Annotated in this window: 61 protein-coding genes and 1 tRNA gene; 27 read left to right on the forward strand and 35 right to left on the reverse strand. The window is 41.0% G+C overall.

Annotation, left to right across the window (positions count from 1 at the left end; all coding sequences use genetic code 11):
• Positions 1–337 precede the first annotated feature (337 nt).
• Genes BSCG_RS20860 through aroQ form a run of 5 tightly spaced genes read right to left on the reverse strand, consistent with a single transcriptional unit; the run spans position 338 to position 4,520 of the window.
• Positions 338–1,564 (reverse strand): FtsX-like permease family protein, encoded by a 1,227-nt coding sequence (locus tag BSCG_RS20860; RefSeq protein WP_004311174.1) that lies wholly within the window; start codon positions 1,562–1,564, stop codon positions 338–340.
• A gap of 17 nt (positions 1,565–1,581) precedes the next feature.
• Positions 1,582–1,914 carry a 30S ribosome-binding factor RbfA gene (rbfA, locus tag BSCG_RS20855; protein WP_004296522.1) on the reverse strand — a complete coding sequence of 111 codons (333 nt, stop codon included), beginning with the start codon at positions 1,912–1,914 and terminating at the stop codon, positions 1,582–1,584.
• 15 nt (positions 1,915–1,929) lie between these two features.
• On the reverse strand, positions 1,930–2,586 hold the full coding sequence (locus BSCG_RS20850) for an O-methyltransferase (protein WP_004311173.1): 657 nt from the start codon (positions 2,584–2,586) through the stop codon (positions 1,930–1,932).
• 20 nt (positions 2,587–2,606) lie between these two features.
• Positions 2,607–4,064 (reverse strand): pyruvate kinase, encoded by a 1,458-nt coding sequence (gene pyk / locus BSCG_RS20845; RefSeq protein ID WP_004311172.1) that lies wholly within the window; start codon positions 4,062–4,064, stop codon positions 2,607–2,609.
• A gap of 36 nt (positions 4,065–4,100) precedes the next feature.
• Positions 4,101–4,520 carry a type II 3-dehydroquinate dehydratase gene (gene aroQ / locus BSCG_RS20840; protein WP_004311171.1) on the reverse strand — a complete coding sequence of 140 codons (420 nt, stop codon included), beginning with the start codon at positions 4,518–4,520 and terminating at the stop codon, positions 4,101–4,103.
• 62 nt (positions 4,521–4,582) lie between these two features.
• Between aroQ and xerD the strand changes: the two genes are divergently transcribed.
• The 5 genes from xerD (at position 4,583) to BSCG_RS20815 (ending at position 11,758) form a co-directional block, all read left to right on the forward strand.
• Complete coding sequence (xerD, locus tag BSCG_RS20835) at positions 4,583–5,542, forward strand: site-specific tyrosine recombinase XerD (RefSeq protein WP_008646540.1); 960 nt, start codon at positions 4,583–4,585, stop codon at positions 5,540–5,542.
• Positions 5,543–5,677: 135 nt separating this feature from the next.
• Positions 5,678–7,372, forward strand: coding sequence for a tetratricopeptide repeat protein (locus tag BSCG_RS20830; RefSeq protein WP_008642433.1), 1,695 nt, complete (start codon positions 5,678–5,680; stop codon positions 7,370–7,372).
• Positions 7,373–7,484: 112 nt separating this feature from the next.
• A complete protein-coding gene (locus tag BSCG_RS20825) occupies positions 7,485–8,555 on the forward strand; it encodes a TlpA disulfide reductase family protein (RefSeq protein WP_004311167.1) in 1,071 nt (356 codons plus the stop codon).
• Between the two features lie 13 nt (positions 8,556–8,568).
• Entirely contained in the window at positions 8,569–10,107 is a 1,539-nt protein-coding gene (locus tag BSCG_RS20820; protein WP_008642429.1) for a YifB family Mg chelatase-like AAA ATPase, read from the forward strand.
• A gap of 124 nt (positions 10,108–10,231) precedes the next feature.
• Positions 10,232–11,758 (forward strand): sensor histidine kinase, encoded by a 1,527-nt coding sequence (locus tag BSCG_RS20815; RefSeq protein WP_008775217.1) that lies wholly within the window; start codon positions 10,232–10,234, stop codon positions 11,756–11,758.
• Positions 11,759–12,237: 479 nt separating this feature from the next.
• On the opposite strand, the gene BSCG_RS20810 is transcribed toward BSCG_RS20815, so the two are convergent.
• The 27 genes from BSCG_RS20810 to BSCG_RS20680 form a co-directional block, all read right to left on the reverse strand.
• Entirely contained in the window at positions 12,238–13,629 is a 1,392-nt protein-coding gene (locus BSCG_RS20810; protein ID WP_008775218.1) for an FAD-dependent oxidoreductase, read from the reverse strand.
• A 20-nt stretch (positions 13,630–13,649) separates the two neighbouring features.
• Complete coding sequence (locus BSCG_RS20805) at positions 13,650–15,683, reverse strand: hypothetical protein (protein ID WP_008775219.1); 2,034 nt, start codon at positions 15,681–15,683, stop codon at positions 13,650–13,652.
• A gap of 175 nt (positions 15,684–15,858) precedes the next feature.
• The gene (locus tag BSCG_RS20800) at positions 15,859–16,962 is read right to left on the reverse strand and encodes a glycoside hydrolase family 105 protein (RefSeq protein WP_008775220.1); all 1,104 of its coding nucleotides are present in this window, start codon (positions 16,960–16,962) and stop codon (positions 15,859–15,861) included.
• Positions 16,963–16,975: 13 nt separating this feature from the next.
• Positions 16,976–19,906, reverse strand: a complete 2,931-nt coding sequence (locus BSCG_RS20795; protein ID WP_032849371.1) for a glycoside hydrolase family 2 protein — start codon at positions 19,904–19,906, stop codon at positions 16,976–16,978.
• Between the two features lie 14 nt (positions 19,907–19,920).
• Complete coding sequence (locus tag BSCG_RS20790) at positions 19,921–21,066, reverse strand: glycoside hydrolase family 130 protein (protein ID WP_004323025.1); 1,146 nt, start codon at positions 21,064–21,066, stop codon at positions 19,921–19,923.
• A gap of 104 nt (positions 21,067–21,170) precedes the next feature.
• On the reverse strand, positions 21,171–23,882 hold the full coding sequence (locus BSCG_RS20785) for a glycoside hydrolase family 2 protein (RefSeq protein ID WP_004296566.1): 2,712 nt from the start codon (positions 23,880–23,882) through the stop codon (positions 21,171–21,173).
• Between the two features lie 331 nt (positions 23,883–24,213).
• A complete protein-coding gene (locus BSCG_RS20780; RefSeq protein WP_004296567.1) occupies positions 24,214–25,941 on the reverse strand; it encodes an endonuclease/exonuclease/phosphatase family protein in 1,728 nt (575 codons plus the stop codon).
• A gap of 50 nt (positions 25,942–25,991) precedes the next feature.
• Positions 25,992–27,860 carry a hypothetical protein gene (locus BSCG_RS20775; protein WP_004296568.1) on the reverse strand — a complete coding sequence of 623 codons (1,869 nt, stop codon included), beginning with the start codon at positions 27,858–27,860 and terminating at the stop codon, positions 25,992–25,994.
• Between the two features lie 150 nt (positions 27,861–28,010).
• Positions 28,011–29,075 (reverse strand): DUF4973 domain-containing protein, encoded by a 1,065-nt coding sequence (locus BSCG_RS20770; protein ID WP_004296569.1) that lies wholly within the window; start codon positions 29,073–29,075, stop codon positions 28,011–28,013.
• Between the two features lie 24 nt (positions 29,076–29,099).
• Positions 29,100–31,178 (reverse strand): RagB/SusD family nutrient uptake outer membrane protein, encoded by a 2,079-nt coding sequence (locus tag BSCG_RS20765; RefSeq protein ID WP_004296570.1) that lies wholly within the window; start codon positions 31,176–31,178, stop codon positions 29,100–29,102.
• 13 nt (positions 31,179–31,191) lie between these two features.
• On the reverse strand, positions 31,192–34,272 hold the full coding sequence (locus BSCG_RS20760) for a SusC/RagA family TonB-linked outer membrane protein (RefSeq protein ID WP_008775223.1): 3,081 nt from the start codon (positions 34,270–34,272) through the stop codon (positions 31,192–31,194).
• Between the two features lie 23 nt (positions 34,273–34,295).
• Entirely contained in the window at positions 34,296–35,729 is a 1,434-nt protein-coding gene (locus BSCG_RS20755) for an IPT/TIG domain-containing protein (RefSeq protein ID WP_004296572.1), read from the reverse strand.
• A 55-nt stretch (positions 35,730–35,784) separates the two neighbouring features.
• Positions 35,785–37,686: a family 43 glycosylhydrolase gene (locus BSCG_RS20750; protein WP_004296573.1), complete on the reverse strand. Its 1,902-nt coding sequence runs from the start codon at positions 37,684–37,686 to the stop codon at positions 35,785–35,787.
• A gap of 365 nt (positions 37,687–38,051) precedes the next feature.
• Positions 38,052–39,122: an SGNH/GDSL hydrolase family protein gene (locus BSCG_RS20745; protein WP_008775225.1), complete on the reverse strand. Its 1,071-nt coding sequence runs from the start codon at positions 39,120–39,122 to the stop codon at positions 38,052–38,054.
• A 111-nt stretch (positions 39,123–39,233) separates the two neighbouring features.
• The gene (locus BSCG_RS20740) at positions 39,234–40,346 is read right to left on the reverse strand and encodes a glycoside hydrolase family 105 protein (protein WP_004296575.1); all 1,113 of its coding nucleotides are present in this window, start codon (positions 40,344–40,346) and stop codon (positions 39,234–39,236) included.
• 48 nt (positions 40,347–40,394) lie between these two features.
• Positions 40,395–42,191 carry an exo-alpha-sialidase gene (locus BSCG_RS20735; RefSeq protein WP_004296576.1) on the reverse strand — a complete coding sequence of 599 codons (1,797 nt, stop codon included), beginning with the start codon at positions 42,189–42,191 and terminating at the stop codon, positions 40,395–40,397.
• Positions 42,192–42,217: 26 nt separating this feature from the next.
• Positions 42,218–45,172 carry a glycosyl hydrolase 115 family protein gene (locus BSCG_RS20730; RefSeq protein WP_004296577.1) on the reverse strand — a complete coding sequence of 985 codons (2,955 nt, stop codon included), beginning with the start codon at positions 45,170–45,172 and terminating at the stop codon, positions 42,218–42,220.
• Between the two features lie 172 nt (positions 45,173–45,344).
• Complete coding sequence (locus BSCG_RS20725; RefSeq protein WP_004296578.1) at positions 45,345–47,387, reverse strand: RagB/SusD family nutrient uptake outer membrane protein; 2,043 nt, start codon at positions 47,385–47,387, stop codon at positions 45,345–45,347.
• Between the two features lie 20 nt (positions 47,388–47,407).
• Positions 47,408–50,689, reverse strand: coding sequence for a SusC/RagA family TonB-linked outer membrane protein (locus BSCG_RS20720; protein ID WP_004296579.1), 3,282 nt, complete (start codon positions 50,687–50,689; stop codon positions 47,408–47,410).
• Positions 50,690–50,994: 305 nt separating this feature from the next.
• Positions 50,995–51,789 carry an FAD:protein FMN transferase gene (locus tag BSCG_RS20715; protein ID WP_074704420.1) on the reverse strand — a complete coding sequence of 265 codons (795 nt, stop codon included), beginning with the start codon at positions 51,787–51,789 and terminating at the stop codon, positions 50,995–50,997.
• A gap of 166 nt (positions 51,790–51,955) precedes the next feature.
• Positions 51,956–53,305, reverse strand: coding sequence for a DUF1080 domain-containing protein (locus BSCG_RS20710; RefSeq protein ID WP_004302557.1), 1,350 nt, complete (start codon positions 53,303–53,305; stop codon positions 51,956–51,958).
• Between the two features lie 65 nt (positions 53,306–53,370).
• The gene (locus BSCG_RS20705) at positions 53,371–54,789 is read right to left on the reverse strand and encodes a Gfo/Idh/MocA family oxidoreductase (protein ID WP_004296582.1); all 1,419 of its coding nucleotides are present in this window, start codon (positions 54,787–54,789) and stop codon (positions 53,371–53,373) included.
• Positions 54,790–54,850: 61 nt separating this feature from the next.
• Positions 54,851–55,096, reverse strand: coding sequence for a hypothetical protein (locus BSCG_RS30415; RefSeq protein ID WP_004296583.1), 246 nt, complete (start codon positions 55,094–55,096; stop codon positions 54,851–54,853).
• A complete protein-coding gene (locus BSCG_RS20695) occupies positions 55,093–56,388 on the reverse strand; it encodes a Gfo/Idh/MocA family oxidoreductase (protein ID WP_008775226.1) in 1,296 nt (431 codons plus the stop codon). Before BSCG_RS20695 ends, BSCG_RS30415 begins: the two co-directional genes overlap by 4 nt.
• Before the next feature lie 39 nt (positions 56,389–56,427).
• Complete coding sequence (locus tag BSCG_RS20690) at positions 56,428–57,435, reverse strand: family 43 glycosylhydrolase (protein WP_008775227.1); 1,008 nt, start codon at positions 57,433–57,435, stop codon at positions 56,428–56,430.
• 56 nt (positions 57,436–57,491) lie between these two features.
• On the reverse strand, positions 57,492–61,508 hold the full coding sequence (locus BSCG_RS20685; protein ID WP_008775228.1) for a hybrid sensor histidine kinase/response regulator transcription factor: 4,017 nt from the start codon (positions 61,506–61,508) through the stop codon (positions 57,492–57,494).
• 99 nt (positions 61,509–61,607) lie between these two features.
• Positions 61,608–63,668, reverse strand: a complete 2,061-nt coding sequence (locus BSCG_RS20680) for an acetate--CoA ligase family protein (protein WP_008775229.1) — start codon at positions 63,666–63,668, stop codon at positions 61,608–61,610.
• A 935-nt stretch (positions 63,669–64,603) separates the two neighbouring features.
• Between BSCG_RS20680 and metG the strand changes: the two genes are divergently transcribed.
• The 8 genes from metG (at position 64,604) to BSCG_RS20640 (ending at position 74,259) form a co-directional block, all read left to right on the forward strand.
• Positions 64,604–66,643 carry a methionine--tRNA ligase gene (metG, locus tag BSCG_RS20675; RefSeq protein ID WP_004317103.1) on the forward strand — a complete coding sequence of 680 codons (2,040 nt, stop codon included), beginning with the start codon at positions 64,604–64,606 and terminating at the stop codon, positions 66,641–66,643.
• Positions 66,644–66,715: 72 nt separating this feature from the next.
• Positions 66,716–68,173 carry a lipopolysaccharide biosynthesis protein gene (locus tag BSCG_RS20670; RefSeq protein WP_008775231.1) on the forward strand — a complete coding sequence of 486 codons (1,458 nt, stop codon included), beginning with the start codon at positions 66,716–66,718 and terminating at the stop codon, positions 68,171–68,173.
• The gene (locus BSCG_RS20665) at positions 68,160–69,212 is read left to right on the forward strand and encodes a hypothetical protein (protein ID WP_008775232.1); all 1,053 of its coding nucleotides are present in this window, start codon (positions 68,160–68,162) and stop codon (positions 69,210–69,212) included. The genes BSCG_RS20670 and BSCG_RS20665 overlap by 14 nt, the downstream gene beginning before the upstream one ends.
• Positions 69,213–69,267: 55 nt before the next feature.
• Positions 69,268–70,131 (forward strand): phosphorylcholine transferase LicD, encoded by an 864-nt coding sequence (locus tag BSCG_RS20660; protein ID WP_008775233.1) that lies wholly within the window; start codon positions 69,268–69,270, stop codon positions 70,129–70,131.
• Positions 70,128–71,150, forward strand: a complete 1,023-nt coding sequence (locus BSCG_RS20655; protein WP_008775234.1) for a hypothetical protein — start codon at positions 70,128–70,130, stop codon at positions 71,148–71,150. Before BSCG_RS20660 ends, BSCG_RS20655 begins: the two co-directional genes overlap by 4 nt.
• Positions 71,123–72,241, forward strand: coding sequence for a glycosyltransferase family 4 protein (locus tag BSCG_RS20650; protein ID WP_008775235.1), 1,119 nt, complete (start codon positions 71,123–71,125; stop codon positions 72,239–72,241). Before BSCG_RS20655 ends, BSCG_RS20650 begins: the two co-directional genes overlap by 28 nt.
• A 10-nt stretch (positions 72,242–72,251) precedes the next feature.
• On the forward strand, positions 72,252–73,517 hold the full coding sequence (locus BSCG_RS20645; protein ID WP_008775236.1) for a glycosyltransferase family 4 protein: 1,266 nt from the start codon (positions 72,252–72,254) through the stop codon (positions 73,515–73,517).
• Positions 73,510–74,259, forward strand: a complete 750-nt coding sequence (locus tag BSCG_RS20640) for a glycosyltransferase family 2 protein (protein WP_004311135.1) — start codon at positions 73,510–73,512, stop codon at positions 74,257–74,259. Before BSCG_RS20645 ends, BSCG_RS20640 begins: the two co-directional genes overlap by 8 nt.
• Here the strand turns inward: BSCG_RS20640 and BSCG_RS20635 are convergent.
• Positions 74,246–76,639 carry a glycosyl hydrolase 115 family protein gene (locus BSCG_RS20635; RefSeq protein ID WP_032849372.1) on the reverse strand — a complete coding sequence of 798 codons (2,394 nt, stop codon included), beginning with the start codon at positions 76,637–76,639 and terminating at the stop codon, positions 74,246–74,248. The two genes, BSCG_RS20640 and BSCG_RS20635, sit on opposite strands and share 14 nt — an antisense overlap.
• Positions 76,640–76,731: 92 nt before the next feature.
• Complete coding sequence (locus BSCG_RS20630) at positions 76,732–77,589, reverse strand: SGNH/GDSL hydrolase family protein (protein ID WP_008775238.1); 858 nt, start codon at positions 77,587–77,589, stop codon at positions 76,732–76,734.
• Positions 77,590–78,031: 442 nt separating this feature from the next.
• Between BSCG_RS20630 and BSCG_RS20625 the strand changes: the two genes are divergently transcribed.
• The 3 genes from BSCG_RS20625 (at position 78,032) to BSCG_RS20615 (ending at position 79,467) form a co-directional block, all read left to right on the forward strand.
• Positions 78,032–78,808: a class I SAM-dependent methyltransferase gene (locus BSCG_RS20625; RefSeq protein ID WP_008775239.1), complete on the forward strand. Its 777-nt coding sequence runs from the start codon at positions 78,032–78,034 to the stop codon at positions 78,806–78,808.
• 70 nt (positions 78,809–78,878) lie between these two features.
• Positions 78,879–79,229, forward strand: a complete 351-nt coding sequence (locus tag BSCG_RS20620) for a helix-turn-helix domain-containing protein (RefSeq protein WP_004302575.1) — start codon at positions 78,879–78,881, stop codon at positions 79,227–79,229.
• A gap of 13 nt (positions 79,230–79,242) precedes the next feature.
• Complete coding sequence (locus tag BSCG_RS20615) at positions 79,243–79,467, forward strand: hypothetical protein (RefSeq protein ID WP_004311131.1); 225 nt, start codon at positions 79,243–79,245, stop codon at positions 79,465–79,467.
• 20 nt (positions 79,468–79,487) lie between these two features.
• Here the strand turns inward: BSCG_RS20615 and BSCG_RS20610 are convergent, their stop codons facing one another.
• Positions 79,488–80,186 (reverse strand): SIR2 family NAD-dependent protein deacylase, encoded by a 699-nt coding sequence (locus BSCG_RS20610; protein ID WP_008775240.1) that lies wholly within the window; start codon positions 80,184–80,186, stop codon positions 79,488–79,490.
• Positions 80,187–80,659: 473 nt separating this feature from the next.
• Between BSCG_RS20610 and BSCG_RS20605 the strand changes: the two genes are divergently transcribed.
• From BSCG_RS20605 to BSCG_RS20555, 11 genes are all read left to right on the forward strand, one after another.
• Entirely contained in the window at positions 80,660–81,244 is a 585-nt protein-coding gene (locus tag BSCG_RS20605; RefSeq protein ID WP_008775241.1) for an FKBP-type peptidyl-prolyl cis-trans isomerase, read from the forward strand.
• Between the two features lie 20 nt (positions 81,245–81,264).
• Entirely contained in the window at positions 81,265–82,143 is an 879-nt protein-coding gene (locus BSCG_RS20600; protein ID WP_008775242.1) for an FKBP-type peptidyl-prolyl cis-trans isomerase, read from the forward strand.
• Positions 82,144–82,303: 160 nt separating this feature from the next.
• The gene (locus BSCG_RS20595) at positions 82,304–82,768 is read left to right on the forward strand and encodes an Lrp/AsnC family transcriptional regulator (RefSeq protein WP_004302580.1); all 465 of its coding nucleotides are present in this window, start codon (positions 82,304–82,306) and stop codon (positions 82,766–82,768) included.
• Positions 82,769–82,773: 5 nt separating this feature from the next.
• Entirely contained in the window at positions 82,774–83,085 is a 312-nt protein-coding gene (locus tag BSCG_RS20590) for a DUF4491 family protein (protein WP_004302581.1), read from the forward strand.
• A 90-nt stretch (positions 83,086–83,175) separates the two neighbouring features.
• Positions 83,176–83,249, forward strand: a tRNA-Ile gene (locus BSCG_RS20585).
• A 141-nt stretch (positions 83,250–83,390) separates the two neighbouring features.
• A complete protein-coding gene (locus tag BSCG_RS20580) occupies positions 83,391–84,662 on the forward strand; it encodes a phage integrase SAM-like domain-containing protein (RefSeq protein WP_008646574.1) in 1,272 nt (423 codons plus the stop codon).
• 84 nt (positions 84,663–84,746) lie between these two features.
• On the forward strand, positions 84,747–85,760 hold the full coding sequence (locus tag BSCG_RS20575; protein WP_008646575.1) for a hypothetical protein: 1,014 nt from the start codon (positions 84,747–84,749) through the stop codon (positions 85,758–85,760).
• Between the two features lie 243 nt (positions 85,761–86,003).
• Positions 86,004–87,005 carry a hypothetical protein gene (locus BSCG_RS20570; RefSeq protein WP_004323956.1) on the forward strand — a complete coding sequence of 334 codons (1,002 nt, stop codon included), beginning with the start codon at positions 86,004–86,006 and terminating at the stop codon, positions 87,003–87,005.
• Positions 87,006–87,318: 313 nt separating this feature from the next.
• Positions 87,319–88,932, forward strand: a complete 1,614-nt coding sequence (locus BSCG_RS20565; RefSeq protein WP_008775243.1) for a hypothetical protein — start codon at positions 87,319–87,321, stop codon at positions 88,930–88,932.
• A gap of 430 nt (positions 88,933–89,362) precedes the next feature.
• The gene (locus BSCG_RS20560; RefSeq protein WP_008646582.1) at positions 89,363–90,379 is read left to right on the forward strand and encodes a DUF3871 family protein; all 1,017 of its coding nucleotides are present in this window, start codon (positions 89,363–89,365) and stop codon (positions 90,377–90,379) included.
• A 300-nt stretch (positions 90,380–90,679) separates the two neighbouring features.
• Positions 90,680–90,952 carry a hypothetical protein gene (locus tag BSCG_RS20555; protein WP_008646583.1) on the forward strand — a complete coding sequence of 91 codons (273 nt, stop codon included), beginning with the start codon at positions 90,680–90,682 and terminating at the stop codon, positions 90,950–90,952.
• Positions 90,953–90,977: the final 25 nt, after the last annotated feature.

Below are 90,977 nucleotides of genomic sequence, written 5' to 3' on the forward strand. Positions count from 1 at the left end.
GCATCCATTGAAAAACAACTTTACTCCTAGACCAAAAGAAGTTTGCATAGGAGCAAAAGCAACTTATCCAGTAATAGACTACATGTAAGCTATTACTAAATTACATAAAAGAATGACTCAATCATCATTCATGCATTTGCATCCGGTACAATTCATTTTTCTAATTAAATACGAGGTGAAGGAGTGCCCCTTCACCCGCTATCGCTGATGAATAAAGGATTTCGAAGAAAAGGTGAAGAGTGAAGGGTATGTTCTCAACATTTCCTGTATGGTCACTTAAAGTGATGCTTTTAGCAATCAGAAAGCATCGGGACTTTTGAAAGACCCAAATATTGATTTATAAAAGCCTCTTACTTAAATAACGTACAGGATACCACACAGAAAGGAATCCGACTGCCAAAACGGTGATAAAAATAAGTACCACATCCCAAGCATGAACGCTGACAGGATAGGCGTCTACAACAAAAGTACCACCACCGCCTCCCAATGAAATTATACCAAATTTCTGTTGGATAAAACATAGGATTAAGCCCAGGGCAATACCGGAGATAGCGCCAAAAAGAGAAATGAGACGTCCTTCAAAGAGGAATATTCGGGAGATGAGTTTATCACTAGCTCCAAGACTCCGCAAAGTTACTACATCATCCTTCTTATCCAAGATCAACATAGAAAGAGAGCCTATCACATTAAAACAGGCTATCATTAAAATAAAAGTGAGGAACAAATAAGAGATTAGTTTCTCTATCTCCATAATACGGAAAACATCTGCCTGTTGCTGATAACGATTCTGAACAACAAAATCATCACCTAGTATGTTTTCTATTTTAGATTGTACCGATGAAGTATTTACATTAGGTTTCAATTTCAATTCCATCGCAGAGACTTCTGTTGTATAATCCAGAAGCTGACGAAGAAAATCGAGAGAAGTCAGAATATATTTTCCATCATATTCTTGCTGATTCACCACAAATACGACACCTGGAGAATACAGATAATCACGGTTAAAAGAAGCGCCGGGATTTGCCATGTTCACTTTGACATTTCGCTTGGGAAGATATACCTGAAGAGGATCGACAAACTCCAAACCAGTTCCCAAGGTCGCAACCAATTCCACTCCCATGACGCCATAATTCACGATCGAATCATGAAGAACGAATTCTCCCGCGCCATAAAGTATGCTGTCTATGGCCGTCAACTCTTCAAAATTATCTTCCACCCCTTTTAGTACAACCATAGCCTGACGGTCCTTGTATTGCACCATTGCATTCTCTTCGAGCGTCTCTGTAAACACCTCCACTTCAGGAAGCGCACAAACGGCACGAATCCGTTCATCTTGTGCATCAAAAACCTTTCCTTCACGGACCGTAATTTTCAACTGCGGATCAAAAGCCGTAAAAAAGCTGGCCACCATATCCTGAAAACCATTAAAAACAGAAAGAGTGCAAACCAAAGCAAGCGTAGCAAGAGCCACCCCACATACGGAAATGCCGGATATGATATTAATAGCATTATGCTTTTTCTTTGAAAAAAGATAACGCCTGGCTATATAAAAAGGGAAGTTCACCTCTGCAATGAGTTATTTCACTTCAGCAATGAATCTATTTTCTCAATATAATCCAATGAATCATCCACGAAGAATTTCAGTTCAGGAATGATACGTAGCTGGTGACGTACACGAGTCCCAAGCTCATAACGAATGGATTTCATATTGTTATTGATATTCTTCACCATCTCTTCTGCTTTCTCTGAAGGGAAAACACTGAGGTAGACACGGGCAATACTCATATCAGGACTAATGCGAACTGCGCTAACAGAGACCAATGTACCCGGCATGGACTTTGTTTGAAGCAGGAATATCTCACTTAGCTCTTTCTGCAACAGGCGAGATATCTTATTCTGTCTGGTTGTTTCCATAAGTTATTTACTGTTTTACGATTTACTACTTACTATTTTCTTCCTTATGATCGTTAATCCGTCACGCAAAGGAAGTATTACTTTTTCCACTCGCACATCTTGTGCTACCAAATCATTAAAGGCTTTAATACCAATTGTTTGAGCGTCCGTATTACGAGGCTGTTCAAGCACATGTCCGTCCCACAAAGTATTATCAGCAATGATATATCCGCCTTCGGAAAGATACGCCAATGTCATCTCGTAGTATTCAATATACTTACGTTTATCGCCATCAATAAAAGCCATATCAAAAGTAACACCTAAACGCGGAACAAGTTCTAAAGCATCACCTATATAAAAACGAATTTTATCGGCAAACGGTGATTTCTCCAACCATGGACGGGTAAAGTCCTCTTGTTCATCATTGATCTCAAACGTATGCAACAGTCCACCTTCCGGCAGACCTTCCGCCAAACAAAGGGCAGAATAGCCGCTATACGTTCCGATTTCCAATATCTGACGAGGCTGAATCATTTCTACAAACATCTTCAGCATCCGTCCCTGCAAATGCCCGGAAGCCATACGAGGACGAAGGAGCTTTACATGCGTATCCCGATAGAGCGATTTCAAGTAATCGCTCTCGGGATCAATATGCTGCAAAATATATTCGTCTATCGATTCGGTTTCCTGCATAAAACTTACCTCTTTAAAAATTAAAGATAACGGTTGTTGTTAGGTAATACAGTCTCCTCTGCATGCTTCAAAGCATCTTCCACTACATTAATTTCGAGGAATGAGGTCTTTGTTCCTGCCTTACCACTACTCAAATATCCTACCATATCGGAAGGCTGCAAACGGCCTTCTTTCAACAGACGGCGCAATGCCGCAAAGTAATATTGCTGTCCGTTAGCCAATTCCGGCATATAGATAGCTTCCACACCATAAGACAAAGCCAAATGACGCATTGTCTTTTCTTTATAGCAGATAGCCAGCACTGGATACTTTCCACGGAAAGCAGCCAGGTTACGAGCAGTGCGTCCGCTATAACTATCAGTGATAATAGCACGTATTTTTAGCTTAGAAGTAGCTTTTACTGCTTGTTTAGCAAGGAACGCCGTAACATCATTACTATTCTCATCTAACGGAATACGGATATCATTTTCTTCCAGTTTATCTTTTTCTGCCTGAGCCGCAACTTTAGTCATTGTTTTCACCGCTTCTACCGGATACTTACCATAAGCGGTTTCTCCGCTCAACATCAAAGCATCTGTACGATAGTAGATTGCATTGGCAATATCAGTCACTTCCGCACGAGTCGGACGAGGATTATTTATCATTGTATGGAGCATTTGAGTAGCAACGATTACCGGCTTCTTTGCCAGAATACACTTGCGAATCAATACACGCTGGATTCCCGGAATACGTTCTTGAGGCACTTCGATACCCAAGTCACCACGGGCAACCATTACGCCATCTGCCACTTCCAGAATTTCATCGATATTATCCACCCCTTCCTGATTCTCAATCTTAGCAATAATCTTAATATCACTATTATGTGCATCCAGAATTTCACGTATGTCAAGTACATCCTGACGGTTGCGCACGAAAGAGTGAGCGATAAAATCAATATCCTTTTCGATAGCATAAAGAATATTGTTACGGTCTTTTTCCGTTAATGAAGGAAGATTGATGCGAACACCCGGGACATTTACGCTTTTACGGCTTCCCAAAGTAGCATCGTTCTTAACTTCACACAGCAAATAACCATCCGTCTTATCAATAACTTCCAGTTCCAGATCGCCATCATCAATCAGAATCGTACCACCGATATTCAGGTCAGACACAAAGTTCGGATATGAAACAGCAATACATTCACGAGTTGTTTCCAAATCCGGATTACCTACAATCTTTACTTTCTCTCCTATTTTATATGGAATCGGCTCTGCATTAGCCGTCGTACGAACTTCCGGACCTTTTGTATCCATCAAAATCGCAATACGGTTGGACACAGCACGTACATTTGCAATCAAAGCTTCAAAACCTTCACGGCTAGCATGCGCTGTATTCATACGCACTACATTCATCCCAGCTTCAAACAACTGTTTTATAAAATCCACATCACAACGTCTATCCGAGATGGAAGCCACAATCTTAGTCTGTTTCAATAACATAGTCTTTCTACCTATTATATATTATTACCTTATTTATTATCTATCCAATAAAGCCTCCAAAGCCAAACGGTACGAATTTAGCCCAAAGCCACAAATCACTCCTTTACAAGCACAAGCAATCATCGATACGTGCCGGAAAGACTCGCGACTATGCACATTGGAAATATGCACCTCAATCACCGGAGATGTCACAGAACGAATAGCATCCTGCAAAGCTATGGAAGTATGTGTATACGCACCTGCATTCAAGATTATACCATCCACATCAAATCCCACCTGCTGTATGCAGTCTATCATTTCTCCCTCGATGTTCGATTGAAAATAGTCGATCTCCACGTCAACGTATCTTTTGCGAAGATCAGCCAAGTAATCTTCAAATGTAACGCTTCCGTAAATGGAAGGTTCACGCTTACCCAACAGATTAATATTCGGGCCATTAATAATTTGTATCTTCATCGCGCAATCCTGTTTTTTTATACCTTTGTATCTGAAAGAATGTGCAAAGGTAGAAAAAAGAAATGGAAATCAACGAAAAAAAGCATAAGAAGGAACAACAAGAGCTGATAATCAGGAAGTATCAGCAGTATCTCAAACTGGAAAAGTCCTTATCTCTTAATACGCTGGATGCCTATCTGACGGATCTGGACAAACTGATGAGCTTTCTGACATTGGAAGGGATTAACGTATTGGACGTATGCCTGTCCGATCTTCAACGTTTTGCGGCCGGATTACATGACATCGGTATTCATCCCCGTTCACAAGCCCGCATCTTATCAGGAATCAAATCATTTTTCCGTTTTCTCATCCTCGAAAACTATCTGGAAGCAGACCCCAGTGAACTATTAGAAGGCCCTAAAATAGGTTTCAAACTTCCTGAAGTACTGACTGTGGAGGAAATTGACCGGATTATCTCCGCCGTCGACCGCAGCAAAGCTGAAGGACAGCGAAACAGAGCTATTTTAGAAACACTATACAGCTGCGGACTTCGGGTATCAGAACTTATCACCCTTAAACTATCCGACCTCTATTTTGATGAAGGCTTTATCAAAGTAGAAGGAAAAGGAAGCAAACAACGACTCGTACCAATCTCCCCCCGGGCTATTAATGAAATAAAACTTTACATACCAGACCGTAACCAAATTGAAGTAAAAAAAGGGCATGAGGATTTCGTTTTCGTCAGCCAACGGAGAGGCAAAGGCCTTTCCCGGATTATGATCTTTCACATGATAAAAGAATTAGCGGAAAAAGCAGGCATTACCAAAAACATCAGTCCGCACACTTTCCGGCATTCCTTCGCCACTCATTTACTGGAAGGTGGAGCCAATTTGCGAGCCATTCAATGCATGCTCGGACATGAATCTATTGCGACAACGGAAATCTATACACACATTGACCGCAACATGCTTCGTAGTGAGATTATTGAGCATCACCCGCGAAATATCAAGTACCGGAAAGAAAAAGAGGAGTTGTTTCATTAAATTATGATAAAATCGCCCCCTTATCTATATAATTATATTAAGAATTAATATCTTTGCGTTACTTTTTCTGTGTGAGCAGAAGGAGGTTGGCAAATAGACGATATTTCAATTACAAACATTTAATTTATACCTAAAATGACTAAGAAGTTGTACTTGCCTTTACTCATGGCAATGGTTGTTGCATTATTCTCTTCTTGCAGCAAAAAAATGGGTGAATTATCAGCTGATTACTTCACTGTTACTCCGCAAGTGCTGGAGGCAGTAGGTGGTAAAGTTCCTGCGACCATCAATGGTAAATTTCCTGAAAAGTATTTCAACAAGAAAGCGGTTGTAGAAGTTACTCCGGTTTTGAAATGGAATGGCGGCGAAGCTAAAGGCCAACCAGCTACTTTCCAAGGTGAAAAAGTGGAAGGTAACGACCAGACTATCTCTTACAAGATGGGCGGTAGCTACACTATGAAAACTTCTTTTGACTATGTTCCGGAAATGGCTAAGTCTGAATTGTACCTGGAATTCAAAGCTACTATCGGTAAGAAAGTAGTTACTATTCCTGCTGTGAAAATTGCTGATGGTGTAATCTCTACTTCTGAATTAGTAAACAATACATTAGGTAACGCCAACCCTGCATTGGGCGAAGACGCTTTCCAACGTATTATCAAAGAAAAACACGATGCTAACATCATGTTCTTGATCCAACAAGCTAACATTCGTTCCAGCGAGTTGAAGACTGCTAAAGAATTCAACAAAGAAGTAGCTAACGTAAACGAAGCTGCTAACAAGAAGATCAGCAACATCGAAGTTTCTGCATACGCTTCTCCTGATGGTGGTGTAAGCTTGAATACTACTCTTGCTGAAAACCGCGAAAACAACACAACCAAGCTGTTGAGCAAAGACCTGAAGAAAGCAAAAATCGACGCTCCGATCGATGCTAAATATACTGCACAGGACTGGGAAGGTTTCCAAGAACTGGTTTCTAAATCTAACATCCAAGACAAAGAGTTGATCCTCCGCGTTATTGCAATGTATCAAGACCCTGCTCAAAGAGAAAGCGAAATCAAAAACATCTCTGCTGTATACAAAGAATTGGCTAACACTATTCTTCCTCAGTTGCGTCGTTCTCGTTTGACTTTGAACTATGAAATCATCGGTAAGTCTGACGAAGAAATCACTAAACTGGCTTCTTCTAATCCTTCTGAACTGAATGTAGAAGAATTGCTGTATGCTGCTACACTGACTAGCGATCCTGCTAAACAAGAAGCTATCTATACTCAAGCTACCAAACAATTCCCGAACGATTACCGTGGTTACAACAACTTGGGTAAATTAGCTTACCAGGCTGGTAACATTGACAAAGCTGAATCTTACTTCAAGAAAGCTGCCAGTGTTAATGCTACTCCTGAAGTTAACATGAACTTAGGTTTGGTTTCTTTGATGAAGGGTGACAAAACTGCTGCAGAAGCATACTTCGGTAAAGCTGCCGGAACAAAAGAACTTGGCGAATCTATGGGTAACCTGTACATCGCTCAAGGTCAATATGAAAGAGCAGTTAACTCATTCGGTGACTCTAAGACTAACAGTGCTGCTTTGGCTCAAATCCTTGCTAAGGACTACAACAAAGCTAAAAACACATTGGCTAACGTAACAAGACCGGATGCTTACACTGACTACCTGATGGCAGTTTTAGGTGCTAGAACTAACAATTCTTCTATGGTAACAAGCAGCTTAAAGAGCGCAGTTGCTAAAGATTCGTCATTAGCTAAGAAAGCAGCTACTGACTTGGAATTTGCAAAATACTTCACAAATGCAGATTTCATGAACATCATTAAATAAGAGAATTACCACTCTATTTTAAATATTAAGAATTGCCTGTCATTATAAATGACGGGCAATTCTTTTTTTTTATCTGTAAAAACCGTACTTTCGCAGAAAAGAAATCAAAGCAATGAAAAAGAGTAGCATTTTAATCCTCATAATCATTTGTCTATGCAGTTGTGGTAAATCTTCAAAGAAGGTTAGCATAACCGGGGAAATCAAAGGCCTGGGCACAGATACGCTTTATCTGTATGGAATGGACGAATCATTCGACCGGATAGATACCATTTTCGCGAAGAACGATAAATTCTCTTATACAGCTTCAATAGACACCATTACTTCTGCCTTTTTACTTATTGACAATCAGACAGAATATCCAATCTTCCTTGACAAAGGAAATCAGATCAAAATAAAAGGAGATATCAATCACCCGGAATATCTGGATATCAATGGTAATATATATAATGAAGAGTTTACAAACTTTCAGAAAGAACTAAATAGCCTGCCTACCCCATCCGAGAAAGATTTAGAGCAAAAAGCAGAAGAATTCATCACGGCACATCATTCTTCTTTTGTCAGTCTTTACCTGTTGGATAAATACTTTGTGCAGAAAGACTCTCCTGATTTCAACAAGATAAAGAAATTAATTGAAGTCATGACAGGAATACTGCAAGACAAGCTATACATCGAGCAACTGAATGAAGCCATTTCCTTGTCCGAAAAGACAGAGATAGGCAAATATGCTCCGTTTTTCAGCCTTCCTAACATAAAAGGAGAGAAAATTACCCGGTCATCAGAAGATTTCAAGAAAAAGAACTTGTTAATCAACTTTTGGGCTTCATGGGGAGATAGCATTTCCAATCACCAAAGCAATACCGAGTTAAAAGAGATCTATCAGAAATATAAGAAGAACAAACATATAGCCATGCTCGGTATCTCCCTTGATATGGATAAACAAGAATGGCAGGATGCTATAAAACGTGATACGCTCAATTGGGAGCAAGTCTGTGATTTTGGCGGACTAAATTCCGAAGTAGCCAAACAATACGCCATCAAGCAAGTTCCCAGCAACATTCTTCTGTCGGCAGACGGTAAGATTCTCGCGAAAAACCTCAAAGGAGAACAATTGAAGAAGAAAATTGAGGAAGTAGTCACTGCTGCTGAAGAAAAGGAAAAACAAGACAATAAGAAGAAAAAATAATCAATAATCAAACGTGTTAATTAAAGTATTCGGAGCGGCTGTTCAAGGGATTGATGCAACACTCATAACAATCGAAGTCAACAGCTCGCGCGGCTGTATGTTCTATCTCGTCGGCCTTCCGGATTCTGCGGTCAAAGAAAGCCATCAACGTATTATCTCCGCACTGCTGGTGAATGGTTATAAAATGCCCACTAGCAATATAGTAGTCAATATGGCACCAGCCGACATCCGTAAAGAGGGTTCAGCTTATGACTTGCCTCTTGCCATCGGATTGTTAGGAGCTAATGAAACAATCTCTTCCGAGAAGTTTTCCCGCTATTTGTTAATGGGCGAACTAAGCCTGGACGGAAGTATACAACCTATCAAAGGTGCACTTCCCATTGCTATTAAAGCGCGCGAAGATGGTTTCGAAGGACTAATCATCCCCCAACAAAACGCACGGGAAGCTGCCGTTGTCAATCAATTAAAAGTATACGGAGTCAGTAATATCAAGGAGGTCGTCGAATTCTTCAATAATGAACGCGAATTAGAGCCGACTGTTGTTAATACACGGGAAGAATTCTATCAACAACAGACGAACTGCGACTTGGATTTTGCAGACGTTAAAGGGCAAGAGAATGTAAAAAGGGCACTAGAAGTTGCAGCAGCCGGAGGGCATAATTTAATAATGGTAGGTGCTCCGGGTAGCGGTAAATCGATGATGGCCAAACGCCTTCCTTCCATTCTTCCTCCTCTTTCACTGGGTGAAAGTCTGGAAACCACCAAGATACATTCAGTTGCCGGACAACTAAAACGCGGGTCCTCATTGATTTCCCAACGCCCATTCCGCGACCCTCACCACACAATTTCCCAAGTGGCGATGGTTGGTGGAGGTAGTTTTCCACAACCCGGAGAAATCAGTCTGGCGCATAATGGAGTACTTTTTTTAGATGAGTTACCGGAATTCAACCGAGGAGTGCTAGAAGTATTGCGCCAACCATTGGAGGACCGTCAAATCACCATTTCCCGCATCAAAAGCACTATCAGTTATCCGGCCAATCTGATGCTGATCGCATCCATGAATCCATGTCCCTGCGGATATTATAACCATCCGACAAAAGCATGTGTATGCAGTCCTGGGCAAGTCCAAAAGTACTTGAATAAGATATCCGGTCCATTATTAGATCGCATCGACATTCAGATAGAGATTGTTCCTGTACCCTTTGATAAAATTTCCGATCAAAGACAGGGAGAACCGAGCAATATCATCAGGCAACGAGTAATAAAAGCCCGTCAAATGCAGGAAAAACGATACACCGAATATACCGGAATCTATTGCAATGCACAAATGAACAGCAAACTGCTTGCAATGTATGCTCAACCGGATGCCAAAGGACTCGCATTACTGAAAAATGCAATGGAACGGCTCAATTTATCTGCCCGAGCCTACGACCGGATTTTAAAAGTTGCCCGTACAATCGCCGATTTGGAAGGAGCAGAACAAATACTCCCCAATCATTTGGCAGAGGCTATCAGTTATCGAAATCTCGACAGAGAGAACTGGGCTGGATAATAACAATGAATACAAACAGAAGAGAATTATTTCATCATCAGCACTATCTTTTTTCATATATTTGTTTTACATTTGTAACAAATAAATAAATTCTAATATGAGAAAATCGATAATAGCTATTTTAATGACATTTTGTTTGAGTATAATGACTTATGCTCAAACTCCCCGAGACAGAGCCACAGAATTAAAAGAACAAGCACAAAGTAGCCTCAATCAAAAAGATTACATCAAAGCACGTTACTTATTCAAAAAGGCATACGAAGCATTTGCAACCCGAGAAAACTATCCACAGGCAATAGAATGTGGTGTTCAGGCTAATGCTTTATACGTCAGAGAGAACTTTTACAAAGAAGGATTCGAACTTTGTCGTGACATGGACCAACTTATATGGGCCGGAGAGCAAAATCAGAAGAAAGTCTTTTATGACCTCCGCTTCCTCGTGAACAAGGAGCGATTGCAGATGTACACGGCACTTAAAAATCCAGCTCAGGCAAAAACACAGCTGAATAAATTGGAAGAAACCGCTAACCTTGCCAAGAATGACTCACTGACAGAAGTTTTACTGTATACAAAAGCCAACTATTACTATACATTTAACCAAAACACACAAGGTGATGCCTGTTTCCGCAAACTAATTAATCAATACAAGGAAAAGAAAGACTACGCCAAAGTGAGTGATTGCTACAAAAACCTTATCGGAATTGCCCGTAAAGCCAATAACGCCCCTTTAATGGAACGCACCTATGAAAGTTACATCGTTTGGACAGACTCCGTGAAAGCGCTGACAGCTCAAGACGAACTGAATGTACTGAAAAGGAAATATGACGAAAGCCAACTGACTATACAAGAAAAAGACGACACGCTATCAGCCAAACAATACATCATTATAGGCCTGTGTGTTCTTGTAGTCATCCTCGTAGCCGGACTGGCAATACTGGCCGCCATATTACTGAGATTTATCGCCGGCAACCGCAAATTAAAGAAAAGTGTGAAGATTGCCAATGAACATAATGAATTAAAAACCAAATTCATACAGAACATATCTTCACAGATGGAGCCGACTTTGAATACGTTAGCTACTTCTGCGAATGAACTTTTACAGAAAGCCCCTCAAGAAGCGAGCCAAATGCAGAGCCAGGTCGCTGCTCTAAAGAAATTCAGCGATGATATCCAGGAGCTGTCTTCATTAGAGAATTCATTAACCGAACTCTATGAATTGGGTGAAATCAACGTAGGTACTTTCTGCGAAAATGTAATGGACAAGGTTAAGGAGCATATAAAAATAGATGTTACTCCTTCAGTTAATGCTCCCAAACTTCAGGTAAAGACAAACAAGGAACAACTGGAACGTATCCTTCTCTATTTATTGAGAAATGCAGCCTTCTACACCGAACAAGGACGTATCAGCCTTGAGTTCAAGAAACGTGGTGCGCACACTCATCAGTTTATCGTGACGGATACGGGAATCGGTATTCCGGCAGAGCAACAGGAAAATATCTTCAAACCTTTCACGGAAGTGAAAGACCTCACTACAGGAGATGGGCTAGGATTACCAATCTGCTCACTTATCGCCGCAAAAATGAATGGTAGCCTAACGCTAGATATCGGCTATACCAAAGGAACCCGTTTCATACTGGAACTTCACGTCTAAATTTTGCATAAAACGAATAACTTGTATCATTAGATTACTTCCTAATTTGTTTATTATAGTTACCTCCGACAGGCACTATTCCAAGCTTTTGTTTTGGAGTATACAAAAATATGGACAGGTTCATACATAAACGCATCTCATATTTATAATAAACTTTGGAGTAGTTTATTATAAACGGTATCCAAGTTTATTAAAAACTCCAAAAGCTGATTTCCGGCTTTTTATTTCTATTTTTTACAACAAGAAGGCTGCAAATTTTGTGAAATCTGCAGCCTTCTTGCTTATATCCAGCCTACCATTCTCAGTGTATACTAGAAATATTCTCTATATTTGTTGTAATATTATATCATTTAAGTCACTAGTTTCATACTCTTTTATCTGCTATTTACAAGGTTTAGATTCTTTTTTCGACTATAAAGATACAACATTTAAAGGCATTTGTCAAGAGATACATCTTATAAAATACCTCCTCCAAGCATTTATAAAAAGTATTGTCCTTCTTCTTTTAACCTTTTACGCAACAAAACAGTATCAATTTTATGAACGTCATTCCTTGCCTGTTTGATGGCATGCACAGCAGCCATTCCAGCAGCTTCCCCCGTCACCAGACAAGGAGGCATTACCCGCAAACTTCCAAAAGCCTCTTCATCGGTAGAAATACAACGACCAGCCACCAACAGATTCTTTAATCCTTTGGGTGTCAGACAACGATAAGGGATTCCATGCGACTCTCCTTTTTTGTAACGTGTCTCCTTATGTCCTGGTTTATGAACATCAATATAGTAACAGTTGCGTCCGATCTCATCTTCAAACGTTTTGCGTTCCAGCCAGTCCTGGAAAGTAAACGTATAATCCCCTTCAATCCGACGGCTATCTCTGACTCCCAGCAAGGAGGCAGTCTTCACTACAAAAGCACTGCCAAAAGCCTTGGGCCGCACTTCTTTCAGTGCTTCCAAATATTGCTCTGCTATCTGCCTACCGGTAGCCATTGCCCGCGTAGTATCCCATGGATCGGTCGAATCAACATTATCAATATGCCCTGCATTGAACTGAACCACATCCGGACCAATCAGATTACTATTGAAATGTTTGCCTATCAATGGATATTTTCCGGACTTAATCACATCATAAATAGGACTATTCTTGTTACTCGTATGTAATGAAGGGCCTATGAGATTATAGTGATAGCTATCGACATTGGCAAACGAGAAACATAAAGTAGAACTTTGCACTACTCCATCCTCTCCTCCTTTTTTAAAGGAAGCACCTGCCCATGCAGCCACATCACCATCTCCTGTTGCATCAATAAAGACTTTCGCCTTGAATGCGACAAGTCCGGATTTATTTGCCACAATGATAGCGTCTATTGTATCATTTGCTGACATCTCAACGGCTGCAACCCTCGAAAAGAAAAGAACCTGAGCTCCCGAATCAGCGACCATTTGATCATAAACCTGCATCAGATATTCGGGATTTATGTTCACCCAGTTCAACTTCTGTTTTCTCTCATGAGGCACTCCTTTTTTTGATGCCTCGAATATCTTTTCCGCCAATCCCCTATAAATGATTTTCTCACCATCCGAAAACGGACACCATGCCGGAACCATCCCTGCAGTTCCCATACCACCAAGTTGCCCCATTGCCTCAATCAATAAAGTCTTAGCACCTTCCCTAGCTGCAGAAATTGCAGCGGTACATCCACCAGGTCCACCACCGATTACAATAACATCCCATCGATCGTCCACCGCAATCTTAGTGTTCTTCAGACGTATTTTAGACTGTAGGGTATCGCCATTCACATTAAGGGCAGGAACTGCAAAAGCAGCACTAAGCAGCCCAGCTTTTTTAAGAAAATCTCTTCTAGACGTCATTACAAATTAATTTATTATAATTACTTTTTCATAAAAGTCTCTGCACGCCCTGGTGTAAACAGCTCCCACAAAGAAGCAACAGTCCATCCGGGCGCAAAAATATCATTATAGTATCCTTTACCATTCTTTCCATAATCCCAACTTGTATGTTGGACAACCTCCGGATAATAACCTACCTTTGCAATACCGCACATATGCCCTTCATAAGGTAATAATTGGCGCATAGAAGTTGAAATTACTTCTGCAAAATCTGAAAAGCGAGACTCGTTATACTCGTTCGACAGCCAACGAAGCACATCGGCAAATTCAAACACAAAGACATCGATATGATTATTTTCTACTGATACATTTCCCCAGCCACGTGTTTTCAAACCAATATCACCCAGCATCTGACCGGGAGCAAAAGGAACATCCCACAAATAATACCATGATAAGGCGAAATAAGCGGCTTGCTTTGTCAGGTCAGCATAATGTTTATGTTCCTCTCCCTTAGTAACCAATGAAAGATAATAAGTAGCAGTTGCAGCATAAAGTGATGCTTCTTTATCTTCACAATTCGCATCAAGGGTAGATGAGAAATAATCTGCTTTAGAAATCAATTCTTTCTCCAGATAACCTGCAGTCCGCTTAGCACTATCCAAATAACGTTTATCCTTGAAATACTTATATCCCATCACCAAAGGCAATGTAGCAGAAGGAGTGCTTCCCCCACTTTTATCTACAATAGTGAAATCGTCACGAAACTTACGTGGAAAACTGCCGTCAGCATTTTGCAATTGCAGAAACATATCCAGCATTTTCTTCAATCGTTGTTCCCATTCCGGATGTTTACGTCCTTTTTCTTTTTCATAGGCCAGGAAATGGAAGATTGCATAAAGCCCTTCTGACTGACGACGGATGCTATGAACAGGATCCTCAAAGTTCTTGTCATAATTTACCGATTCCTTGAGAAAACCTGCTTCCGTGAAACCATTCTTCAAATAACTGTCGAATATTTTGGCACTGTTAGCCTTCAAATCTTCCCGGTTACATTCCCAACCATATTCCCAGGCATTGAATGCATTCAAAAGAACACGACCGATAAAACCGACCTCTGCCTGCCCATTACTTGCACATGCATCTGTCCTAAGATGTATGCCCGAATTATATACCAACGGATATTTATCAACAAAACTACTTACAAAGAATTGGCTAAGAGTCTGCTTCATATACTCAATTGAGTAGGGAGTATCAACAGGCTTGGGAGAATATGTATCATAACAATATTCCCAAGTATGGCTCACAAAATCAGAATAGTCTTTGGCTTCACCCTCAGCTATTTGCCACATCAACAAAATTGTTTCTCCCTTTTTCAAATGTTGATAAGCTGTCACAGCCGGGGCTAATGTTAATTTACGAATATAACTTTTGGGAGCCTCCCGATAAGGAAAACCGAAGGAAAGAGTGGCAACACCACCTTTATTTTCAAATCCGGTATGTCCTAAAGATGTCTTATCCGAAAGAATAATCTCACCTTCACGATGGGTAGCCAACGTGCTATTTACAAATTTATCCAGTCTGTTGACAGTCATAAAACGTTGTTTCTTCTCACAGAAAATCCCGGTGAGAGGTGCACTTAACCTGTCTTCGCTTACAATCCAACTATCTGATGTATGGAATGAAGGAGCCTCTTTGGGTGAACGCAGATTACGTCGATACCAAAACCCCGGCATATAGAACAGGCAGTCATCATGACGGAAGCCGGTTGCCATCTGTTGATTGTAATTAAAATATACATCTTCCAATGCAGTGATAGACACACTAATACGTAATCCATCATTACCAGTTACTATATTTTGAGACACAGTCAACGGCATCTTTTCCGAATTCTCCAAATAATAAGTGCCATTATTATTCTGCGATTTCTGAAAAGTCAATGGATAGTGTTTCGCTCCATTTCCTGGTACCTTCAAAGAAATAGATGCAGAAATCGATTCCGGCACATTATCAAAAGCCTCAACAACAGTGGCACATGCCACAAAAGCCATCCCACAAAGTAAATATTTCAAACTCATATAAAACATGATTGCGAATCAGCCTGTCTGATTCCATTTGTACTAAATTATTGAGCCAAAATTAGGAAACATCCCTCACATTGGATAAAACAAATTGGGCTATAAATAAAAAAAATTATCCAAATCAATAGAAATATCCTCCAAAAGCCTCAACTACTACTCAATACCAGAACGATTACTTTTCCATTAGAGCGGCAGCACACCACAGATAAGGTCCCTGCCCATGATAATCACCCGTGCGGCGTGGACGGTCATAATAATACTGTTTACTGTTCTTCTTATTCGTACCCACGCAAATTTCTCTTACTTGATTTTTATCATTAAGATATGAGACTAAAGCTATCCACGCCTTACGAGCAGCAGGAGCATATTCTTCAGCATTCAACCATCCATTCTTAACTCCCTTGATAAAAGCAAAAGTGAACATAGCCGATCCGGATGTTTCAGTCCAACAGTCAGACTGGTCGATCAACTGATTCCACAAGCCCTCCGGGTTCTGATACTTCTTCAGACTTTCCATCATTGTCCGATAACCTTCCAAGATACGGGGACGGTCTTTGTGATTTTTAGGCAAACACTGAAGTAACTCCGTCATTCCGGCAGCCATCCAGCCATTTCCACGTCCCCAATAATAAGGTACATCCGGTGCATGATAGAAAAGGCCGTTCGGACGTTGCAACTCATCCAGATACATCACCATCTCTTTAGCTGCACGATCAATATATTTTTTATCCTTCGTTACTTTATAAGCACGAGTCTGCACGATTGTAATCATATACATATCATCAATCCACAAACGTGTTTGCCAGGAATATCCTTTTTCAGCCCATTCCTTTTCCTCCGGTTTCGCATTTGCAGGCACTTTCCATTGAGAATCGGCATAAGGCAATCCTAAATACCAATATTTCTTATCTTTCGTCACAAGATATAACTCAAGTGGCAAACTCCCGAACATATTCACATCAACATGATTCATAATAGGTTGCAACGCTTTCTCCTCGGTAAACAGAGGTTCAAACTTATCTTGCAAACGATTGAGAAGTTCTTTATCTTTTGCAAGATAAGCATACCGTAAAGCCCCGTTCCAATAGAAAGTCTCCGGATAACCAATCCATTTTCCGACATGAAGCGCATGTTTCTCTGTCAGAAAACGATAGGCCAATCGCTTACCTATTTCCTCCGGAGTAGAGCCCTCCGGGAAATCTTTCAACATACTCGTTTGAGCAAACAACAACTGAAAAGGAATAAAAAATAATAATATTAATACCTTCTTATACATAAATACCTAATCTTTATTTATTCAACAATATATCTTTCGATTCAACATTATATCCATCTACCCGCAAAAGCATCTTATCCACCCCTTCTTTACAATCCACCTGAAAACGGATTTCTTTAGATTCGCCGGGCATCAGATAAAAATATCCGTCATCAAAATAAGCTGGACGAATGGGCGCATCTGTTTTTGCATTCCTCAAAGTCAATGCTATTGCGGCTGCCAGATATTGTCCTGGATTTTTCACAATAAGTTTACCCTCATAATGATTTGCTTTTTTCGCAAAATTCTTCACAGATACATTCACCGAAGCAACTGGTAAATCAGTCAAAACCTTTCCATCCCATTCCTTTTGATTGAGCCAATAGACATTATCATCCAACAACTTTCCATTATTTGTTGTCAATACCAGCTTTACCCAACTGAAATCAGGAAGACCTTTTATATCCTCTAATTGTGCTACAGGAGTCAGTGCATTAGCTGTCACATGACTTACCTTTTGTTGTGAGGAACGTATCTTTTTTCCTTCTTTATCGTAAACCGCGACTTCCACTTTCAAATTCCGATATTCTTTCAGCGTAGTATTAATAATATCAACTTTATGTTGACTATTAAGACTCATCTGAATATGAAGAGGACGGCACGCCTTTTGAGTGCCATAATAGGCACCGGCAGTTTCGCCATTTGAACTGTAATTCTGCCAAACCATACTAGGCCATGCAGGATGACTCATCCACAGTAGTACTCCGGAAGCATCATTCCACATCTTACTGTTCCATGCTTCAAAAATAGCCCGATGGCTTTCGTAATTAATCAATTGTGCTTTTTTACAGAAATCATCTAAATTATCAGAAGGTCCTAATTTACGATCCATGCCTTCCTTATAAAGCTCGCTAAAAGTCTTACTACCATATCTATGATTATGCCAATCATGGTAATACCAAACATCACTAATGGGCCATGTATCCTCTTCCGCCATAAACTCACGAACAGTTTCAGCCGTAGGCAGAGAAGGAGTACCCACTTCGGATCGGAATCCTCCGGCCAAAGAACGGTAGTACCAGCCTGCATCAAACTGATAACGCCAAGGCCCGCTTCCTGAACTATTCAATGAACGGGAATTTCCTGTATAATGCCTGCTGCCGTCCTCTTTAGCCAAAGTGGCGGCCAACATGTACTCAAGTTCATTGGTTGCAAATCCTTCATTACGTGCACACCATAAAGCAATAGAGGGATGATTGCGGAAACGACGTACTGTTTCGGTCACATTTCTAACGAACAGGCAGTTATCCAGCGGATTGAGGTTAAACCCATCTGTCGAAAGCCAAAAATCATTCATAACCAACATTCCGTACTCATCACAAAGCTCATAAAATACTTCTTCCGTACTCTCACCCGTCCAGTTACGAATCATATTATAATTCATATTCTTATGCAACTTCAAGGCAGGTTCCAGTCGTTCCCGGGAAACTCGCTTCATACCATCATCCATTCCCCAGTTACCTCCTTTACAAAAAATCCGTTGTCCGTTCACCTTTATAACCATATATTCTTTCATCAGTGAATCTTTTATCAACTCTATTCCTTGTGAAGATACTGGTTTTAATAAATAGGGGACAAACTCTCCATCGTAATTCGTATAGCGAACTTTATTATCTGTTTTCTTACGTTTCACAGTATCAAAAGCGGGTTTTCCATCCTGCAAAGCAGCAGTCGGATTATAGTTCAAACGCACTATAGGAGAGTTATACTCGTATGCAGACAATTCATACTCCAACTCACGGATACCGATACGCATCTTCTTTACGTCAAGCGTGTCCTTACCTGATGAAATCAGACTTAAAGATGCATCATATAAATACTGTTCTCCATACCCATTCGGCCACCAGAGACGTGGATTCTTCATTTGCAGTTCTTTACACTCATTAGAAGTCAGCTTAATCATCCTCTTTTCATTTGCATTCAAAGAGACCGGATAAACAGCTGACAATCCGCCAATATTAAAATGCAAATTAGCAGTACGAGTCGTTTTAGAAGAATTATAAATCTCCGCCTGAACGATAAAATTGACAGAAGTAGTGTCAGGCAAAGGCAAATCCGTAATCACATGTGTATCAACAATTTCCAATTCATTTCCAAATTTGACTCTGACATCCTGCCAAATACCCATGTTTCGGTCGCGTATGCCGGGAATCCAATCCCAGCCTTCTGAAGAGATAAAAGTAGGACCATCCAGGCACAATGCTCCACCATTGGGACCAATTCCTTCTTTCCTATTTGCCTCGTGAGGAATACCGGGATTGTTAGGCGGAAGAATACGAATGGCCAACAGATTCTTTTTATCATAATCCACCCAAGGAGTTATATCAAAAATACCTCTCTCAAAAGCACCGGTCATCGTTCCTAATAACTGCCTATTGAACCAGATCTCCGCTTTATAATTGATTCCATTCAGAATCAACTTCACTTTCTCTCCCTTCTTATTACGAGGAATACTAAAAGAATTGCGATACCACCAGTCCATCCGGCAAAGCGTATCGGGAATCAATAAATTATTAAGTCCCCAGTAAGGATCAGGGTACACACCCTGATCCACCAATGTAGTTAAGACTGTACCTGGAACTGTTGCCGAATACCATTCACTTGTATCTAAATCTTGCGCAACTACTGATTTTTCGGCAGCTCTAGCTTTATACCCTTCTATCATTTCCCATCCTTTGGATAGTTGATACTCCCAATCGGAAAGCGGACTCAATTCTCCGGGTTCTATAACCTTCTTTTTAAGTTTAGCTGTCTGAAACGAATATTTTGAATGAGGTATCACTTCGGAACTTTGCCTACGTGATAAACCAAAATTCCATTTCAATTTTTGCGAATAGATGCATTCTATAGAAGAACACAGAAAAATAGCAATACAAGCAATATATGTATCCAGCTTTATTCTCATTGTTTTATAATCTACTATTTTATCTTCAGCTTCTTTACATCATCACATACAGCGACTGCTACCCGAGAATCAGCACAACCATAATAGAGGTATAATTTCCTTTTGTGATATGCAAGTCCCTCAATAAATACTGTTCCATCTTTGTACTGTCCGCTCTTCTCAAAAGGAGCCTCGGGAGCAAAGAAAGGCTTATCCAAACGATCCAATACTTTATAAGGATCGTCACCATCCAATAACAGCTGTCCGGCACAATAAGCATTGGCTGGATAGTCAGCATCTCCAGTTTTACCACTATTCTTACCATTATACATAAGAACAATACCATGTTTGGTACGAACAGCCGGAGGACCACATTCTGTCAGCAAACTATCAAAATGCCCTTTACGAGGTTGTATAATTTTCATTAGCTCATTCTTCTCATCCAAAACCGGATACCAGTCAATCAGGTTATCAGAAGTAGCAGCATATACCGCATACTCTCCCCAATACATCAAATACTTACCGTCAACTTTATCAATGACCAGTTGATTTCCTTTCAATTTTGTTAGAATAGAACCTGACTTGCAGAAAAGATTATTAAATCGACCGTTATATGCCTTATCAAAGGCAAGTCCATGTTTTGTCCAATTCTTCAAATCTCGGGAAGTAGCTACAGCAAGACGCGCTTTTTTTCGATTCCATGCCGTATAAAGCATCACATACAATCCGTCTTCGGTCATAGCCACACGGGGATCTTCGCAGCCCCCCGGCCAATCTTGATCTTTAAAATTATCTTCGGCAGGAAAAAGAACAGGGCTAGCCATCCTCTTCATCTCAATCCCATCCTTACTTTCAGCATAACCAACACGTGAAGTTCTTTTACCTATGCCTTGAGCCGAATTATCTTCTGCGCGGTAAAGTACAATAATTTTTCCGTCTTTTGTAGTAGCAGCCGGATTAAATGTATCACTTTCTTCCCACTTCACTTGCTGTTTCCGCATCGGACAATAAAATTCTGTCGGTTGCGGTGATATGACAGGATTAACTCCTTCCGGACGATGGAACGGACCAATCACCCAATTATTATCCTGTTCTTCCTGAGTAGTATCTAAAGAAGGTGCATTAGTAAATCCACATGCTGATAATATACCGACTACACCTATGATAAACTTAAGTTTCATCTCACTTCTTTTTAATGATTAAAATGATTTCTCTACAATATCAATGATTGATTCCACAATCTACCGAAACAAAGAAAGCAGAATCAATTCATATTCTTACTTTTTTACTTCAATTTATATTCTTGCTTATTTATATTCCAGCCTTTCAGTGCCAACACAGCTCCATCTTTCAACTTTCCTTTTGCGGTTTCAATGGTTACCGTTTTCTTTTCACCCGGCATCAAGGAGAAGAAATTGTCTGTATAGAATGAAGGACGTATCGGACTCATTTTTGAATTCAGGAATTGCAACTGATTAAAGAAAGCAATCTGCCCGGAGGTATTTCTCAAAGTAATATCTACAAAGTAATTGTTATCATCTTCTCTTACTTTATAGGTAAGTTTCACTTTTGCCTGCTTCAGTTTACTCAAATCTTCAAAACCTGAAGCAGCCGGACCGGTCAAAGTTTTGCTTCCTTCATATTTGTCATTAGAACGCCAATAGAAGTTAGAAGAAACATCTTTTCCCTTTTCATCTTTCAGAATCAGTTTAATAAAGTGAACTTGAGATATGTTTTCCGGGAAACGAATAGTCAACGCATCGTTTACCACTCCATCCGAGGGTAGATTAACCACTGCTGATTCTTCAAATACTTTCTTGCTGTTAATATCGTAAACCTGTGCTATCACTTTATAATTCTTAAATTCACGATAATAATCATTCACTACAGACACTGTATTCTTAAGATAGTCAAACTGTGCATGTAATGGTTCTAAAGAGTTGGCAGTATGATAAAGCGACGCTGTCGGTTCCAGAGACCAGTCCCACATACGGGAAGCCACTTGAGGCATAGAGCAGTTATGATACCAAAACAAAAGTCCGGAACAGAAACGATCACCATAATCCAGCTTATTGTAGTTCCATACTTCCCAAATGCTCTTCGAATTAATAGCTCCCAACAATTGCCCTTTCTGTGCAAACTCATCAATGGATGATGATTTTCCGTAGTTATTCACCAAGTCTGTATACATAGTACTCATCAGATGGAAACCATTTCCATCCAGATAATCCCATACTTCCTTATTGATAGGCCAAAGGTCTTTTTCATCCATCATTTCTCGGAGGATTTCCACAGTTGGAAGAGTAGGTGCACCGTATTCCGGATTAAATCCGTCTACACGGCTTCCTCTGGGAGAGGCCGTATTTTCATAATGCTGCATCGGATTTACCTGTTTGTAAGGACTGCCATCATGCACTCCTTCACATTCGGACTGCATCTGGAAGCCACGTGTACCATCCAGTTTATTCAGTAATTCAGGAGTACCGGTAACTTCTGTACTCTCATTAGAAGCAACATAATAAGCCAAAGAAGGATGATTACGAATACGTTTTACGGTAGATTCCACGTTACTCATATAGAGAGCCTTATCATGCGGATGACGAGTATCACCAGTCATCCAGAACTCTTGCCATACCAACAATCCCAATTCGTCACACAATTGGAAGAAATAATCAGACTCTGCAATTCCGCCTCCCCACATTCTTAAAAGGTTGACACCGGACTGGCGGGAGTACCGCAATTCTGCATAGGTACGTTCATCCGAAGTTCTCAACATTGCTTCCGGTATCCAGTTGGTACCACGAATAAACAATCGTTTACCGTTCACATAAAAGACACGTGATTTATCTGGCGTCTTTCTATCCGAGACAATTTCACGAATACCGAATCTTGTTTTCACAGAATCACATTCTTTGCCATCAACTGATACTGTCAGCTTCAGGTCATATAAGTTTTGTGGTCCTTTATTGACAGGCCACCACAGTTTTGGAGAGTTAATAATCAGTTGCGGGAACTCTTCGGGGGAGAAGGTTGCTGTTTTTTCTTCTCCACGCATCAGTCGGAAGGTCTTTTCAAAAGTGATATTTTCACCCACAATTTCACCCTTCACCTTGCAACTGATTACCCGATTACTGGTCGATGGATTGATAATCTCAACCGATACAGTCTCACGAGCCTGGTCATAATCAGGTTTTCGCAATTCAGATTTAACGAAAGGATGGCGTAATGCTACTCTGCCTGTAGCATAGAGGGAAATATTTTTCCATATACCTGTATTACGGTCACGGATACCGTCCATAAAGGTAAAGTCCCAACCTACCGTCATCAACATGGTAGTATTCAAACCAATGTTACCGTTTCCACCGTTATGAAATTCGCCGGCTGCTCCCCAGGATTTCGGCTTCGCACTTCCGGGAACATCTACCGGATAGACCTTTATAGCCAGTCCGTTTTTTCCTCCGATTTTCACAAAATCCGTAACATCAATATAGTCCTGAATAAACATACCGTTCATTGTGCTCAACAAGTTACCATTCACCCATACTTCTGCCCGGTAGTTGATACCATCCAACTGTAACCAGACAGTCTTTCCCTTGAATGACTGCGGTACTGTAAAATCTGTCCGAAACCAATAGGTGTAAAAGTCACGTCCGGTTTCAGAAATATCCGGTATCAATTTAGATTCAATCTTATTATTGATTCCATAATAAGGCTCCGGGTATTTTTGGTTATACACCAAAGAATTCAAAACTGTTCCGGGAACGATGGCCGGCATCCAATTTGCAGTTGCATAATTGGATAACGAAATCTTTTCTCCGGGATCTGTTGCATCTCCAGCTTTTATCATTTTCCACTGGTAGTCGCCCTGATGACCAATTTCAGAATCAAGCCAGATGCGTTGCGCATTTCCGACATTGTTCTTCCCATTCTGTGCTGTCACTACTGCAGCAAAAAGTAATAATAAAATCGGGAAAAAGGTTTTAGCAATGTTGTGCATATTCGTACGTTACAATTTATTGGTTTATATAATCTTAAAAGTCTAAAACGGATGAGGACAAAAATAGTGTTTTCTACCTGTCCGGCATGCTAAAAACAAGTCAATAAATGAAATTTGAGTCCCAAACTGCCATATATTGCCTATTTGAAGGTTATCTAGCAACAGACAAAAAGACATTAGTTAATCATTGGTTTATCCATTACAAATAGTTGGCATGTTAGCTATTAATAGCTGAATTCTCGGATATTAATACCTTACACGACAGGTATTAATACCCGAGACCTCAATAATTAACAGTCTGGAGACTCACTAATTCCGGTGCACCGTTCCGTCATTTCGTAAAGACAAATTCTGTCCGTAATCCCCGGTGATCGAATACATTTTCAAACGGCCCCCAATTAGGAAGAACGATATCCGACGTTTCTGTCTTCTCTCCTATCACCTGACAACTTTTCACTTCCGTGTTGGGAGACAAGGTATAAAGAGTCAAATCTAATCGGTCTCTGGTGTCCTTCTCGCTCGGGCGCGGCGTCCATGTGAATCCCGGATGCGTCACAGGATCCGGATGTATCGTTCGGTAAGCATCACCTTTTATGCCGCCTTCCCACAAAGAACGGGTGGTAGGCCACTGAACAACGTAAGGAGCAAGTTCTGCTTTCAAGGCACCTTCCGTCCAGTCAAGCCATGACGGTTCATTGAAGTCACCCGAGAGACAAACAAAAGGAGTGGTAGACGAATTAAAATCCTCCAGCAGTTTGTCCACCATGCCTTGACGGGCTTCTTTATTGACTTTTACTACATAGTCAACATCGTCCGTACCTTCATATCCTTCATATGCGATACCATTCAACTGATAAGGACCGTAAGGATAGAAAGCACCGTGACAGTTCATCACCAGCACAACAATGCCATCACCCAAGTCGATATAAACACCATACTTGTTTGGTGTAATCCCCGAGAAAGGATAACGTGATATAATGCTGCATTTTCCCTGCCTATTGTTGGAGTGAGTATGAACGTAAAGCCCCTGTGCTTGTATATCAGATTCGGAGAGATTACTGCATTCCTGCGCACAAAGCACGTCCACATCAATTCTATTGAAGTAATCCAACACAACGGAAGTCGATTTACCCCATAAGTTTTGTGTAGCAAGTTTCAACGTTTTGGGTGCTACACGTGTTGCCCAAGTAGCAGCAACTTTTCCATTTGCATCAGCAGACATTTCAATATAGTAAGTCTTTCCACTGCCTACATTCAACGCAAGCCCCACTGGTACCGTTACCCGTACGTCCTGTTCTCCAGAAATCGGATGAGTGATATGCAGCGTAGCATTCACTCCAAAGGTTTCGGCGCACATATCCGGAAGCATATAACATACATCCTCTTGGGGTACACACTGATAGGTCTTTCGGGTTGCTACCGGAAGATTCTCATATTCACTGTAATGTTGAGGTTCGATATGAACATAAGGAACAGAAGAAGCGGCATCCGCAAAAGTCACGGAATTCACTGTAATATCCGAAGCTGTATCCGGATCCTTTTGCAAAACGATCTTAGATGCACGCGGAGCAAGAGTAACCTGCACCGATGCAGACGCAGCAGCTACACGAAGTGTACCATCTTTTTCATTGCCTCTACTGACAAGCATCGCCATCGGATCAGCTAACGGCAATTGAGGAGCATACGCTTCTAAATCCCAATAAGTCTTACCGGAAGCCAACTCTGGGAATTTATCAGCTGTGGTACACAAAAACAGGAATCGATAAACGACGCCTTTAATTACAGAAACCTTTATTTCATTTGCTGCATCCCCTATACTTCCTGTTTTGTCAAACAGATAATTATATTGATCGTCAAAACAGAATATTTTCCATTTCATTCCGTCCAAAGACACAGAAGCCCTGGTGGAGGACATCGTTAGCCCTCCCTCCATATTCAGACTGAAACGTATTTCTTTTGTGTCATCCTCCTTCTGCACATCACTTACATATCCTTCAGCACAAGCCGTGAATAAGCTGGAAATCATTAGAAGAATCACAAATAAAGTATTCTTTAGCATTTCTTACAAATTTAATCATTGAATATATATCCTTTCAAGAATCCATATAATTATTCCCAACCGGCTTTATCACGGATACATCTGTAGGGGATTCCGTAATCCTTCTTCACTGTCCATTCATCGTTAAATGTCTGTCCCGCTATAGTAAGACCTGGCAGTTTGATGTTCACCCAAGCTACGTTCGGCCACGTACCATAACAAGCTAAGTCTTTCACATTGGGAGTAGCTCTATCGTATGGGTATCCCCCCAATATACGCAAATTAGTAGCCTCATCGTCTTTATCGAACCAACAGTAAGTATATAAAGCCTCTGCCACTTGTGATTTAAGATGCTGTCCTACCCACAAAATATAATCTTTTGCCTCTGCATCATTCAATGCTGTCCAACCCTCGGGACAAAGATTCTTCGCCCCCTCATTACCCGTTTTACCTTTCATAGGAGTATTAAACGTATATCCTTCAGTTCCACAGAAATAAGCCTTATCTACTGTATTATGGACAAGATAGGTGGACTGACGACAGTGCACTGGCGAATAGAGCTTCTCTTCCCACGATAGACAAGGAAGCGGAGTGCCTGGATACGGATCGGCAAACCCGATTACCAACAAGTTCTCATCTGAAACGGCTCCGTTAAGATGTGTGATAGCAAACTGACTTGTCTTCTCAGGATGTGCAGTCACCGTGTAAATAATCTCATGACGATAAAGACCGCTACCTGCATCTTTAGTAGATGAAGAAATGGTAAGCCATTTAGGTAGGCTTCCGTCATACGCAGCGTCCAATGCTGCTGAGCTATAATCTGTAACGACACGTTTTATAGTATATGGCATTGTAGCGTCAGCTGCAATCTTTACATAAGTCCCTTTAATATCTGTACCAGCAATGACAGTAGCCTTGTCATCCATTACAGAGATTCCGTCTTCAATCGTCACCCAATCAATTGAAGTACCGTCTTTCCATTCTTCTACTGAGATGTCAAAGCCTGTAGAACCGGCTATCTTTTTCGTATTAAGCTGATAGAGATAGTTGGCCTCCACATTGATATCAGCAGTAAGATTCAGATAAAGAGTCGGCCCTTCCGTATTGGTATTGGCAAGTTTAGTGGTAGCCCATACAACTGTTTTTTCATTCTGCTCAAGAGTTGAAGTCAACTGAGTCGGATAAAGATAGAAACTCTTTCCGTCATTAGCTAAATCAGCTGCCGGTATTTCCAAAACATCAGAAGATATATTGCCTGCATTACCACTTACGTCACCGATGAATCCTTGAGTGTATCTATTCTTAATATATACCTTATCGATCACTAATCCCGATTCTGTTGGATCATTCAACAAATCAAATCTAGCTACACGTCTTTTAAGTTTTACATCAACCTGATTATTGGAAGATTCTACATCGGCAACTGTTACATACTCCTTACCATCTGTTTTGACATTAGACATAACAAATGGAGGATTCAACTTACCACTTTCGGCAACAGTTTTGCTATTTAGTAGTTCATCGATTGTATTTGTTGCACTCATATTAGGGAAATTGCTCTCATTCTCACTCTCCACAATGATGAATCTCTTTTCTCCTCCAGTCGAAGAAGTTAATTCAACAGTATATGACCTTGTATCACCGTTTGCACCTACAGAAGCAGCTGCATAATTTAAGACATACCTTTGTTCATACTTACCTTCTCTGCTAAATTGATAAAAGGCTATTTTGTCATTAGTGCCTCCATTTTCGTCACCTACACCTACTGCCCTTGTAAGGAATGCCCCGGGAGTATGCACATTAAACGTTATTTTTCCTTTGCCTAAAGGCTGTTCCTCGGGGGCTGGGGTTTCATCACTTTTCGAACAACCAACTAATAAAACAGTTGACAACAAAGCCAGACATATATAAATATTCTTTAGAATTTTGTAGTTTTTCATATGTAAACAAATTAATTACGCTCCTTATCCCAAAAGAGCTGACTAAACCATTAATAAATTGTTTTATAGTTCTAAAAAACTTGAGAGGCTGTACCCAATCCCAAATTTGAACACTGCCTCTCAATATTATATTCATCAATCAACAACCCATCAATTCCATTCGATTTGTTGGTCTTCGTCCGGAATCAACGTATTCAAGTCACGTTGCATACTTAATGTACCTTCTACTCTATACTTCATACGGTTACCCGGGCTAAGTGTATAGTCCTCAAATGAGTATCCCATAGACAAAGTGATATAAATATGCTTCAAGTAAGGCTTCACAGGATCATTCTCTTCGACAATCGTATAATAAGGAGCTTCCTTAAATTTGTCGTCTCCTTCGCCCAGCAAGAGAATTTTAAAGTTATTGCCATCCTCTCCCCCGTTATCGGTCCATAATCTCAGTTTCTTCTTCAACTCACTTCCTTCATTCAGCGGTTCATCTGTAAACTCTACATATAATTTATAGTATTTACGGTCCATGTAATTCACATCACGAACTCCCATATAAAACATAATGGTCTTCTCGTCATACACATAAGCTTTATGGGTAGCTAACATGAAATTATCCTTTTGATTCTCCAAAAAAATCTTTAATAGGCTACCATCATACGAACCGGAGTAATCATTGAACGGAATGATATTCAACAATGCTTTCCGATAATGCAGACGGTTGTTCACCTGATAGTTATAAGATGGATCGTCTTGAATAGTCAATGGTAGAATATATTTATCCGACATATCCAACGGTTTCGCATTGTTCTGCCCTCCTAGCGTAAAATCAATAGGTAACAGTGCTTCAGATTCACCTGCAGGCATTTCTACAGTTTCCGGTATGGAATAGTATTGTTGATCCAACAAATGGTAAAAAAGTTCCCGACGGCGTTCACCAAAACGTTCCTGATTCAACACATCCAAAGTATCCTTATCAAGTGCTACATGAATAGTTCTTGCCTGTGTATTCATGGTTGAACCACTCAACAAAACCGGAAGCTGATAAGTCACCACTCCTCCTGGTTTGTAGCGTACATAAGTAGAAGTTACTCCTTCATTATTAATCTCTGCTTTGAAAGATGCCAGCTGTTTGAATTGTTCATCTTCCCACTCATTGTTACATGAAGTGCAACATACTGCCGCCATCATGCCAATCAATAATTTACATATATTATTCATATTTTCTATCCAAATTTAGTAGGTTTATTCCGGATCTTTCCAGCCCGGATTCTGAATCATCCACATATTTCGTTTCATTATATTGTGATGGATTGGCCAAAACCACATCTTCGTAGTAAACATAGTAGGCAACGAAGCGACTTCTATCGGTGTATGAAAACTATCTGGATTTTCCGAAGTCAAATAGATATTACAACCATAAATGGGAAGAGCCTCTTCAACTGGAGCATCACACCAACGACGAATATCAAAGAAACGATGACCTTCCGCAAATAGCTCAATCTGACGTTCTCGTTTTACTTTAAAACGAAACTTCTTTACATCATCGTACACCTCATAATCTGGCAATCCAGCACGAATACGAATAGGCTGAATACCTTCCTTTAAAGCTGTTGCCGAACGTGTGATAGTATACATAGTCTCGCCATTCCAAGAAGGAATCTCATAAGAACCCTCGACCTCATTCAGTGCTTCTGCATAATTCAACAGAATCTCTGCATATCGAATGTCCGGAGCGTACTTTTGAACTACACGACTTACGTCATACGATTTCTCAGAATCTGCTAAATCCTTCGGATGTACAAACTTCTTAATACCAATACCTGTACTCAAATAATTGGTACCTGCTTTGTAACCATCTTGAGCATCTCTGTAGTAGAAAATAGGAACGTTCGTTTCTTCTTTATCCTCTGCACTTGCATTCAACATATGCCATACACTACCATTGTAGGCTACTGATGCATAGAAACGAGGTTCACGGTTCGCATATTGTTTAGAAACACCTTTTCCCAATGGACCTAATTCAGGATAATTAGACAATTCAGACGTTTCAACCACCCCTGAAACACGTGGCTGTTCATTGTAACGGCTTGGGTCGGTATATCCTTCCATACCCTTATACATAGAATTCATACCCGGACAATCGCTACCATCTTTCATATAATAAGCATCACATTGTTTCTGTGTCATGCCATGGCAGTTATATCCGCCTCCTTGTGAACGGGGCAACTGATGGATAACCATTACCCTGATATTCTCAGCACCCTGATTGACACCTCTGGTAAATATAATTTCGTCATTATTGTATGCACCCACTTCTCCATCAAACAAAGAACGGTATGATTCGAACGGATCAATATTTTTCCAACCGTAAGGCCAATCCTGAGAATGGAAAGTTCCATTATCGTCCGGCGGAGTAATAGTTGTCGGGTAAGCCATATCATCACTTTCTCTTTTATAAGCAACATACAATTGATACCGTTTCAATTCCATTACATCCTTAGCAGCAGCAGCAGCTCTTGCCCACTTCCGATTGTCGTATGTATCAGACAGCAACTTACGCCCGCTCTTATCAACCAATGCATCGATCACCTCTGATGGTGCTTGTCCGTTATATAAAGGACTTGCTGCATATAAAAGCACACGTGAACGAAGTGCCAATGCTGCACCACGTGTAGGACGCACAATATTTTGTACGTCTCGCTCGTCGTCCAACATCGTAGCCGCCTTCACCAATTCCTCGGCAATGTAATCTGCACATTCATCATACGTATTTCGAGGATAAGCGATATCATCATACTCTTTCGTATAATCGACCCCTTCATCTGGGACAATGGGCACCGGACCGAATGAACGAATCAGCATCCAATAGAAATATGCACGCAGGAAATGAGCCTGTCCTTTCATATCAGTAATCTCAGCTTCAGTAAGCTCTTTATTTCCATCCACATTATGAATGAAAATGGAAATGTGACGAATCGCTTGATAAGCGGCCTGCCATATATACAAACTGTTTCCACTACCTAATCCTTTTTCCGTATAGTTTCCACCCTTCCAATCTACATAATTCAAATCTATGTAGTACATATCATCTGCAAAATTGAAACTAGTGTTCTTCTTGCTGTTCACTTGTTGCAGATAATCGTGATTCATATAAGCGTATCCCTTTGCCAACCATTCATTGGTATAGTCCTTACTCTGAAACACATTTTCAATGTTAACACGTTCCTCGAAAAGGTAGTCTGAGTCCAAATAATCGGTACATCCGACAACCATGGTACTCACTCCTAATATAAAACCTAAATTTATTATAAGTTTCTTCATATTCTGTTCTTGTTTATAGATTAACTGATACGCCTAACGAAAGCGTCTTGCTCAACGGATATTTCTTTCCGTCCGAACTGCCCAATTCCGGATCCCAATATTTAAACGAAGAGAATGTCAGCAAGTTGGTTCCGATAAAGAAAACACGTACTTGATTCAAATGAATCTTATTAACCCAAGCTTTCGGAAAGGTATAGCCGATATCCAATGTCTTCAGACGAAGATAAGAGCCATCTCTCAACCAATAATTAGACTCTTGATAATTATTTTTATTATCACCATAAGTCAGACGGGGGAATTCTGCATTCGGATCTTCATTCTCACCCAGAATCCAACGGTTGCTTTCTGCCATTTCTTTCAAAACATTTCCCCAGCCATCACCACCTTGGAACATAAAGACAGTTGTACCTTTGACAAAGAAAGACGACTTACCTGCTCCTTGGAAATGAGCATTGAAATCCAACCCTTTCCATTTGGCCGAAAAGCCAAAGCCATATATCAAGTTAGGACGAGTAGTAGCACCAATAGCTACCCGGTCTTGTGAGTCAATTATACCATCACCATTGACATCTTTATATTTAATATCACCGGGCATCACTTCACCAAAAGTTTGCTTCGGGCTATTTCTGATTTCTTCATAATCTTTAAACAATCCCAGAGCAATAAGTCCTCTTGCCTGATTGACACGATGCCCTTGGGCTAGCTTATATTCGTAAATGGTGTTCTCTTCATCTTTTTCTATCACCTTGTTCTTACTGTAAGTAATATTACCACGTAACGTAAAATTCACCTTACCGAGTTTCTGTTTGAATGCAAAATGACCATCAAATCCTTTTGCTTCTACAATACCGACATTTGCTTTCGAAGCATTATCAATTCCCACTTCGTAAGGGATATAAGAACGAGTCATATAGATACCGTCACGACGTTCTTTAAAGTAGTCAATCTCTCCGGTCAGTTTGTCATTAAAGAGAGAAAAGTCAATACCCAAATCTTGTTTAGTAGCAACTTCCCACGAAATAGCAGGAGAAGCCACTGTTGAGTAATATTTTCCATTCCACAATTTTTCACCAGTCCCAATATCTTCAAAATGATAAACATTATTATCGGTTGCTATCGAATACAAATAGGGGAAACGGACTCTTTTATTACCTTCATACAAAGCATCATTTCCTGTCTTTCCATAAGAATAACGGATTTTCAACATATTCAACCATTTTCCGGCAATCTTTTTCATGAATGGTTCCTCAGCCAAGTTCCATGCACCGGAGATAGCCGGGAAGAATCCGAAACGATGGTCTTTGTGGAAATTCTCCGAACCGTTGTATCCGAAATTAAAATCAATAAAATAACGATAATTCCAGTTATAGCTGAAACGTCCGGCTATTCCCTGATTACGATAAGGAATACCATTCTTCAAGTCTGTACCTATATTTTGAGTAAAAATCTTAGAAGCCTGCGTATACTTCAGTACACCTCCAACATGATGAGTTTTGAAAGCACGACTATAGTGCAATTCCCATTCAAAGAACTCTCTCTTTTCTCCTTCCGAATTGGAAGATTGCGACATCACTTTCTCGTCTCTGATTTTCGTGAAATTCAATGTTCCGTCCGGTTGACGATAACGGTCGGCCTTGTAAGCAGCCGGAGATTTATAACGTTTAATCCAATTGGAGTTATACGTATCATATCCGAATCTACCTACAAAACGCAATCCTTTGGTTATAAAATCCAGTTTCTGTTCCAGCGTAAGGCTGGTTTGAATATTATTCTTCCAACTTTCATTATATCCGGATTGTGTAGTCATTACCCAAGGATTCATATTATCATCCTTATCTGACCATCCCGGAATTTTTCCATCCGAATATTCTGCCGGCATCATGATGGAATTATATCCCATCAATACAGTCCACAAATTATCTGTACCACTACCTGTATCATTCTGCTTACGCAAAGAACCGGATACCCCGACCTTTAACAGAGTCGTTTTCGTAATATCAATATCCACATTCATACGGTACGTCCATTTTCTGAAATGTGCGTTTGTATTATAATCCTTAAGGCTTTTGTCAGTCTTATACATACCTTGTTGGTCCTGATAACTTCCGGAAACAAAGTAACGTGCAGTTTTACCACCACCACGCATATTCAACGTTGCACGTGAACTCCAAGCACCGTCACGCAATACCATATCCATCCAATCTACATCCGGAAAACGGTCTGGGTCAAGTTGCGTACGAAACAGTTCCAATTCTGATGGCGAATATAAAGCCTCTTGATTTCTTGTCAAACGAGCTTCATTAGCCATAGAAGCATATGTATAACCGTCTACAAATTCCGGTGCCTTTGTAAAAGTGCTATAGAACCCCTCAACCTTTGCATCAATATTGATTTTACCTTCCTTACCACGTTTTGTATTAATCAAGACTACACCATTGGCTCCCTTACTACCATAAATAGCCGTTGCGGAAGCATCTTTCAATACTGTAAATGATTCAATATCTTCCACGCTCACTTCATCAATATCACGTTCAAATCCATCAACAAGTACCAATGCAGCCGTATTAGCACCAAAAGTAGATATACTACGAATCCAAAACTCAGATACACTACCCGGTCGTCCAGAAGTTTGCATAGCCATTACACCCGGAACAACACCTGCCAATCCATCCACCACAGAAGTGGAAGGAACCGATTTCAACGCATCTACATCCACATTAGTAATGGCACCAGTCACTGCTATTTTCTTTTGTGCTCCCGTACCTGTAATTACAACTTCATCAATAATCGTATTAGCTGCTTCTTTCATTTTTACGTGATTGGTTTTTTGTTCTTTTACCAATACCACCACAGTCTCATAACCTATATATGAGAATACAAGTCTGTCATAAGCAGATGCCTTTATTTTGTATCGACCATTTATATCAGTAATAACACCCAACCCAGGCATATTCTGTATCGCAATATTCACACCAATTAAGGGTTCCTTATTCTCATCGGTCACCACTCCAGTTATCATTGCACTTTCCTGCGCCCAAACGGTTATGGAAAAGAGCAACAATAATATACATGCAATCAAATTTTTACTCCTCATAAAATATATGTGTTTATCATTTATTATTCTTCCATAGCAATTTTACGTATCACCGCTTGCTCTTTCCCGTCGCGACTCATACCCCTCTCGCCTACATAGAAGCATTTTCTTTTTTCATCGTATGCAATCGCCCACGGATAAGCAAAACGAGCTTCTGAACGTAATGCACCATTTGCAAAACCAGGATCACTTGAGTCATTTCCACGTCCTGCAAATGTTACTACTCTTCCTGTAGGTGTCAGAATACGAATGCAATGATTGCGTTCATCACAAAAATAAAAATCATATTCATCTTCTTCACCTGCATATTCCGGATTCTTTACAAACACTCCCTGTGTCGGACCATTCAATTGCGCCCTGCTACCTACTCCGTCACGATAACCGCTTCCACTCGCACTTCCCGCCACGATATAAGGGGTTGAGAACTGATCTGTAGTAGAATTATAGTCCATACGGGAGATATATCCATTTCCTCTTTCATTGTATTGACGAAGCAAATAGGCATATTTTCCTGTAGGATGAACTACCATGCGCAATGTTTCTTTTACACGCGGATGCGTAGCTATTTTCGTTGTTGTCTTGTTCTCAAAATCATATTCATAAACCACTTGATCAGGATAAAGAGCATAATAAATCCTTCCCGTCTTAGGATGAACAAAGGCACCAACCGCCTGCCTTTGCTTTGATTCGCCTAATTTTACTTCCGTTTTAAAGTCTGAAACACGTTTCTTCAATACGTTTACATTTCCATCTTTAGCCAAATCACGAGAAATAATCATATCTTGATTCTCATCTGCCGTCCAATTAATGATAGAAGGTTTATCGCCAATAGCAGCTAAGGAAGCCTGCATAGTCACCGTTTTTTCTTCCAAATCAATCAGACGAATAGAACTTATATTATAACAAGTTAAATACAAATGGTCAAAATTTGATTTCGGATCAAACGAAAACCATGTAGCTCCTTTTATACATCCACATGCATCGAATGCCCCTTCGCCCTGAAAAGCATCTTTCTCGTTCTCAAAACGTTGACCAGCTAATGTAGAAACTAACCATTGCTTTACATAAGTAAACTTCTCTTCTGCTTCAGCAAAAGCCACTTCTTCGCCATTGTCATCATACACACTAATTTCCACATCACCTTCAGTAGCCATACGTGGTACTACACAATACAATATATTGTTCTTAACTGAAATGATATTAGCTTCTTTACCACCAACTATCACTTTCAATTTTTTGGGGTCGTTCCCAAAGTTTTCTCCATATAATATAATATTGTTACCAATGCCACCCGATTTTGGGGAAAAATCTGTAATTACCACAGGCTTAGTAGGATCGAAAGGAAGGTTTTCTTCCTTGTCTTCATCCTTACAAGCAGTAAAGCAAAGTACGACCAATGGCAATACCACTGCACATAATCGGATAAACCGAGTTCTCCAATCACTTTTCTTTTTCATACATCAAATTTTAGTTTTACTTAGAAGTCTATATATTTACAATATTTTCAACATATCAGTTATTAAATACTGGCAGTAAATCTCCCTTTGAAGGCACACATTTTTTAATGGTCGGCCAGCCGTCTGCCGACCACACAATGCGGTCGAGCATACCTAAACGTCCTCCAACCGTACCATTCTCTTTTACATAACTATGATATATCATCCAATCTGTACCTGCATCATCTGGAATTATTATGGAGTTATGACCAGGACCAAAGAATGTTTCACCGTCACCTTCCAACACTAACTCCCAAGAGTTGTCCAGCATATCTTTTCCTTTTCTATCGACATACGGACCAAGGAGATTTTCCGAACGGCCTACCACGACTTTATACTTACTATCCATTCCATTATTCGGACAGCAATTATTTATAGATGCAAACAAATAGTAGTACTTACCCTTCTTATAAATATTGGTGCCTTCAAATGCCCTGCCGCAGACCTGTTTCTTCAGCACAGGCTTACCATCTGCTCCCCGTTTCACAGAAAGACCATCATCCGTAAGTTCCGTCACATAAATACCGTTGAAACTCCCGACAAACATATATTTTTTACCATCTTCTTCATAATAGAACTGGTCGATACAATTAGAACCGAAATCATCTGTTATCAGCAACGGTTTAGCATTTAAGAAATCACCAACCGGACTATCTGAGGTAGCAACCGCCGTATAACTGATGCTTCCATCCCCCCATTTTGCCCATGAGAAATAAAGCACATATTTTCCATTGATGTAGCGAATTTCCGGTGCCCAAAATGCACCTCCACCAGGAAGTACATCTTCAGTAGGTCTAGTTGCTTTTCTGAAAGCACTTCTTTTAAATTCCCAATTAACCAAGTCTTTAGAAAAATAAATAGGAATCCAATAGGAATTAGTTTGAGTAGCATACAAATAAAAGCCTTCATCAGTACGAATAACCGTAGGATCGGCTACACTAGAAAAAGTTATTACCGGATTTGTATAAGTCATACCTATTTTGAAATAACAAATTTCATTATGAAGAGCAACGCTTTCATGAGAAGCCTCCCTTAACTGTACAGGCAACAAATATTTTACAGCTTCCATTCCTTCACGCTTCACTGTAATTCCTCCAGTAGCTTCATTCTCTCCAGCTTTAAAAGATATCCCTTCTCCTAAATCATAGTTAGCCGAAGGAAGAAGACGATAAGAAGTCTTATAATCCTCATTATACTTAGCAACCAGTTCCTCCGCATTAGAAGGCACTGCTAATGTACATGTAAAGTTCCAAGGATTAGTCTTTATTTCTCCGTCTGCCCTACAATTAAAAGTAGCATCCACCGAAACCGGCATTGACATTTTACTAACACTAATTTCCTGTGATGGCATAACCAAACTAACCGTTGGATAATCAAACGATATATGCAAAAGAAAATCACTTTGACTTTTACGGACCTTGGCAACAGATGAAGTAAGTCTCAATGCAATAACATATTCTGTTCCATTTTTTTTGAATTCAGTGAACACTTTATCTGGAGCAAATTTCACCTCTACTTTTTTTGAAGCAATGCCCTGTTCGAGAGTAATCTGTGGCGTACTTATCGAATATAATGAAGAGGGCAACAATTTATAAGCTGTTTCTTCCTCTTTATTATATGCCTCCAGATCTTTCTCATTCCACGCTTCTAACTGTGCAGTAAGAGCGACACTCGCACTGCCCCCCTTCAATTCTACAGAGAAAGGGTACACAACTTGTGCCACATCACTACTGGAAACTTTAATTACATTTAGTCCATTAGGCTGTACTTGTAAATACTGGTTCGAATTGACATCCCCATCTTCACTAGAAACATCCTTAGTATCATCAGAGCCACATGATAAAAAAAGCAAAAGCCCTGCACTAAGAAACATTAGCCCAATTTCTCGAATATTTTTTTTAATTGAATTGTAATTCATTACATATAGATTTAAGTAATACCCTGTGTTTTATACTATAAAAACGTTATCCTTTGAACTATCTTTTTAACTGTATCTAAAAACTAAATTTCGTATTATATAATAATGATCATTATCTTTATAAAAGGTACTAGTGCCCCTATTGTGTGATACAAAAGTAGAGAATCAGGAGTATTTAAGATATTAAATATAGGTCAATAAATGAAAAATTAGTCCCAAACTAATCTAAAGTATTCAAAGATAACACAGAAGAGCATTTATTAGTACTTATCTGAACAATATCTTTCTTTTATTGGATAATTTCTTCTTCAACAATCCACTATTCTAAGATAATAACTATATCCTAAGCTAACAGCAAGCCATTTTTATCTAATTGCCTTCTTTATAACCGGACAAACTAAATCAGCATATCTCATCATACCTAAGTCTGTAAAATGAATACCATCTACAGTAGCCTCTCCATCCTCTCCCAGCATATTCTTTGATGAAATAAGAATGATATTTTTCTCATTTCTTTTCTTTAAATGATTGAATATCTCTTTCAACGTATCATTCTTTCGTCGCACTTCTTTAGCAACCTTTTCATCATAAAATGTATGAGGGAAAATAGGATCCTCTATAAAAATAATTGGTGTATCCGGATGTTTACCACGAATGATACGATAGAATGTTTCCATCCGTTCTTTCATCTTTGTAACAGAAGCATTAGGCACAAAGTCTAAAACGAAAACACTAGCTTCTACTTCAGCTATTACTTTAGCTACTTCCAAATCTAGAAATGCATTTCCACTGAACCCTAAATTGATACATTCACGGTTCAATCTTCTCGATATAATATTGGTATGTGCCATTCCTGGACGTGAAGCACAACCTCCTTGAAGAATACTGGTTCCATAAAAAACAACAGGATTCTTACGAATTGGATACTCCACTAACGGCTGACTAATAGTAGCCAAAGAATCAACTCCGATAGACAAAGAAATAAGACCATCATACAATGGCAAATAAAGCATGTATTCTCTTTCTTCAGGATGCATATTTTTTATAATGATGACCTGATTTGTTTTTCCTTTCGGACGGGCACTATTGACAAAACGCCAGTCACCATTCTTCTGAAGACAGTAAAGATCTAAACCTTTTGCACCAGTATCAGTCATATGATTCATGTGGGTATTAAAAAGAGCCACCCATTTAGCTGCTATCGTAGTGGAATTACTACGGAAACGTATTGCCATTCCTGCAGAATTACGGCTCAAATTCCATAATGGAGCACGAGAAATATTCTTTAATGAATCCGGGAACCTTTCATATCGTGCCCCAGCACTCTCTGTCGCCCTTCCTAATAGTGGAAAATTCGAAGCATCGTGGTATACTAATTGAGCATGTATATGAAACACTAAAAAAAGTACAATAAAAATACAAAATTCTCTTTTCATATTCAAGTATTATAATTTCAGACCCTTCAAAAATAAATATATGTTATGTTAAAAGCAACAATACACTATGAATAAAAAAACTCCTAGATCTGTATCCGATCTTTTATTGTTTTATTTATTCAATAATGCATAAGCACACCATATTATCGGTGCCTGTCCATGATAATCACCGGCGATGCGGGGACGATCCATATAATATTGTTTACTGTTTTTCTTTCCGGTTCCAACACAAACCTCAGTAAGATCATTCTTGTCATTAATATAATTACATAAGCCAAGCCATGCACGGCGTGCCACTGGAGCATATTCCTCTTTATTCAACCAGCCGTTATTGACCCCCACAATCATGGCATAAGCAAACATTGCCGAACCAGATGTCTCTGTCCAAAAGTCCGGTTCGGTAATCAGCTGATTCCAAAGACCGTCCTTGTTCACATATTTTTTCAAGTTATCCATCATCAACAAGTAACCTTTCATAATACGTGCACGATTAGGATCCTTTTCCGGTAAGTTATAAAGCAACTCCGTCATACCGACAGCCATCCAACCGTCACCACGTCCCCAATAATAAGGCACATCCGGTGCATGATAGAAAAGACCGTTGGGATGTTGCAATTCGTCCAAATACAGAACCATTTCTTTGGCAGCCCTATTTATGTACTTAGGATCACCAGTAGCTTTATAAGCCTCAGATTGCACAATAGTAATCATATACATATCATCAATCCAAAGACGAGTTTGCCAAGAATATCCCTTTTTATCCCATTTACGCTCCTCTTCATTCGCATTGGCAGGAAGCTCCCATTGAGTGTCAGCATAGGGCAGTCCCAGATCTAAATAACGCTTATCTTTCGTTATATTATAAAATCTTAGAGGTAAGCAACCAAACATATTTTGGTCTACGTGAATCGGTGGAGGTAGAAGTTCTTTTTCCAGATGAAACAATAATTCGAAACGGTTTCTTAACAGCTTTATCAATTCTTTATTATTTGTCAATTCTGCAAAACGAAGAGCTCCATACCATGTACACACCTCTGCATAATGTATTCCTCTATCAAAATACAGTTGATGTTTAGTTTCCATTAAACGTCTGCTCAATTTATTTCCAACCGTCTTTGGATCTGCCTTCACAGGAAAATCTCCAAAATAATTTTGAGCAGAAATCACATTTGAGCTCAAAAAAACAGTCATCAATAAGGCATAAATCAAATAATTCCTTTTCATAATCGTAGTGTTCTATATAATTAATTATTCAATATTAAATTCTCCGAATCATAACCCAGTCACCGGTATCCAACGTGCCGTACTTGTAGATGCAACATCACAAATGGCATCTAAAGAATTTCGCTTTGTAATAGAAAAATTGACAAGTACTTGCCCGGAAGTGATAGTCAATTTTGAACGTGGAATAGCAATTTCAGCAATATATCCATAATCATCTATAAGCCTCTCATTTGTTTCATTGCAAACATAAGTTTTGACCTGGGCATCTAATTGAGCTTCTTTCCATGATGCATCATATATTTCACAATTCTTCAGTCCATTCATTGTTACTTGTATGCAGCAAGCCCCTTTTGACAGCTTATTATTACTCACAGGAGATACGTATAAGGAAGCGTAATCAGAGGCTAACAAGTTTCGATCAAGTACTTCTAACAGGAAATAAATATTATCATCATCATACGAACAACGTAACGTTCCTTGTGCTTGTGACTTACTGCCCACAAAGAGTGCATGATCTGTATTTGCCCACTCTTTATTGTTACCATCTATTGTTACCTTTCTTTTCACGGCATCAATACGATGATTAAGTACAAACTGTGCCATCTGAACCGGTCCTTCTTTCGCTTTAATATTAGTTCCAACCAAAGTATGTGAATCAATAATACAAAATGATCCCCAATAACCACCAGAAAAAGGTTGATAAGCGCTACCGAAATTACGAGCAGTAGCATCTCCTATTTTAAGAGTATATTTACTTGACGATTCATACGAAAGGACGGTTTCTCCCGAAGGGAGCTGTCCCAAATATGGTCCCATACCGGAGAAAACACAATTATTACTATCGACAGGTCCTTCCTGGTCGGCAGCCAAATATTCCCATTTGTCTTTATCTGAATAACAAAGCGAAATATGATATCCTGAATTATTGGTTTCCACAGCAGCAGCTAATCCCTTATTATCATTGAGTCTCACAACAGAAGGCATCTGATGATTATAGCCGACAATTCCGTTTTTCTCCCACCTCATTCGCAATACATAATAAGGAGAAGAACTAAAGTCCGGTTTCCATGTCTTTCCTCCATCAGTAGAAACAACCATTGCCGTACCTGTATCTGTGCCATGTCCTTCCAAGCCAGTACGACTGCTATCTGTAAAGTAACAGTGTAATTCACCTGTAGGCAACTCCAACAAGAAAGGTTCCCAATTAACTCCCTGATAGATCTTGATAGGTTCACTCCAAGTAACACCATTATCCGTACTGCGCTTTAATTCAATTCCTGCATCTTCCGGCAAATCCCGATAACCGGAATTAGCTCTGCAAGATGCAACTGCCAATATATCTCCATTAGAGAGCACCAGCCCATCGCAATTAGCATAGCAATGTATATTCTTATTGCCTTTGCTATCGATAATGTCATAACTGTTAAATATTTCTCCTTTATTGCTCCAAGTTTTCAGATCCTTACTAAGCGCATAAACACAACGCCGACCAATATTATTATTAGCACTACCATTGTGATAGAACAAAATATAGTCACCATTCTTCATCTTTTTTATACGAGGATAGCGAGGATACGAAGATTCCATAGTCACAAGCATCCGATAGTTCATCATCAATGAAGAGCGTTTCGTAACATCTGCGTGGGAATTTATAATAGGTGTCCCCTGATTCAATTCCCCAATAGGTGTGATGCTACAAACCACAGGCTCCTGGGATTCGTCCTCCTTTGGTTTCTCCGTATTCCCGTTACCAGCTAGTAAATTCTCATCATTTTCACCACTGCCCCCGCACGCTATAAATGAGATAGCTATGGAGAAAAATAACATAAAAAAAGTGTTTTTCATAGCTCTAGTATATTTTATTCAACTTGCTATTTTCCCTGTCTCGTCGGTTGCGGACCTAAATATGAGCGCTTCATTCCTCCGAAATCCAAGACAATCTTTTGCAATACAGTTCCGGCATCGCCACATATAATTTTCACTGTGTGTTTACCCGGTTTGTCGATATGCAAAGTGGTTTTGTTGATTCTACAGTTCTTCAACACACTTTCGTACCAGATTTGTGCATACTCAAAAGAAGAAGTAGAAGGATTCATCACAGGACCTTCGTCAATACATACTCCATATTTCGTTTCCACATTCGTTGCTTCATGTCCGGCATACCCACGGTCCTTACTTAATGTAAATGTAGGCAATACGTATGTGTAGACATCAACCGAACCTTGTTCGAATGTATAGAAATCATATTCCAGGCGAGGGGTACTGCGACCTGCTGTCCGCTGCGGGGCGGCTGTCGGGTCACCTAGTTGAATAGCTGTATTTTCTATTCCCAAGTTAGGAATCGTTCTCATTTGAATAGCTTTGTTCTCTACCTTCCGGTGAAAACCGGCAGCGTCAATAGAAACATATCCATTGTGCTCTACAAATAAAGTGTCCATTTCGGCTAATGAAGGAGAAGAAGGGTTGAAGACTGAAATATAAACATTCTCCTTCTCGCCACGATCAGATGCGATTTCCAACGTTCCGAATACTTTCTCACCAGTCGGGACCTTAGCCCAGTCGATTGAGACTTCTATACGATTTTCCGTGGTAGTTTCTCCGGCTTTCTGACTTAACAGAATCCAGTTATCTGAAACCGATGCTTTCCATTTCAGAGGAGTCGCTCCTTTATTGAAAACGTCTACGTAATAGGATTGGCGGAAGTATGTGTTGAAACATGGCAGGGAATGGAAACTCTTCTGCCCTTTCAAAATATCCTCTCCTTCGGCCAATATGCCCAAAGAGGCTGCAGATGCCAGATTTACCTTCCGCAGAGCCGGGAGTTCAAAGTAGGCTGCGGCAAATCCCTGTTTCATGGTCATTACATGATCCCATTTACCTCCAAGTAATGAGTTATATCCTTTTGTTATTACTTCCAGACTATCATAACAAGCCTTAGTCATTTTTTCCAGTTCTGCGGTAGTTGCCCTCTGTTGAATAGAGTACCAACGGTTTCTCTGTCCGTTGAGAATCATACGGTTCAATAGTTCACATCCTTTCACCGGATAGTATAATGATTGATAATAGCATGCTTTCTTATCTTCTGGCAAAGCTTTCAGGATTTTCTCTACCATATTCCCTATCCGTTGATATTCAGCCAAACGAGTATCCACTTCACGATAATTGGCAAGCGAAAAATCAGTATCTGTATTCCGTTCTCTTCCGTGTTTGTCGGTAGCCCACTGATAACCCCATCCCATAAACTCCGGCTTACGCGCAAAGGCCAATTTATAGAAAGAATTTATCACATCCTGATATTCAACCCGATAGTCATCTCCCAACATGCCACACAACCATTCGGTACGATAGTTTGCCGCTCTTTCAAAACTGAATGAATCAATATCGAAAGCCATCGTCAGGAAATAATCAACAGCAAATTCACATGATTTGATGTCTCCGGCATTGAGCAGCCAGATACGATCAGCTGTCATGTCATAAGCTTTACGGAGTTCTTCATACATTAATGTGGGTGAAGTTGTGTTCATCCAAAGATGATCGTGAGGTTTACCCAGATAAGAAGAATGATAATATACTCCCGAACGTCCGGAACGTTTCTGTTCTTTCGGACTGCTCAAACGTTTCATATATCCATAATTATCATCCGGCCAGATAATAGTCACATCATCCGGAAGTTCCAATCCCTGATCGTATACATCCAGCACTTCCTTATAAGGAGTAAAGGCTTGAGGAATGTCTTCCGCACGCTTACCGATGGCATCTACCAGCATTTGCCTTTGTGCCATCAAAGCTTCCTGAAGCATTTCCTTTCTATCATTCATATTATTGCTTGCATTCATTGCCCGGTCGTGCAATCCACGCAAAGCCAAAGTATATACATTTTCAAACGGAGCACATTCATCTACACGTGATTTCAACACTTTGTTGACTCCATCCTTATTATTGATATAGTCCCATTCACCCATTTTATCACGCTTCCACTCACTTGCCGTGTTAAACAATAACGGTTCACAATGAGAGGATCCCATGACAATAGCAAAGCTATCCGCTACCAGGCGATTTTCAGGAATACGGTGGAATGCCATGGATGCGTCATGCATAGCCGGACAAAGATAATTAGCCTGAAGACGCAACAGCAGTTCACACACCTTTGCATACGTTCTCGGTCCGAAGTTTCCACGTTCTTTTTCAAAATTGCGTTTTGACCAACGATAGAGTCCCCAGTCCTCATCATTGATAAATATCCCTCTGAACTTGACAGACGGTGTTTTAGAAATGAACTTATCAACTTTTACACTAACTTGTTTTTGCTGTTTGATTGGAGCATCCGCCCACCAGTACCAAGGAGATACTCCTATTGCTTTTGATATGGAAAGAAGTCCGTAAGCAGTACCACGCCTGTCACTTCCAGCTACGACAATTGCTTTCTTTATGCCCGGAATAGGATTATTGACCACTTCTATCATATAACGCTCCCAACTTCCGGCAATGGCAGCTGTATCTATTTTGTGTCTCGATACCAAAGCGTCAATCCACTCGCTTTTTCCTATAGTACCGGCAATAATCGCATACCGCGCAGATACTTTCCCGGGCTTGCTTTCATCTATTCTCAACTCTTGTCCCGTCACACGACGAACATCATCCACAAAAAGAGAAGCGCTTTTACGTACTACAGTTGCATCTTTTCCATCAAAACAGATAACTGCATTCGTTGATGAAGAAACAATAGGAAAACTATTCTTTCCGGTTCCTTTGTCGAGTAAAACTTGTGCTTTTGCCGAAATCAGGCTACAACAAAATAAGCCCAGCAATAAAATTTTATTTTTCATATATACATTAGATTGACTATTGATAACGCAAAGTAAGGCAAAAAGCAATAAAACGAATAAAAGAAACCGACCTATAAATAGCAGAATATGTTCAAAAAACAACCACCGCAACTCGAGATTCGAAGTTACGGTGGCTAATTTATTATCTATTATTGAAAGCTTTCCTCATCTATCAGAATCTGTCTTCATCAGCCACAGCCTCTTCCCAAGTTTCCCATATCTGCACATTCGGATCATAACCATCATAACCGTAGTTCTGATACAAAGGAGCCTTTCCGTTAGAAACGATTGCTTTTTCAGGAATAGGCCAATAAATGTTATGTTTACCCATGATATAATTGATATCTGTTTTAGTAGCATTTACGTTAATAGTAACGCCTTTGTTGTACATACCTTTCTTTATGCAACGTTGATACCAATAGCTACCACCTTCAGAATCGGTGCCAGATTGCTTATCGAATGTTTCCACTTTATATGTATTCCCGAACTCGTCCGCTCTGCCGCTGATAGCCAAACAGAGTGACACACGGGTTAACTCTACATTACGCCATTCTTCAAAGAAAAGTTCACGCGCACGTTCATCCATGATATCACCGATAGTAACCTTACCTACATAAAATTCAGTACAATGAGCACGTTCTCTGATGATGTTTATATCATCCTTGATTGTTGGATCATCCGGATTGATATAGAATTTTACTTCTGCACGCAGCAGGTAGGCTTCCGCCAAACGATACAAATACCAATCAGCAATACTGCCATCCGTAGCTCCTTCCAGACCATTATTGGTTTCCTTAGCTTGATTGATGACATCATTCAGGCAGAAAATGTAATGAGGGACGTCATACCAACGACGAATAGTGTCAGAACACATCAAATCTCCCTTACGGGTAACAAGTTCATTTTTCTCATTGTAATAATCATCTTCTGCGTAAAGCTTAATATTTTGCCCAAAAAATTCAGAATCCGGATTATTACATTTCAGTTTCTCCATGTGCATCCAGTTTCCCGTCTCTGCACTATGCCGCAAATCGGTTTGATCCATTTTATCATTAACAGCCCACAAATCGTCTTGATAGAAAGTGGTAGTACGGAATGTAGATATACCACGTCCCAGTCCACGCATATAATCATATTCTTTACGATATTTACCATCTTTACGAGTATAGTTGAATAGAGCTTGCTTTCCATCAGGCATTTTGATTCTATTATCAAAGAAGAAAGGATACATAATACGCATAGTCAACATCGGGATGAATGATTCTTTAGCTGCTCCCCGGTTAGGCATACCCATAATCACTTCTTTGTTGGCAGCAATCAACTTGTTCTCCGGACGATGTAAATCCCAGATAACATTGCGGGTAATGGGCCATGATACAGATTCGCCGCCTTCAAAAAAGGTTCCGAAAGATTCTTTCATCAAAGAATAGCCTGATTTATCAATTAAGATATCCAACTGTTCCTTTGCCTTCCCGAATTCGCCAATAGACATATAGAGTTTAGAAAGCAACATACGGCAAGCGCCTTTATTTACCATACCAACATAATCCATATCTTTCTGTTCAGGAACCCATTGTACAGCAAATTCCATATCTGCTACCATTTTTTTCAGAATAGCGTCACGGTGAGTAGATCGATAGTTCTGCTTAGGAACTTCCGGAAGTTTTGTCAACAAAGGTACATGTCCAAATTGAAAAACTAATGAATAATAGCGATAAGCCCGATGGAAATAGGCACGGCCAATGTATTCGTTTTTCAATGTTTCGTCCATTGGTACATTACCAATAAACGAAAGTATTGTATTAGCATTTCTAACACCTTCAAAATTTTGTCTCCAGAAGAAGTATATACTGTTTGTGCGTCCTAGATTTTTTTCGTTAGTTTGGTCGCTGTTCGGCCTCAACAGATTGTCAACATTATCCAACAACCCGCTTTTATCAGTCGCAGACGGTACCATCAAATCTGAAAAAGTATATTCTGTGGGCAGTGCTATCATCTCTCTGGAATCTTCACTCACATAATTACGTTTAAGCTGACGGTCACAAATAGCCAATACAGATTTTATACCATTTTCCGTAGAAAATACAGTTTCCGGTTCAAACATTGTTTGAGGATCCGGATCCAAAAAACTTTCTGAACATCCGGTCAACATTAATGAAGTGCCTACAAATAAAGCTACACTTTTACAAATATATTTTTGAATATAATTTTTCATATACGTTTCTGTTTAAAAGATTAGAATGTTAAATTAAGTCCAAGCGTCCAAATACGAGATGCAAAATTTCCGGTTTCAGGGTCGCCATATCCTTCCCAATCTTTAGCCCATACAGCTGCGTTACGAACAGAGCCATACACTTTCACACGATCGATTTGTATTTTTTCCGTCCAAGCCCTAGGCAATGTATAGCCGACAGATATATTTTCTAAACGAATGAAAGAACGATTATATAATCTACGTGCACCTTTTGCACCTTCCGGGCCTTGCGCCTCGATACGTGCATATTTATTAGTAGGATTGTCTACAGTCCAATATTCCTTCGCATTCTTGTTCACCAATCTGTAAGTCATGCCGCCACCGTCGTCATCATTGTTCAAATACATACTTTCCAGACTCTTATGCCCCATACGAGAGTAAATATTCACAGAAAGGGTTAAATCTTTCCACAAGGTGAAATCATTACGCAATGCCCATGTAACCGGAGCGGCGGTTTGTCCTTGGAATACTTTATCATCATTATTATAGACAACCTTTACTAAATTACCATCAGCATCGTATTGGTCGTTAGCCGGATTGTTCCATACTTTCGGGTCTCCAGGAACCTGCCCGTATTTTTTAGCTTCTTCAACCTCATCTTTCTGCCAGATTCCCGTCACTTTATAATCCCAAATCGCACTAATAGGCTTATCGATAAACCAGCCGGCTGCCACATAGTCCGCTTCTCTTGAACCTACCACACTTCCAGTGGCATCCACTATATCTTGACGATCACCAAACAAATGTTTGATTCTGTTTTTATTATATGAGAGACTGAATGATGAGCTCCATTGGAAATTTTTCTTATCAATATTCAAAGTATTCAATGCCACCTCAAAACCACTATTATCCACCTGTCCTAAATTGGTAGTAATATTCTCAAATCCAGTAAAGTTAGACAAAGGTTGTCTCATAATCATATCTTTGGTACTCATTCGATAATATTCCAATGTACCTGTAATACGGTCATTTAAAAATCCAAAGTCCAATGCAAAGTTCCACGATTGTGTTTTTTCCCATTGCAGATTCGGATTCTTCATACGTTGAGCCATCAAATAACGCATTAAATATAAGTCACCTGAAGAAGTGATATAACCTTGCATTTTACCACCCCCCGGATAAAGATTGGCAAGTGCTTCGTAAGGATTTTCCAATGAACGATTACCATTTTTACCGTATGAAACACGCAGTTTACCACTATTCATGATATGAGCATATTTTTGGAAAAAATCCTCATTAGTGAATGACCATGCTATACCTCCGGAAGGAAACCATGCATAAGGATTATTTGCCCCAAAAGCCGAATAGCCGTCACGTCTGATGGTACCAGTAACCATATAACGATCATCGTAAGAATAGAATGCGCGTGCCATCAATGCATCAGCCGTTTGATGATTATCATCAGTTCTGAATGTACTGACAGACTTATCTCCATTCTGGGTGTTATGGAACCCAAGCGCGTCAGATGGCAAAATATTACGGGCTTCAATTCGGTCTGACCAATATTGGCGTTCTTCCGCTTCTTGCACAAATGTCAAAATAACATGGTGCTTGTTAGCAAAAGTCTGATCCCAAGTAATAGTATTGTTCAGAGACCAATTAAAACGTTTGGCCTGTTCCCGATTTGTTCCACGGTCATTAGGATTGGAATTAGGTCTTTCTGCAGACGTAAAATAACGGTCATAGAAAAATTGAAAACGGGGCGCAATATTAAACTGATAAGTGATGTTGAAAGGCAATTTTACTTTAGCATTGAAGATAGTATTCAATGTAGTATACCCTTTTTCCAATTGAATATATTGCTTCTCAAAATACCAGTTTGTTTCATTAGCACGGTCATATTGATACATCAAGGGGTCTTGTGTATAGTTTCCATTTTCGTCTTTCAACATGGCATATGGACTGTTTTCCATAAAACCACCTTTATCCATGCCGATTTCACCATCCGAACGATCTTGAAAGTTTATATTTGCACCCACTTCAAACCAATTGGTTACTTTTGCATTTAGTTTCAAGTTTGCACGGATAGCTCGATAAGTATCGTCGACAAACGCTCCTTCATTGCGCAGATAACCTAAAGACATGTAATAATCCACCTTATCGCCGGCACCGCTAATGCTTACATTATAGTCTTGATTGAAACCTAATCGAAACGCTTCATCTTGCCAATCAACGGTCTTTCCCGACAAAAGATTGTCAAGTAAAGCCGTATCATATCTAAATCCTAAACGCCTTGCCCAAATACTAAGATCAGATTCTCCTTCCCGATTGGTTGAATAATTACGCCACTGTTCCAAAGACACTGCATCCGACAAATTATTAGGATTTCGGAAATACTCTGGCTTTGAAGTATATTCATTACCAGGTCTTGAATAAGCTGCATATTCTCCTGTTTCAGCATTCACACCATAAGTGTTTTTTTCTTTCCAGTCTACATAGTGTTGCAGATATTCGTCCGTAGTTTGCCATCTATCACGATAGGCAGCCTTTTGAGTTAAACCTACACTAGCTGTGAAATTAACCACAGGCTTACCTTTTTTACCTTTTTTCGTTGTGATGATGATTACACCGTTTGCAGCTTGTGCTCCATAAACAGCAGCTGCCGACGCGTCTTTCAAAACATCTATTTGCCCAATATCATCCGGATTAATTTCCGAGAGTTCTCCTTGAAAGAACATACCGTCGAGGATAATCAATGGATTATTATGACCACCATCTGTATAAACGGAACGTTGTCCACGGATCTTCATCTCACCGCCGCCTTTTGCGCCTGCATCACCTTCACCATAACCTACCACTAATCCCGGTGTTCCACGTAAAATGTCTTGAACTGTTTTAGGATTTTCATTGGCAATCTTATCAGGACGAACTTGAACGACCGAACCTGTTAAATCCTTTTTACGCATCGTACCATAACCCACTACAACTACTTCATCTAGCGTCTCTGAATCATCTTTCATTGTGACGTCAATCAGTTTTTTACCTGCTACCGAGATTTCTTGATTCTTATAACCAATATAACTGAAATTCAACACAGCATTTGAAGCCTTTACCACAATGCTATAGAACCCATTTAGATCGGTTACTGTTCCATTAGTGGTCCCTTTTTCCATCACATTTACTCCAATCAGCGGTTCACCCGATTGATCTTTCACATATCCCGTAATTTTAGAACTTTGAGCCTGTACTGTACCAAGACAAAAAGTCACCAATAGTAAGAACAATCCTACCCGAAACGTGAAACCTTCTTTTTTGTTTTTCATACTAAATAAATTTGAGTTAATATTATAAAGCTTATATTGAATCTATCTACTTTTATCCACGTTATATTTCAATAGTTACATCAATTTTATAATACAAAGTTACAAATGCAAATTTATCTCAAATAGTATTTTTGTCTCAAAAAACAAAAAAATCAGGTCATAACTAACTTTAGAGCATTTGTCTGTAGTTAACAATTAATTATGCTCCTATCTATACCCTAGCAATTGATTAGATAGTATCATTGGATATATATGGCCAATATAGTATGGTGGATATATATGACCAGCACGGTGAGTATATATATTCAGCACGGTGGATATATATATACACGACATTGTGCATATATACCCATCAAAGCTCTACGCTGTTCGCCGTCAGCAGCAAACAAAGCGGTAGACAATATTTCTCCTATCGCTCCATCGGGTGTAACCACAGCTATCTGTTGAACGCCTTCCACCAATTTCCCGTTTCGAGGAGAAACAATATGCCGACGTTCAGGAGAGTCATTACCGGAGGTTGTAAGACACTCATTATGAAGAAGTATATTATTGACTTTCCATCCCGATCCTACCGGATGATTACCTAAAGCAAGGACGGAACTGTTTCCTATATTTATCAATGCATTCTCTATCAAAAACTCATTCAGTATGCTTTTAATTGTATCCAAAGCATACCCTTTAAGAAAGCCGGATAAGTTGACAGTAACTCCCGGTTGTGAGAAATAGATGCTATGATCTTCGACTGATAAATGAACCGATTGTATCGTGTTCTGATTGTAATTTTCCGAATGGACTGTAATATCAAAACACCCCAGAGTCTTCCCGTTATATTTCAGGCATAAATCAATCATTGAATAGAGTTCTTCGCTAAGAACAACTGGTGAAGTCGGAGCAGTTCGGTTGACAAAAGACAATTCGCTGGCCGGATCATAAAAGTTCGCCATCTTTTCCAACCGGCACAATGCGTCATAAATACGATTAACCACAAGCAACAATTCTCTTTCCGTTTTCTGGCTATACAGGATAATATCCACCCGTGTATGCATGGAAAGAAACCAGGCATAAAGCAGTCCATTACCTTCATGGGATGGTTTATACATATGTTGAATAGGGACTTGCATCGTATAGTAGGACAAATTAGGCACAGATTACACGGATTTTACGGTTGTTCCAATGAAATAGCAACCGCGTAATCCGCGTAATCCATGCCTGAGTAAAAATCATAAGGAATTTTGACGTATCTCCCACAATAACATGGAATACACCTTATTTCAGTTCTTTAATCTTCACGTTCTTGAACCACACTTCGTCTCCGTGGTCCTGAAGAAGTATATTTCCTTCCTCCGGATTTCCGAAATTAGGCCAGTTTTTATATTTACTGTATGCTACCAATGCATTCCACATATCATTGTTACGATCATATTCAATCAATTTAACGCCGTTCAACCAATGTTCTACATGGTTACCTTTTACGATAATGGTAGCTGTATTAAATTCTTTCTTGTTGAAAGGTTTATTCTTAGGAGCCGGAATCAAATCATACAACGACCCTAGCTTTCTATTACCTTTCACACCCAGTTTTGCATCAGGATGTTTGTCATCATCAAGAATCTGGAATTCACAACCGATAGCAGAACCTGCACCTTTATTCATATCCGGGTTTACGAAATATTTAATTCCGCTATTTGCACCTTCAGTAATCTTAAAATCTACTTTCAGAATAAAGTTCTTGTATTTACGGGTAGTCACAATATCACCGCCATTAGCTGATTCAGCACCACCACTCTTCATTACTTTCAGAATACCATCTTCTATCTTCCAGCCTTTTGCGGGGAAAGTAGAAAGTTTAGCTCCTCTCCATCCATCAGTAGTCTTGCCATCCCATAATAGAGTCCATCCTTCTTTTGCTTCGTTCGGAGAAATCGTATTGGCAATCAGGTTCACTTCCGGTGCAGCTTGCGCTTCCGGTGTCTGATAGCGTTCTACGTCCGTCGTACAAATGCGGATATCTTTCCAACTAACTGTTTTACCTTCATCTGCCGCATTTCCAATGGCGTGCACTTGCAAAGCAATGAAGCCCACAGGAGTCATATCATCCCAGATATTAGCACAAGGTACTCCGTTTATCCAAGTACGAATTGAGTTACCTACAGCCTCAATACGGGCTTTATTCCATGCGTTATTCTTAAAAGCGGTTTTTGCCGACGGATTCAGCGTCAAAGGATAAAGCCAGTTTCTACGTGCCTCATCATAGATACCACCTGACCAAGCGCGTTTGGAAGGATCGATCTCAAACTGATAACCGTGTACACGACCCTTCTTATAATCTTTCTTGCTTTCACTACGAAGCTGTACTCCGGAATTTAAACCGTCATCGACCTTGAAGTCAAACTCAAGGATAAAGTCACCATAATTCTTTGTCGTTGCCAAAAAAGTATTGGGTGTTCCCATTTTAGATACACCGACAATGGCACCATCTACAATTTTATACTCGGCTTTGCCATTCAATTTCTTCCATCCTTTCAGGTTCTTTCCATTGAAAAGAGGTTCCCAATTCTGTGCACCTAAAGAAGCGGCACAGAATAAAAGTAAAGTTAATACGATATTCTTCTTCATAATCATTGATTAGTCTTTCCCACTCCCTTATATTCGAAGAAGGAATGGAAAAGGCTATTTTCTATTTATAATTTATAAAATTCATCCCAACCTTTACGCGGTGGAAGTCCCGCCAGCATTGCATTAGCAAATTCATTATTTGTAATCTGCTTCGTACGAGGGTCAAAGAACAACTGTGTATTAAGTCGTTGAGCCATCACACCCAGTGAGAATACCTGGCTCAACACACCATTGATTTCGAACGGCGAGCGTGTCTTTTCAATACCTTGACATGCCAGCAAGAAATTCTCGAAGTGATTGGAAGGACTTTTAGGAACCTCCGGCAACTTGTCTGCCATCTCTTTGGCTTTCTCTTCCGGAATAATAGACAAAGTGCTTCCATGACTACCACCCTTGAAGATCAAATCCTTAGTATAAATGATTTTTCCAGGATTCAACTTAGATTTCGGAGTATCTCCCTGATTAGTTACCGGGATGTTCGGATCTAATCCCGAAACTCCATAACCAGCAGGAATAGGAGGAAGATTATCCAGACCATCATACCAGGTAATATCTACCGGTGGCATTCCTTTACGTTGCGGGAAACGGAAGAGAATCGTGGAAGAATATGGGAAGAAATAATCATTATGTCCATTTGCGTATTGCATAGTGACTTCGTATGGCAATCCCAGTTCCAGGAATTCGTGAGCCGTGTCGAGGATATGTGCTCCCCAGTCGCCCAATGCACCCATACCAAAATCATACCAACAACGCCATTGTCCCAAATGATAATCTTTATTATACTCGTGATAAGGAGTAACTCCGAGCCAAGTGTCCCAGTCCAGATCTTTCGGCAGTTGCTGTCCCGAAGGAAGCTTATAGATATTAGTGTCCCACTTATGCCAACGGCGCGGGTTATTCATGTGGGCAGTGATAGCAGTAACGTCCTTGATAATTCCTGCATCCATCCAGGCTTTAAACTGAAAATAGTTTGCTTCAGAATGTCCCTGATTTCCTACTTGAGTAACCAGGTTCGGACGTTTAAGCGCAGCTTGCATCAACAGTTCCGCTTCATAGAAAGTACGTGCCAACGGTTTCTCCACATATACATGCTTTCCGGAAGCCAAAGCCAGCATACTGATCGGAAAATGCGAATGGTCAGGAGTAGCAATTGCTACAGCATCAAATTCGTTACCGGCCTTATCAAACATTTGGCGGAAATCCCTAAACTGCTTTGCTTTCGGATATTTAGCCATTATCTTTTGTGTATGTTTGGCACCCATATCTACATCACATAAAGCCACCACTTCCACCATACCTGTCCGTGCAAAGTCTTCAATAATCTGCTCTCCACGGTTACCAATGCCGATATAAGCAATTTTCACTTTGTCACCTCTTCCTTTTTTAGGTGAAGCGGTTTGCGCATGTAATAAATCACCGGTTCCTAATGCCAATCCGGCTGAAGCCATCGACATCGTTTTCAAAAAATCCCTTCGTGTTACCATAAATTATTCATTTTCATTGATATTGATTAAGTTCTTCTTTTAAAATTATATAGGAAAACTATCAACTCCTGCCCTTCTTTTTAAATAGTGCTTGCATTCCATAAAATAAAAGGCGCAAAATCCCCCAACAAGCATAAAGCACAAAAGTAAATATAATTATATAAAAAATAGACGTTATCATCTCCGTAAATGGCGCATGATAAGCAATAATTGCATAAAGATGTATCAAATTAGATACTACGAAACAAACGAGTAAAGTGATTAACTCAATTTTCTTACGTCGTGCGGTTACAATCGTGTCTTTCATATTGCTTCGGGTGTTTTTACAGATTGATGGTTCAGATAGTCTATTTTATACTCATCAGGGAAATAGAGTGTCCGTTCTTCTTCCAATGCCTGATGTCCCAACAAACAGAGCATACTTGCATAATACCCTTCTTCTGCGATGTTTTTAGGTTGTTTTTGTGTTATGACGGCCTCAACAAAAGCTTCCAACAACAATGATGTACCATCGCTCTTGGGACGTTCTCCGATAATGAATTCTCCTTTGTTTTCGTTTGCTGTTTCCGGCGCCCAGCTTGTTCCGGCAAAAGGCAGAGAGTCAAACACTTTGTTTTCCCAGTCATTCACCATTTGCAGGAAGGCCGGTGCAGGAGCTACACTTTCAAAGTAATATTTTCCCTTTTCCGGTTCTACCGTTCCAAGATTACCCATGATCTGTTCTTCCAGTCCATAGAATTTATTGGAAATGACAGAGTCAAATGTCATCTTTACCCCATCATCAAACACATATACACAGCTCACATTGTCATACACATCTCTGCCGTCTTTCCAATAAGTGATGGCACCGTGTCCCATCACCTTTTCGGGTATCTTACGCAAAGCCCAGCTTCCGATCTGAAGTTGATGGCAAGCGAGTTCCGTCATCAGTCCTTTTGAGAACTCTTTGTAAAGACGCCAATTTATCAGGCGTTCCAAATTGGGTGAAGGTACCGAACGTCTCCAATCCCCATTCCGATTCCAGAAAGTACGGATGGCATTTATTTCACCAAAGGTACCTGCATGAATCATCTCCATTGCTTTAATGTAACGAGGATCGAACAGACGCTGTTGTCCTGTGAAGAAAATCTTTCCCGTGCTACGATGCTTCTGATACATACGGTAACACTCTTCCATCGTGAAACCTATTGACTTCTCACAGAACACATGCTTTCCTGCGTCGAAAGCATCCAAGACGATTTTACAATGCGAACTAAGAGGGGTAGCTACGAGTATGGCATCTATCGACTTATCTTCCAGCACTTCTCGGTAGTCACCATACACTTTGGCATTAGGCACAAGTTCCAATGCGCTCTCGATAGACGGTTTATAAATGTCGCACAATGCTACGATCTCGACTTTGGGGTTCTTAGCCAGAAATCCCATTAAAAAACGTCCCCGGGAACCAGGACCGATTATTGCCAGACGGCACTTTTCGTTTGAGGTGTTCGTCACCTCCGAAAAAGCAGAAAGCCAAGGGCTTGCAGCAAGAAGAGTGCCAGCCCCGGCTATGCCTAAATTCTTTAGAAAATCCCGCCTGCTAATAGGGGTATGTTTCATGCTTGTGGTATTTAAGATTATAATTGGTTTATTTGAAAATCAGTTATTAAATACAGGTGCTTTTTGTGTTTCGTAAGAAGGAGATCCTCCCTCTACGTAAGGCCAACCTTCATGGTCCCACTTGATCTGGTCCAACAACAGAATACGTCCGTTCTCCGGAGTTGATCTTGAAAATCCATGATACAGAAGCCAGTCTTGTCCGGCATCATCCCGGATAATCTGCGAACCGTGCCCATTGCCTACAAAATGATCATTCGCACCTATCACCAAAGAATAACCATTTTTCAACATCGGTTTACCAGTCTTGTCTTTGTACGGGCCCCATACTTTCTTGGAACGTCCCACTACGACTTTATATGTACTTTTCACTCCTTGACAACAACTTCCTATGGAGGCAAACATATAATAATAATCGTCGTGCTTATGGATATAAACAGCTTCAAAAGCAGTTCCCGCTATTCTCTTTTTTTTCGCTCCCGGCATGATCGACAACCCATCCGCAGTCAGTTCAATAACATATATTCCCCGGAAGCTGCCCCATACCAAATAGTTTCTCCCCTCATACTGCAGGAGACTAGGATCGATCGAGTTCTGTACACCAATCTCATTGCTACGGAGCATCTTACCATGATCCGTAAAAGGTCCCTGCGGAGAGTTGGCCGTAGCTACCCCTATTCCACACGTTTGTTCTCCTCCCCACACTGACATTGCATAATAAAGCACATATTTACCGTTAATATAATTAATGTCAGGTGCCCAGATTCCAGCTTTAGGTTCAAATCTGGGACGAGTTTTATTCGTGAATGCAGTGTTGCAATACGTCCATTCCACCAAATCTTTCGACTTCATGATCGGAACGTTTCTGGTAGATTCGGTAGCATACACATAAAAATAACCATCTGCAGCTTTAATCACCGTAGGATCGGGCATGGCAATATCTACAACCGGATTCTTATAACTCACTGCAGACTTTGTCTGTGCTCTCCCCTGCGAAAGACAAGCACCTATCATGAATACGAAAACGAACAAATTTACATACTTTTTCATCAAATCATTCTTTTAAAAGCTCCTTTTTACCTTATCTTTATAGCTATAAATTAATATTAACTTACAAAATCCTTTGGAAGCACTCCAAATTGCTTCTGGAAACACTTGGCAAAATAAGACGGAGAATTAAACCCTACCATATAGCAAATCTCATTTACCCGGTTTTCTCCTTCTTTCAATAATTGAGCAGCCTTCTTCAAACGTTCCAGTCGAAGATATTCATTCGGACTCAAATCCAAGACTCCCTTTATCTTCCGATAGAAATTAGAACGGCTCATATTCAGGCTATCCGCCATATCATCCATGCTAAATTCCGGATTACTATAATTCACCTGGATAACCTCATTCAACTTCTTTATAAAATCTTCGTCAGCTTTTGTCAACGCCATCGTATTGGCTGCCACAAAAGGAGACTGTGCAAAAGCCTTGCGCAGTTTCTCCCTATTCTGAATAAGGCTGGAAGCACAAGCCTGTAAATATTCCACAGAAAAAGGTTTCTCCAGATAAGCATCTGCTCCCAGTTCCATTCCCTCTATCTTAGACTGGATATTCGTCTTCGCAGTCAACAAAATAACGGGAATATGGCTATAATTCAAATCTGACTTGATCGTCTTACACAATTCAAAACCATCCATCACAGGCATCACAACATCACTAACCACCAAGTTCACATAATTACCATCCAACACTTGCAACGCTTCCGCACCATTAGTGGCAGTCAATACAGTATATTCTTTCGATAGCTGACGCACTACAAAGGCAAGCATATCCGGATTATCTTCTACAACCAGCACTGTAGGCCGATTATCTTTCTTTTCCGTCTCTCCAACAGGAATTTCATTCATCCTGTCTATTTCAACTTCCGGTTCCGGTGTTAAGGTTATTGTCATATCCTGAACGATCGGCAAAGTCAGACAGAAGGTATTATTTTCTTCCCCTGCTCCCATAGCCAGGGTTCCTTGATGCAGTTCTGCCAATGAACGGGAAAGAGCTAAGCCGATTCCTGTTCCAGTGGTCACTTTTCCGTCTTCTTTTTCATTGAAACGAACGAAAGGTTTAAATATCTCCTCCTTCATCTCATTGGGAATAATCACCCCATCATTCTCTGTACGAATACGGAATGAATTATTATCATCCGCTTCCGGCACTTCCAAAGATATGTGTACGTAGCTTTCAGCATACTTCACCCCATTGTTCAACAAATTACTGATAATCTTCGTAAACGCCTCCCGGTTCACATGTGCATAAAAGTCCTTTTCAGGCACTTGCAAGGTGAATTCCAAACCTTTTTGTTTGGCAAGGGAAGTGAAACGTACATGAGTCTCCTTCAAGACCTCCGTTACATTACATTTCGCAAAATTCAAACGGAATCCCTGACTTTCCGTTTTACGGAAGTCAAGTAACTGGTTAGTCAGGTTCAACAATCGTTCCGTATTCTGTTTCATTACGTTCAGGTCTTCCCGTGTTTCCGCATCAACCTGTTTCTTCAATATAATGTTTTCCAACGGACCTTTAATCAATGTCAACGGCGTACGTATTTCATGGGCCACATTGGTAAAGAAATCAATCTTTGCATGGTAAACTTCACGTTCTTTCTCCTGCTCGAATTTTTCCATCTGCCTGCGGTGTTTGTTGTTACTACGCCTCTTGAAATACATAACTGTATATAAAGAACAGCCAATAATCAGCAAAACATACACACAATACGCCCATATAGAAAGATAGAAAGGAGGAAGAATATGCACTTCCAATATCACTTCATCGTCACTCCATACTCCATCACTATTGGCAACTTTCACCCGGAAGGTATAATCACCATATCGAAGATTGGAGTAGGTAACAATAGGGCTTTCACCAACTGTCAACCAGTCTGTATCAAAGCCTTCCAACTTATACATAATCCGACTTGTCTTAGGAGCCTGAAAATCCAGCGCAGCTACACGGAAAGAGAAAGAATTCTGATTAGACTGGAGAACAAGCTGGTCAGAGAAAGTGATACTCTTTTCCAACGGAGAGCCCGGTTCACCAGCATATACTTCCTTTCCAAACAGAAAGAAATCAGTAATTACAATAGACGGGAGAAACTTGTTCTCCGAGAAATTCTTGGGATTAAAAGCGATAAATCCATCGATACTACCCAAATAAATCGTACCATCCTCGGCCTCAAAACTCGAACGATAATTAAACTGGTCGCCCAACAATCCATTGGAAGTGGTATATACTTTCATCACTCCGGTTGTGGGCTGGAAGCAGACCAAACCGTTGTTGGTTGTCAACCACAAAAGACCGTCCTTGTCTTCTACAATCTGATATACGACATCATTCGGCAAACCAGCAGATAAATTATAGTTGGCAAATGTCTCCGTATCCGGCTGAAAACGACAGAATCCTCCTCCTTGGGTAGTCAGCCAGATTTGCCGGTGAGAATCTTCAAAGATGCTCAAGACCTTGTCATACGGAAGGCTCTTCGGATTATTTTCATCGTGCAAATAATTCTTCCATTTCTTTTCACTCACATTGTAGCAATAGGCTCCATTAGCATAAGTTGCCAACCATAGATTTCCTCCGGAGTCCTCCTTTATGTCATACACAAACCGACCGTTCAGTTCCGGTATCCGGTCGAAATCATCAGACTGTTTATTATATCGGAGCAAGCCGAACAAAGTTCCCAAGTAAATATCACCAGTCGTTGTGCAGCAAATAGAGAAAACACTATTATCTATCAATGAACGGGGAGAATCCGTTTTCTGATAGGTTTTCACGATAGCTCCCGTACGCGTATCTACTACTTTCACTCCTTTTGAAAAGGTTCCTACCCAAAGATGATCTCCAATTAAACATAAACCATGCACATTGGTAAAAGCACTACTGGGCGTAAAGAAGGAGAATGTTTTGGTCTTGGGGTTGAAACGATTCAGACCACCGTCCTCCGTACCAATCCACAAAATACCTTGATTATCCTGACAGAACTCACGTACTCGTTTCCCACGCAAACCATTATCAGTCCCTTTGGGATAATATTTCTCGAAATACGTATAAAAACGAGGATAGTAATTCACACCGCCAAAATAAGAGCCAATCCAGATGCCACCCTCGCGATCCTTACACAATGAATAAATAGCATTGTCGGATAAAGAATAAGGGTCGTTGATCGAACTGCGCAAATGAACATACTTACCCATTCGGAGATTATAAATATAGAGTCCCGATTCTGCACCAATCCACAATTCATTGTCAGAAGCAACCAGCAGTTCACGACAAAAAACAGACTCTCCACTTTCATCTTTAGAGAGTAAATCATGCAGTTTGTTAGAGGTCAGGTTCAGTTCTTTCACTCCTCCTTTTAAAGAGCCTATATATAGACAATTATATGCTCCTTTCACCAGGCCTATCACGACATCATTCTCATAAGTTTTTTGATCGTCTACAGGTGATACATAAGGATGAAGGGTTTGCAAACGGTCTTTCGAATAAAAAAGTCCATCGCCATAGCAGCCAATCCAAAGGGTTCCGCTATTATCGAAAACAAAAGACTGGACATTGGTGGAGATAAAAGAAAAGTTCTTCAATGTGTGGTTCTGGAGTATTCCTTCCTCCAGATCATAACAAAATAGCCCCTGCGACTCTACCGCTACCCAGACACATCCTTTGTTGTCTCCGGAGATTGCAGTTACGGTATGCTCTATTTTCGTGTTTTCTGCGCTCAATTCAGCAAAATGCCGGAAAGAATCTTTTTCCGGATTATAGATATAAAGTCCTACATCCGTACCTACCCAGATATTTCCTTTTGCATCCTCATAAAGAGCTGTGATAAAATTATTACCAATGCTCCGCCGTGTGCGGTCATCATGTTTGAATTTGCGGAATGACAAACCGTCATATCTATTCAAACCATCTTTTGTGCCGAACCACATAAAGCCCTGCTTATCCTGCAAAATCGCATTGACCGTATTTTGAGATAACCCGTTCTGTACACTAAGATTTTTGAAATAATAATGCTCGTCCGCCATTTGCGCATGGCAGCCGATCTGATAGCCGATTAAACAGATTAAAAATATGAGAACTTTCTTCATAAACATACGTGTTTTCTATCCTTCCGTTTGAGTTACCAAATGTAGGCAAAATCACAGCGGAAAGATAGTAAATATGTCTCAATGAATGAAAGAATAGTCCTATTTTTCTATTCTGATACGCGCGTCAACTGCTACAACGGCCTTTTGCGTTGCCAAGAGCGGATTTATATCCATTTCTTTGATCTCTGTAGCGAAACGTAGCAAAGTGGACAAACGGACAATAATTTCAGCAAATTTATCTTCGTTGACTCCCTTTTGCCCACGTGTTCCCTGAATGATTTTATAAGCACGCAAAGAATGAATCATTGAATAAGCTTCTTCGTAAGAAAGCGGAGCCAAACCGGAAGATACATCTTTCAGCACCTCCACAAAAATACCTCCCAAACCACAAAGTACCACGTGGCCGAACTTCTCTTCATATTTTGCGCCAACAAACAGTTCCGTACCTTTCAGCATCGGCTGTACCATAATTGCTCTTGCATCAGGTATCTGCATCATACGATCAAATTCCAGTGCCAGATGTTGCTCACTTTTAATGTTCAGAACGACACCGCCGACATCTGATTTGTGCACAGGACCAACAACCTTGGCAACTACCGGAAATCCGCACCGACGGGCAAAAGCTACTATCTCCTCTTTATTGTCGGAAACAAATTCATCTACCAACGGAATACCGGCAGCGTGCAACAATGCCTGTACATAATTGGGAGCGATATAACCATCCTCCGGAATAGAATCAATAATACGACGAATCCTCGGAACGTCCACTCCGAACAGTTCTATTTCAGGAACTGCCGGTTTAGGAGCATTGACGATACGTGAAAGGGCAGTACCCAAGGTCACTTCGTCTGCAAAATTCACATGCCCTTTTGCCAGGAAGGCGGAAACCTCTGCTCCGGCTGTATTAATGGAAGGAAGAATGGGAAAAATCGGTTTCTTGCAAGTCTGCATCTTTTCGTGAAGCACATCATACATTTCAAACATAGTAACCAATCCCGGAGTTCCGAAGATGGCCATCATGGCGTCTATATTGTCAAGCTTTTCCTCGCAGTAGTCAATGCAAAGGCGCAGATGTTCCGGTGTTCCGGTAGCCAGAATATCAATAGGATTTCCGACGGCAGCACCGGGGAATAGTTGGGCTTTTAGTTCCTCGGCTACTTCTCCCTCCAGCTTAGGCACATTCAGTCCGCCTTTACTCAACGCATCTGTCAGCATCACTCCCGGCCCTCCGGCATGAGTGATAATGGCAAAATTCTTTCCTTTCAATTCGGGTAAAGTAAACACGCAACCCACAGTAGTCAATTCTTCACGAGAGAAGCAACGCACAATGCCTGCTTTACGGAACAAAGCCTCTACTGCCGAATCGGAACTGGCGATTGCTCCTGTATGGGAAGATGCCGCCCGGCTTCCGCTCTCCGAACTTCCGGCTTTGATTGCCGCAATCTTGCACCCTTTTCTAATCAAAGACGAAGCATGGAATAACAACCTGTCCGGATTCTGAATACTTTCAATATAGAGTAGTTTCAGATGAGAATCTTTTTCGGGATCGAAGTTCTCATCCATAAATTGCAATACATCTTCTACACCGATCTGCTTGGCGTTTCCCACCGACCAGACTGAATTGAACTGCAAACCTTTTGTTACGGCACTTTCGAGAATAAATACCGCCGTAGCACCGGAGCTGGAAATCAAGTCCACCCCTTTGGGGTTTAAGTTAGGAATCGGCTGGCTGAATACACTATGATGCCATGTATTCATCAATCCAATGCAATTAGGACCAATCAGTGAAGCGCCGTATTTATTAACTGTTTCCAAAATACATTCTTCCAACAGCGCCCCTTCGTGGGTTTCTTCACCAAAACCTGCCGAGAGTATGATAAATGCCCTGGTTTGTTTCTTGCTAGCCAATGTTTCCACCATATCAGGACACATCAAGGCAGGCACAGCCAACACCGCCAGATCTGTGTCCGGCAGATCGTTCACATCCGCAAAGGCAGGAACTCCCTGCACTTCCTTTTCCTTCGGATTCACCGCCCGAAGTTCTCCCCGATAACCTCCGTTTATCAAATTCTTTAATATTGCGCCACCCGGCTTATGCACATTATTCGATGCCCCTACTACGACAATACTTTCAGGACGAAGCAACTGGGTTGTTATCATATCATGCTTTGGTTTTCGTTTAACTTAGGTACAAATATATTCTTTCTTACGAGAAAAAAGAAAGAAAAAGGGGAGAAATATAGATGGAAATAGATGATAAAAGAGGAAATGAGCAAGAAATTATATAGATTATACTGACTTATTGAAATGCAAAGCTATAATCTTACCATGTAATTCTTATCATTAGAACAGAATATCACTTTATGCAGAAAAAATGGACATAAAACTCATACAGAATCAAAAATATACAAGATGAGTCCGGAGTATATTGGAAAACTTGAAGGATAAGCAAGTCGCATAATCCATATTCACACAAAACAGACTTTAAATCATTCGATTCAACATCAAAAAGGCAAAATTCCTAATTTCAGGAGCAGATTATTGCAAATATAAGTTCAAATAGAAACAACTCACATGTTACCTATTCGACAGCAACCAGCACAAAACAAGTATTCTAAATACCCTTTTGTCCTTTCGTTTAAAAGCAAGGAAGCACTTCTCACTGACCAATAAACCGTTTCTTTAAAAGGAACGAAGTCTTCCTTTAAAAGAAATGATTCATGATTCTATCAACAATCATGAATATTCACTCATTTGTATTCAAGAAAGATGACTTATTCCGCATATTCATACAGTATTTTATACGTCACTTCTTTTATTAGAATACAGTTTAGATACTCCTAATCTGTTTCAATCTTAAAAATAGAACATAATAGAAAATATAAAAATACCCCGATACAAATTGGCTATTTTCTAGCCAACTTATATCAGGGTAAAACACTTTCTTTTTACCTGTTTTTTATTACGAAACGTTCCTGTTTCATTCTGTGACCACTTTTCAATGAAATAATCTGTGTTAATCCGTGTAATCTGTGGTGAAAAGTCACTATCTTTGCACATTGCAAAGTTGAAAACAACAAAAATCACACTATATAATGGAAAAGAAATTCAAAAGAACCACCGTCACATCGGCACTGCCGTATGCGAACGGTCCTGTCCATATCGGTCACTTGGCTGGTGTATACGTACCGGCAGATATTTATGTGCGTTATCTGCGTCTGAAAAAAGAAGATGTATTATTCATCGGAGGTTCGGACGAACACGGGGTACCTATCACGATTCGTGCCAAGAAAGAAGGAATTACTCCGCAGGATGTAGTAGACCGTTATCATTCGCTGATAAAAAAATCATTCGAAGAATTCGGTATCTCATTCGACGTGTATAGCCGCACCACTTCGCCGACGCATCACCAATTGGCTTCGGATTTCTTCAAAACATTGTACGATAAAGGCGAATTCATCGAGAAAACGTCTGAACAATATTACGACGAGGAAGCAAAAACATTCCTTGCCGACCGTTATATCACTGGAGAATGTCCCCACTGCCATTCCGAAGGTGCTTACGGCGACCAATGCGAAAAATGCGGAACCTCACTTTCTCCTACGGATCTTATCAACCCGAAAAGTGCTATCAGCGGCAGCAAACCGGTGATGAAAGAAACCAAACACTGGTATCTTCCTCTCGACAAGCACGAAGGATGGCTGCGCAAATGGATTCTGGAAGATCACAAAGAATGGCGTCCCAACGTATACGGCCAATGCAAAAGCTGGCTCGACATGGGACTGCAACCACGTGCCGTGAGCCGTGATCTCGACTGGGGTATCCCTGTTCCCGTAGAAGGAGCAGAAGGAAAAGTGCTTTATGTATGGTTTGACGCACCTATCGGCTACATATCCAACACCAAAGAACTTCTCCCCGACAGCTGGGAAACATGGTGGAAAGATCCTGAAACCCGCCTGATCCATTTCATCGGGAAAGACAACATCGTGTTCCACTGCATCGTATTCCCCGCCATGCTGAAAGCAGAAGGCAGCTATATCCTGCCGGACAACGTGCCGAGCAACGAATTCCTCAATCTCGAAGGAGACAAAATCTCCACTTCCCGCAACTGGGCTGTATGGTTGCACGAATACCTGGCGGACTTCCCCGGCAAACAGGACGTACTCCGCTACGTACTGACCGCCAACGCACCGGAAACGAAAGACAACGACTTCACCTGGAAAGACTTCCAGGCACGCAATAATAACGAACTGGTAGCCGTATACGGTAACTTCGTGAACCGTGCAATGGTATTGACTCAAAAATACTTCGACGGGCGCGTACCTGCACAAGGTGAACTGACCGACTACGACAAGGAAACGCTGAAAGAATTTGCAGACGTAAAAGCAGAAGTGGAAAAACTGCTCGACGTATTCAAATTCCGCGACGCACAGAAAGAAGCCATGAACTTGGCACGTATCGGCAACAAATACCTGGCCGACACTGAACCGTGGAAACTGGCAAAAACAGATATGGAGCGTGTAGGTACCATCCTCAACATCTCCCTGCAACTGGTTGCCAACCTTGCCATCGCTTTCGATCCGTTCCTGCCGTTCAGCTCGGAAAAACTCCGCAAAATGCTGAACATGAATACTTTCGAATGGTCTGAACTGGGACGTGACAACCTTCTGCCTGTAGGTCACCAATTGAACAAACCGGAATTATTGTTCGAAAAGATTGAGGACGCTACTATCGAAGCACAAGTACAAAAATTGCTCGATACAAAGAAAGCAAACGAAGAAGCCAACTACAAGGCTAATCCTATCCGCCCGAACATCGAATTCGACGACTTCACGAAACTGGATATCCGTGTAGGTACCATTCTTGAATGTCAGAAAGTGCCGAAAGCGGATAAATTGCTTCAATTCAAAATCGACGACGGACTGGAAACACGTACTATCGTATCGGGTATTGCCAAGCATTATCAACCGGAAGAACTGGTAGGCAAACAGGTTTGCTTCATCGCCAACCTTGCTCCACGCAAACTGAAAGGCATCGTCAGCGAAGGCATGATTCTAAGTGCCGAAAACAACGACGGCAGTCTGGCAGTTATCATGCCGGGACGTGAGGTGAAGCCGGGTAGCGAAGTAAAATAATAAAACTTAAATAGGGAATACATGAAAAGCTATCATTGCGCATAGCCTTTTCATGTATTCTTTGCAAATAACATGAGCGAGAATCAGTCACTAAAAGAAAAGACAGCCAAAGGACTATTTTGGGGAGGATTCAGCAACGGCATACAGCAGTTGTTAAACCTGCTTTTCGGAATATTCCTCGCACGGTTGCTCACTCCGGCAGACTATGGAATGGTGGGAATGTTGGCTATCTTCTCCCTCATTGCCAGTTCGATACAGGAGAGCGGTTTCACAGCCGCCCTTGTCAACAAGAAGGAAGTGACACATAACGATTACAATGCTGTCTTCTGGTTCAATGCAGCCATCAGCTTATCCTTGTATCTGCTGTTATTCCTGTGCGCACCGCTCATTGCCGATTTTTACCATACTCCCGAACTGACACCGCTGGCACGTTATTCCTTCATCGGATTCTTCATAGCCAGCCTGGGAATATCCCACAGTGCCTATCTTCTGCGAAACCTGATGGTGAAACAGCGGGCCCTGTCTTCCGTTATCGGGCTTACCGTATCCGGAATCACCGGAGTCACTCTTGCCTACTTCGGTTTCTCTTACTGGGGTATTGCCACGCAAAGCATCGTTTATGTAGCCGTCAACACAGCCTGTTACTGGCATTTTACCCGTTGGCGACCGAGCTTGCAATTCAATTTCACCCCGATTAAGGAAATGTTCGGATTCAGCGGAAAGCTATTGGTAACCAATGTATTCAATCACATCAACAACAACCTGTTCTCTGTGATACTGGGTAAGTTCTACACCGAAAAGGAAGTAGGATATTACAACCAGGCCAATAAATGGTGCGGCATGGGACAGCTCTTTATATCCGGCATGATAAACGGAGTGGCGCAACCGGTACTCACCAAAGTGTCGGACGACCTTGAACGGCAAAAACGGGTATTCCGCAAAATGCTGCGTTTCACCGCTTTCATCTCGTTTCCCGCCATGCTCGGACTGGGAATCGTATCAGAAGAACTGATTACCATCACCATCACCGACAAGTGGTATTCCAGCATATCCATCATGCAGATTCTGTGTATCAGCGGAGCCTTCACTCCCATCGCATACCTCTATCAGCAACTCATCATCAGCAAAGGAAAATCCCGCATCTATATGTGGAACACCATAGCGCTCGGCATTATTCTACTGTCAGGCGTTCTGTTAGTCCATTCACACGGGATCTATGCCATGCTCGCCGTCTATGTATCCACCAATATACTGTGGCTACTGACGTGGCACTACTTCGTATGGCAAGAAATCGGACTAAAGCTGCGCCATGCACTGATAGACATACTTCCATACGCTGTCATTGCCGCCACCGTTATGGTAATCACCTATTATTCCACCCGCTCCATCGAGAATATCTATCTCCGCCTGGCAAGCAAGATAGTGCTCGCAGCAGCACTCTACGTAGCCGCCATGTGGGGCAGCCGTTCGGTCACCTTTAAAGAAAGCATCCAGTATTTCATCAAAAAGAAGACACATGAACCCCAATGATCTTGCCACCAAATACCGCCTTCTGAATAATTCTTTCAAAAAGACGATGATCTATCACATAGGTATAGACGCCGGATTCTTTACCGAATATACCTATATGCTCCATGCAATGCTCTATTGCCTGCAACACAAAATACAGTTCAAGCTCTACTCCGACGACGCCAACTTCGGATGGGAAAAAGGTTGGGAAGATTGTTTCGCCCCCTTCTGCGAGCAAGTGCACGAACCGTTTCATCACACTTATAACACCCATCGCCTCCCCTCCTGGCAGGCATTGATGAAAGACAAAAAGCTGCCTAAGACGAAGTTACTGAAATGGAAACTGAAAGTAACCTGTAAGAACATCATCGGAAAAGCCCTTGCTTTCTTCACGTATGGCAAACCGGTCCGACTCAACTTTCAAGTGACGTTCAACCCCAACCAGCATTTCCATATCCCCGAACTGGGAATAGACGGTGACTACCTCCACACCTTCCAAAAGCTGACGGAAATCACCTGGAAACTCAACGACACCACCGCACAGGAATGTCTCCAATTTGCCGCCAGCCTGCAACTTCCGCCTCAATACGCAGGATGCCAAATACGCGGAGGAGACAAGATCACCGAAACCAACCTGCTTCCACCGGAACATTACATACGCCTCATCAAAGAAAAAACAGCCATCCGCGACGTCTTTGTATTGACCGACGACTACCGCCTCTTCGAGCAATTGCAAACCCTTGCCCCGGACATACACTGGTACACCCTTTGCAGCCCCGACGAAAAAGGATATGTCAACAGCGCTTTCACACAGACCACCAAAGAACTGAAACAGAAGCAAATGGCACGTTTCCTCTGCTCGATACAGCTATTGATGGATGCTTCCGTCTTTATAGGAAGTATCACCACCGGTCCCAGCCTGTTCCTGTTGAAGAAGTTCTATCCGGAGATCAATCCGGCAGACTGTCTGCTCAAGGACTTTCCGCAAGCATCCGTTCTCCCCATTCCGGGACGCGGGCGAGTGGCCACCGAATTTATGCAAGGAAACTTAAAGTTATAGTAACTTAGCAATATAATTACTACATTTGCAATACAACGTGCATTAACCATTTCCGATGAACAAGAAATATACAGCCGAAGAGCTTGATTTATTACATACCGAACTTTACGACATATTGGGAGAAACCATCCGGGTGTGTCAGAAGCACGATATTCCCTATTTTGTGATAGGCGGCACAGCCATCGGCGCACTCTACGATCAGGGCATTCTCCCCTGGGATGACGATATAGACATCGGCATGACGCGGGAGAATTACAACAAATTCTTAAAAGTAGCACCCGGAGAACTGGGTCCTTCCTACTTCCTTTCATGGATAGAGACAGACCCTCACACCCCGTATTATTTTGCCAAAGTCAAGAAAAACAACACCCTTTTTGTAGAAGAAATGTTCAAGAATGTCCCGATGCATCCGGGCATTTTTGTCGATATATTCCCATTCGACAAGATTCCCGACAACAAGCTGCTGCGAAGAATACAATCCGAAGCACTCGGCTTCCTCAAATGCTGCCTGATGGGAAAAGAGATATGGATGTGGAAACACTTCGGTACATGTGAAATAGAGAACCCCACGAACCGGGGAGCCTTCTCCTGTTTCCTGAACAGGGTAGTCGACCTGCTTTTCTCTAAAAAGGCAATCTACCGCATGCTGGTGTCAGTTCAAAGCTGTTTCAACTCACGAAACACCCGTTACTACAACAACGTAATGGCCACTGCCGACCACGTAACCGTAGAAAGCATCCGCCACCTGCAACCGGTGAAATTCGGCCCTCTCACAGTGACCGCTCCCGATGACCTGGAAGGATTTTTGCGTTACAACTATCCAACCCTGCATCGATTTACAGAAGAAGAGCAGGAAAAAGTGAACAACCACTATCCTGCCGCCCTATCATTCAGTACAACCCCAAAACAAGAACTATGAATATGAAATCCGCTTTAGTAGACGTCCCGGTACTTATCCTGTTCTTCAACCGCCCGCAACAGTTGTCACAAGTGTTCGAGCAAGTGAAGAAAGCGCGTCCGTCTCGCCTCTTCCTCTATCAGGACGGAGCACGAAACGAACGTGACCTGCCCGGAATAGAAGCCTGCCGTGAAATCGTATCACAGATAGACTGGGAATGTGAAGTAGAACGGCTTTATCAAGAAAAGAATTTCGGCTGCGACCCTTCGGAATACATTTCGCAGAAATGGGCCTTTTCGAAAGTCGACAAGTGCATCGTATTGGAAGACGACGATGTACCCGCCGTCTCCTTTTTCCAATTCTGCAAGGAGATGCTGGATAAATACGAACATGACACCCGCATCAGCATGATTGCCGGATTTAACCCCGAAGAAATCACCCAAGACATGCCCTATGACTATTTCTTTACCACCACCTTCTCTATCTGGGGATGGGCAAGCTGGAAACGGGTAGTCGACCAATGGGATGAGTTCTACAGCTTCCTGGACGACTCCTTCAACATGCAACAACTGGAACAGCTTATCAAGGAACGCAAATTCCGGAGCGACTTTATCTACATGTGCCAGCGTCACCGGGAACAGCAGAAAGCCTTTTATGAAACGATCTTCCACGCCTCCATACTGTTCAACTCCGGGCTAAGCATCGTGCCTACCCGCAACATGATTAACAACCTGGGAGCAACGGCAGATTCCACCCATTTCGCCGGCTCGATTCATACCCTGCCCAAAGGTTACCGCCGCATCTTCACGATGAAGCGCTATGAGGTGGATTTTCCACTGAAACATCCCCGCTACGTCATCGAAAACGTTGCCTACAAAGAGAGCGTTTACCGCATCATGGGCTGGGATCATCCGTGGATCAAGATTGGACGTTCGTTCGAAGAACTGTTCCTCAACCTGAAATACGGTAATTTCTCCATCATTACGAAAGCTGTCAAAAACCGAATCAACAAATGGCTGAAAAGAAACAAGCACCACTAAATAAGTTGCTTACTATTTATTTTTACCATACCCGCCTCACGCGGGAAAGCTACGAGGAATGGAAAGAATATAAATTCCCCGGACACATCTTATACGGACTTCCTTTACTGGAGAATTACGGAATACGCTCCGTAATGCACAAATGCAAATATTTCTCCGGCCGTCTGAAACTGATGCTTTACGCCACCAAAGAGATTCTCTTCTGCAAGGAGAAATACGACGTCCTTTACGCCACCTCTTTCCGGGGTATAGAGCCCGTCATCTTCCTCCGTGCCCTGGGACTGTATCGCAAACCCATCGTAATCTGGCATCATACGGCAGTCGTGACCAATCCCAAACCGTGGCGCGAACAAATCTCCCGCCTTTTCTACAAAGGTATAGACCAAATGTTCCTGTTCAGTCGGAAACTGATTCAGGATTCGCAGAAAACCCGGAAAGCACCGTCCCACAAACTGAAACTTATCCATTGGGGACCGGATCTTCCTTTCTACGACCACCTGCTTGCAGAAATGCCCGACCGGAAGCCCGAAGGATTTATTTCCACCGGCAAAGAAAACCGGGACGTAGACACCTTGCTCCAGGCATTTGCCGCAACGAACGAGAAACTGGATTTGTACATTGCCGTCTCATGCGGTAACATCAACTATAAAAGGATCATCGACCCGTATGCATTGCCCGACTCCATTCACATCCATTATACCGACGGAGTGATTCCCTACGAACTGGGGAAACTGGTGGCACGCAAAAGTTGTATCGTGATCTGCTGCCTCGACTTCCCCTATACCGTAGGACTGACCACACTCGTGGAAGCATTCGCCCTCGGCATTCCCGTCATCTGTTCGCGCAACCCCAACTTCGAAATAGACATCGATAAGGAAGGAATAGGCATCACCGTAGAATATAACGACGTACAAGGCTGGATAGACGCTATCCGCTACATCGCCGACCACCCCGAAGAGGCACGGCGCATGGGAGAGAATGCCCGCAAACTGGCGGAAGAACGTTTCAACCTCGAAATCTTTTCACGCGAAATAGCAGAAAGCTTGCTGGAAATATCAAACATCTCCTCTAAAAACCGTACATTTGCATAAACTTTTGCCCATGAGAGTCCTGATTATAAATACATCTGAACGAATAGGAGGAGCAGCCATCGCAGCAAGCCGGTTGATGGAGTCACTGAAAAACAACGGCATCAAAGCCAAAATGCTGGTACGTGACAAACAGACCGACCAAATCAGTGTTGTCCGCTTAAAAAGTAACTGGTTGCAAGTGTGGAAGTTCATGTGGGAACGGATTGTGATCTGGAGTGCCAACCGTTTCCGGCGTTATCATTTGTTTGACGTAGACATCGCCAACACAGGTACAGACATCACCTCACTCCCGGAATTCCGCCAGGCCGACGTGATCCATCTGCATTGGATCAACCAGGGAATGCTCTCACTGAACGATATACGAAAGATACTGACCTCCGGCAAACCCGTAGTATGGACCATGCATGATATGTGGCCATGCACCGGCATCTGCCATTACGCACGGGAGTGCAACAACTATCAGCAGGAATGTCATGACTGTCCGTACATCTACAAAGGCGGGGGACGAAAGGATTTATCCTATCGCACGTTCCGAAAAAAACAGAAGTTATACAGCTATGCTCCCATTCATTTCGTCACGTGCAGCCATTGGCTGAAGGAACAAGCCCAGACCAGTGCATTGTTCGAAGGGAAAAGCGTCACCAATATTCCGAATGCCATCAACACCAGTCTGTTCAAGCCCATGAACAAGAAGGAAGCGCGTGCCAAATTCATGTTGCCGGAAGGTAAGAAACTGGTTTTGTTCGGCTCGTTAAAGATCACCGACAAACGAAAAGGGGTCGACTATCTGATTGGGGCGTGCAAACTGTTGGCAGAAAAGCATCCGGAATGGAAAGACTCACTGGGTGTAGTTGTATTCGGCAACCAATCGCAGCAGTTACAGGAACAACTTCCTTTCCATGTATACCCGCTCCCTTATATCAAGAATGAGCATGAAGTGGTGAATATCTACAATGCCGTAGATCTCTTCGCCATCCCGTCTCTGGAAGAGAATCTTCCTAATATGATTATGGAAGCAATGGCCTGTGGAGTGCCTTGTGTCGGTTTTAATGTAGGAGGTATCCCCGAAATGATCGATCATCTGCACAACGGCTACGTGGCACAATACAAATCTTCCGAAGATTTTGCCAACGGCATACATTGGATATTGACGGAACCGGAATACAATGAACTCTCCGCACAGGCCTGCCGCAAGGTTCTGGGTAATTATTCGGAGAGTATCGTTGCAAAGAAATATACAGATGTCTACAATAAAATAACGGGGAAATATGCATAGTGTCCATCCTACTCCCAAGTTCTCTATCATTACGGTGACATACAATGCTGAAAAGGTATTGGAAGACACGATTCAAAGTGTTATTTCACAAACCTATCATCATATAGAATACATTATCGTGGATGGAGCTTCCAAGGATGGGACTCTCTCTATTATCAACCGTTACCGGTCACGCATACACACCGTCGTCAGCGAACCCGACAAAGGACTGTATGACGCCATGAACAAAGGAATCGCCCTTGCCAGCGGTGATTATCTCTGTTTCCTGAATGCAGGCGACTGTTTTCATGAGGACGATACTCTACAACAAATGGTGCACACCATCAACGGCAATGAACTGCCCGATATACTTTACGGAGAAACCGCTATCGTAGACAAGGACAGGCATTTCCTGCGGATGCGCAGATTGTCCGCCCCTGAAACGCTCACCTGGAAAAGTTTCAAACAGGGAATGTTAGTCTGCCACCAGGCATTCTTCCCCCGCCACACGCTCGTAGAGCCATATAATCTGCAATATCGCTTTTCTGCAGATTTCGACTGGTGCATCCGCATCATGAAGAAAGCACGTACTTTGCACAATACTCACCTGACAATCATCGACTATCTAGAGGAGGGAATGACTACCCGGAATCAGAAAGCATCCCTCAAAGAAAGATTTCGGATCATGGCAAAGCATTACGGGCTGATTGGAACCGTGGCGCATCATGCATGGTTCGTGATCCGTGCAGTTACTCACCAGTAGGCGAAGGCATATAAAGCATTATCTGGTCTAATATCACTCCTTCGTCCAATGCCTTGATTACCAATTTGTGGGACTTCTTTCCAGATATCGGAAGTCGAACCGTTCGGATGGCTTGATTGCGCAGCACGTTCTCTTTCCATTCTTCACTCCGTCCTTTCGTTTCATAAGAGATCACTTCAGGCGCTGCATCGTCCAACGATATTGAGAAACGTAATTGATCTCCTCCCACAGGATGATTAGGCAATAAGCGGATGTCAACCTCTACCGAGTCTGTTTTCCAGTTGTCAAAAGAGAACATCAGTGCATCTCCCTTGTCAATGCCTGTCGCTTTGCTTTCATATCCCAGACCCTCACAAATAACAGAAGTTCCTTTCCGTGCATTCAATGAATTCTTACCATTCGGGATATTCTTCCCATCCAAGCCGTTCCATTTATAGATAGCTACACGCTCTTTCATCATCGGAGAAGTAGCCGTTTTTCTTTCCACGCGATTGAATACGGGGAGTTTTCGGGGTTGAAAATCCATCATGCGGTTCCACTTTCCATCTTCCAGTGAGTTATACTGCTTCGTCAATACTACAATGCTGTCATAGGCAAGATCACTTTTCTCCCAATCCGCTTTTCCGTGGCGGGCTAATTGGGCATACAGCAATTTCCGGTTCATCTGTGTAGCAGCTTGTACCGGGTATTTCACCAATTCAAAATAGGCACTTTGTCTGCCGGATGGGATTTTCGAAGCTGCCCGTTCCACTGTCTCCGACAATTTATCATAAGCCTGCAAACGTCCGTTGATTTCTTTTTCACTCCATGGGAGATCTTTGACAACACGATAAACAGGATCTTTCTCCTCTTCCCTCGTATTTCCCATAAATTCAGGTTTACGAATATGGGCCAGACGATAGTGTTCCTGCATCACAGGTAATACTGCCTTTGCGCACGAAGCTCCCAATTCCCGTTCCAGCCAGTGTTTCAGATGAGAGGTCACTCCTTCCGAGGCAACAGCTTCTATATTCCAGGCCATATCCATAAACAACTCTATCTGATACTCGGCAGGCTTGATATCTCCGACGTTCAGTATCCACATCTTCTGTATGCCTCGATCGTAAGCCAGCTTCATTTGTTGGAAAATCAGATACGGGCTCATCGTACTCAACCAGAGATGGTCGTGCGGACGTCCCCAATAAGAAACATGATAATAGACTCCATTCCCTCCTTTACGTGCGCATTCTTCGGCCGTAGGAAAATGGCGGATATAGCCATAGTTATCGTCACACCACATCAATGTTACATCATCGGGCACCTGTAATCCGGCATGATAAATGTCGAGTACCTCTTTATAAGGGATAAAAACCTGCGGGACTTTAGTTACATCCTTATCAACATATTTTTCAATCAACCCGCGTTGATCTGCAAACACACGATCTATTACGGCCTTCTGTTCTTCCACCGTCTTCGCTCCCTGCATCTTGCCATCGTGTACACCACGCATACCCAACGTATAGAGTATTTCCTGATCTGCCACCTCTTTTACACGGTCTTCCCAGAATTTGTAAACAGCCGGAGCATTATTCACATAATCATAAGCCCCTTCTCCTCTTCGTTTCCACTCACCGGCAGCGCTGCAAGCCATCGGTTCGCAGTGGGAAGCACCGATGAAGATTCCATATTTCTTGGCAGCTTCCCGATTGCCTTTGGTCAGGAAGAAAGGAAGTGTACATTCGTGCATTGCAGGCCAATAGGTATTGGCACGCAGACGAAGTAAGAGTTCGAAAATACGCTCGTTGGTACGCGGCCCTATCTCACCTTTCACTTTTGAAGGTTCATAGGTCCGACTGCTCCATGGCATCAAGCCCCAGTCTTCATCATTAATAAATATCCCCCGATATTCCACCGAAGGAGCCTGAAGGCTTTGGAATTTGGAAGATAGCTTAAAAAGTTTCTTCTTTTCCGGAGTTACGTCCGCCCACCATTCCCAGGGAGAGACACCTAACAAACGGGATATTTCGAGTATTCCATAAGCCGTACCATGTTTGTCACTGCCGGCTACGATCAATTTACCCTCCGGAGAAACAGATAATAGAAAAGCCTGCTTCTTGCCTTTTAGCGCAGAAACATCTATGCCGGTCCGGCTGATAAGCTCACTCTGCCCCACCGTTCCTATCACAATTTCACCTGTTTTCTCATTCGCTTGGGTAGTCGACGACAATACTGTCTGAATATCACGCCCCAGCATTTCCAATGCGGTTCGTACAACCAGTTCTTCAGAGGGGCTGCAAGCGATGACAACAGTTTGACCGGAAGTCAAAACAAAATCCTTACTACGAATCGGCAAAGCAACTATCAAAAAGATGAAAAAAGAAAACAGAAGTTTATGTCTCATAGGTTCTATTATTTATAGAAGACAAAATTACAGGTTTGCAGAAAATGTACTATAGAATAGTGTACAATTTCATAGAATTCTGTCCGGCCTATTTAAAATGTAGCAGGCAACGCAAGCAACTGATACATCAGCGTTCGTGCCATGCGTATCTGTCCTTTCGTGCTGGGATGCAAACGGTCATATCCCGCATCGTAGAAATAAATCAGTTGTTCTTCCACCATCGGATTCAATCCGGTTACCGCATTAAAATCAATCACGGGGACTCCCCACACATTGCCGGCTTCTTTAACAGCCTGCACGTAGGCATCCACATATTCGCCACAACTGTTCTGATAGTTTTCATCCGGTTGCACATTCGTTTCTCCAAAATTGGCCAGTGAACGGTGCAACGGGGTCAGCAACACAATCTGCTTGTCCGGAAATAGCTGTTTCAGTCTATTGATTCCTATGTTGATACGTCCCTTATACGTGCTTCTATCCATTATAGGAGTGCGTTTCTTACGGGTTTCCAGCTTTTGGGTTTGCCCACGGGCTGCCATCACTTGTTCTTCTGTTTCCGTAAACCATTCTCCAATAGGTACACCGTCATTAAAATCATTCGTACCCATCAAAATCACGATAGCATCTACTTCTCCACCGTGTTCTTTCTTCAGTTGCTCGGCTTGCCGGGGCACATCATTCCATTGCCTGCCACTGATACCATATACATAAGGAGTGATTCCCAGCCATTCCTGCAGAAAATCCCAGTATTTCTTTATCTTGTCACCATAACAGTTGGGATCTGTAATAGAGTCTCCCAAATATCCCACTCTTTTTCCTTGCCACGGGTGCCGGATGCATCCATTATTCGTTTCAACAGAGTTTGCCACTTTAGAAGATTGATTCTGTCCGCACAGAAAAGAGGAACAGAAAAACAGGAGGATACATGTGAGTAATAATTTGCTTTTCATCGGTATCATACATTAAATGAGAGATTTGTATTTAATATTCGACAAAAATAACTCAAAAAAATGTAGTTTCAATCAATTTGGGCGATCAATCTTATCCATACAACCGGATATATAGACATATTCCTATTTGACTATTCTTGCTAAAATACAGGTTTACAGTCTTTTTTCAATCAAGTTATCATTGAGTTTTACAGCTAAAACCCTATCTTTGTCACAAACTAAAAGAAAAATTGGATGTTTAACTCATTTTCATTCCATAAGGATTCCGTTCTGTAAATAATCTGTAAACCTTCCTCTCATTACAGATTATCCCTTATGTTTTCTGACATACTCTTGTCAGAGTTACTTTCTATATCTAAATTTTTAAACTATTTGTATGGTCAAATGGTTGTAAGCATCATTATATGCCTCCATTCGCCGTACAGCTAAAACATTAAAAACAATGAGTAACGATTTTAAATCAATCCACGAATTCGATTTTACACTGATATGTAATTACTTCAAGGCATTAAAACGTCAAGGTCCCGGAAGTCCTGAAGTCACACAAAAAGCCGTAAGCTTCATCAACGAACTGTCCGACAAGGCACGAATAGCCGACATTGGCTGTGGCACAGGCGGTCAGACAATGGCATTAGCCAATTATACGAAAGGACAAATTACAGGTATCGACCTTTTCCCCGATTTTATCGAGCGATTCAACAAAAATGCAATAGAAGCCCATTGTGAAGACAGAGTAAAGGGTATCGTCGGCTCCATGGACGCTCTGCCGTTTCAAGAGGAAGAACTCGATCTGATCTGGTCCGAAGGCGCTATCTATAACATAGGATTCGAACGCGGCATGAACGAATGGAACAAATTCCTGAAAAAGAACGGATTTATCGCTGTAACGGAAGCCTCCTGGTTCACCCCGGAACGTCCCTCCGAAATAGAAGACTTCTGGATGGCCAATTACCCGGAAATCGATACGATCCCAAGAAAGATAATGCAAATGGAAAAAGCAGGATATATCCCGACAGCCCATTTCATTTTACCGGAAAATTGCTGGCTCGAGCATTTCTATGCTCCCCAGTTCCCGGTTCAGGAAGCTTTCTTAAAGGAATATGCAGGAAATGACGCAGCCGCAGACCTCATCACCGGACAACGGTATGAAGAGAGCCTATATAATAAGTATAAAGAATACTACGGCTACGTATTCTATATAGGACAAAAAAGAGATTGATTATCTGCCGGAGAAGTTAGCAAGATAGGACAACTCTCCGGCATTTATTATCCTTTACTTTGCAGAAAACATGGAGACGAAAGATATCAATAAACAAGAATATCAGTTACGGATCAATAAAGTGACCGACTATATTCACAATCACATAGACCAGCCGTTATCATTACAGAAAATGGCAGGTATTGCCTGCTTTTCTCCTTTCCACTTCCATCGCGTATTTACAATTCTGACGGGCGAAACGCCTACGGATTATATCAAACGCACCCGGATTGAAAAAGCAGCCCTATTATTAAAACGAAACAAGGAACTTTCCGCCACCGAAATCGCCCGTCTTTGCGGCTTTAGCAGCCTTTCACTTTTAAGTCGCAATTTCAGGTTGCATTTCAGTATGACGATCCGGGAGTTCCGTTCATTAAAATAAAACCCTAAAGAATATGGAAAAAGAAAATAAGATTCTGATTTTTCGAACTTCTATCACCCAAAGGCGTGACATCAAGCGCATAGGAGAGCTTTTGGCAGAGTTCCCCCAAATAGACAAATGGAATGTGGACTTTGAGGACTGGGAGAAAATATTAAGAATCGAGTGCAGGGATATCTCTGCACTCGAAATATCAGAAGTACTCCGGAACAATCATATTTTTGCCACCGAACTGGAATAAAACCGGGAAAAGAAAACCTCTCAAACTCCCAACAACTGTTTCAATTCAGCCACTCCTTCAGAAGCTCCCTTCTGAATTACATGTATCGAACGGGAAGTATGCGTATCTACCGGTTTCGGATCAATCAGATACACCTCTGCTCCTCTCGGTACATAATGAAGCAGCCCCGCCGCAGGATATACGTTAAGCGACGTACCGATAATGACGAAAATATCCGCTTTCTCCACATATTGGATGGCGGTTTCAATTTCCGGCACAGCTTCTCCAAACCATACGATAAAAGGTCGCAATTGAGTGCCGTCGCCGGCCTTGTCTCCCATCTTCACTTCATATTCTTCCGGTTTCAGTTCTTTTATGTAGTGGGGATTATGAGGATCTCTGCTGGAACACACTTTCGTCAGTTCGCCATGCAGATGAATGATGTGGCTACTCCCGGCACGTTCGTGCAAGTTATCGATATTCTGTGTCACCACCGTTACATGGAAGTTTTTCTCCAGTTCCGCCAACAATTCATGCCCACGGTTCGGTTTCACCTCCAACAACTGTTTCCGGCGCTCATTATAGAAATTAATCACTAAAGCCGGGTCACGCTGATAACCTTCAGGAGTGGCCACCTGCTCCACAGGATACCTATCCCACAAACCGCCTGCATCGCGAAATGTACTAATCCCACTCTCGGCACTCATACCCGCACCCGTCAAAACTACCAGATTCTTCATTACTATTCCTCCTTCTTTTTTAATAGCCACACAAATGTAATCAGAATCATCGAATAAAAGAACACTTTCTCACGCTTAATATAATCCAATTTATGCAGAACTTTAAGATGAAAGATGCAGATAGTTAGCATCATTTATGGCAACAACTATTCGTCTGACTACTGTTATTCTTTCGTCTGACAGTTGTCAGACGAAAAAACAACAATTGTCAGACGCAAGTTCAACAGTTGTCAGACGATTAATTATCTACATAAACCAACCTAAATAATAAGAATAAGCCGATTAAATCCTACGAACAAAAGAACTAATTCTTTAAAGAAAAGCGATTAACTTTCACAGATATAAGAATTTTTAAATAGCAAATGCTAAATCATTCAAATAAAACACGTACTTTTGCGATTCATAAATTTGCAATTGATTGAAAGCTAAAACCATGATGGTGATACATTTCAATCGCCAACAAAAAACATTATATGGATAAATTCAGTTACGCTATTGGCCTCGGAATTGGTCAAAACTTATCAAGTATGGGAATCGGAAACCTTGCGGTAGATGATTTCGCACAAGCAATCAAAGACGTATTGGAAGGCAATCAGACGGCTATCAGCCACAATGAAGCCCGCGAAATAGTAAACAAGTATTTCGAAGAACTGGAAGCTAAAATGGGTGCCGTTGCTATCGAACAAGGACAGGCTTTCCTCGAAGAAAACAAAAAAGGACCGGGCGTAGTTGTTCTTCCCAGCGGACTACAATATGAGATTATCAAAGAAGGCACAGGCAAAAAGCCGAAAGCTACCGACCAGGTAAGATGCCACTATGAAGGAACATTGATCGACGGTACACTGTTCGACAGCTCTATCCAACGCGGAGAACCGGCTGTATTCGGTGTCAACCAAGTAATCCCGGGATGGGTGGAAGCATTGCAGCTGATGCCGGAAGGTTCTAAATGGAAACTGTATATTCCGTCAGAACTTGGTTATGGCGCAAGAGGTGCCGGAGAAATGATCCCTCCTCATAGCACACTCATTTTTGAAGTAGAATTACTCGAAGTATTATAAATAAAAAATTTCAAAGCAAAATGAAAAAAGTTAGTATTTTTATGGCAATCGCCGCTGCTGCAAGCCTTGCTTCTTGTACAGCTCAAGCTCCTAAAGCAAATCTGAAATCAGACATCGACTCACTGTCTTATTCTATCGGTATGGCGCAGACTCAAGGTCTGAAAGGCTATCTGACAGGTCGTCTGGACGTTGATACTGCTTATATGGCAGACTTCATCAAAGGTTTGAATGAAGGTGCAAACAAGACTAGCAAAAAAGACATCGCTTACATGGCAGGTCTGCAAATCGGTCAGCAAATCAGCAACCAGATGATGAAAGGTATCAACCAGGAATTGTTTGGCACTGACTCTACTAAAACTATCAGCAAAGAAAACTTCATGGCAGGTTTCATCGCAGGTACTTTAGAAAAAGGTGGCGTAATGACTATGGAAGCAGCTCAAGAATATACTCGTACAGCTATGGAAACTATCAAAGCAAAAGCTTTGGCAGAAAAATATGCTGACTACAAAGCTGAAAACGAAAAATTCCTCGCTGAAAACAAGACTAAAGACGGCGTAAAAACAACTGCAAGCGGTCTGCAATACAAAGTAATCACTGAAGGCAAAGGTGAAATTCCTGCTGACACTTGCAAAGTGAAAGTGAACTACAAAGGTACTTTGATCGACGGAACAGAATTCGACAGCTCTTACAAACGTAACGAACCGTCTACTTTCCGTGCCAACCAAGTAATCAAAGGTTGGACAGAAGCATTGACTATGATGCCTGTAGGTTCTAAATGGGAACTTTACATCCCGCAAGAACTTGCTTACGGTGCTAGAGAATCTGGCAATCAAATCAAACCGTTCTCTACTTTGATTTTCGAAGTTGAACTGTTGGGCATCGAAAAAGATAAGAAATAAGAAAGTTCTTTTCTAAATAGAAAAAGGAAAGAGGTGCAAAACGTTTGTACCTCTTTTTTTTGCTTTTTCCTATTTTTTTTCTCCGAAAAGAAGAATAATTAAAATAAATCTCTATATTTGCTTACTATTTGATAACAACAGGAAATTACAATTTATTATTATGGAAAGAATAGACAACCTCGACAGGCAGATCCTAGAGATTATCTCCCAGAATGCCCGCATCCCTTTTAAAGACGTAGCAGCCGAATGTGGAGTGTCACGCGCAGCTATCCATCAGCGTGTGCAAAGACTGATTGACCTAGGTGTCATTGTAGGCTCTGGTTACCATGTGAACCCGAAATCATTGGGATACAGAACTTGTACCTACGTGGGTATCAAACTGGAAAAAGGCTCCATGTACAAATCTGTCGTAGCGGAACTACAAAAGATTCCCGAAATTGTGGAATGTCATTTCACTACAGGTCCGTACACAATGCTGACAAAGCTTTATGCATGCGACAACGAACATCTGATGGATTTGCTGAATAACAAAATGCAAGAAATACCGGGTGTGGTAGCTACCGAGACATTGATTTCTCTGGAACAGAGTATCAAGAAAGAAATCCCCATCCGCGTTGAAAAATAATTGTGATGGAATTTCTAAATGAATATCACCTTGCGGGGTTATTCATCGGAATATGTACCTTTTTGATTATCGGCCTTTTTCACCCCGTCGTGGTAAAGGCCGAATACTATTGGGGTACAAAATGCTGGTGGATATTTCTGGTACTCGGCATAGCCGGTGTGGTCGCCTCATTAAGCATCGATAATGTGATTTTATCTTCTTTGCTTGGCGTGTTTGCGTTTTCTTCCTTCTGGACGATTAAAGAGGTCTTCGAACAGGAAGAACGGGTACAAAAAGGATGGTTCCCCAAGAACCCGAAGCGCAAATATAAGTTCTAAAAATAAAGTATCGTAGTTTTTTATCAAAAGGATTTGCATAATTCGAGGGAAAATACTACTTTTGTCACCGCATCCAACAAAGGATACATCGGACTTGTAGCTCAGTTGGTTAGAGCAACAGACTCATAATCTGGAGGTCCCTGGTTCAAGCCCAGGCTGGTCCACAAACTAAGAGGCTCATTCCTAAGGGAATAGAGCCTCTTTTAGTTTGTAAACCCACCAGATATAAGTCTGTTGCTTCGGTAATATTAGCCTTAATTTAGGTAGTTGTTGACCTATTGTTGACCCCAAATTAATAGGTTAAAATGCTAACAATTAAAGCAGAAGTCCAACAGGACAAACAGAGGAGTGATAAGACATACAATGTCAAGGTAAGGTTTACAATGAATAGAAAGGTAAGAAGATTATCTACAAACCTATTCATAACACCTAAAGAACTTACTAAAGACTTCAAATTCAAGGAAGGTACTCCTATTAAGAAGGAGATTGATAATCTGGTAGTATACTACAAAGAACGGTGTAACAAACTTCAAATAGACCAGAATAATTACACATTAGAGGACATATTGGAGTTATTAAACCATGAACATGAGAAGAACCAAGTAATAGATTTCATTAAATTCAGTCGTGAATGGATAGCCTCAACTACAATCAAAGGTGCACCCAATTATACAACTGCCATTAATGCTTTAGTGCGTTTCATAGGTAAGGAGGAGTTGGATATTAATCTAATTACTCTTGACTTCTTAGAAGACTTCAAATCATTCTTGAATAAAGAACGTGAGATACGGACTAAAAGATTAATGCAGCAAGGCAAACGTGTACCTTCTAATCGTTCACTCTCCCTTTATTTGATAAGTATCAAGAAGTTGTTCAATGAAGCCAAGAAGAGGTATAATAAGAAGGATAAGAATTTAATCTTAATTCCCAACTCACCCTTCATAGAACTTGAAATACCCAAACAAGAAGCTACCCGTAAAAGAGCTATATCTGCAGATATTATAAAGAAGGTATGGAAGTTACCATATAAGGACATGAAGAAAGGTTACAAAGCTACGTGCCGTTATAATTTGGCTAAAGATTGCTTCATTCTATCATTCTGCCTTATGGGGATGAATTCAGCAGACTTATACAATGCCACTGAAATGAAAGACAATACAATTATATATAATCGTACCAAGACTAAAGACCGCAGACTGGATAAAGCTCAAATGAAGGTTGATATACCTAAATTAGCCCAACCACTCATTGAGAAGTATAAGGATGAGACAGGTAAACGCCTCTTCAATTTCTATCAATATTACGTTGACGAGAAAGGTTTTAATAAAGCCATAAACTATGGTTTAAAGGAGATTGGAACATTATTAGAGATTGACGACTTGGAATATTATGCAGCAAGGCACTCATGGGCTACCATAGCACTCAATAAAGTGGGAATTGACAAATATACAGTCCATGCAGCGTTAAACCATGTTGATGAAACAATGAGGGTAACGGACATCTACATTGAGCGGGATTTCGCCAACGAGAACAGAGCTAATGCGAAGGTCGTGAAGTACGTATTTGGTAGAATGTAATTACATTCTGTAGTAATTTGTAATGCTGTTCTATTGTGTAATGGAGCAGCATTATTTATCTTTACAGCACTAATAAGAAGCGATATGAGAGATTACATACTACCAATTCCAGAATTAAAGAAGATAGAACCCATACTCACGGAATACTTTGGCTATAAGCGTGCCATGTTTGAGAATGAACTGTCAGCTACTTACTACCATGAATATCCCAACGGAATCAGTGAAGATATTTGTAAGAACTACATGACAGACTATTCATTTCTAAACACTATCGCAGTAGATAACGGAGTATTTGATTATAAACGGTATGCTCCCAAATCGACTTCTACCAGTAAGGCGTTTAATCCAAGTAGCTTCATTATGGATTCAGAACACAATATACTTATCACTCTGCCAAGTGATAATTTATTGGAACGGCTGATTGATTTATTACAGAAGCATGGTGAAACTGATAATGACGGAGTAATTGGAATAAGTATGCTTGTTGTAGCTGCCATATATGAGAAGTATAAGAATGGTGAACTTTACACAGAAGTTGTCATATCAGAGAACACACTGCCTTATCTGGAACAAGTCCGTCCAGAAATGCTAAAGCTATATGAGTTGCTGAATACCAAGAGATACTCACCTTCCAAGAAGAAGGAGCTAAGGGTATTCAGTCCTATAACCATTGATAACGGAGTTAAGAAGATTACTCTTGATAACTCTTGCTATTGGCTGAGTGATTTATTGGATAACTACCTTCACATCTATTTAGGAGTAAACAGTTTGGAAGAAGCCCAACAGGAATTGAAGGAAGTATATTCACAGAAGAAGGGCAGGAAAGCCAATAATGCAGCCCATAATCTAATCATGTATGGTACATTCCACCTGTTACAAAGATATTCCTCAATAAAGACCAAGAGTGAACAGATACGTATGACTTTAGACTACATGGAATTATTATTTGAAGCAGGCAGTTTCAATAATGATGAGAACTACACCAATGCAGCAATAGCCTATTTGGTGAAACAAGGCTATAAACCGCAATGGAAGACCAAACAGACAGAAGACTACAATTTCTCACCCAATAATCAGTCTACAGAACATCTCTGGTAATTAATAATCCACCAATCCTTACAGACTACCATGTAATCACGTGGTAGTTATTTTTATGTCTTTAAATTAGCCAATTCGCTGATATTCTTACATCTAAAGAATGCACTTCAAATCGCCTTCTATTCTTTATAACACACCTTCCGACTATTCCTCACCTTTGCAATGTAATCAGAAACGATAAGGCGCCAAGTTGAAGATTGCACCAATTTATAAACTTAATTATTAATTTAAATTTAAACTATCATGAAGAAGATTTATTTAGAAGTTAAAGTTGTTGCAAATAATGAAGTAAGAAACGTAGCTTTTGCTAAAGGTATTAACCGTGCCATCAACTTGGGCAATGTAGAGAAGATATTAGCCATGATGAAGGTCAAGGGTTATAGAAAGGCAGAAATGGTACAGGTCGTTAAGGCAGAAGATGTAATCACAACAGGTGACATTCGTCTGGTTGACATTAACGGACAGGATATAAATCCAGAAGATGCAGCCAAATACTTCCTTGTATTGGACGGTCAGCACAGAACCATTGCCGCATCCCTCTATAATGAATGGGCAGCGGAGAACGGAGAGGAAGCAATAAATGTACCCGCCATTGAAGTTGAACTGCAAGGGAATGAAACCATTGCAGAATACATCAACGAGATTAATATTACCAAGAAGGAATGGACTACCCCAGACTATGTGCGTGGTGCAGCCAATATTAACCCAGACAATGAATTTCTGCAACGGTACAACGAATTAATAAAGAGCGAGAAGAACCCAGACGGTTATCCAATCTCAACACTGAACCTTATCTTTTGTGGCAATAATAACGCTATATCAAAGTCTGACTTCTCTTTATTATGCTCTGGTAAGGATGAGAAGGGGAAGAAGGTGAAGAAGCCTATCATTCCAGCCTATAACATGGAGATAGGTAACAAGTTCATCCAAATCTGCAAGGATAAAGGCTTTGATGACAAGGATATTGCCAAGAGATACTTAAGTAACCAATTCAATAATATCAAGACAATTACAGGAGATGTCAAGGAAGCTGTCAAGATATTCCAGTCCATTACACAGAACGACAAGGCGGCAATGTTCAATACACACGGAAATCTGGACGAGAATTTAGTAATGGAACAGTTTGAGAAGATAAGAGAACGGTACAATCGCCCTACTACTGTCATCTCAATTAAGGACAGCAAGGAAGTGACCGCCAATGATGACACAGAGGACATTCCTTATCTGGAAGCGGAAGAAGTCTGACCATGTAAAGAGCCTATGTGACAGGTAGGCTCTTCTACTCCAGATTCTTCCAGAGTGGTGAATTTCCATTATATAATAATACGGGTTACCCTAATAAATGAAGCTAAGAGTAACTTAAAGTCTGATTATTGAGGTGACAGGTAGCTGTTTTCCAATCACCAAGCAGAAGTGGGGATAAAGTTGGAATCTCCAAAGAGTGGTGAATTATCCCTATATAAAACGGTCAGTTACCCCAATATTCAGAGTTTAGGATTATTTAAAGTCCAATAATTAGGGGCACAGGTAACATATTTAAAATCACAAAAGATAACTTATGGTAAAGTTAGAAATTCAAGAGCGGGACGGCTTCCTCATTATGAAGGACTTCCCAAAGAACTGTATCTTCAACAAGGTGAAGACAGGATGTGGTGCTACTACGATAGCACTTACCAATGACGAGAATTACATTATAGCCGTACCTACGACAGAGTTAGTAATTAATAAGTGTTATCCACCTAAGGATAAGAATGGTAAGGACATTACTTGGAAGAGGTCACAGATTCAAGCAGGCGTAAGTCCTACTAATGACAGACTGTTCGGCTTGTATGGCAGTTTCAATAAAACAGTGCAAGCCAAGTTAAGGAAGTTTCTTGATAAGGACGGAGTGAAGAAGATAATCTGCACTTATGACAAGGTTGACAAGTTGATTCCTGTTATCAATCCACTGGAATTTAAAATACTTGTGGATGAGTACCACAACCTGTTAAAACAGTACGGGTTTAGGACAATAGTGATAAATCAAATCATAGAGAACTTCAAATGCTTCAAATCCCATTGCTTCCTGACCGCAACCCCTATCCCAGAACTGTTCAAGCCCAAAGTCTTTGCTGAAATGACAGAGTACGTGGCTGATTGGAAGACGGTGGATAAGATTACAGTCTACCCTTATCCATGTAAAAGCGCAAGCAGTACGGCTGCCAAGATTATAAGGCATTATAAAGACAACGGTTACTTTGTACTGGACGGGATTAAGAGTGAGGAAGCTTACTTCTTTGTTAATAGCGTAAGAGAGATTAAGGAGATACTTGAAGAAGCCAGACTGACTAATGATGATTGCAGAATTATATGTGCGGATGACGAGACGAACCATTACAAACTGGAAGGCTTTGAAATCTCCAGTTCAACAGCTCCCGCCAAACGGTTTACATTTATAACCTGTAAGGCGTTTGAAGGAGTGGATTATTATTCTGAAACGGCAATATGCTTCATTGTCAGCAACGGTTACAACAAGCATACCCTAATCAGCATTGACATGGATATTCCCCAGATTGCAGGACGTATCAGAACCAAATCCAATCCGTTCAGAAACAAGATAGTCCATATCTTTAATCCAAAGGTTATGAACTACTACCTTCCATTTGCTGAAATGAAGCAGAAGATAGCTAAGGAGCTTACAGCGGCAGAGGAACGGATACAGGTATTGAATGAGAGCAAGTTAGGGGAAGTTGCAAGGAAACAGCAGGACGATGAACTTAAGAAACTGGGGGCTGATACATATATCATCAAGAAGGGTGACAGGTATGAAGTCAATGACATGGTTGCCCAGTTAAAACTCTACCAACACTGGACTACACGTATAGTGTACAGGTCGGCAGAAGCATTGCAGGAAGGCTACAGACAGTTGGGCATGGCAATAGTCCAGACGTATGAATGGGACATTGCAGACGAGAATATTATCAAAGGCATACTTACCACTCCCCAATTCAGAGACAGGCTCAAACGCTTCTGTGACTTGAAGGAGAAATCCGCTCTGACTGATAACGAGTGGCAGGAGTTGGAAAGCCTTATGAAGAGAGACCCAATATTAGAACAGGGATATCAGCAGCTTGGATTAAGCCAACTAAGGAGAACAAGAACCAAGAAGGCTATCAAGGCTTTGATTGAATAAGAGTAAAACTCCAGACCACTAATACGGTTTGGAGTTTCTTATTATATACCCCAACCCAAGAATAGGGTATCTAAAATCATACCCCCGCCCTTTAGATTTAGGTTGTGTTTCTATTTAGACTTTATGCAGTGATAGGGTGAAATATTTGATTCGTCAGTGAGCGTATCAGATGTATATCGTGCATAAGCCCCCTCTATTACCCCTAATACCCCTCACCAATCATTAGGAGAAATGAAAGGATAACATGAATCGCTATTCAGTCAACAAACGCTTTGAACTTCTGAAATATGCGGACTTATCAACGATTTGTATATGTCTACATATAAAGATGCACAAAGATAAGTGAATGAATAGAACTTCATGTTAAGCCCTCATTTTGTCCTCAAATGCAGTATTTACTAATCATATTAACTTAATAATTTATCAGATTATGGAATCAACATTACAGATTATGCCAGTGCAGAGAATTAGTAGAAACTTTGGTGAATATGCAGAAGAAGCGGTAATAATTGAAGAGCCAATTATTAAGCAGAAACGCCCGTTATTTATTGAAGCCAATACGATTGAAGCCAGTTTGGAACATCTAAGGAATGATTGTATTATCCCTGTATTTGCCAAAGATAACGAAGCTACATTATCTCATGTGGCTTTTATCGAAGCGGTACAGGATGCAACCAATACATTCTTTAGCGGTGAACAAATTGAATCGCCAGATATTCGTGTTTCTCATGTAATCAAAGGCAGGATTCCCGAAGCAATTCATAAGCCAGCCAATCAGTTATTAGAGAGTGACAAGACTATCTACTATGAGAGGTGCGCTTTTGTTATTGAAGTTCCTACTATCTATGAGACAGTACACGGTAACAGGCTAACACTTACTATTGGTGGTGTCAGAGCTTATAACCACACCAATCTTTATTCAAAGAAGGGTGCGGAGCGGTTTAAAGTGTTTATTGGCTTCACCTGTAAGGTTTGCACAAATCTATGTGTATCTACAGACGGTTATCTTAGTTGTTTGGAAGTTACCAATACAAGGGATTTATATCAAGCGGTATTGGAAATGTTCCACAAATACGATGCAGCCAAACACATACATTTGATGCAGTCTTTAGGCAATACCTGTATGACAGAGCATCAATTCTGCCAACTATTAGGCAGAATGAGACTTTATCAATCATTACCACAGGGGTATCAAAAGGATATTCCTAAAATGTTGCTTACTGATACACAGGTTAACAATGTGGCTAAAGCGTATATCAATGACGAGAACTTTGGCAGCTTGGGAAATGACTTGTCTATGTGGAAGTTCTACAACTTGCTCACAGGCGCTAATAAGAGTAGCTATATAGATTCATTCTTGGATAGAGCCTATAATGCTACAGAACTTGCAACAGGTATATGTTCCGCTTTACACGGTGATGACAAATACCAATGGTTTCTTAGTTAGTGGTATTACACAGTATTTAACAGGGGCATCCATATAATAAGGGTGTCCCTTAATTTATTCATTACTTAATTAATAATTAAAGATTTATGTTACTAGCATTATTCGCTGTTATATTTTGGACTATTATGTTCTTTATTGCATGTGCAGTTTCGCCTATTGTATTCTTCTTCATGATTATTTGGGCTATATATCAATATTTCAAATTATTATGTTGAAGTAGTACATGAAGTACTAATAAGGGTATCTATATACTATATATAGGTACTCTTGCTATTTATAAACCTCTTAAATATTATAAATATGGTAATAGAAGGCAGTCGCGAATACAAGGCAGCGCAAGAACTTGAAAGAGCCTTGAATGATTATAGTTGGAATCCTAGAAGGTTTGCAGAGAGTACAAGGTGTTATCACCGTACACTACAGCAGGAATTAATAAAGACCATTGTGGAGATTATCCGCATGGTTGGCAGTAAGGACTATGGCACAGACCTTAGGAATCAGGCATCACACGAACTTTGTCAACGGATAGTTGACAGTGGCGTGTTGGATGAAGCTCACCTACCTTTTATATAGGTTGAATGAAGTAAGGACATTATTT

Origin of the sequence: Bacteroides sp. 2_2_4 (genome assembly GCF_000157055.1) — a bacterium.
In the GTDB taxonomy this organism is placed as follows: domain Bacteria; phylum Bacteroidota; class Bacteroidia; order Bacteroidales; family Bacteroidaceae; genus Bacteroides; species Bacteroides ovatus.

What these genes read in the sequence shown, in the direction of transcription:
- rbfA (WP_004296522.1), bottom strand. Translation starts at nt 1,914, where the DNA reads ATGGAAACAACCAGACAGAATAAGATATCTCGCCTGTTGCAGAAAGAG.
- BSCG_RS20850 (WP_004311173.1), bottom strand. Translation starts at nt 2,586, where the DNA reads ATGCAGGAAACCGAATCGATAGACGAATATATTTTGCAGCATATTGAT.
- pyk (WP_004311172.1), bottom strand. Translation starts at nt 4,064, where the DNA reads ATGTTATTGAAACAGACTAAGATTGTGGCTTCCATCTCGGATAGACGT.
- aroQ (WP_004311171.1), bottom strand. Translation starts at nt 4,520, where the DNA reads ATGAAGATACAAATTATTAATGGCCCGAATATTAATCTGTTGGGTAAG.
- xerD (WP_008646540.1), top strand. Translation starts at nt 4,583, where the DNA reads ATGGAAATCAACGAAAAAAAGCATAAGAAGGAACAACAAGAGCTGATA.
- BSCG_RS20830 (WP_008642433.1), top strand. Translation starts at nt 5,678, where the DNA reads ATGACTAAGAAGTTGTACTTGCCTTTACTCATGGCAATGGTTGTTGCA.
- BSCG_RS20825 (WP_004311167.1), top strand. Translation starts at nt 7,485, where the DNA reads ATGAAAAAGAGTAGCATTTTAATCCTCATAATCATTTGTCTATGCAGT.
- BSCG_RS20815 (WP_008775217.1), top strand. Translation starts at nt 10,232, where the DNA reads ATGACATTTTGTTTGAGTATAATGACTTATGCTCAAACTCCCCGAGAC.
- BSCG_RS20810 (WP_008775218.1), bottom strand. Translation starts at nt 13,629, where the DNA reads ATGACGTCTAGAAGAGATTTTCTTAAAAAAGCTGGGCTGCTTAGTGCT.
- BSCG_RS20805 (WP_008775219.1), bottom strand. Translation starts at nt 15,683, where the DNA reads ATGAGTTTGAAATATTTACTTTGTGGGATGGCTTTTGTGGCATGTGCC.
- BSCG_RS20800 (WP_008775220.1), bottom strand. Translation starts at nt 16,962, where the DNA reads ATGTATAAGAAGGTATTAATATTATTATTTTTTATTCCTTTTCAGTTG.
- BSCG_RS20795 (WP_032849371.1), bottom strand. Translation starts at nt 19,906, where the DNA reads ATGAGAATAAAGCTGGATACATATATTGCTTGTATTGCTATTTTTCTG.
- BSCG_RS20790 (WP_004323025.1), bottom strand. Translation starts at nt 21,066, where the DNA reads ATGAAACTTAAGTTTATCATAGGTGTAGTCGGTATATTATCAGCATGT.
- BSCG_RS20785 (WP_004296566.1), bottom strand. Translation starts at nt 23,882, where the DNA reads ATGCACAACATTGCTAAAACCTTTTTCCCGATTTTATTATTACTTTTT.
- BSCG_RS20780 (WP_004296567.1), bottom strand. Translation starts at nt 25,941, where the DNA reads ATGCTAAAGAATACTTTATTTGTGATTCTTCTAATGATTTCCAGCTTA.
- BSCG_RS20775 (WP_004296568.1), bottom strand. Translation starts at nt 27,860, where the DNA reads ATGAAAAACTACAAAATTCTAAAGAATATTTATATATGTCTGGCTTTG.
- BSCG_RS20770 (WP_004296569.1), bottom strand. Translation starts at nt 29,075, where the DNA reads ATGAATAATATATGTAAATTATTGATTGGCATGATGGCGGCAGTATGT.
- BSCG_RS20765 (WP_004296570.1), bottom strand. Translation starts at nt 31,178, where the DNA reads ATGAAGAAACTTATAATAAATTTAGGTTTTATATTAGGAGTGAGTACC.
- BSCG_RS20760 (WP_008775223.1), bottom strand. Translation starts at nt 34,272, where the DNA reads ATGAGGAGTAAAAATTTGATTGCATGTATATTATTGTTGCTCTTTTCC.
- BSCG_RS20755 (WP_004296572.1), bottom strand. Translation starts at nt 35,729, where the DNA reads ATGAAAAAGAAAAGTGATTGGAGAACTCGGTTTATCCGATTATGTGCA.
- BSCG_RS20750 (WP_004296573.1), bottom strand. Translation starts at nt 37,686, where the DNA reads ATGAATTACAATTCAATTAAAAAAAATATTCGAGAAATTGGGCTAATG.
- BSCG_RS20745 (WP_008775225.1), bottom strand. Translation starts at nt 39,122, where the DNA reads ATGAAAAGAGAATTTTGTATTTTTATTGTACTTTTTTTAGTGTTTCAT.
- BSCG_RS20740 (WP_004296575.1), bottom strand. Translation starts at nt 40,346, where the DNA reads ATGAAAAGGAATTATTTGATTTATGCCTTATTGATGACTGTTTTTTTG.
- BSCG_RS20735 (WP_004296576.1), bottom strand. Translation starts at nt 42,191, where the DNA reads ATGAAAAACACTTTTTTTATGTTATTTTTCTCCATAGCTATCTCATTT.
- BSCG_RS20730 (WP_004296577.1), bottom strand. Translation starts at nt 45,172, where the DNA reads ATGAAAAATAAAATTTTATTGCTGGGCTTATTTTGTTGTAGCCTGATT.
- BSCG_RS20725 (WP_004296578.1), bottom strand. Translation starts at nt 47,387, where the DNA reads ATGAAAAATTATATTCAAAAATATATTTGTAAAAGTGTAGCTTTATTT.
- BSCG_RS20720 (WP_004296579.1), bottom strand. Translation starts at nt 50,689, where the DNA reads ATGAAAAACAAAAAAGAAGGTTTCACGTTTCGGGTAGGATTGTTCTTA.
- BSCG_RS20715 (WP_074704420.1), bottom strand. Translation starts at nt 51,789, where the DNA reads ATGTATAAACCATCCCATGAAGGTAATGGACTGCTTTATGCCTGGTTT.
- BSCG_RS20710 (WP_004302557.1), bottom strand. Translation starts at nt 53,305, where the DNA reads ATGAAGAAGAATATCGTATTAACTTTACTTTTATTCTGTGCCGCTTCT.
- BSCG_RS20705 (WP_004296582.1), bottom strand. Translation starts at nt 54,789, where the DNA reads ATGGTAACACGAAGGGATTTTTTGAAAACGATGTCGATGGCTTCAGCC.
- BSCG_RS30415 (WP_004296583.1), bottom strand. Translation starts at nt 55,096, where the DNA reads ATGAAAGACACGATTGTAACCGCACGACGTAAGAAAATTGAGTTAATC.
- BSCG_RS20695 (WP_008775226.1), bottom strand. Translation starts at nt 56,388, where the DNA reads ATGAAACATACCCCTATTAGCAGGCGGGATTTTCTAAAGAATTTAGGC.
- BSCG_RS20690 (WP_008775227.1), bottom strand. Translation starts at nt 57,435, where the DNA reads ATGAAAAAGTATGTAAATTTGTTCGTTTTCGTATTCATGATAGGTGCT.
- BSCG_RS20685 (WP_008775228.1), bottom strand. Translation starts at nt 61,508, where the DNA reads ATGAAGAAAGTTCTCATATTTTTAATCTGTTTAATCGGCTATCAGATC.
- BSCG_RS20680 (WP_008775229.1), bottom strand. Translation starts at nt 63,668, where the DNA reads ATGATAACAACCCAGTTGCTTCGTCCTGAAAGTATTGTCGTAGTAGGG.
- metG (WP_004317103.1), top strand. Translation starts at nt 64,604, where the DNA reads ATGGAAAAGAAATTCAAAAGAACCACCGTCACATCGGCACTGCCGTAT.
- BSCG_RS20670 (WP_008775231.1), top strand. Translation starts at nt 66,716, where the DNA reads ATGAGCGAGAATCAGTCACTAAAAGAAAAGACAGCCAAAGGACTATTT.
- BSCG_RS20665 (WP_008775232.1), top strand. Translation starts at nt 68,160, where the DNA reads ATGAACCCCAATGATCTTGCCACCAAATACCGCCTTCTGAATAATTCT.
- BSCG_RS20660 (WP_008775233.1), top strand. Translation starts at nt 69,268, where the DNA reads ATGAACAAGAAATATACAGCCGAAGAGCTTGATTTATTACATACCGAA.
- BSCG_RS20655 (WP_008775234.1), top strand. Translation starts at nt 70,128, where the DNA reads ATGAATATGAAATCCGCTTTAGTAGACGTCCCGGTACTTATCCTGTTC.
- BSCG_RS20650 (WP_008775235.1), top strand. Translation starts at nt 71,123, where the DNA reads ATGGCTGAAAAGAAACAAGCACCACTAAATAAGTTGCTTACTATTTAT.
- BSCG_RS20645 (WP_008775236.1), top strand. Translation starts at nt 72,252, where the DNA reads ATGAGAGTCCTGATTATAAATACATCTGAACGAATAGGAGGAGCAGCC.
- BSCG_RS20640 (WP_004311135.1), top strand. Translation starts at nt 73,510, where the DNA reads ATGCATAGTGTCCATCCTACTCCCAAGTTCTCTATCATTACGGTGACA.
- BSCG_RS20635 (WP_032849372.1), bottom strand. Translation starts at nt 76,639, where the DNA reads ATGAGACATAAACTTCTGTTTTCTTTTTTCATCTTTTTGATAGTTGCT.
- BSCG_RS20630 (WP_008775238.1), bottom strand. Translation starts at nt 77,589, where the DNA reads ATGAAAAGCAAATTATTACTCACATGTATCCTCCTGTTTTTCTGTTCC.
- BSCG_RS20625 (WP_008775239.1), top strand. Translation starts at nt 78,032, where the DNA reads ATGAGTAACGATTTTAAATCAATCCACGAATTCGATTTTACACTGATA.
- BSCG_RS20620 (WP_004302575.1), top strand. Translation starts at nt 78,879, where the DNA reads ATGGAGACGAAAGATATCAATAAACAAGAATATCAGTTACGGATCAAT.
- BSCG_RS20615 (WP_004311131.1), top strand. Translation starts at nt 79,243, where the DNA reads ATGGAAAAAGAAAATAAGATTCTGATTTTTCGAACTTCTATCACCCAA.
- BSCG_RS20610 (WP_008775240.1), bottom strand. Translation starts at nt 80,186, where the DNA reads ATGAAGAATCTGGTAGTTTTGACGGGTGCGGGTATGAGTGCCGAGAGT.
- BSCG_RS20605 (WP_008775241.1), top strand. Translation starts at nt 80,660, where the DNA reads ATGGATAAATTCAGTTACGCTATTGGCCTCGGAATTGGTCAAAACTTA.
- BSCG_RS20600 (WP_008775242.1), top strand. Translation starts at nt 81,265, where the DNA reads ATGAAAAAAGTTAGTATTTTTATGGCAATCGCCGCTGCTGCAAGCCTT.
- BSCG_RS20595 (WP_004302580.1), top strand. Translation starts at nt 82,304, where the DNA reads ATGGAAAGAATAGACAACCTCGACAGGCAGATCCTAGAGATTATCTCC.
- BSCG_RS20590 (WP_004302581.1), top strand. Translation starts at nt 82,774, where the DNA reads ATGGAATTTCTAAATGAATATCACCTTGCGGGGTTATTCATCGGAATA.
- BSCG_RS20580 (WP_008646574.1), top strand. Translation starts at nt 83,391, where the DNA reads ATGCTAACAATTAAAGCAGAAGTCCAACAGGACAAACAGAGGAGTGAT.
- BSCG_RS20575 (WP_008646575.1), top strand. Translation starts at nt 84,747, where the DNA reads ATGAGAGATTACATACTACCAATTCCAGAATTAAAGAAGATAGAACCC.
- BSCG_RS20570 (WP_004323956.1), top strand. Translation starts at nt 86,004, where the DNA reads ATGAAGAAGATTTATTTAGAAGTTAAAGTTGTTGCAAATAATGAAGTA.
- BSCG_RS20565 (WP_008775243.1), top strand. Translation starts at nt 87,319, where the DNA reads ATGGTAAAGTTAGAAATTCAAGAGCGGGACGGCTTCCTCATTATGAAG.
- BSCG_RS20560 (WP_008646582.1), top strand. Translation starts at nt 89,363, where the DNA reads ATGGAATCAACATTACAGATTATGCCAGTGCAGAGAATTAGTAGAAAC.
- BSCG_RS20555 (WP_008646583.1), top strand. Translation starts at nt 90,680, where the DNA reads ATGGTAATAGAAGGCAGTCGCGAATACAAGGCAGCGCAAGAACTTGAA.